The sequence below is a fragment of the Pseudomonas khavaziana genome, from assembly GCF_036704165.1.
GTDB classification, from domain to species: Bacteria; Pseudomonadota; Gammaproteobacteria; order Pseudomonadales; family Pseudomonadaceae; genus Aquipseudomonas; species Aquipseudomonas khavaziana.
This window is the reverse complement of record NZ_CP129946.1, coordinates 3970092-4082561: the sequence shown is the minus strand read 5'-3', so window position 1 is coordinate 4082561 and position 112470 is coordinate 3970092. Positions and strand designations below refer to the sequence as shown.

General features: G+C 59.8%; 108 protein-coding genes, 1 tRNA gene and 4 pseudogenes (1 of these 113 cut by a window edge). 42 read left to right on the top strand and 71 right to left on the bottom strand.

Features of this window, described 5'->3' with window-relative positions:
- Nucleotides 1-351, bottom strand: partial view of a peptidylprolyl isomerase gene (locus QYQ93_RS17980; RefSeq protein WP_124378471.1) — the 5' portion only. The gene continues 156 nt to the left of window position 1, outside the view; the window shows 351 of its 507 coding nt (coding positions 1-351); it begins with the start codon at nt 349-351; its stop codon lies off the left edge, out of view.
- 261 nt (nt 352-612) lie between these two features.
- On the opposite strand from QYQ93_RS17980, the gene QYQ93_RS17975 reads away from it, so the two are divergent.
- Nucleotides 613-2313, top strand: a complete 1701-nt coding sequence (locus tag QYQ93_RS17975) for a glutamine--tRNA ligase/YqeY domain fusion protein (protein ID WP_198720894.1) — start codon at nt 613-615, stop codon at nt 2311-2313.
- Nucleotides 2314-2334: 21 nt separating this feature from the next.
- Nucleotides 2335-3717 (top strand): cysteine--tRNA ligase, encoded by a 1383-nt coding sequence (gene cysS / locus QYQ93_RS17970; RefSeq protein ID WP_043051533.1) that lies wholly within the window; start codon nt 2335-2337, stop codon nt 3715-3717.
- Between the two features lie 377 nt (nt 3718-4094).
- Here cysS and QYQ93_RS17965 read toward each other — a convergent pair whose 3' ends face one another.
- The 3 genes from QYQ93_RS17965 to QYQ93_RS17955 form a co-directional block, all read right to left on the bottom strand.
- Nucleotides 4095-4808 carry a DUF4225 domain-containing protein gene (locus tag QYQ93_RS17965; RefSeq protein ID WP_080889136.1) on the bottom strand — a complete coding sequence of 238 codons (714 nt, stop codon included), beginning with the start codon at nt 4806-4808 and terminating at the stop codon, nt 4095-4097.
- Complete coding sequence (locus QYQ93_RS17960) at nt 4805-5290, bottom strand: Hcp family type VI secretion system effector (protein WP_043051531.1); 486 nt, start codon at nt 5288-5290, stop codon at nt 4805-4807. The genes QYQ93_RS17965 and QYQ93_RS17960 overlap by 4 nt, the downstream gene beginning before the upstream one ends.
- A gap of 357 nt (nt 5291-5647) precedes the next feature.
- Nucleotides 5648-6307 carry a peptidase E gene (locus tag QYQ93_RS17955; protein WP_043051530.1) on the bottom strand — a complete coding sequence of 220 codons (660 nt, stop codon included), beginning with the start codon at nt 6305-6307 and terminating at the stop codon, nt 5648-5650.
- A gap of 141 nt (nt 6308-6448) precedes the next feature.
- Between QYQ93_RS17955 and QYQ93_RS17950 the strand changes: the two genes are divergently transcribed.
- The gene (locus tag QYQ93_RS17950; protein ID WP_043051541.1) at nt 6449-6907 is read left to right on the top strand and encodes an HIT family protein; all 459 of its coding nucleotides are present in this window, start codon (nt 6449-6451) and stop codon (nt 6905-6907) included.
- A gap of 123 nt (nt 6908-7030) precedes the next feature.
- On the opposite strand, the gene QYQ93_RS17945 is transcribed toward QYQ93_RS17950, so the two are convergent.
- The 7 genes from QYQ93_RS17945 to QYQ93_RS17915 all read right to left on the bottom strand — a co-directional run bounded on the left by QYQ93_RS17945 (nt 7031) and on the right by QYQ93_RS17915 (nt 14210).
- A complete protein-coding gene (locus tag QYQ93_RS17945; RefSeq protein WP_043046538.1) occupies nt 7031-7369 on the bottom strand; it encodes a Na+/H+ antiporter subunit G in 339 nt (112 codons plus the stop codon).
- Nucleotides 7366-7644 (bottom strand): K+/H+ antiporter subunit F, encoded by a 279-nt coding sequence (locus tag QYQ93_RS17940; RefSeq protein WP_043046539.1) that lies wholly within the window; start codon nt 7642-7644, stop codon nt 7366-7368. Before QYQ93_RS17940 ends, QYQ93_RS17945 begins: the two co-directional genes overlap by 4 nt.
- Nucleotides 7641-8129: a Na+/H+ antiporter subunit E gene (locus QYQ93_RS17935; protein WP_043046540.1), complete on the bottom strand. Its 489-nt coding sequence runs from the start codon at nt 8127-8129 to the stop codon at nt 7641-7643. Before QYQ93_RS17935 ends, QYQ93_RS17940 begins: the two co-directional genes overlap by 4 nt.
- Nucleotides 8126-9808 carry a monovalent cation/H+ antiporter subunit D gene (locus tag QYQ93_RS17930; protein WP_043046541.1) on the bottom strand — a complete coding sequence of 561 codons (1683 nt, stop codon included), beginning with the start codon at nt 9806-9808 and terminating at the stop codon, nt 8126-8128. The genes QYQ93_RS17935 and QYQ93_RS17930 overlap by 4 nt, the downstream gene beginning before the upstream one ends.
- Complete coding sequence (locus QYQ93_RS17925) at nt 9805-10149, bottom strand: Na+/H+ antiporter subunit C (protein ID WP_007986256.1); 345 nt, start codon at nt 10147-10149, stop codon at nt 9805-9807. The genes QYQ93_RS17930 and QYQ93_RS17925 overlap by 4 nt, the downstream gene beginning before the upstream one ends.
- The gene (locus QYQ93_RS17920) at nt 10149-13070 is read right to left on the bottom strand and encodes a monovalent cation/H+ antiporter subunit A (protein ID WP_338475179.1); all 2922 of its coding nucleotides are present in this window, start codon (nt 13068-13070) and stop codon (nt 10149-10151) included. The genes QYQ93_RS17925 and QYQ93_RS17920 overlap by 1 nt, the downstream gene beginning before the upstream one ends.
- Before the next feature lie 210 nt (nt 13071-13280).
- Nucleotides 13281-14210 (bottom strand): DMT family transporter, encoded by a 930-nt coding sequence (locus QYQ93_RS17915; protein ID WP_043046544.1) that lies wholly within the window; start codon nt 14208-14210, stop codon nt 13281-13283.
- A 93-nt stretch (nt 14211-14303) separates the two neighbouring features.
- Between QYQ93_RS17915 and QYQ93_RS17910 the strand changes: the two genes are divergently transcribed.
- Entirely contained in the window at nt 14304-14867 is a 564-nt protein-coding gene (locus QYQ93_RS17910) for a helix-turn-helix domain-containing protein (RefSeq protein ID WP_043046545.1), read from the top strand.
- A gap of 257 nt (nt 14868-15124) precedes the next feature.
- Here QYQ93_RS17910 and QYQ93_RS17905 read toward each other — a convergent pair whose 3' ends face one another.
- Nucleotides 15125-16042 carry a hypothetical protein gene (locus tag QYQ93_RS17905; RefSeq protein WP_338475178.1) on the bottom strand — a complete coding sequence of 306 codons (918 nt, stop codon included), beginning with the start codon at nt 16040-16042 and terminating at the stop codon, nt 15125-15127.
- Between the two features lie 174 nt (nt 16043-16216).
- On the opposite strand from QYQ93_RS17905, the pseudogene QYQ93_RS17900 reads away from it, so the two are divergent.
- Together QYQ93_RS17900 and QYQ93_RS17895 are read left to right on the top strand one after the other, a co-directional pair.
- Nucleotides 16217-16372: pseudogene (locus QYQ93_RS17900) on the top strand (ABC transporter ATP-binding protein); the annotation flags it as partial.
- Nucleotides 16369-17763 (top strand): FAD/NAD(P)-binding protein, encoded by a 1395-nt coding sequence (locus QYQ93_RS17895; protein ID WP_338475177.1) that lies wholly within the window; start codon nt 16369-16371, stop codon nt 17761-17763. The pseudogene QYQ93_RS17900 and the gene QYQ93_RS17895, both read left to right, overlap by 4 nt.
- A 325-nt stretch (nt 17764-18088) precedes the next feature.
- Here the strand turns inward: QYQ93_RS17895 and QYQ93_RS17890 are convergent, their stop codons facing one another.
- The 4 genes from QYQ93_RS17890 to QYQ93_RS17875 are packed head-to-tail and all read right to left on the bottom strand — an operon-like array spanning nt 18089 to nt 22706.
- A complete protein-coding gene (locus QYQ93_RS17890) occupies nt 18089-19342 on the bottom strand; it encodes an efflux RND transporter periplasmic adaptor subunit (protein WP_338475176.1) in 1254 nt (417 codons plus the stop codon).
- The gene (locus tag QYQ93_RS17885; protein ID WP_043046554.1) at nt 19332-20810 is read right to left on the bottom strand and encodes a TolC family protein; all 1479 of its coding nucleotides are present in this window, start codon (nt 20808-20810) and stop codon (nt 19332-19334) included. The genes QYQ93_RS17890 and QYQ93_RS17885 overlap by 11 nt, the downstream gene beginning before the upstream one ends.
- Nucleotides 20803-22002, bottom strand: coding sequence for an ABC transporter permease (locus QYQ93_RS17880; RefSeq protein WP_043046556.1), 1200 nt, complete (start codon nt 22000-22002; stop codon nt 20803-20805). The genes QYQ93_RS17885 and QYQ93_RS17880 overlap by 8 nt, the downstream gene beginning before the upstream one ends.
- Nucleotides 21999-22706, bottom strand: a complete 708-nt coding sequence (locus tag QYQ93_RS17875) for an ABC transporter ATP-binding protein (protein ID WP_043046558.1) — start codon at nt 22704-22706, stop codon at nt 21999-22001. Before QYQ93_RS17875 ends, QYQ93_RS17880 begins: the two co-directional genes overlap by 4 nt.
- 357 nt (nt 22707-23063) lie before the next feature.
- Between QYQ93_RS17875 and QYQ93_RS17870 the strand changes: the two genes are divergently transcribed.
- Both QYQ93_RS17870 and QYQ93_RS17865 read left to right on the top strand, forming a co-directional pair.
- Complete coding sequence (locus QYQ93_RS17870) at nt 23064-23795, top strand: TetR/AcrR family transcriptional regulator (RefSeq protein WP_043046560.1); 732 nt, start codon at nt 23064-23066, stop codon at nt 23793-23795.
- 402 nt (nt 23796-24197) lie between these two features.
- Nucleotides 24198-28031, top strand: a complete 3834-nt coding sequence (locus QYQ93_RS17865; protein ID WP_338475175.1) for a hypothetical protein — start codon at nt 24198-24200, stop codon at nt 28029-28031.
- A 66-nt stretch (nt 28032-28097) separates the two neighbouring features.
- Here QYQ93_RS17865 and QYQ93_RS17860 read toward each other — a convergent pair whose 3' ends face one another.
- From QYQ93_RS17860 to QYQ93_RS17850, 3 genes are all read right to left on the bottom strand, one after another.
- Nucleotides 28098-29159, bottom strand: a complete 1062-nt coding sequence (locus QYQ93_RS17860) for an FUSC family protein (protein ID WP_338475174.1) — start codon at nt 29157-29159, stop codon at nt 28098-28100.
- Between the two features lie 150 nt (nt 29160-29309).
- Nucleotides 29310-30926, bottom strand: a complete 1617-nt coding sequence (locus tag QYQ93_RS17855; RefSeq protein ID WP_043046562.1) for an NADP-dependent glyceraldehyde-3-phosphate dehydrogenase — start codon at nt 30924-30926, stop codon at nt 29310-29312.
- A 123-nt stretch (nt 30927-31049) separates the two neighbouring features.
- Entirely contained in the window at nt 31050-31412 is a 363-nt protein-coding gene (locus tag QYQ93_RS17850; RefSeq protein WP_338475173.1) for a PucC family protein, read from the bottom strand.
- A 236-nt stretch (nt 31413-31648) separates the two neighbouring features.
- Between QYQ93_RS17850 and QYQ93_RS17845 the strand changes: the two genes are divergently transcribed.
- Nucleotides 31649-32662, top strand: a complete 1014-nt coding sequence (locus QYQ93_RS17845) for a hypothetical protein (protein ID WP_338475172.1) — start codon at nt 31649-31651, stop codon at nt 32660-32662.
- A 196-nt stretch (nt 32663-32858) separates the two neighbouring features.
- Here the strand turns inward: QYQ93_RS17845 and QYQ93_RS17840 are convergent.
- Nucleotides 32859-33095: pseudogene (locus QYQ93_RS17840) on the bottom strand (aldehyde dehydrogenase family protein); the annotation flags it as partial.
- A gap of 57 nt (nt 33096-33152) precedes the next feature.
- On the opposite strand from QYQ93_RS17840, the gene QYQ93_RS17835 reads away from it, so the two are divergent.
- The gene (locus QYQ93_RS17835; protein ID WP_338475171.1) at nt 33153-34013 is read left to right on the top strand and encodes a Dyp-type peroxidase; all 861 of its coding nucleotides are present in this window, start codon (nt 33153-33155) and stop codon (nt 34011-34013) included.
- Between the two features lie 82 nt (nt 34014-34095).
- A complete protein-coding gene (locus QYQ93_RS17830; protein ID WP_338475170.1) occupies nt 34096-35226 on the top strand; it encodes an MFS transporter in 1131 nt (376 codons plus the stop codon).
- A 7-nt stretch (nt 35227-35233) separates the two neighbouring features.
- Here the strand turns inward: QYQ93_RS17830 and QYQ93_RS17825 are convergent, their stop codons facing one another.
- Nucleotides 35234-35755 carry a DUF3087 family protein gene (locus QYQ93_RS17825; protein WP_043046569.1) on the bottom strand — a complete coding sequence of 174 codons (522 nt, stop codon included), beginning with the start codon at nt 35753-35755 and terminating at the stop codon, nt 35234-35236.
- 114 nt (nt 35756-35869) lie between these two features.
- On the opposite strand from QYQ93_RS17825, the gene QYQ93_RS17820 reads away from it, so the two are divergent.
- Nucleotides 35870-36049 carry a hypothetical protein gene (locus tag QYQ93_RS17820; protein ID WP_338475169.1) on the top strand — a complete coding sequence of 60 codons (180 nt, stop codon included), beginning with the start codon at nt 35870-35872 and terminating at the stop codon, nt 36047-36049.
- A gap of 12 nt (nt 36050-36061) precedes the next feature.
- Nucleotides 36062-36268 carry a DUF6021 family protein gene (locus QYQ93_RS17815; RefSeq protein WP_043046571.1) on the top strand — a complete coding sequence of 69 codons (207 nt, stop codon included), beginning with the start codon at nt 36062-36064 and terminating at the stop codon, nt 36266-36268.
- 30 nt (nt 36269-36298) lie between these two features.
- On the opposite strand, the gene QYQ93_RS17810 is transcribed toward QYQ93_RS17815, so the two are convergent.
- Nucleotides 36299-36535: a DUF6555 family protein gene (locus QYQ93_RS17810; protein WP_005789137.1), complete on the bottom strand. Its 237-nt coding sequence runs from the start codon at nt 36533-36535 to the stop codon at nt 36299-36301.
- A gap of 118 nt (nt 36536-36653) precedes the next feature.
- On the opposite strand from QYQ93_RS17810, the gene QYQ93_RS17805 reads away from it, so the two are divergent.
- Complete coding sequence (locus QYQ93_RS17805; RefSeq protein WP_338475168.1) at nt 36654-37487, top strand: arylamine N-acetyltransferase; 834 nt, start codon at nt 36654-36656, stop codon at nt 37485-37487.
- Between the two features lie 125 nt (nt 37488-37612).
- On the top strand, nt 37613-38365 hold the full coding sequence (locus QYQ93_RS17800; RefSeq protein WP_032880612.1) for an outer membrane beta-barrel protein: 753 nt from the start codon (nt 37613-37615) through the stop codon (nt 38363-38365).
- Between the two features lie 58 nt (nt 38366-38423).
- Here QYQ93_RS17800 and QYQ93_RS17795 read toward each other — a convergent pair whose 3' ends face one another.
- The 24 genes from QYQ93_RS17795 to QYQ93_RS17680 all read right to left on the bottom strand — a co-directional run bounded on the left by QYQ93_RS17795 (nt 38424) and on the right by QYQ93_RS17680 (nt 65561).
- Nucleotides 38424-38738 (bottom strand): helix-turn-helix domain-containing protein, encoded by a 315-nt coding sequence (locus QYQ93_RS17795; protein ID WP_014718915.1) that lies wholly within the window; start codon nt 38736-38738, stop codon nt 38424-38426.
- Nucleotides 38728-39078: a toxin gene (locus QYQ93_RS17790; protein ID WP_338475167.1), complete on the bottom strand. Its 351-nt coding sequence runs from the start codon at nt 39076-39078 to the stop codon at nt 38728-38730. Before QYQ93_RS17790 ends, QYQ93_RS17795 begins: the two co-directional genes overlap by 11 nt.
- A 237-nt stretch (nt 39079-39315) precedes the next feature.
- Entirely contained in the window at nt 39316-40779 is a 1464-nt protein-coding gene (gene nuoN, locus QYQ93_RS17785) for an NADH-quinone oxidoreductase subunit NuoN (protein ID WP_043046579.1), read from the bottom strand.
- A gap of 7 nt (nt 40780-40786) precedes the next feature.
- On the bottom strand, nt 40787-42319 hold the full coding sequence (gene nuoM, locus QYQ93_RS17780) for an NADH-quinone oxidoreductase subunit M (protein ID WP_043046580.1): 1533 nt from the start codon (nt 42317-42319) through the stop codon (nt 40787-40789).
- A gap of 55 nt (nt 42320-42374) precedes the next feature.
- Complete coding sequence (gene nuoL, locus QYQ93_RS17775) at nt 42375-44228, bottom strand: NADH-quinone oxidoreductase subunit L (RefSeq protein WP_124401065.1); 1854 nt, start codon at nt 44226-44228, stop codon at nt 42375-42377.
- Nucleotides 44225-44533, bottom strand: coding sequence for an NADH-quinone oxidoreductase subunit NuoK (gene nuoK, locus QYQ93_RS17770; RefSeq protein WP_003174727.1), 309 nt, complete (start codon nt 44531-44533; stop codon nt 44225-44227). Before nuoK ends, nuoL begins: the two co-directional genes overlap by 4 nt.
- A 2-nt stretch (nt 44534-44535) precedes the next feature.
- Nucleotides 44536-45039, bottom strand: a complete 504-nt coding sequence (nuoJ, locus tag QYQ93_RS17765) for an NADH-quinone oxidoreductase subunit J (RefSeq protein ID WP_003174726.1) — start codon at nt 45037-45039, stop codon at nt 44536-44538.
- Between the two features lie 9 nt (nt 45040-45048).
- Entirely contained in the window at nt 45049-45597 is a 549-nt protein-coding gene (gene nuoI, locus QYQ93_RS17760) for an NADH-quinone oxidoreductase subunit NuoI (protein WP_003174725.1), read from the bottom strand.
- 11 nt (nt 45598-45608) lie between these two features.
- Nucleotides 45609-46616: an NADH-quinone oxidoreductase subunit NuoH gene (gene nuoH / locus QYQ93_RS17755; RefSeq protein ID WP_043046584.1), complete on the bottom strand. Its 1008-nt coding sequence runs from the start codon at nt 46614-46616 to the stop codon at nt 45609-45611.
- Nucleotides 46613-49327, bottom strand: a complete 2715-nt coding sequence (gene nuoG, locus QYQ93_RS17750; protein ID WP_338475166.1) for an NADH-quinone oxidoreductase subunit NuoG — start codon at nt 49325-49327, stop codon at nt 46613-46615. Before nuoG ends, nuoH begins: the two co-directional genes overlap by 4 nt.
- Nucleotides 49328-49462: 135 nt before the next feature.
- Entirely contained in the window at nt 49463-50818 is a 1356-nt protein-coding gene (nuoF, locus tag QYQ93_RS17745) for an NADH-quinone oxidoreductase subunit NuoF (RefSeq protein ID WP_027606325.1), read from the bottom strand.
- Complete coding sequence (gene nuoE, locus QYQ93_RS17740; RefSeq protein WP_003232080.1) at nt 50815-51312, bottom strand: NADH-quinone oxidoreductase subunit NuoE; 498 nt, start codon at nt 51310-51312, stop codon at nt 50815-50817. The genes nuoF and nuoE overlap by 4 nt, the downstream gene beginning before the upstream one ends.
- 2 nt (nt 51313-51314) lie before the next feature.
- On the bottom strand, nt 51315-53099 hold the full coding sequence (gene nuoC, locus QYQ93_RS17735) for an NADH-quinone oxidoreductase subunit C/D (protein ID WP_338475165.1): 1785 nt from the start codon (nt 53097-53099) through the stop codon (nt 51315-51317).
- A 72-nt stretch (nt 53100-53171) separates the two neighbouring features.
- Nucleotides 53172-53846: a NuoB/complex I 20 kDa subunit family protein gene (locus QYQ93_RS17730; protein WP_003174719.1), complete on the bottom strand. Its 675-nt coding sequence runs from the start codon at nt 53844-53846 to the stop codon at nt 53172-53174.
- Nucleotides 53847-53856: 10 nt separating this feature from the next.
- Nucleotides 53857-54270 (bottom strand): NADH-quinone oxidoreductase subunit A, encoded by a 414-nt coding sequence (locus QYQ93_RS17725; RefSeq protein ID WP_003219575.1) that lies wholly within the window; start codon nt 54268-54270, stop codon nt 53857-53859.
- 645 nt (nt 54271-54915) lie between these two features.
- A complete protein-coding gene (aceA, locus tag QYQ93_RS17720; RefSeq protein ID WP_043046591.1) occupies nt 54916-56241 on the bottom strand; it encodes an isocitrate lyase in 1326 nt (441 codons plus the stop codon).
- Nucleotides 56242-56735: 494 nt separating this feature from the next.
- Nucleotides 56736-57473, bottom strand: coding sequence for a secretin N-terminal domain-containing protein (locus tag QYQ93_RS17715; protein ID WP_043046593.1), 738 nt, complete (start codon nt 57471-57473; stop codon nt 56736-56738).
- A 229-nt stretch (nt 57474-57702) separates the two neighbouring features.
- Nucleotides 57703-58125, bottom strand: a complete 423-nt coding sequence (locus tag QYQ93_RS17710; RefSeq protein ID WP_043046594.1) for a GNAT family N-acetyltransferase — start codon at nt 58123-58125, stop codon at nt 57703-57705.
- Complete coding sequence (locus QYQ93_RS17705; RefSeq protein ID WP_338475164.1) at nt 58118-59284, bottom strand: cupin domain-containing protein; 1167 nt, start codon at nt 59282-59284, stop codon at nt 58118-58120. The genes QYQ93_RS17710 and QYQ93_RS17705 overlap by 8 nt, the downstream gene beginning before the upstream one ends.
- 84 nt (nt 59285-59368) lie before the next feature.
- Nucleotides 59369-60739 (bottom strand): adenylosuccinate lyase, encoded by a 1371-nt coding sequence (gene purB / locus QYQ93_RS17700; RefSeq protein WP_217882360.1) that lies wholly within the window; start codon nt 60737-60739, stop codon nt 59369-59371.
- A gap of 125 nt (nt 60740-60864) precedes the next feature.
- Nucleotides 60865-61488 (bottom strand): high frequency lysogenization protein HflD, encoded by a 624-nt coding sequence (gene hflD / locus QYQ93_RS17695; protein ID WP_043046599.1) that lies wholly within the window; start codon nt 61486-61488, stop codon nt 60865-60867.
- A complete protein-coding gene (mnmA, locus tag QYQ93_RS17690) occupies nt 61485-62609 on the bottom strand; it encodes a tRNA 2-thiouridine(34) synthase MnmA (protein ID WP_338475163.1) in 1125 nt (374 codons plus the stop codon). Before mnmA ends, hflD begins: the two co-directional genes overlap by 4 nt.
- Nucleotides 62610-62668: 59 nt before the next feature.
- Nucleotides 62669-63115, bottom strand: coding sequence for an NUDIX hydrolase (locus QYQ93_RS17685; protein ID WP_338475162.1), 447 nt, complete (start codon nt 63113-63115; stop codon nt 62669-62671).
- 220 nt (nt 63116-63335) lie between these two features.
- Nucleotides 63336-65561 (bottom strand): NADP-dependent isocitrate dehydrogenase, encoded by a 2226-nt coding sequence (locus tag QYQ93_RS17680; protein ID WP_338475161.1) that lies wholly within the window; start codon nt 65559-65561, stop codon nt 63336-63338.
- A 491-nt stretch (nt 65562-66052) separates the two neighbouring features.
- On the opposite strand from QYQ93_RS17680, the gene icd reads away from it, so the two are divergent.
- Complete coding sequence (icd, locus tag QYQ93_RS17675) at nt 66053-67309, top strand: NADP-dependent isocitrate dehydrogenase (RefSeq protein WP_043046603.1); 1257 nt, start codon at nt 66053-66055, stop codon at nt 67307-67309.
- A gap of 63 nt (nt 67310-67372) precedes the next feature.
- Here icd and cspD read toward each other — a convergent pair whose 3' ends face one another.
- The gene (gene cspD, locus QYQ93_RS17670; RefSeq protein ID WP_422394026.1) at nt 67373-67651 is read right to left on the bottom strand and encodes a cold shock domain-containing protein CspD; all 279 of its coding nucleotides are present in this window, start codon (nt 67649-67651) and stop codon (nt 67373-67375) included.
- Nucleotides 67652-67875: 224 nt separating this feature from the next.
- Here cspD and clpS point away from each other — a divergent pair, with 224 nt between their 5' ends.
- Together clpS and clpA are read left to right on the top strand one after the other, a co-directional pair.
- Nucleotides 67876-68244, top strand: coding sequence for an ATP-dependent Clp protease adapter ClpS (clpS, locus tag QYQ93_RS17665; protein WP_005789091.1), 369 nt, complete (start codon nt 67876-67878; stop codon nt 68242-68244).
- A gap of 29 nt (nt 68245-68273) precedes the next feature.
- Nucleotides 68274-70544 carry an ATP-dependent Clp protease ATP-binding subunit ClpA gene (gene clpA, locus QYQ93_RS17660; RefSeq protein ID WP_043046605.1) on the top strand — a complete coding sequence of 757 codons (2271 nt, stop codon included), beginning with the start codon at nt 68274-68276 and terminating at the stop codon, nt 70542-70544.
- A 244-nt stretch (nt 70545-70788) separates the two neighbouring features.
- Here clpA and infA read toward each other — a convergent pair whose 3' ends face one another.
- From infA to aat, 3 genes are all read right to left on the bottom strand, one after another.
- The gene (gene infA / locus QYQ93_RS17655; protein WP_002553999.1) at nt 70789-71007 is read right to left on the bottom strand and encodes a translation initiation factor IF-1; all 219 of its coding nucleotides are present in this window, start codon (nt 71005-71007) and stop codon (nt 70789-70791) included.
- A gap of 100 nt (nt 71008-71107) precedes the next feature.
- Nucleotides 71108-71815, bottom strand: a complete 708-nt coding sequence (locus QYQ93_RS17650; RefSeq protein ID WP_043046606.1) for an arginyltransferase — start codon at nt 71813-71815, stop codon at nt 71108-71110.
- A 57-nt stretch (nt 71816-71872) separates the two neighbouring features.
- Complete coding sequence (gene aat / locus QYQ93_RS17645) at nt 71873-72553, bottom strand: leucyl/phenylalanyl-tRNA--protein transferase (protein WP_043046723.1); 681 nt, start codon at nt 72551-72553, stop codon at nt 71873-71875.
- A gap of 497 nt (nt 72554-73050) precedes the next feature.
- Between aat and ftsK the strand changes: the two genes are divergently transcribed.
- From ftsK to cysG, 6 genes are read left to right on the top strand one after another with little or no spacing between them, the layout of a single operon-like run.
- Nucleotides 73051-75459 (top strand): DNA translocase FtsK, encoded by a 2409-nt coding sequence (gene ftsK, locus QYQ93_RS17640; protein WP_043046607.1) that lies wholly within the window; start codon nt 73051-73053, stop codon nt 75457-75459.
- A gap of 54 nt (nt 75460-75513) precedes the next feature.
- Nucleotides 75514-76137, top strand: a complete 624-nt coding sequence (lolA, locus tag QYQ93_RS17635; protein WP_016975527.1) for an outer membrane lipoprotein chaperone LolA — start codon at nt 75514-75516, stop codon at nt 76135-76137.
- A 27-nt stretch (nt 76138-76164) separates the two neighbouring features.
- A complete protein-coding gene (locus tag QYQ93_RS17630; RefSeq protein WP_338475159.1) occupies nt 76165-77487 on the top strand; it encodes a replication-associated recombination protein A in 1323 nt (440 codons plus the stop codon).
- The gene (gene crcB / locus QYQ93_RS17625; RefSeq protein ID WP_338475158.1) at nt 77487-77861 is read left to right on the top strand and encodes a fluoride efflux transporter CrcB; all 375 of its coding nucleotides are present in this window, start codon (nt 77487-77489) and stop codon (nt 77859-77861) included. Before QYQ93_RS17630 ends, crcB begins: the two co-directional genes overlap by 1 nt.
- Nucleotides 77862-77876: 15 nt before the next feature.
- Nucleotides 77877-79157, top strand: coding sequence for a serine--tRNA ligase (gene serS, locus QYQ93_RS17620; RefSeq protein ID WP_043046610.1), 1281 nt, complete (start codon nt 77877-77879; stop codon nt 79155-79157).
- Nucleotides 79158-80552: a siroheme synthase CysG gene (cysG, locus tag QYQ93_RS17615; RefSeq protein ID WP_043046611.1), complete on the top strand. Its 1395-nt coding sequence runs from the start codon at nt 79158-79160 to the stop codon at nt 80550-80552. It abuts the gene before it with no gap.
- Between the two features lie 114 nt (nt 80553-80666).
- Here cysG and QYQ93_RS17610 read toward each other — a convergent pair whose 3' ends face one another.
- The 6 genes from QYQ93_RS17610 to tusD form a co-directional block, all read right to left on the bottom strand.
- Nucleotides 80667-81662: a glutathione S-transferase family protein gene (locus QYQ93_RS17610; RefSeq protein ID WP_338475157.1), complete on the bottom strand. Its 996-nt coding sequence runs from the start codon at nt 81660-81662 to the stop codon at nt 80667-80669.
- 86 nt (nt 81663-81748) lie between these two features.
- Complete coding sequence (locus tag QYQ93_RS17605; RefSeq protein ID WP_338475156.1) at nt 81749-82750, bottom strand: glycosyl transferase family protein; 1002 nt, start codon at nt 82748-82750, stop codon at nt 81749-81751.
- Nucleotides 82747-83082 carry a TusE/DsrC/DsvC family sulfur relay protein gene (locus QYQ93_RS17600; protein WP_338475155.1) on the bottom strand — a complete coding sequence of 112 codons (336 nt, stop codon included), beginning with the start codon at nt 83080-83082 and terminating at the stop codon, nt 82747-82749. Before QYQ93_RS17600 ends, QYQ93_RS17605 begins: the two co-directional genes overlap by 4 nt.
- A complete protein-coding gene (tusB, locus tag QYQ93_RS17595) occupies nt 83079-83357 on the bottom strand; it encodes a sulfurtransferase complex subunit TusB (protein ID WP_043046618.1) in 279 nt (92 codons plus the stop codon). Before tusB ends, QYQ93_RS17600 begins: the two co-directional genes overlap by 4 nt.
- The gene (gene tusC, locus QYQ93_RS17590; RefSeq protein WP_043046620.1) at nt 83357-83707 is read right to left on the bottom strand and encodes a sulfurtransferase complex subunit TusC; all 351 of its coding nucleotides are present in this window, start codon (nt 83705-83707) and stop codon (nt 83357-83359) included. Before tusC ends, tusB begins: the two co-directional genes overlap by 1 nt.
- Before the next feature lies 1 nt (nt 83708).
- The gene (tusD, locus tag QYQ93_RS17585) at nt 83709-84101 is read right to left on the bottom strand and encodes a sulfurtransferase complex subunit TusD (protein WP_217882346.1); all 393 of its coding nucleotides are present in this window, start codon (nt 84099-84101) and stop codon (nt 83709-83711) included.
- Nucleotides 84102-84258: 157 nt separating this feature from the next.
- Here tusD and QYQ93_RS17580 point away from each other — a divergent pair, with 157 nt between their 5' ends.
- Nucleotides 84259-85434 carry a CaiB/BaiF CoA-transferase family protein gene (locus QYQ93_RS17580; protein WP_338475154.1) on the top strand — a complete coding sequence of 392 codons (1176 nt, stop codon included), beginning with the start codon at nt 84259-84261 and terminating at the stop codon, nt 85432-85434.
- A gap of 93 nt (nt 85435-85527) precedes the next feature.
- Here QYQ93_RS17580 and QYQ93_RS17575 read toward each other — a convergent pair whose 3' ends face one another.
- The gene (locus tag QYQ93_RS17575; RefSeq protein ID WP_046072494.1) at nt 85528-86022 is read right to left on the bottom strand and encodes a SprT family zinc-dependent metalloprotease; all 495 of its coding nucleotides are present in this window, start codon (nt 86020-86022) and stop codon (nt 85528-85530) included.
- 129 nt (nt 86023-86151) lie between these two features.
- Complete coding sequence (locus tag QYQ93_RS17570; RefSeq protein WP_043046623.1) at nt 86152-86754, bottom strand: Yip1 family protein; 603 nt, start codon at nt 86752-86754, stop codon at nt 86152-86154.
- Nucleotides 86755-87105: 351 nt separating this feature from the next.
- Between QYQ93_RS17570 and ttcA the strand changes: the two genes are divergently transcribed.
- Both ttcA and QYQ93_RS17560 read left to right on the top strand, forming a co-directional pair.
- Nucleotides 87106-87930 (top strand): tRNA 2-thiocytidine(32) synthetase TtcA, encoded by an 825-nt coding sequence (ttcA, locus tag QYQ93_RS17565; protein ID WP_043046624.1) that lies wholly within the window; start codon nt 87106-87108, stop codon nt 87928-87930.
- A gap of 67 nt (nt 87931-87997) precedes the next feature.
- Complete coding sequence (locus tag QYQ93_RS17560; RefSeq protein WP_043046625.1) at nt 87998-88669, top strand: DNA-3-methyladenine glycosylase I; 672 nt, start codon at nt 87998-88000, stop codon at nt 88667-88669.
- A 146-nt stretch (nt 88670-88815) separates the two neighbouring features.
- On the opposite strand, the gene QYQ93_RS17555 is transcribed toward QYQ93_RS17560, so the two are convergent.
- From QYQ93_RS17555 to arsC, 3 genes are read right to left on the bottom strand one after another with little or no spacing between them, the layout of a single operon-like run.
- Nucleotides 88816-89226: a DUF2069 domain-containing protein gene (locus tag QYQ93_RS17555; RefSeq protein ID WP_338475153.1), complete on the bottom strand. Its 411-nt coding sequence runs from the start codon at nt 89224-89226 to the stop codon at nt 88816-88818.
- Entirely contained in the window at nt 89210-89824 is a 615-nt protein-coding gene (wrbA, locus tag QYQ93_RS17550; protein ID WP_043046627.1) for an NAD(P)H:quinone oxidoreductase, read from the bottom strand. The genes QYQ93_RS17555 and wrbA overlap by 17 nt, the downstream gene beginning before the upstream one ends.
- Nucleotides 89821-90174, bottom strand: a complete 354-nt coding sequence (gene arsC / locus QYQ93_RS17545; protein WP_043046628.1) for an arsenate reductase (glutaredoxin) — start codon at nt 90172-90174, stop codon at nt 89821-89823. Before arsC ends, wrbA begins: the two co-directional genes overlap by 4 nt.
- A gap of 115 nt (nt 90175-90289) precedes the next feature.
- Here arsC and QYQ93_RS17540 point away from each other — a divergent pair, with 115 nt between their 5' ends.
- Nucleotides 90290-90751, top strand: a complete 462-nt coding sequence (locus QYQ93_RS17540; RefSeq protein WP_124378422.1) for a TlpA disulfide reductase family protein — start codon at nt 90290-90292, stop codon at nt 90749-90751.
- Between the two features lie 141 nt (nt 90752-90892).
- Here QYQ93_RS17540 and QYQ93_RS17535 read toward each other — a convergent pair whose 3' ends face one another.
- The 4 genes from QYQ93_RS17535 to QYQ93_RS17520 form a co-directional block, all read right to left on the bottom strand.
- Nucleotides 90893-91297 (bottom strand): META domain-containing protein, encoded by a 405-nt coding sequence (locus tag QYQ93_RS17535; protein WP_043046631.1) that lies wholly within the window; start codon nt 91295-91297, stop codon nt 90893-90895.
- Entirely contained in the window at nt 91294-91734 is a 441-nt protein-coding gene (locus QYQ93_RS17530; protein WP_043046633.1) for a hypothetical protein, read from the bottom strand. The genes QYQ93_RS17535 and QYQ93_RS17530 overlap by 4 nt, the downstream gene beginning before the upstream one ends.
- Before the next feature lie 71 nt (nt 91735-91805).
- The gene (locus tag QYQ93_RS17525) at nt 91806-92795 is read right to left on the bottom strand and encodes a 2-hydroxyacid dehydrogenase (RefSeq protein WP_338475152.1); all 990 of its coding nucleotides are present in this window, start codon (nt 92793-92795) and stop codon (nt 91806-91808) included.
- Nucleotides 92796-93002: 207 nt separating this feature from the next.
- Entirely contained in the window at nt 93003-95756 is a 2754-nt protein-coding gene (locus QYQ93_RS17520) for a response regulator (protein ID WP_043046635.1), read from the bottom strand.
- A 205-nt stretch (nt 95757-95961) separates the two neighbouring features.
- Between QYQ93_RS17520 and QYQ93_RS17515 the strand changes: the two genes are divergently transcribed.
- Entirely contained in the window at nt 95962-96690 is a 729-nt protein-coding gene (locus QYQ93_RS17515; RefSeq protein WP_338475151.1) for a response regulator transcription factor, read from the top strand.
- Nucleotides 96677-98035, top strand: a complete 1359-nt coding sequence (locus QYQ93_RS17510) for a sensor histidine kinase (RefSeq protein WP_338477271.1) — start codon at nt 96677-96679, stop codon at nt 98033-98035. Before QYQ93_RS17515 ends, QYQ93_RS17510 begins: the two co-directional genes overlap by 14 nt.
- Before the next feature lie 4 nt (nt 98036-98039).
- Here the strand turns inward: QYQ93_RS17510 and QYQ93_RS17505 are convergent, their stop codons facing one another.
- A complete protein-coding gene (locus QYQ93_RS17505) occupies nt 98040-98555 on the bottom strand; it encodes a DUF2062 domain-containing protein (RefSeq protein WP_043046639.1) in 516 nt (171 codons plus the stop codon).
- A gap of 135 nt (nt 98556-98690) precedes the next feature.
- Between QYQ93_RS17505 and QYQ93_RS17500 the strand changes: the two genes are divergently transcribed.
- The 8 genes from QYQ93_RS17500 (at nt 98691) to murB (ending at nt 105547) form a co-directional block, all read left to right on the top strand.
- Entirely contained in the window at nt 98691-100916 is a 2226-nt protein-coding gene (locus tag QYQ93_RS17500) for a DNA internalization-related competence protein ComEC/Rec2 (protein WP_338475150.1), read from the top strand.
- A 109-nt stretch (nt 100917-101025) separates the two neighbouring features.
- Nucleotides 101026-101661, top strand: a complete 636-nt coding sequence (locus QYQ93_RS17495) for a MotA/TolQ/ExbB proton channel family protein (protein WP_043046641.1) — start codon at nt 101026-101028, stop codon at nt 101659-101661.
- A complete protein-coding gene (locus QYQ93_RS17490; protein ID WP_043046643.1) occupies nt 101658-102086 on the top strand; it encodes an ExbD/TolR family protein in 429 nt (142 codons plus the stop codon). The genes QYQ93_RS17495 and QYQ93_RS17490 overlap by 4 nt, the downstream gene beginning before the upstream one ends.
- Nucleotides 102086-103096 (top strand): tetraacyldisaccharide 4'-kinase, encoded by a 1011-nt coding sequence (lpxK, locus tag QYQ93_RS17485; protein ID WP_338475149.1) that lies wholly within the window; start codon nt 102086-102088, stop codon nt 103094-103096. Before QYQ93_RS17490 ends, lpxK begins: the two co-directional genes overlap by 1 nt.
- Nucleotides 103097-103120: 24 nt before the next feature.
- On the top strand, nt 103121-103306 hold the full coding sequence (locus QYQ93_RS17480; protein WP_003174668.1) for a Trm112 family protein: 186 nt from the start codon (nt 103121-103123) through the stop codon (nt 103304-103306).
- Nucleotides 103303-104067, top strand: coding sequence for a 3-deoxy-manno-octulosonate cytidylyltransferase (gene kdsB, locus QYQ93_RS17475; protein ID WP_338475148.1), 765 nt, complete (start codon nt 103303-103305; stop codon nt 104065-104067). The genes QYQ93_RS17480 and kdsB overlap by 4 nt, the downstream gene beginning before the upstream one ends.
- Complete coding sequence (locus QYQ93_RS17470; RefSeq protein WP_043046647.1) at nt 104067-104531, top strand: low molecular weight protein-tyrosine-phosphatase; 465 nt, start codon at nt 104067-104069, stop codon at nt 104529-104531. Before kdsB ends, QYQ93_RS17470 begins: the two co-directional genes overlap by 1 nt.
- Complete coding sequence (gene murB, locus QYQ93_RS17465) at nt 104528-105547, top strand: UDP-N-acetylmuramate dehydrogenase (RefSeq protein ID WP_338475147.1); 1020 nt, start codon at nt 104528-104530, stop codon at nt 105545-105547. The genes QYQ93_RS17470 and murB overlap by 4 nt, the downstream gene beginning before the upstream one ends.
- Before the next feature lie 73 nt (nt 105548-105620).
- Here the strand turns inward: murB and QYQ93_RS17460 are convergent, their stop codons facing one another.
- A complete protein-coding gene (locus tag QYQ93_RS17460; RefSeq protein WP_046068609.1) occupies nt 105621-106292 on the bottom strand; it encodes a Bax inhibitor-1/YccA family protein in 672 nt (223 codons plus the stop codon).
- 152 nt (nt 106293-106444) lie between these two features.
- Between QYQ93_RS17460 and QYQ93_RS17455 the strand changes: the two genes are divergently transcribed.
- Nucleotides 106445-106535, top strand: a tRNA-Ser gene (locus QYQ93_RS17455).
- 125 nt (nt 106536-106660) lie between these two features.
- Here QYQ93_RS17455 and QYQ93_RS17450 read toward each other — a convergent pair.
- Nucleotides 106661-106811: pseudogene (locus QYQ93_RS17450) on the bottom strand (integrase); the annotation flags it as partial.
- A gap of 368 nt (nt 106812-107179) precedes the next feature.
- On the opposite strand from QYQ93_RS17450, the gene QYQ93_RS17445 reads away from it, so the two are divergent.
- Together QYQ93_RS17445 and QYQ93_RS17440 are read left to right on the top strand one after the other, a co-directional pair.
- Nucleotides 107180-107509, top strand: a complete 330-nt coding sequence (locus tag QYQ93_RS17445; protein WP_043046730.1) for a DHCW motif cupin fold protein — start codon at nt 107180-107182, stop codon at nt 107507-107509.
- Between the two features lie 488 nt (nt 107510-107997).
- Nucleotides 107998-108204, top strand: a complete 207-nt coding sequence (locus QYQ93_RS17440) for a hypothetical protein (protein WP_043046700.1) — start codon at nt 107998-108000, stop codon at nt 108202-108204.
- A 261-nt stretch (nt 108205-108465) separates the two neighbouring features.
- Here the strand turns inward: QYQ93_RS17440 and QYQ93_RS17435 are convergent, their stop codons facing one another.
- Nucleotides 108466-109440, bottom strand: coding sequence for a quinone oxidoreductase (locus tag QYQ93_RS17435; RefSeq protein ID WP_338475146.1), 975 nt, complete (start codon nt 109438-109440; stop codon nt 108466-108468).
- Between the two features lie 120 nt (nt 109441-109560).
- On the opposite strand from QYQ93_RS17435, the gene QYQ93_RS17430 reads away from it, so the two are divergent.
- Complete coding sequence (locus tag QYQ93_RS17430; protein ID WP_043046702.1) at nt 109561-110427, top strand: LysR family transcriptional regulator; 867 nt, start codon at nt 109561-109563, stop codon at nt 110425-110427.
- A gap of 236 nt (nt 110428-110663) precedes the next feature.
- Here QYQ93_RS17430 and tnpC read toward each other — a convergent pair.
- Nucleotides 110664-111275 (bottom strand): annotated as a pseudogene (tnpC, locus tag QYQ93_RS17425) (IS66 family transposase); the annotation flags it as partial.
- A 162-nt stretch (nt 111276-111437) separates the two neighbouring features.
- The gene (locus tag QYQ93_RS17420) at nt 111438-112115 is read right to left on the bottom strand and encodes a hypothetical protein (RefSeq protein WP_338475145.1); all 678 of its coding nucleotides are present in this window, start codon (nt 112113-112115) and stop codon (nt 111438-111440) included.
- Nucleotides 112116-112470 lie beyond the last annotated feature (355 nt).

Genomic DNA, 112470 nt, shown 5'->3' with positions numbered 1-112470 from the left:
ATTCTTGCCGCTGTGGTTGAGGAAGCTGTTGTCGGCGACGTTGATGAAGAACTGCGCGGAGGCCGAATGCGGCTCCATGGTGCGGGCCATGGCGACGGTGTACTTGTCGTTGGAAAGGCCGTTGTCCGCTTCGTTCTGGATGCTTGGGCGCTTGTCTTTCTTTTCTTTCATGCCAGGCTCGAAACCGCCGCCCTGGATCATGAAGTTACCGATGACACGGTGGAAAACGGTGTTTTCGTAGTGGCCGGCTTTCACGTATTCGATGAAGTTGGCGACGGTGATCGGCGCTTTCTCGGCGTTCAGCTCGATGACGATGTCACCGTGGTTGGTGGTCAGTTTGACTTGAGTCATGTTCACTACTCTTTTCAGGGAATTCGTGGGTTTGGACGCCTGGGCGCCACGACCGATTTGGCGAAACTTGGGCCAAGACGCGCAGTTTAGCGTGCCTTGCAGGAATTTCGAGGTGGTTTTTTACCGCGCCTGTCATTAAAGCAGCAATTAAAGCAGCAGTTTTCGACCGCGCTCTGTCAGGTGGTTGACAGCTTCGGCTATGATAAGCCCTTTGTTTTATCTGGCCCGACCCGGCCACGAACCTGTCTGTTCAAGGATCCTATGAGCAAGCCCACTGTCGACCCTACCTCGAATTCCAAGGCCGGACCTGCCGTCCCGGTCAACTTCCTGCGCCCGATCATCCAGGCGGACCTGGATTCGGGCAAGCACACGCAGATCGTCACCCGCTTCCCGCCAGAGCCCAACGGCTACCTGCACATCGGCCACGCCAAGTCGATCTGTGTGAACTTCGGCCTGGCCCAGGAGTTCGGTGGCGTCACGCACCTGCGTTTCGACGACACCAACCCGGCCAAGGAAGACCAGGAATACATCGACGCCATCGAAAGTGACATCAAGTGGCTGGGCTTCGAGTGGTCCGGTGAAGTGCGCTACGCCTCCAAGTATTTCGACCAGTTGTTCGACTGGGCCGTCGAGCTGATCAAGGCCGGCAAGGCCTATGTGGACGACCTGACCCCGGAGCAGGCCAAGGAGTACCGTGGCACGCTGACCGAGCCGGGCAAGAACAGCCCGTTCCGCGACCGTTCGGTGGAAGAGAACCTGGACTGGTTCAACCGTATGCGCGCCGGTGAGTTCCCGGACGGTGCCCGCGTGCTGCGCGCCAAGATCGACATGGCCTCGCCAAACATGAACCTGCGCGACCCGATCATGTACCGCATCCGCCATGCCCACCACCACCAGACCGGTGACAAGTGGTGCATCTACCCCAACTACGACTTTACCCACGGTCAGTCGGATGCCATCGAAGGCATCACCCACTCCATCTGCACCCTGGAGTTCGAAAGCCATCGCCCGCTGTACGAGTGGTTCCTGGACAGCCTGCCGGTGCCGGCGCACCCGCGCCAGTACGAGTTCAGCCGCCTGAACCTCAACTACACCATCACCAGCAAGCGCAAGCTCAAGCAACTGGTGGATGAAAAGCACGTGCATGGCTGGGACGACCCACGCATGTCGACCTTGTCGGGCTTCCGTCGTCGTGGCTACACCCCGGCGTCGATCCGCAATTTCTGTGAGATGGTCGGCACCAACCGTTCCGACGGCGTGGTCGACTACGGCATGCTCGAGTTCAGCATCCGCCAGGACCTCGACGCCAACGCCCCCCGCGCCATGTGCGTGCTGCGCCCGTTGAAAGTCGTGATCACCAACTACCCGGAAGGCCAGGTCGAGAACCTCGAGCTGCCGCGTCACCCACAGAAAGAAGAGCTGGGCGTGCGCAAATTGCCATTCGCCCGCGAAATCTACATCGACCGCGATGACTTCATGGAGGAGCCGCCCAAGGGCTACAAGCGCCTGGAGCCGAACGGCGAAGTGCGCCTGCGCGGCAGCTACGTGATCCGCGCTGACGAAGCGATCAAAGACGCCGATGGCAACATCGTCGAGCTGCGTTGCTCCTACGACCCCGACACCCTGGGCAAGAACCCTGAAGGCCGCAAGGTCAAGGGCGTGGTCCACTGGGTGCCGGCCGCCGCCAGCATCGAGTGCGAAGTGCGTCTGTACGATCGCCTGTTCCGCTCGCCGAACCCCGAGAAGGCTGAAGACAGCGCGAGCTTCCTCGACAACATCAACCCTGACTCCCTGCAAGTGCTCACTGGTTGTCGTGCCGAGCCATCGCTTGGCGACGCACAGCCGGAAGACCGTTTCCAGTTCGAGCGCGAAGGTTACTTCTGCGCGGATATCAAGGACTCGAAACCTGGTGCTCCGGTATTCAACCGTACCGTGACCTTGCGAGATTCGTGGGGCCAGTGATTAAGTCTTAAGGGAAACATCGTGCTAACGATCTACAACACGCTCAGCAAGACCAAAGAAGTCTTCAAGCCCCTGGATGGCAACAAGGTGCGCATGTACGTGTGCGGCATGACCGTGTACGACTACTGCCACATCGGCCACGGCCGCAGCATGGTTGCCTTCGACCTGGTGACCCGCTGGTTGCGTTTCAGCGGCTACGACCTGACCTATGTGCGCAACATCACCGACATCGACGACAAGATCATCAACCGCGCCAACGAAAACGGCGAGGCGTTCGACGCGCTGACCGAGCGCATGATCGCCGCCATGCACGAGGACGAGGCGCGCCTCAACATCCTCAAGCCGGACATGGAGCCGCGTGCCACGGACCACATCCCTGGCATGCACGCGATGATCCAGACCTTGATCGACAAGGGCTATGCCTACGCCCCAGGCAATGGTGACGTGTACTACCGCGTCGCCAAGTTCATGGGCTACGGCAAGCTGTCGCGCAAAAAGATCGAAGACCTGCGCATCGGTGCACGTATCGAAGTCGACGAAGCCAAGCAGGACCCGCTCGACTTTGTGCTGTGGAAAGCCACCAAGCCGGGCGAGCCAAGCTGGGAGTCGCCCTGGGGCGCCGGGCGTCCGGGCTGGCACATCGAATGCTCGGTGATGTCCACCTGCTGCCTGGGCGAGACCTTCGACATTCATGGCGGTGGCAGCGACCTTGAGTTCCCGCACCACGAAAACGAAATCGCCCAAAGCGAAGCCGCCACCGGCAAGACCTACGCCAACGCCTGGATGCACTGCGGCATGATCCGCATCAATGGCGAGAAGATGTCCAAGTCCTTGAACAACTTCTTCACCATCCGCGACGTGCTGGAAAAGTACCACCCGGAAGTGGTGCGTTACCTGCTGGTGTCCAGCCACTACCGCAGCGCCATCAACTACTCGGAAGACAACCTCAAGGACGCCAAGGGCGCCCTGGAGCGTTTCTACCACGCGTTGAAAGGCTTGCCAGCGGTGGCACCTGCTGGTGGCGAAACGTTCGTGGCACGCTTTACCGAAGTCATGAACGACGACTTCGGCACGCCGGAAGCCTGCGCGGTGCTGTTCGAGATGGTGCGTGAGATCAACCGCTTGCGTGAGACTGATCTCGACGCGGCAGCGGGTCTGGCGGCGCGCCTGAAAGAACTGGCGAGCGTACTGGGTGTGTTGCAGATGGAAGCCGATGACTTTCTGCAGGCTGGTGCTGAAGGGCGTGTGGATGCGGCGCAGGTGGATGCGTTGATTCAGGCGCGTCTGGCTGCTCGGGCTAACAAGGACTGGGCGGAATCCGACCGTATCCGTGACCAACTGACCGCGATGGGTGTGGTGTTGGAAGACGGGAAGGGTGGGACGACGTGGCGGTTGGCTGACTGACGGTTGGTTGCTGTACGCTGAATAAAAAACGCCCCGACTGGTTCGGGGTTTTTTTTAAAGCGAAATAGCAGTGCACCATTAACGTTTCCACCACCAGTTCACGTCCCGTTTGACTGGGAGTGCGAGTGCATGCAGTATGAAGAACGTTAGTGCTATCCAGCCAATGGCTGGGTAGTTTTCAATGATTTCTGGATGAGTCCCGAAGTATAAGTATTTGTCAAATTGAGCGATCTCCATATGTGTCATCATAAAGAAAATGTTGACTGCTAAGCTGATATAGATTTTGGTATATCCAAGGTTTTTGCCGGAGAAGATGACTCTAAGGCTGTAAGCGAATAATAAGCCTAGTGGCGAAAGTATTAGAAAAGCCAAGATAATCATTTTTTAGATTCTTCATGTAATTGCCTTAAAGTGATTGCATCTGTTGCGGCCTCTGCTGCCAGCGAAGTTGGTGTCATAGTTTTATAGGCTCTTATCCGGTCTGAATCTAGATACCTAAATAAACGCCAAGCATCTGGTTTGTATATATGTCTTACAGTGCTGTATATAGATAGCCCAATATCAACAGCGCCGTAGGCCATGTTTGCTTCCCGCTCCCCGTGACCAAAGGCGGATGCAGCCGCTTGATATACTGTACGAACCGGGCCGACGGTGTCGGACCTTCCTGTTACTAGGTTACGTCCACCTTCATATAAATTATTAGCCCCATGCGCCATCAACGGCACACCCGCAATGAGACATAGAGTGCCCACCGATGCGTAGCAAATTCCGGCACCAGTAGCTATTTGAAGCGCGCCCGCAACGGCTCCGATTCCATTTCTCCCAATTGCTATTGACTGATCCAGCAAACTACGCTGCTCTTTTTTTATCTCGATCAGCCCCTCTGCAACCGTCTTTTTCCCCTGCTCCACATCATTAACAATGCTACGAGCGTAATAGGCCACTTCCCGATTGAATATCGAGCGAGTAACACCGTCCTGCAGATGACGAGCGCTGATTGTGCAAGCCTGGCTGGTCAGGTTGCCTGCGGCTTGGCTGACGACCCATAAGTCATAAAAGCTCGGTGTTTGATTTTTGTTCTTTGATTTCATTGCCCGGTTTCCCATGAGCCATAGCCGCTGGTCCCCGCGATGTGATGTGTCCAGATAATTTCCCGATAACGAATCGACAGATGTTCTTGTGCGTCTACATCATTCAGTAGTACGGAATGGGGAACGTCGACGGTCAGGCTGGCAATGATGCAGCCCCTTATATCGACGGTGTAGTATTTTTCGTGCCGACCAAACTGTGAAATTCGATAGAAGTTGATGACGCAGTTCAGTTCTTCTCTGTTGGATAACGCCACGGCCAGCAAGGGCGAGGATTTATCAATGTTTTTTGTGATGACCACCGGACCATGGGTGGAAGCTCTGACATTGCCGGTGTTGAGCATATTGTGGTTGAAGGACATCACCATGATTTCATCCCTGTGCCCCTCCTGACACTTGTTGCCGATGGAGTCTTGAGTTGAGCAGCCAGCCGAGATCAGGCCTTGAGATTTTCCGTTAATGGACATGTAGCCGTGATTAGCCATGGACGTTGGTATCCTGATTTATTCACCATAAACATACGGAAAAATGTAAATAGGAAATATCGGATGTTTCGCCTTTTATCGTGCGAGCGGGATGTAGGATTATTCGGTTTTGTGCGAGAAGAAAAACGCCCCCGTTATACCGCAATGTCGTTCAGTTAAGCGAAAGTGATTCACTGTAGGAGCGAGCTTGCTCGCGAAAAACGCCCAGGCAACGCGTTCATTCTCGATAAGCGCGGTGGCCCAGAGTTCTTCGCGAGCAAGCTCGCTCCTACAAAAAGCCTTAACTTAATGGCATTGCGGTATAACGGGGCGTTTTGCTGCGATGGTGCGAATGAATAGAGCGACGGAAGTCGCCTGCTACTTTCCAGTTTCGCTAGATGCACTACCAACTGCGTCGTTATGGACAGTCGCATGGTATTCACCGTTCTTGAAATGCAGGGCAACTCCGTCATCCAGCGCGTAGGCGGGGTGTATGTTTTTAAGTCGAACCAGTTCAACAAACGAAGATTCTCTTCCCGCCTCTGAGCTGAAGTGCGGGCACAGCGCGCCAGGGAGAAAACCCAGCCCGTCGATCAGCGCATATACGCCCCCTGAGTCGGAATGCCCGTGGTCGAACCAGCAGATGGCGCCGGCACTGACGCCGCAAAGCACTTTGCCGTGTTCCTGGGCTTGCTTCAAAAGGGCGGTCACGTCAAATTCACGCCAGATGGCCAGCAAGGCTCGGGTGTTGCCGCCGGCCACGTAGATGATGTCAGCCTGTTCAAACAGCGCGGCAACATGAGCTGGGGTTGGAAAAGGCGGAATGAAAAACGTCAATGGCACAACGGTGCAGCCGGCGCCTTGGTATTTGAGCGTGAAGTCGGCAATCTTCGTACGGTCATCGCCATTGGCGGTGGAGATATAGAGCACCGTGGGCTGGGTTTTGCCCGAGGAAGCGACGATATATTCGTCGATGCGGGTCATGCGCGTCATGTCTTCGCTGGACTCGCCGCCGATGACAATAATGTTTTTATCCATGGTGAACTCCTGTCTCAGCACAGCGGGCATACCCAGGTCTTAGGACATTTCCCAAAATGCCCGTAGGGTTTGACGCTCATTCCATCCTGGCTTTAGATGGTTGCCACGACCAAACCCAAGACGAAACTGGCGGTGATTCAAATGGATTGTATTTTCTGCAGCATTGTCCGCAAAACCTCCCCGGCCCATATCCTGTGGGAGGATGACCAATATATGGCGTTCCTGTCGATCTTTCCCAACACACCAGGTTTCAGCGTGGTGATCCCCAAGCAGCACTACGGCAGCTATGCGTTTGCGCAGTCGGATGAAGTGTTGGCAGGGCTCGCGGTCGCAGCAAAGAAAACCGCACAACAGATCGACCGCGCATTTCCCGATGTGGCGCGTACGGGGATGATCCTGGAAGGGTATGGGGTGGACCATTTGCATGCGAAGTTGTTTCCCATGCATGGGACCGGGCAGGACAGCACGTTCAAGCCGTTGAGCTCGAAGGTGGATAAGTTTTTTGCGGCTTATGAGGGCTATATCTCTTCCCACGATCATGTGCGGGCGGATGATGCCGAACTGGCTGAGCTGGCAGAGCGAATCCGGTCTTTCGCCTAGTAGAGTTCCAATGTGGGAGGGGGCTTGCTCCCGATAGCTGTGGGTCAGTCAGCTAATCTGTAGCTGACCCACCGCCATCGGGAGCAAGCCCCCTCCCACATTGGATTGTGTTGTCTTCAGTGCTCAGCGGCGGCTGCTGACTTCGGCGGGTACGTCATCACCGGCCATGCGTTTGCGGAACAACGCGGTGCGCGCCAGCAGCAAGGTGGTCACCGGCACGGTGATCGACAGCAAAATCGGAATCAACCAGCCGTGCAACACCGGCCCGGACTTGAGCGTTGAAAAGTAGATGATCGACGCCAACGCCACACTCCATGCGCCCAATGTCGAGGCGAGCGCAGGTGGGTGCATGCGCTGGAAAAAGCTCTTCATCCGCAGCAAGCCGATAGCACCGATCAGTGCAAATACGCTGCTCACTATCAGCAGCACGGCTACGCTCACTTCAACCCATAACGGCATCATTCAATCACCTCCCCACGCAACAGGAATTTGGCCAGGGCAAACGAGCCGACGAAGCCGAACAGCGCAATCAACAACGCTGCTTCAAAGTAGGTGTCACTGGCATAGCGAATACCCAGCACCAGCATCATCAGCATTGCCAGGATATACAGGTAGTCCAGCGCCAGTACCCGGTCCTGGGCCGAGGGGCCTCTGAACAGGCGGATAAGGGTCAGCACCATGGCCAGGGAAAACAGGAACAGGCTGGCGAGGATCGCATTGGAGAGCAGGGCGCTCATTCGAAGATCTCCATCAGGGGCCGTTCATAGGCGTGCTTGAAGTGCTGGATAAACTGCGCTTCGTCATCCAGGTCGAAAACGTGCAGCAGCAGGATGCTGCGGTCCAGGGCCAGTTCCGACCAGACGGTGCCCGGCGTCACGCTGGTGATCATCGCCAGCACGGCCAGGCCATTGGCGTCGCGCAGGTCCAGGGGGATCTTGATAAAGCGCGAGCGCGGCGGGCGTGTACCGCAGGTCAGGACGCCCCAGGCCACATTCAGGTTGGAGAGGATCACGTCGCGGCCCACCAGGAAAAACAAGCGCACGATCACCCCGGGCCGGCGGATGCGGATTGGCAACGGTCGCAGCGGCGCCATCAGCAACGGCGCAAGAAAGCCCAGCAGCGCGCCCAGCAGCAGGTTGCCGGGGCTGACCGACAAGTTCAGCACCAGCCACAACACCCATAACGCCAATGACAGCCACGGAGCGGGGAACAGGCGCTTCATGGCTGCACCTCCAGCGCGGCGGCCTGGGCTTCGGGGCTGGGGACCGGACGTGTCGCCAGCACTGCCATCACGTAGCGCTCCGGGTTGTTCAGGCTGTCGGCGGCGGCCTGGGTGTAACGCATCAGTGGCTCGGCCTTGAAGGTCAGCAGGATGCTGAGGCCGAGCAAAAAGAAGATCGGTAGGCACTCGTTACGACGCAACAGCGGCGATGGGCGTTCTTCCGGGGTCCAGAAGCGCTGGATGCCCAGGCGCGCAAAGGCGATCAGCGAGGCCAGCCCGGAGAGGATCAGCAAGGCAACCAGCCCCCAGGCCGCCGGACGAATCGGCTCATCGATGGCATTACCCAGGCCCAGCGGATTGATCAGTGCACTCAACAAGCTCAGCTTGCCGATAAACCCGGACAGCGGCGGCATGCCGATGATCAACAAGGCGCAGGCGATAAAACTCAAGCCCAGGAAGGCCATGGTCCAGGGGATCACCTGACCGACCACGGCTTTCTGCTCATCATCCAGGTTCACGCCCGGCCGCGGATGCAGCGACTCCATGGCCTTGGGCAACGCATCGATTTCTTCATCCAGCGGCAGGTCGTTGGCCGAACGCGAACGCTCGATCAACTCCGCCAGCAGGAACAACGCACTCAACGCCAGGGTGGAGCTGACCAGATAGAACAACGCCCCCGCGGTCAGGCTCGGCTGGGCAAACCCCACTGCCGACAGCAGGATCCCGGCCGAGACCAGGATGCTCAGGCTGGCCATGCGCTCCAGGCGCTGCGCCGCCACCATCGCCAATGCGGCGCAAATGATGGTCGCCATGCCGCCATACACCAGCCAATCGCCGCCAAACAGTGCCGAAGCCCCGGCCTGGCCGGAAAACAGCAGGGTCCACAGGCGCAACACCGTGTACACGCCGACCTTGGTCATGATCGCAAACATCGCCGCCACCGGCGCGCTGGCCGACGAGTAGGCGGGCGCCAGCCAGAAGTTCAGCGGCCACATGCCGGCCTTGGCCAGGAACGCTGTGGCAAGGATCGCCGCGCCGGCATGCAGCAGGCCACGATCAGCCTCCGGCACCAGCGGGATTTTCAATGCCAGGTCAGCGAAGTTCAGCGTGCCGGTGACGCCGTAGATCATTGCCGCGCCGATCAGAAACAGCGATGACGCCAGCAGGTTGATCGCAATGTAATGCAGCCCCGACGACACCCGCGCACGGCCGGAACCGTGCAGCATCAGGCCGTAGGATGCTGCCAGCAGCACCTCGAAGAATACGAACAGGTTGAACAGGTCGGCGGTGAGGAACGCGCCATACAAACCCATCAGCTGGATCTGGAACAGCGCGTGGAAACTGGTGCCCGCCCGGTCCCAGCGGGCCATGGCGAACAGCAGCGCGCTCACGCCGATGATTCCGGTCAGCACCAGCATCATTGCCGACAGTTGGTCTACCACCAACACGATGCCGAACGGCACCTGCCAGTTGCCCGGCAGGTACACGCCGATCGAGCCGGGGCCGCCTTGTTGCGTCCAGTACAGCAGCAGGATCGCGATGCCCAGGCCGATCACACTGGAAAACAAATTGATCTGGGCTTTCAGCGGACGGCGCTTTTCGCCCAGCATCAGCATCAACCCGGCCGTGAGCAGCGGCAGCAGGATCGGCGCGACGATCAGTTGGTTCATCCACGTCATTCCTTGGGCTCCCGGCCATCCACATGGTCAGTGCCGGTCAGGCCCCGGGATGCCAGCAGCACCACCAGAAACAGCGCGGTCATGGCGAAGCTGATCACGATGGCCGTCAGCACCAGGGCCTGGGGCAGCGGGTCAGTGTAGTGGAGCAGGTCCTGGGGCACGCCGTCCTTGATAATCGGCTCCTTGCCGATAAACAGGCTGCCCATGCTGAAAATGAACAGGTTGACGCCGTAGGACAACAGGCACAGCCCCATCACCACCTGGAACGTCCTTGGCCGCAGGATCAACCAGACGCCGGAGGCCGCCAGGACCCCAATGGCTATTGCGATGACTTCTTCCATCAGGCGGCTCCTTCGGTTGTGACGACCACTTTGGCCTGGTTGCTCGGTTTATGCGCCCGCACCGACTGATGGCCGAGGGCGGTGAGCATCAGCAGCGTGGAACCCACGACCATGGCGTACACACCAACGTCGAAGAACAGCGCACTTGCGATGTGAATGTCGCCCAGCAGCGGCAGGCTGAAATGCCAGGTATGGGTGGTCAGGAATGGATAGCCGACGAACAGCGCGCCCAGGCCAGTCAGGGTCGCCGACAGCAGGCCAAAGCCCATCCAGCGCATTGGCCGCAGGCTCATTTGCGCCTCGACCCATTGGGTGCCGGCCACCATGTATTGCAGGATAAACGCCACCGACATCACAAGACCGGCGACAAAACCGCCGCCCGGCTGGTTATGCCCGCGCATGAACAGGTAGAACGAGACCACCAGCGCAATCGGCAGCAGCAGGCGCACCAGCACTGCCGGCACCATCATGAAGCCCAGGGCGGTGTCGCTGGCCTGGCGTGGGTTGACCAGGTCGGTGGCCACGTCCGGTGCCAGTTGGCGCTGTTGTGGCGGCAACTCCATGCTTTCCTTGGATGGGCGGAAGCGTCGCAGCAGGGCGTAGACGGTCAATGCCACCGCGCCGAGCACGGTGATCTCGCCCAGGGTGTCGAAACCGCGGAAGTCCACGAGCATCACGTTCACCACATTGCTGCCGCCGCCTTCGGGCAGAGCCCGGCTCAAGTAGAACGAGGAGATATCGTTGGGCGTCTGGCGGGTCAGCATCGCGTAGGACAACAGCGCCATGCCGCCGCCCACCACGGTGGACAGCAGGAAGTCGCGCACCCGGCGAATGCGCGCCTTGCGCAGGGTGTTGGGCAATGGCCACACCTCTTCGATCCGCCGCGGCAGCCAACGCAGGCCGAGCAGGATCAGCACGGTGGTGACCACTTCCACCACCAGTTGGGTCAGGGCCAGGTCCGGCGCCGAGAACCACACGAAGGTAACGCAGGTCATCAGGCCGCACACGCTGACCATGGTCAGGGCCGCCAACCGGTGGTACTTGGCTTGCCAGGCGGCACCGAGGGCACAGGCAATTGCCAGCAGCCACAGGGTGACGAACACGATGGAGCCCGGGATCTTCGGCCGGTCGCCCCAACTGAGGCCACTGTTGAGCATGGGGATCATCGCGCCGACCACCGCCAGCAGCACCAACAGGAACAACTGGGTTTGCAGGCGCTTGGTGCTGATGCGTTTCTCGATCCGGCGCACGCCGCGCATCATCACCACCAGGCTGCGCTCGAAACCGCGCTTGCCGTTGAAGTAGCTGATCAGCGGCGGGTATTTGAAGCGCCCGCGCTTGAGTTGCTTGCGCAGCAGCAGGTACAGCACCACGCCGCCGCACATGGCCACCAGGCTCATGATCATCGGTGCGTTCCAGCCGTGCCAGATCGCCAGGCTGTATTCGGGCAGCACGCCACCGACCACCGGCAGCGCCGCCGCGGCAAGGATCGAACCCACCACCTGGGCCGGGAAAATCCCCACCAGCAGGCAGGTAAATACCAGCAGTTCGACCGGCGCACGCATCCAGCGCGGGGGTTCATGGGGTGTGTGCGGCAAATCGGTGGCGGGCGGGCCGAAGAACACATCCACGGTGAAGCGCAGGGCGTAAGCCACGCTGAACGTACCGGCGATGGTCGCGATCAGCGGCAGGGCGATTTCCACCCATTGGGTCGAGGAGATAAACACGGTCTCGGCGAAGAACATCTCTTTGGACAGGAAGCCGTTGAGCAGCGGCACCCCGGCCATGGACGCGCTGGCGACCATGGCCAGGGTCGCGGTAAACGGGATCAGGCGCACCAGGCCACTGAGCTTGCGGATATCCCGCGTGCCGCTTTCGTGGTCGATAATGCCCGCCGCCATGAACAGCGAGGCCTTGAAGGTGGCGTGGTTGAGGATATGGAACACCGCGGCGACGGCAGCCAGCGGGCTGTTAAGGCCCAGCAACAGGGTGATCAGCCCGAGGTGGCTGATGGTGGAGTAGGCCAGCAGGCCCTTGAGATCGTTTTGGAACATGGCGCAGTAAGCGCCGAGGAGGAGGGTGAGGGCGCCGGCACCGCCGACGATCCAGAACCATTCTTCGCTGCCGGACAGCGACGGCCACAGGCGGGCCAGCAGGAACACGCCGGCCTTCACCATCGTTGCCGAATGCAGGTAGGCTGAAACGGGCGTCGGTGCCGCCATGGCATGGGGCAGCCAGAAGTGGAACGGGAACTGCGCGCTTTTGCTTAAAGCGCCGACCAGCACCAGGGCCAGCATGACCGGGTACAGCGAATGCGCACGAATCTGATCGCCCGCTGCCAGCACCAGGTCCAAGTCATAGCTTCCGACAATATGCCCCAGCAGCATCATCCCGGCCAGCAGGCACAAGCCGCCGGCGCCGGTGACCATCAGCGCCATATAGGCACCGCGTCGCGCATCCGCGCGGTGGTGCCAATAGCCAATCAGCAGGAACGAGAACAGGCTGGTCAGTTCCCAGAAGAATACGATCTGGATCAGGTTGCCGGAGATCACCAGGCCGAGCATGGCGCCCATGAACGCCAGGAAAAACGCAAAGAAGCGCGGCACCGGATCATCCGGCGACATGTAGTAACGCGCATACAGCGACACCAGCGTGCCGATGCCGAGCACCAGCATCGAGAACAGCCAGGCAAACCCATCCATGCGCAACACGAAGTTCAACCCAAGGCTGGGCAACCACATGAATTCTTCGCGGATCACGCCACCATGGGCGATCTGGGGGTAAAGCAGGGCGACTTGAATGGTGCCGACCAGCGCCACAAGGCCGGCCAGCAGGGATTCGGTGTTACGTGCGTTATGCGGCAGCAAGGCCGCCAGACAGCTGCCGATAAAAGGCAGAAGCAGTAGAACTATCAGGGACATAGGCTTCTAATCTGCGGGAGTTTGGGATGCATCATACGTGCCGCTTTCACGATCACCAAACGCCAAGATGTGGCAGGATCCTACAAGATAGGCCGAAGACTCCCATTTGGCATTGTTTCAGGTGGTCGCTTTCCAACCAACGACACCGGTCAATTTGGGAGGGGGCTTGCACCCGATGGCTATCCGTTGGGCGCCGCTGCAGTTCGGACCTCAACCATGACGTTCCTGTTCCATCTCATCGATCAATTCGACGGCCTTCTGCCCTCGCGTCTTCAGCTCGCTCACAATCACCGCCACCACAATCAATACCGCCCCCAGCATCGCAATCGGCGGGAACCGCTCTCCGGCAATCCGCCCGACCACCCCGGCCCACACCGGCTCGCCGGCATAAATCAAGGTGGCCCGGGTGGGTGAGACACTTTGCTGCGCCCAGTTCATCGCCACCTGGATCACCGCACTGGTCAAGCCCAGGCCCACCGCACTGAACAGCAGCAACCACGAAAAGCCCGGCAACGCCTCGCCCATCGGCACCACCAGCATGAACGACAGCACTGACGCCGTCGCCAGTTGCACTACCGTTACACGGCGCACGTCCACCTGCCCGGCAAACGCGCTGATCAGAATAATCTCGGCCGCAATCGCCACCGCGCCGATCAAGGTAGCGATTTCCCCGGCACTGAAATCCAGCGAAGCGCCCGCAGGGCCTGTCAGCAGCATCAACCCGGCAAACGCCAGCATGATGCCGATGCTTGGCATCAACCCCGGACGCTTGCCGAGTACCAGCCACTGCAACAACGGCACGAAGGGAACATACAGCGCGGTGATAAACGCCGACTGGCTGCTCAGGATCGTCTGCAAGCCAATGGTCTGCAAACCGTAGCCAAACATGATCGCCACGCCGATAAACACCCCGGCCTTTAACTCAAACAGCGTGAGATCGCGCAAGGTGCGCAAGGAAAAGCAGCCCACCACGATAGCGGCGGCGGCAAAGCGCAGGCCGACGAAAAACATCGGGCCGCTGACGGTCATGGCATGCTGTACCAGCAAAAAGGTGCCGCCCCAGAACATGGTGATGACCACCAGGATGCATTCGGCTTTGCTGAAACGATTGAAACGCGAAGGGGGGGTCGGGGCGGTCATGGCGGCTCGGTCTTGCAAGGGAAAAGCACGGACCGCACAATGCGCCGCACTGCTGGGCAGTATACTGCGCACACCCACTAATTGAGCAATATAGTGCACAAAGAAAATCCGCAACGGGCCTCGGTCCTGCAGCACGTCAGTCAGAACGTCCGTCGCCTGCGTCATGCCGCCGACCTGAGCCAGACCGCACTCTCGGAAAAGTCCGGGGTCAGCCGGCGCATGCTGGTGGCGATTGAAGCGGGGGAGAAGAACGTCAGCCTGTCCACCCTTGACCGTGTGGCCGAAGCACTGGAGGTGGCGTTCAGCGATTTGATCCAGGCTCCGGATGTACGTGATCACAGCCGCATCAATGAGCTGGCCTGGGCGGGTGAAATTGCTGGCAGCAAGGCGGTGCTCCTGGCCAAAGCCACAGCGCGGCGTGAAGTCGAGTTATGGGAGTGGCGCCTTGAGCCGGGTGACCGGTACTGCCCGGATCCTGATTTGGAGGGCTGGAGTGAGCAGCTATTTGTCTTTGAGGGCCGCTTGACTCTGGTGATAGGCAGCACCGAATACACCGTTGGTGCTGGCGAATTCTTCATGTTTCCTAGCCACCAGCCCCACGCTTATCGCAATGAAGGAGAGGTGGCAGTTCGGTTTGTGAGAAACGTGGTGATCTAACGTAATATCCTGTTTGTCAACTGTGAGCTTTCACCCCTTATAGCGCGAGTGGGGGACGTAGAGTCGATATTGCCACTCAATTATCGACTCATATCAGGCTAAGTAGAGGGCGCAGACGGCACGCTAATTAATTATTCTGAAGAAAAGAAATATTTCGTGCTGGATCGGCTATAAGCTCCCGGTAGTTAACTTTCAATATTCAGGGTAATGGCAATATTGAAAGTCTGTGCCAGGTGAGGATGGGCGAGGACGTGGTTTCACGAACGCTCCAGCGCAACAGTGGTGATGTCAAATATTCCCTCGTCGGCAGTTAGCTTAAGAACGGTGCCGTCAGATTGTATGGCCGTTGCTTTAAAGTTGAACGTCCCCGACAGCGGGCCCTGAAGTGTCTCGAAGTCCGGAATTGAATCAAGCGTGATTTCACCACTTTCAGCGAACCATCCAGTGAACTGATTCAAGTTTTGGAAAGAGATGCGCACTTGCTTGCTGTCTGGCCTAAGCAGGTAAGTGCCGCTTGGCAGTCCGTTCGCAATCTGGATGTTCAACACGTAGTTGATGAGTTCGGGTTTCGGGGCGTACTGCTGCGTATGGGCGAGGATGTGAGGAGGAAAGATACCCAGTGCAGGCCTGCTGTAGAGCTCGGTCGTGGTGGATTGGTAGGGTGCATTGATGGTGTCTCTGAGGACGCAACTGGCTGAGCCCGTCGTATTGATTCGTTTCTCTTCGGTCAGGCCTTCGACGCTCATGCTCCCTTCTGTGACACGGACCGTTTTTGTGCCGTTTTCTCCCTCGAAGTCGAACTTGAGTTCTGCGGTCTGAAGGGTGCTGTCGAGGGTAACCGTTACACGCCCGCTGACAGCAGGGTAGGGTCGAAATGAACCGGCACTGGCGCGTGTCCATGTTGCATTGGCTGTGCGCGGATCGGCCCCATTATTCGAAATTTCATACACCTCTCCGGATACGTTCCCAACGTTGGGAAACCGCAGCGCGAGCGTCTGATAAACGCCGGCGCTCTCATCGCCTATGGCTGTGACCTGCCATTTTTTTGCTGATTCATCCAAGTAAAAGGAAAAACCCTTGCCTTTAAAATTCTTGAATTCATTGTCGCTGTCTTTAATGGTTGCAGATGCTTTGCCGGTGGTGCATTTAGGTGTTTCTGTGGACGGAGGATTCATGATGTTTCTTCCTGTGCAGGCGGTAGATGATTGAGTTTAGAAAGGGCGGAACTTATCGTCTACTGTCAAAGATGACAGGTATTATCTGAGGATTTTTAATTGCAAAAATAACTATCAACCAGAAAGTTTGAAGTTGACCATGGCTTGACTGCTGCTTGCGTAACAGTGAAAAACTCCGAGCTGTATATTAATCTCGCACTCAACTATGCGTCCCGGGGCCACGTGCTGGATACCGGGCCTGTGGTTTTGAGCGCAAGTGCCGCGCAACTGTTGGCGCGTGGCGATCTGCATGCTATTTATCTGCGCAGACATAAGGGCGAACCAGCATGAATGAATCCACCCGCAACGCCGACGTACTGATCATCGGCGGCGGCCTGAGCGGCACCATGCTCGCCGTGCAACTGCTGCGCCTGCCGGGCACGCAGCGCATCCTGGTGATCGAGCCGCGTGCCGAGCTGGGGCGTGGCGAGGCCTACAGTGCGGTCGAGCTGGGTCATACCTTGAACGGCAACGCGGCGCGCATGAGCGTCGACCCGGACAATGCCGACGACCTGACCCAGTGGCTCACCGACTACATCGCTGGCGGTGGTTGGCCCGAGTCGGACCAGCAGCATGTGCCCATCAGCGAACTGTTCCCGCCACGGGGGATTTTCGGGCTGTACGCGCAACAGCGCCTGGCCCAGGCCAAGGCGTTATCTACATCCATCGTCGAGCATATCCGCGCCGAAGGGGTGGACCTGCAAGTCGACGCAGCTTCCACGCTGTTGACCCTCGATAACGGCGAGCAAGTGCGTGGCACTTTCGCGGTATTGGCCACCGGTATGTTCCCGGCAGCGCGCACGCCGCTCACCGAGTCCAGCGGTTTGAACGCCGCCGCACTGGACCCATGGGACGTGCAAGCGATGACCCAACTCGACCCGCAATCAACGGTGCTGATCATCGGCTCCGGATTGACCATGGTCGACGCCGTGGTGTCCCTGGAACAGGCCGGGCATCGCGGCCCTATCGAGATTTTTTCGCGCCACGGCCTGTTGCCCCATGTGCGCCGGCAACCGCCGAGTTGGGACGACTTCCTGGCCGCGGACCACGGCCTGCGCAGCCCTCGGCAATTGCTGCGCGAGGTGCGCCGCCAATGCCGCTTCGCAATCGACCAAGGCATCGATTGGCAGGCGCCGCTGGACACAGTGCGCGTGCATATCGCGCGTCTATGGAGCCAGGCCAGTGAGCGTGAGAAGCGCCAGTTCGTGCGGCATGTGCGGCCATGGTGGGAAAGCCATCACCACCGCTCGCCGCCAATGAGCGCGCAGTTGGTGGCGCGCTTGCAGGGAGAAGGGCGGTTGCGGATTCGCGCAGCGTCGTTCAAGGGTTCGGTGCCGTCGGATGAGGGGGTCGTCATTGCGCTGCGCCATCGTGGCGAGCCAGGGCTCACCCGGGTTTCGGGCGCTGCGTTGATCAACTCCAGCGGCATCGAATACGACTGGCGCCGCGTGGCCCGGCCATTGCCGCAGCAACTACTCAAGCGTGGGTTGATCCGGCCCGGGCCGTTGGCGTTGGGGATTGCGGCGGATGCGGCCGGCGCGGTGCTGGATGCCCAGGGCCAGGCCAGCCAGCGATTGTTTGCCATGGGCCCGCCGTTGCGGGGCATGTGGTGGGAGAGTACGGCGGTGACCGACGTGGCGCTCCAGGCCAAGGCACTGGCCGCCAAGCTGGCACAGATCTAAATGTAGGAAGGGGCTTGCCCCGATGGCATAGGTATGTACACAACTTTATATCAGCTGACCCAACCGTAACCACGATGCGAAGCGAGCCGCTGTAAAAGCGGAACCCTAAGTGGCCGTTACCGCAGCAATGGATATGTACTCGGTCTGATCCAATATGCTGGTCGGCTGTCAGGCCGCCATCGGGAGCAAGCCCCCTCCCACAGGGTCCGGCGGCGTACCAGAAGTTGTGTAGATACCCATGCCCCGATGAGGGGGTGTCATTAAGCAGATCAGTGGTTGACACACCGCTGTCGGGAGAAAGCCCCCTCCCACATTTGATCTGCGTTTAGCTTGAGGTTTTCACAAAGCCTGGCTTCAGCCCAAACACCTCAACCCCTTGTGGTGTCGATTGCCCGGTGGTCACTTTGACCCGCTCCACGGGTTTATCCATCGCTGGCCGATACTCTACAGTCATATCCGGATGAATCGCCTGGCTGGGAATCACCAGCGCCTGGTCATTGTTGTAGGTCACGATGGTCAACCGCGCACTCATGCCCAGGCGCACCCGCTGCAGCTGCTGCGGCGTCAGCTTCGGGATCGACAGGGTCACCGGAAACTGCGCGCTGCCCTGGTTGTCGCTGGCGATGGCCAAGCCACTGACCACGCTGACCGAGCCGGTCAGCCGTTCGCCGTCGAAGCCATCGCCCATCACTTCCACCGCCTGGCCCCGGTGTAGCTGGTTGATGTCCAGCTCGGAGACCTTGGCGACGATTTTCAATCGCTCGATATTGGCCAGGCCAAACAGCACCTGGCCCTGGCTGACCTTGCTGCCGGCCTGCACCGGCGTGTTGTTGTTGCCGCCACCTTGGGCAGTGTTGGTGCTGCCGGGGGCGGGCACCACGATGCCGGAGAACGGCGCCTTGACCTCCTTGCCTTCAAGGAGTTTTTGCAGGGCTTCGTATTTCACCGTGGCGTTGGTCAGCTCCATTTCGGCAATCTGTCGGTATTCGCCTCTGCCTTGGTCCTGGGCCTGTTGCAGTTCGCTGCGCGCCGCTGCCAGGTCGAGTTGCTGCTGTTGGGTTTGCTGCTTGAGATCGTCCAGTTCGTTGCGCGGAATGATGCCGCGCTTGAACAGGTTTTCGCTCTCGGTGAGTTTGCGCTGGGTATTGCCGGCGGTCATTTCGGCGGTGCGCAAACTGCGGCGGGCACGGCTGACGGCGGGACTACTGTCCCAGTCCTGCATTTCCTGTACGGCACGCCGGGCCTTGAGCTGGGCGGAGAGGGCATCGCGCAGCTGCACTTCAAGGGTGGCCGGGTCCATACGCAAAAGCACTTGGCCGGCCTCGACGCGCTGGCCTTGTTCGACCAGATTGGCCAACACGTTACCGTCGAACGGCGCAGTCAGGGTAACGGTAGTGTCGGGCTCGATCTTGCCCACCAGGCCGATCTGGTGTACCAGCGGGTCGGGCTTCACCGCCAGCCACTGTTCGGCGGTGCTGGCCTGCTCGGCGTCGCTGCGCTGGCTGAGCAGGCCGATGGCCGCGCCGGCCAGCAGCACGATCAAGGCACAGACCAGCAAGCGTTTTTGATTAGTAGTCATTGAGGGCGATTTCCCAACTTTCCAGCGTCATGCCCAGAGTCAGATCGAGCTGGGTCTGGGCGTTCAAATAAGCGATCAGCGCATTGAGCTGGGCGTTTTCGGCGTTGCGCAGGTCGGTCTCGAAGCTCAATACCTGGAAGTTGGTGGAGCGTCCGGCACTGAGTTTTTCCCGCTCGATCTCGATCTTGCGCCGCGACAACTCCACGGCGCGCTTGGAAATCTCATATTGGCGCCAGCGGGTGCCGAGGTCACGTACCACGTTGTTGACGTTGCGCTCCAGCTCCTGGCGGGCGTCGGTAATGCGGATTTCCTGATCCTCCACATTCACCCGGGCGCGGACTTCGGCCTGGCGTGTGCTGATGTCGCCAATGGGGATCTGCACCTGCACGCCGGCGTAACTGTCCCAGGTGCGGTTATTGGTATGGCCGTTGTCGTTATCGTAGGCGTCGCGCACCTGATTGGCGCCGGCCACCAGGTCCACCTGCCAGCGCCCGGAGTCCTTGGCGATCACCAGGTTGAGATCGGCCTGCTGGCTACCCAGCAAGGCGGCGAGGTATTCCGGCTGCTGGTTCTGCGCCAGGTTGAAGGCCTGGCGCTTGTCGATTTCCATGGGGTTGGCCTCCAGGGCTTCGGTGGCGCGAATCGGTGTGGACAGGTCCAGGGCCAGCAGGCGCAGCAAGGCCAGGCGGCTGGTGTCCAGTTGGTTCTGGGCTTCTTCCACGCCCAATTGCTGGGTGGCGATATCGGCTTCGGTCTGCACGATCTCGAACTCGGCCATGCGCCCGGCGCTGATCAGAGCCTTGTTTACATCCAGCAGGGTGTTGGAACGCTTGAGGGCTTCCTGGACGATCACCAATTGCTCCTGGGCGCGAAGGAGTTCGCGGTAGGTGGCGATGATCTGGCTGATAGTCTGCGCGACGGTGGCCTTCAGATTCAGGCGGTTGGCCTGCTCGGCCAGGCGCGACAGGCGCAGCGGCGCGGTGGTGGCGTCCCAGCCGGCCCCGCGCATCAGCGGTTGGATGATCGCCAGGTCGAGGCCGTCGCTGCGGTAGCGGCCGGCGCGGTTGGCATTGTTCAACTGCTGGGTCCAGGCCATGCTCAGGCGCGTGCCGTATTCGCCCAGCAGGCTGCTGGTTGGCGCCACACTGGCATTGCGGGCGTTGTCCTGGGAGCCCCGGCTGGTGCGGTAATTACTGTTGAGAGTGAGCTTGGGGTTGAACACGTCTTCGGCGACGCGCAGGTCAAACTTCTGCGCCACTCGCTGCAGATAGGCGCTGCGGATCGCCGGATTGTTGCGCAGGCCCAGGTACACGGCATCGCCCAGGGTCATGGTGGTGACCTGGGCATTGAGCGATACCCCGCGGTCGTAGGCGCTGCGCGTGCTGCTGGGCGCCGATGGCTTGACCACCACCTCGGCAGCCACGCCGGGCAGGCTGATCAGCGCCAGCAACCACAGCCATTTACTCATCGCGCAAGGCCTCCACCGGTTGCAACCGCGAGGCCGAGACCGCCGGATAGATGCCGAAGAACAAGCCGACCAGCAAGGTACTGCCCACCCCCAGGGGCAGGGCGGCCACCGCCAGGGCAAATGCCCAGCCCGACAGCCAGGCATACAGCCACGCAGCGGTCATGCCCAACACCGCGCCGCATAGCGCACCCACAGCGGTGAGGGTGACGGCTTCGAGCAGGAACAGGTTGCGGATATCCCGCCGGCGCGCGCCCAGGGCCATGCGAATGCCGATCTCGCGGCGGCGCTCCGAGACGTTCATCAGCATCACATTCATCACCCCGACGCCGCCGCCCACCAGGGAGATCGCGCCGAGGGCCAGCAGCAGATAGGCGAATGTGCGGCTTTGGCGCGTCATGCCGTCGATCATCTGCTGGGGCACGATGATGTCGACGTCATGCTCGGTGAGCTGGGGTTGCAACGCAGCGCTAGCGTCTCGGGCAATACGTTCCATGTCCTGCCCCGGCGTCGCACGGATGATCACATTGCTGATCTGCGGGCTGGCATAGATGCGGCGCATGCCCTCGGCGGGAATAAACAGCGATTCATTGGCTTGCACCGGCATCAGCATGGCCCGGGGCTGGTTGTGCAGGATGCCGACGACCAGGAACAGGTAGTCGTTGATGCGCACGCGATCGCCCAGCCTCAGTGGGTCCCCCGGTGCTCCGAGGGCCTGGGCGAGTTGGTCACCGATCACGGCGTAGGTTTCGTTGGCGTCGAAGGCTGACAGGAAACGCCCCTCGCGCATGCTCAGGCGCATGGCCGCATAGATATCCGGGGTGCTGCCGGCCAGGTTGGCATTGGTGGTGCGGCCATGGAACACGACGGGCCCGCTGAACAGGCTGAGGGCGCCGATATGCGCAATGCCCGGCACCGCCAGGCGCACGCTGTCGAGGTCGAGCCGGGTGTGCATCTGCACATTGCTGCTGCCCTTGGGCGGGAACTGGGCGATCAGCGTGTCGGTGCCCATGTCCTTGAAAATCATCGCCGCGTCCACTGCTGCGTTGTGGCCGATATTGATCAGCGCTACCACCGAGGAACTGCCGATCACGATGCCCAGCAACGCCAGGATCGAACGCTTGCCCAGGGTACGCAGGCTGATGAACGCTTCATGCAGCAATTGGCTGAGGCTCTGCTCGACCCCCAGGCTCATAGGCGCCCGGCCTCGTGCACCACGCCATTGCGCACCAGGATCCTGCGCTCCAGGCGCTCGGCGATATGCGCATCGTGGGTGACGATGATCAGCGTGACCTGTTGCTCACGGTTGAGGGTGAGCAGCAGGTCCATGATGTCCTGGGCGGTGGTGCTGTCCAGATTTCCGGTGGGTTCGTCGGCCAGGATCACCGAGGGTTGGCCCACCAGGGCGCGGGCTATGGCGACGCGCTGGCGCTGGCCGCCGGAGAGGTCGGCGGGGCGATGGTGTGCGCGCTCGGCCAAACCCACTTGATCGAGCATGCGCTGGGCTTGCTCCACCGATTCATGGCGCGACACACCGCGATAACTCAAGGGCAGGGCAACGTTGTCCAGGGCGCTGAGGCGCGGCAGCAGGTTGAAGCTCTGGAACACGAAACCGATCTGCCGGTTGCGGATCGCCGCCAGTTCATCGGGGCTCGCCTTGAGGATATCGTGGCCGGCAAAGTGGTACTGGCCGCAGTTGGGCAGGTCCAGCAGGCCGAGGATATTCAACAGGGTGCTTTTGCCGGAGCCGGAGGCACCGAGGATACCGCAGCTGTCACCGCTGGCGATGGACAGGCACACGTCATTGAGAATGCTCAGCTCCTGCCCGGCCAGCTGATAGCGCTTGCCGATGCCTTGCAGGGAAATCAAACCTGGGTGCGTGGGAGTGTCTGTCATCATGACTACGCCTGCAGTCTCGACGGTGTCGGCGCGCCCCCCAGAAAATCCTTGTAACAAGTTCGGGAGCTGCGCGTACGTGTCACGGACTGGTTTTATTTCTTGTTTTTAAAATATTGTTTGAATAGTAACCGCGTTCCTTACGCTTCGCCAGCCATGGATGTAGAGCGGTTTTACCCTGCGAAACGGTTTCCAGGCGGAGGGTTTCGAGCCGGCGAAACGCTTTTTAGCATGACTGAATAGCCCGGTTATACAGGCTTTCAGTGATATGGCGCAGTGTCACTACTTGCTTTCACAGGGCCGCCCCGGTATAAAAAATCAAATTATTTTTTAAAACAATATTTCCGCCGTGGAACCCTTATGGCCGCGAAGAAACTCAGCGCTCCAAACGTTACCAAGACTCGATTGCTGGATGCGACAGAGGCACTCTTCATCAAGTACGGCTACGACGCCGTTTTGTTACGTCAGATTACCGAGCGTGCCCAGGTCAACCTGGCCGCGGTGAACTACCACTTCGGGGACAAGGACTCCCTGATGAAAACCCTGCTGATGCAACGCCTGGAGCCGCTCAACGAGCAGCGCCTGGAATTGCTCGCACGCTGCGAAGCCGAATCCGACGGCCCCCTGGATTGCGACACCCTGCTCGGCGTGCTGTTCGCCCCTGCCATGGGCCTGGAACGCAGCGACCCGGCCAGCGGGGAAGGGCGTTCGTTCATCCGTTTCCTGGGACGGGTCTACAGCGATACCTCACCGTTCATCCAGGAATACCTCAAGGTGCATTACCAGCCGGTGTTCCAGCGTTTCTTCGAAGCCTTTGCCCTGGCCTTGCCGGACCTGCCGCGCAATGAACTGGGCGTGCGTCTGCAATTTGCCCTCAAGGCGATTTCCGGGGTGATGGCCGGCACCGAACTGCGCCTGCTGATGAACTCCATGAGCCTGGGCCGCCCGGCCACGGATGCGGAGGTGATGGCCAAGTTGATCACCTTGGTGTCGGCGGCGATTCGCGTGCCGCAGCAAAGTCCTGAGGCTGAAACGGCGTTGGCCAAGGTGCTGGATACCCAGCGTGCCATTCGCGAGCAAGCCACACGCTGAAGCCAATCCGAAATTCCTTGTCGGAGCGAGCTTGCTCGCGAAAAACGTCAACGATAACGCGGGCATTCTGGTTTACCACGGCATCATTGTGTTCTTCGCGAGCAAGCTCGCTCCTACGCGGGGCTGGCCATTTTTTCCGCGCTAAAAAACAGGCAAAAAAAAGCCCGCTGGGGCGGCGGGCTTGATGTGAAGCGTTTGTAACGGATGAGGCTTCACCCTACGTCTTGGGATGTGAATAAAACGTGAAAAATATGTAAGAAAAAGTGTGATTAGCGCTTTGGCTCAAAGGTATGCGCGCCAATAGGGTTGTGGCCGCTGATCAGAACTGTCAATTCTCACAGGTGACTGATCGTAGACGATAGGGCTTTATTTCCTTGGCGATTTCCGCTAGGGAGAACAGCTATGCCGACCAAACCCGTTCCTAAAAAAAATAACGTTGCAGCCAAACCCAAGAAAAAAACAACCAACACGGATAAAGCCAAGAAAGCCGCAGTGGAGACGCTGTCAGCTCCAGTTGCTCCTGTGGTGAATCAGGATCTGGATTCCCCCTATCCTGTTCCCGAACAGGTCATTCCGGTTCTGGGGGCAGCCTACGGGATTGGTCATCGTCATATCAAAGATGGTCTGACCTATATCTTTGAACGCTGGACCAATTGTAGCCCAGGTGATGAGTACCACATGTGGATGAACGGCATACACATGGGAGAAGCCAAAGTTACTAATGCCAATAAAGATGACCCACGTTTCTTTCTGGTGATCCCTAGAACCCATCTCCTGCACTATTTTGTCAGTGATGTTTATGGCGAAGTCATCCGGGTTGGCCCGGGAACATCCAGTACTTCAGTACCGCAGCGCATTCTGATTTTGCACACCCTGCCCGGTGGTGAGGGCAATTGCGATGGCTCCTACCATCGTGGGTTGACGTTTACGCTCTCCGATACCTATGTCGATTCTGTGGTGGCGGGGCGGGGGGTGACATGCACCATCCATAAGTGGGAAAACATGCGGGTCAATGACCTGGTGATGTTCTACTGGGGACAGTACCGCTATGAATTGCCGCCCTTGCGTCATGATCAAGTCGGTTCTGATCTGACGTTTACCATAGAGCCTGATTTTCTGGATGCAGCAGGCAGCGGCCATTTTATCGTGCACTTCTTTTTGTATGACGAAGTGCTGGATGAGTCCGGGCCTTGCCATCGATGGAGCAAGCCGATTCCTGTCAATGTGAACCTTGACATTACGTTGCTGGATGAACCTGAGATTGTCGAGGCCGACCCGGCGACACTGCTCTTGGAAGCCGATGAGTTACATGGTTATCCTGCCACCGGCTCAGTATTGATTAAGAGAAATGACCCGAACTTTGTCAGCGGTGATTTCCTTATTTGGAAAGTGGAAGGCACCACCGCGGATAGAGAGGAGGTTTCCTATGGCTTGCGTGTGGAAGTTGTCCTGAGCAGTTACAATGACGTCCCTATTCCCAATGCATTTATCCGTTCGTTGATCCAGGGCACCCTGACGATTTCCTATGTTCGGGAGCGAGGTTCGCTGCCATCCAGGCCAACCGTATATGGGGTCGCCGGCGTCCGCTATTCCTTGCCCCAGCCCGACGTAGTCCAGGCACACGGTCCATTTGTCGAGCCTGACCTGGCTTATATCACTGCGGCAATGCCCGATTACACCCCCCCTGGCAACTCGGGGGATGATCTGCAAGTCAATATCGTGGGTGATTATCTGGACGGCAGTGTCGAGCGCGTGTTCAACAATCGGGCAGCAGGGACTCATCCCCGCTTCCGTGATTTCTTGAATGCTGACTATGCGCGATTTGAAGGGCTGCATCGAACCCGTGTGTATTACATCGTCACCGGGCCGGTCAACATACGTGAGTCCGAACGTCGATATATTCAGGTCGGGCGTCCGCCACGCAGTTTGATCGCACCGCGAATCCAAGAGGCGGACTCCACCAATAATATCAACCCGGACGGCCTTGGCAGCGTTGCAACCTTTGAAGCTCGTGCAGAGTTCAGGGCTGGCGATGAAGTCATTATCAAGTTCGTCGGTTCGGTAACGGGCACAACTTTGTCTCCTTATGTACTGGCCGTGAGTTCCAATCCGTTTCTTGCCGATATTCCTAAACAACTGATAGAGGGCAATAAGAATGGCACGCTCACTATCAGTTATGTGCGCAGGCGGTTTGCCGTTGATGAGTTGTCCGAGGAGTCCACCTACACCATCGGTAAGGCCTTGGGCTTGCTGTCCCTGCCTGAGGTCCTTGAGGCAACTACGGGGCCGGATGAACTCGACCCGTGGGTGGTGGCCGATACCGGAGCCACAGTGCGTTGCCGCTATGATGAGCCCAAAGATGGGGACACCGTGGAAGTCTGCTGGCGAGGGTTGGCGGGTGGCGGTATACACTTTGAAGCCAAGGATGCCTACAGCGGAGATGCTTATGTCGATGTGATCGTCCCAGTCGAAGCGATTGGCTTCAGTATTCACCCGTTAGGGCGTGATATCGACATATCATTCACGGTGATACGCAATGGGTTCCCCACCGACTCACCGACCCTTACCCTGAACTTGCTGACCCTGAATCATGTGCCTGGAGCCACGATCGACAGCATCGGCGAAAGCGCCGTTCTCGAAATACCCAAGTTGGATGACCTCGATCAGACCCGCGTGCCTCCTTGGCCGTACAGTGCAATTGAACAGAAGATGTATAAACGCTATCACGGAACATTCAAAAATGATGATGAATATTATGAGGAGACGTTTGTAGGTCGTAACGTATCAGACAACGATGTAAACGACGGGCCTTCTTCCTATACACCTGTGGGCAGATTGCGCAACCTGAAGGATTGGACGCCTTTAACCATCGAGTTTGGTGTGACATTCAATCACAGCAACAATGCCGGGGATATAGTCTGGTTTGAAACTCGTCATTATATGGTCCAAACCGAATCCAATATTTTCCCGCATCCGCAGATCAGGTATTCGACTCCCCCGGAGGGACCTGAAGTCGTCATCAGCCCAATCACTGTTGAAAATAAATGCCAGGTGCTGGTGACCTATCCGAACATGAACAAGGACGGGGAAGACCTGATTACGCTGTTCTTGATCGATTCGCAGGGTACCTCGATTGAAGTCGGTACGCTGCCTGGCCTTGACGGTGGCACAGTGACCTTCAATATTAGCAATGACCTGGTTGGAGCGGCCATTAACACCACGATTCAGTTTCAGTATGAGGTAATACTGGGCCGCGGTGGGCAGGGGTCGTCAGAGGTTCAGATAGTGCATGTCCAGGCGATTCCACTGGCCAGTCTGCCAAGAGCCTTTATCAACAATATTGGACATGGCGGCACCATAAACTCGGCCAGCCTTAGCGGCAATGCCGTGCTGAGAATGGGCAAGTGGCCGTATAGCCAGGAAGGTCATATTGCCTGGTTGTCCGTGGCGGCCCCCGGCGCGACCACGCAGCAATTGCTGTCCGAACACCACGTTACCGCCAGTGAGGCCGCCAATGGTTTTATAAACCTCACGGTGCTGCGCAGTTGGCTGATGTCCGTGCCAAATAATGGCATGATTACTATTACACCCCATGTCAACTTCAATAAGCAGGTTGACAAGCCCAAGGCGGTGGCCTTCCCGCAGACGCAGTACCGGATCGTGCATACCACCGCGTTAGTCTTCAATCAGGCGACGGTTTATCTGAATACCAGGACGTACCTTCTAGCGGGATATCCAAATGTACTGCCTAACTTCGGCGCAGGAAACTCGATCAGGTACGAGGCGTCGGGAGGGACACGTCCCTACTACTACTCATCAAGCAATACGTCGGCGGCTGTTGTGGATGGAAGTGGGCTGGTAACCGTGCGCGGCAATGGTTATGCGACTATTACCGTCAGGGATTCATCGGTACCGGCGCAGACCCGCAGTTATCTCGTTCATGTCTCCAACGTTGTTCATTGTTACGGTCTGGGCAGAGACACTTTTCGCAACATCAACGCTAGGGCCGCTGGCATGGGAGTAACGCTGACGAACCTCGATGAATTGCGCGCCATCAGCAATGCCTATGGCAACAGGTGGCCTATGGGTAATGGCTGGTACTGGTCGAGTACCTTTTCCCACTCATTCTTCTTTATTAATAACTATTACTTCTTGGACATTCCTGGCAACGGTGTGGGGACAAGTGAAGACAAACTGTTGGGGCCGCATCTGGCGGGTGTCGGAGTGAAAAAGTAGCGACTCTGGTCCAAAGACGGTTCATCGTATAGATGAACCGTCTCTTTTTGCATGACCGCCCAAACCTTAGATCTTCCAGTGCGTCGCGCTTTTGGCCAGCCGTTGATGCATAGCATCTACATTCGCCGCCAGTTGCAATGTCAACAGACGGTACCCATCCAGTGCGCTATAAACGGGCGCATCCATTGTGGGCTCGGCGCTGCTGCCATGGCTGGCCCGCTCCAACCGCTGCGTCACCCCCGACTTCAACGCCCGCGCCATCCCCACCAACTGCACCCTGATTTGCCGATGCTCAGCCTTCAACATTACCTGCATACGCGCCATCGCCTGCTCATCGCGAGGATCGGGCCGGGTATTGCCGAGAATCTCCAGGGTACTGATGCACATGCGCAGGTGGCGCTGGATCGCGTCCAACTCGGTCATGGAGATCCGCACTTCCTTGGACACCGACGGCATCAATGAACGCAGTTGCAGCATTGCCGCGTTCAAGCGGTTGAGCAGCTTGAGGTGTTCATCATCGGTCACCGATTGACCGCTGATGATCCGGCTGTAGATCTGCGCGCAATCACGCAACGCGCTGGCCAGGTTGTAGCGCCACGAGTACACCGCGTACAGCGGCAGGGCGAAGGAAAACGCCAGGGCCAAGGCGATGCCGATGAGGATGTCCACGGTGCGCCACAGGCCATCGGAAATCGGGTTATCACCGTGGCCGGCGACGATAAACACCGTGATCGCCGACAGCAGCGCGATATAGCCGCCCTTGCCAATGGCGTGATAGGAAAAGAACCCGCACACCACCGACATCAGCAGATAGGTAAGCAGCGGCACGCTGAAGTAAGCCTGTTGCACCACCAGCAGTAAACCGACGCTGGCGCCGATCAAGGTACCGTAGGCGCGTTCCACGGCTTTTTTGCCGATATTGCCGTGGTGCTGCAAGCCGCCGATTACAATCAACATGGTCACCGACGCCCATTCCCCGTGGGGCAGGTTCAGGCCGCTGGTGAGCAGGATTGTCGCGAGCAAACCGACGGACACGCGCGCTGCGTGGATCAGCTTGGCGTGACGATAGCGGCGGTACGGGTCGAGCAGGGGGCGCAGCAGGCGCCGGGCAAAGAAGGGCAGGTTCATCGGTATTAAAAGAGCCTCAATCGTCAGGGCTGACTCAGTCCATTGTGGGAGGGGCTTACCCCCGATAGCGATAGATCAGTAAAGAATATGCTTGATGACGCACCGCTATCGGGGGCAAGCCCCTCCCACATTTTTTGACCGAGGTGAACATTAGAAAATGTAGTCAGTGGTCAGGAAGCTCGAGTCACGGTTACGCAGGATCTCGCTGACCAACGCCTTATTGCTCTCCTGGAACTTGGTCGCCACCAGGGTGCGGATCGAGAACACGCGCAGGGCGTCATGTACCGACAACGTGCCCTCGGCCGAGTTCTTGCGCCCATTGAACGGGAAGGTATCCGGCCCGCGCTGGCACTGGGCGTTGATATTGATGCGGCCGACCTGGTTGGCGAAGGTGTCCACCAGGCGCCCGACCTGCACCGGGTCGGTGCCGAAGATGCTCAACTGCTGGCCAAAATCCGAGTCCAGCACGTAGTCGATCACGGTCTCCAGATCACGGTAGGGCACGATCGGCACCACTGGGCCGAATTGCTCTTCGTGGTACACGCGCATCTGCGGATTCACCGGGTACAGCACCGCAGGGTAGAAGAAGGAACCACGGCTGCTGCCCCCTTCGGCATTGACGACCTTGGCACCGTGCCGGGCCGCATCGGCCACCAGTTCGTTGAGGTAATCCACCTTGCCCACTTCCGGCAGCGGTGTCAGCGCTACACCATCGTCCCAAGGCATGCCGGGCTTGAGGGTGGACAGCTTGGCATTGAACTTCTCGATAAAACTGTCGACCACATCCGCGTGCACGAACAGGATTTTCAGTGCGGTGCAACGCTGGCCGTTGAACGACAGCGAGCCGGTGACTGCTTCACTCACTGCGTTGTCCAGGTCCACCTCGGGCAGCACGATCCCCGGGTTTTTTGCATCCAGCCCCAGCGCAGCGCGCAAACGATGCGGCTTGGGGTGCAGCTTTTTCAAATCGCTGGCGGCCTTGTTGGTGCCGATAAACGCAAAAATATCGATCTTGCCGCTGGCCATCAGCGCGCTCACGGTTTCGCGGCCGCTGCCGTAGATGACGTTGATCACCCCGGCCGGGAAGCTGTCGCGGAAGGCCTCCAATAATGGGCGGATCAACAGCACCCCGAGCTTGGCCGGCTTGAACACCACGGTGTTGCCCATGATCAGCGCCGGGATCAGCGTGGTGAAGGTCTCGTTCAACGGGTAGTTGTAAGGCCCCATGCACAGCGCCACGCCCAGGGGCACACGACGGATTTGTCCGAGGGTGTCCTGTTCAAGCTCGAAACGGCTGCTGCGGCGGTCGAGTTCCTTGAGGGCGTTGATGGTGTCGGTGATGTAGTCGCAGGTGCGGTCGAATTCCTTCTGCGAGTCGTTGAGGTTCTTGCCGATTTCCCACATCAGCAGCTTGACCACCGCGTCGCGCTGTTCGCGCATGCGCCGCAAGAAGGCTTCGACATGCTGGATACGCTGCGCCACGCGCATCGTCGGCCATTCACCCTGGCCACGGTCATAGGCGCGCACGGCGGCATCCAGGGCGGTGAGGGCGGTATCGGCATCCAGCAGCGGGGTGCTGCCGATATGCACGCGTTCATCGCCCAGTTGCACGGGGCTTTGTACTCGGGCAAGCGGGCCGTTCCACACCTGCAACTGGCCATCGACCAGGTAATCACGCTGTTCAATGGGCGCGGCCAGGCGAAATTGCTCAGGAATGTCGGCGGCAGAAGAAGGAAACAACTGGGCGAGCAGATTGCTGGTGGTCATGTCGCTACCCCTGGAATAGTTGCAAAACATGACTAGAGAGTCACCCATCCAAGGGCTGTGTGGCAAGCGCCAGACGCGTTACGGCAGCGCGCCGGCCAGCGCCACGTCCAATGCGGCGCCAATTTATTGCGCCGTATTGAGGATGCCGGTGGCGATTCCCGCCTGCTCCGGCGGCACCGCATTCATCAACGCGACCGTGGCGGCGGGGGTGATCAACCCGGCAGCCAGGCCAATCAGGGGCATGGGCACCACGATCAAGGCGTAATCGGGCGTTGTGCCGCCCATCAGCAACAGGCCAAAACCGGTCACGTAGAGCATCAGGGCGCCACCGATCAGCCAGCGTCTACCGAAGGCGCGAACAAACTCGCCGGCCACGCTGCACAGCAGCGAGGCCAGGGTAAACACCAGCAAGCCGGTCATATACAGCCTGCGCGCGCCAAAACGATCCGCGATCGCGTCGCCGGCCAGCACCTGTCGTTGCGGCATGCACATACAAATCGTGACGAAAGGCCAGTAGGCGCTCACCTGTTTGGTATCTGTATCGGCTCTATCAAAAGGCGAATTTGCCCACGGTATGCGGCCAGTATTTCAGCGGGATATAGGGTGTGCGTCGTACATTGAATGGAACCGACTTTTACTTCGTGACCAATCAGGGTTTGCTTCACAACCGCATCGAGGCTCATGTGGCGCGACGCCATTGAACTTTAATAGAGCAGGTAGTTATGACTTTACCCATTGGACACTCTCAGCTTCAAAGCCATTATCAAAATGCTAATAATGGACATGACGTCGGCAAGCCCAAATCTGAGGTGGCCGCGCAAACCCATGGTGCTCAAAGCCAAGTCAAGAAAGACCCACGCACGGTAGAGAAAATCACGGCGGGCCCGTTGTTCAATAATCTCCATTACATATTGAACCCTGTAGAGCTGAAAGCCTTTAAAGCGCACACCGGTGACTGGGATGACCACAGCCTGCCCCTGGACGAACAAAAGGCTAATGCACTGAACGCTGAGGCAGCACTTCGTTTGATCGACGGGCTGGGTGGCGACCATTCAACGGCTGGAAATAACAAAATAGACGGGGAACAGCGCATTATTCCTATGCTTATAAATCCGCAGAGCGAGTATTTTTCTTTGAAAGGCTCCGAGGCGCGACTGGTATTGGCATTTGCCCGGGGTGGTTACCCCGTGTTGATCGATGCCGTCAATGACGCGGCTCAGAAAAAAAACGCTCCTCTTGAGCCGAAGCCGGCTGTAAGCGAGGAGGCCAATATGCCGAAGCTGGCTGTAAGTGAGGAGGCCAACGTGCCGACGCCAGCTGTACGCGGTGAGACCGATATGTCCAATCCGCCTTCACGCGAGGAAAAGCGCCCCGCAGGCGATCAACGTTCAGCCATGGATATCTTCTACGATAACCCCATGCTTAACTCGGGATTTATGGCGCAGATAATGGCTTTTAAAACGGAGGATTATTATGCGCTAAATATTCGCAATGGCTTGATAGAGCAAGTAGGCGACTTCACCGCTGATAATCGAGATCCTATATCTCGTGCCGAAGCCATGTACCGCTTGGCGCATGTAGCTCAATCCATTAATAACAACCCAGGTTTGAAAAGGGACGAAGACAATCCACGAGAGTCTGGGCGATTAAGCGGGTTCGACGATGACCCTAGGAGCGAGATGGGCACGATGATACGGTTCTCCAAGTATGGTTATAGAGTGTTGACCGAGTCATGACTGCTCCAGTGTGCAACCCTGAACACATGGATCTCAACGTGAGACAAGCCCGCTCCCACGTTTCAGAGTGTTGCCTTCAAGGGCGTTGAATCCAAGTATTGGAATACGCACAGTGTGGGAGGGGGCTTGCCCTCGATGACGGAGTATCAGCGGTGGATATATCAGCTGACCCACCGCCATCGGGAGCAACCCCCCCTCCCACTTCCGGCAGCGGTGTCAGCGCTACGCCAGCGTCCCAAGGCATGCCAGGTTTGAGGGTGGACAGCTTGGCGTTGAACTTCTCTATAAAGCTGTCGACCACATCCGCGTGCACGAACAGAATTTTCAGCGCGGTGCGACGCTGACCGTTGAACGACAGCGAGCCGGTGACTGCTTCACTCACCGCGTTGTCCAGGTCCACCTCGGGCAGAACGATCCCGGGTTTTTTGCATTCTTGTTCGCAGTGTCGCGTGCGCCGGGTAAACTGCGCGGCTTTTCAGAAGGAGTTCACATGAGTCAGTACCAGCCGGGCATTCTTGCCGCCCCGGTGCCTTTGCAGGCCCGCCATCTGTTTTTTGCCCTCGATTCCCTGCAAGCGGTGCCTGCTGCCCTGGACGCACTGGTGCAGTTGACGGATGCGGCGGCCGTGGTCGGTTTCGGTGAGCCGCTGGTAAAGGCCCTGGGCGCTGAGATTGAAGGCTTGCGTACATTCCCCGTGGTCAGCGGCCCCGGCGCACACAACCCGTCGACCCAGCAGGCATTGTGGGTATGGTCGCACGGGGTGGATCGCGGCGAGTTGCTGCTGCGCAGCCGCACGCTTGAAAAAGCCCTGGCCCCGGCTTTTCGCCTGGTGCAATCAACTGAAGGCTTTCGCTACAAGACCGGTTTTGACCTGACCGACTACGAAGACGGCACCGAAAACCCCCACGACGACGCCGCCGTGGCAGCCGCCTTGACCGACAGCGGCGCCAGCTTCGCCGCGATCCAGCAATGGCAGCACGACCTCGACGGTTTCGCCGCATTGCCGGCCCAGGAGCGTGACCACATCATCGGCCGCCGCCATGGCGATAACGAAGAGCTGGATGACGCCCCAGAATCCGCCCATACCAAGCGCACAGCCCAGGAAAGTTTTACCCCGGAGGCATTCGTGGTGCGCCGCTCCATGCCCTGGGCCGAGAACGGCCAGGCGGGGTTGATGTTCCTGGCGTTCGGGCATTCCGTCGATGCGTTTGAGGCACAGCTTCGACGTATGAGCGGGTTGGAGGATGGGATTGTTGATGGTCTGTATCGCGTCAGTAAGCCGCTGACCGGTGGTTACTACTGGTGCCCGCCGGTCAGGGAAGGGCGCCTGGACCTGAGTTTGGTTTTTTAACGCTTCTGCACCTGCGTTCTTGAAAAACACATGGCGGCAACGCTAGTGTGGCGGTCTGAATATTTCTGAATGTTTCAGCTTTATGCCCAGCCTCACTCAACGCACTGCCGATATCACCTCGCGCCGCGCCGCCTTGACCCTGGGGTTTTGCCTGCCCAGCGATGTGTTGCTCTATCTGTTGCTGCCAATGGAGTCCGAGGCGTTCGGCATCACCCTGGCCCAGGCCGGCGTGCTGTTGGCCGCCAACCGCTTGGTACGGATCTTCGGCTACCGGCATGTACTGAATTTCTATGCGCGTAACGGCGACCGTCTGACCTGCATGATCGCCGCCGGTGCCGCGGCGCTCTGCGCGCTGGGAAATTCGGTGTTGTCCGGGTTCGCCGCGCTGGTGGGCCTGCGGCTGGTATGGGGCCTGTGTTTTGCCGCGCTGAACCTGTCGACCCAAGTACTGGCGACCTCCGAGCCGGAGGGCGCGGCCCGCAGGGCGGGGCGTTCGCGGGCGTTGATCGCCTTCGGGCCCATGCTGGCTTTGCCCCTGGGCGGGCTGTTGACGTTATGGGCAGGGCCGCGCCCGATCTTCCTGATTCTCGCCGGTTGCTGCCTGGTGGGGCTGTGGCTCGCCCGCGGCTTGCCCACTGGCGGCCATGATTTGCATAGCGCCCCGGGGCGCCGCTTCAAGTGGCCGGACAGTGTGGCGCTGTGGTCGTTTATCGAAGGCGTGGCGCTGGATGGCTTGTTTATCTTTGGCTTGTCGATCCAGGCGCAGAAGATCATGGGTGGCGATGCCGTGCTGGTGGCCGGGGGCCTGATGGCTTTGCGTTATCTGTCCGAGCTGCTGCTGAGCCCATTGGGCGGGCGTGCGGCCCAGCGGTTTGGCGCAACCTCGATGTTGCTGTGGTTTTCGTTCATGAGCGCCCTGGCGCTGACAGCCTTCGGCAGCCATTGGGTGATCGTCGGCGCGGCGGCGGTGTTGGTGCTGCGTGCCCTGCAACTGCCACTGGTGACCACGCTGGTGGCCGAACGCAACCCGGGTGCCATGCGCGTATCGGCATTGGCGTCCAACGCCGTATGGCGCGACATCGGCGCCGGCCTCGGGCCGCTGCTGGCGGGCCTGTTGCTGCCAGTAGCCGCTGCGCCTTGGGTGTTTGGCCTGGCCGGCGCAGCAATTGCCGTGAGCGCGCTGTTCTGCTGGCGGGGCAAGGTCGCCCACTGACGTTGCCTTAAGCGCTTTTCAGGCTTTGCAGCCATGTGGGATCGAGTCGGGTTTGGTCGGTATCGATCCCCAGAGCCTCCATTTTTGCCTTATGAGCCTCGATCTCGCCGACCAGTTGCGCCTGGGCGCTGGAGTTGGCGTCCAGCTCATGCATCTGTGTCAGCCCCAAGTGATAGAAGCGCAACAGTTTGATGGCCGCCGGGTCGTTGGCTTGTACGCGCTCGCTGACCTTGTGCATTACGTTGGTCACACTCATCAGGCTGCGCTTGAGCTGCCAGCCATACACCGCCGGCGCCAGCCAGGGCTGGGTCCAGAACGGGCCACGCACCAGCGCGACAGTGATCAACACCCCGGCAAATACGCCACCGACATTAAAGCGAAAGTTGTCGCCACCGGGCTCACCGAACAGCATCACCGCCAGGCTCGACAGCAACATGGCCAGGGCCAGGAAAAGCACGGCGACGATCAGCGTGCTGCGGCGGGTCTGTTGACGGTAGGTGACGGGGTCGCAGGGTTTGAGCTCGAACATCCGAGGAAGGTCTCCAGAAAGGGCAGCCATCTTCTCATGCTTGCAGTAATGAAGTTGAACGATAGCCGCGGGCAGTTTCTCTAAATTTGTGAAGCCCCCATGAGGTAAGCCGTCATGTCCGAACACAAGCAGCCACCACCTGGTGCACCCGACCCGAACCGCACGCCCGGTGAAGAAGAGCGCGACAACGATGCGTTGCGCCCCAATGATCCGAAAGAGCGTGGCCCGGACGACGATGTCGAGCGCGTCGAAGAAGACTTGGAAAACCTCCACGACAGAGCGCGCCCGCTTTAACAGGAGAACCTGATGAACAAGCGTACCGATGGCCCCCACTCCAATGAACATGCCAGCGGCAGGGATGATCTGGGTTTTGACCCGGACTCGCCGGATGTGGCAGACCCGCAGGTCGACCCGATAGGCCCGGCCATCGCGCCATTGGATAAAGACAAAAAGGCTAAGGAAGAGGCGAAAAAAAAGCCGCCCTACGATCCGTTGGGCGACTTGAAAAAGTGAACCGAGCCCCGCCGTTGTGCGGGGCTTTGTTTATTTGGGCGGGGTCCAGCTGACGTCGGTGATGCCATACTTTTCCGCCCAGGGCCGGGTGGTTTTTTTCACTTGCTCGTGACCCACGCGGCCGATGCGGCTGACATGGGCAATGTCGGCATCAACGGCCGCCCAATGCCATGCCTCGGCGTTGTTCATCACTTCGGCGCGCACCACGAAAGACTTGGGTTTACCGTGTAGCTGATAGTGGATGGTGTAGATTTTTGCGGTACTCATGTTGCCTCCCTGTCTTGTTATAGATGGATAGGCCAGTGTTCAAAAAGGTTCATTCAAAATGACAACGTGCGCGCAGGCGCGGCATAGTGATGTTCCGCCTCGTGCCAAGGACCGCGCCATGCCTGAACTCACTCACCGTGCTCTCTATTTGAAACGCCTGGGCTACGATTCGCCGCCACCGCCCACCCTGCAAACCCTGCAGGACCTGCAACTGCGCCACGTGTGCACTTTTGCCTTTGAAAACCTGTCGACGCTGACGCATGCGCCGGTGCCGATCGACCTACCCAGCGTCGAGCACAAGGTGCTGCACCAGGGGCGCGGCGGTTATTGCTACGAATTGAACCAGTTGTTCCTGGCCCTGCTGCAGGAACTGGGCTTCGAAGCCCGGGGCATCACGGGACGCGTGGTGATTGGCGGGCCACCGGACGCCCACACCGGGCGCACTCATCGCCTGAGCCTGGTGACGCTTGAAGGGGTGCGCTACATCACCGACGTCGGCTTTGGCGGCATGGTACCCAGCAGCCCATTGCAACTGGACACCGACGCGCCCCAGGCCACTGCCCACGAGCCCTATCGCCTGACCTCCAATCAGGGCAGCTACACGCTCTGGGCCCAAGTCGGCGAAGAGTGGCGCGGCCTGTATGTGTTCGACCTGCAAATCCAGGCAGACATCGACTACGAAATCGGCAACTGGTACGTCTCCACGCACCCGGGTTCGCCGTTTGTGGGGCAGTTGAAGGCCGCACTGCTGGCACCCGGTAAACGTCATACCTTAGCCAACGCCCACTATGCGCTTCATTACCTGGACCGACCCAGTGAAAAGCGCACGCTTCGTACTGCCGATGAATTGCTGGGGCTATTGCGCGACACCTTCGGCATTCGGCTGCCGGATCAGCCTCAACTTCGCGAAGCCGTGGAACGCCTTATCTGTATGAATCCTGAAGAATATTGAGATAGAGCCTTCGCTGAACCGTTTTTTCTCCGTTTTGGTGCAAATCAGTTCGAACTTTTTGCAAACGCCAAGGTTCGAACCGATTCCTGAATACTTTGCCCACCTTAAAATGGAGATGTAAGACGATGTCCAAACTATTCGGAAAATTCCTCAAGAACACCTCGTTGCTGGCCCTGGTGGCTGCGCCTGGCGTAGTGTTCGCTGCACCTTCCACCGACCCGATTTCCACCTTCGGGATCCTCGGCAGCTACAACGACTTCAAACTCGAAGGCGGTAGCGAAAGCGACAAAGACCATATGCCTGAAGCCGGCCTGTTCTATAACTTCGGCAACAAGCTCACTGCCGAGTCCGGTTTCATCTACCAGGCCGGTATCGAAGCCAAGTACGGCGAAAAGAGCGATAACAAGCTCAAGGAAGGCCAGGCCGACCTCGACCTCGGCTGGCGTGCCGCGCTGGATGCGCGCAACTTTGTCGACGTGATCGTGGGCGGTGGCTACACCTGGACCCGCTATGAGCCGGACACCAATGGCTACGACATGAAACTGACCAACAAGTCGCCGTTTGCCAAGGCTGCGCTGGGCTACAACCACCAGTTCGATGACATGACCCTGCGCGTTGAAGCCGGCGCCCGTCACACCATCGATGGCCGTGCCAAACTCAAGGTTGACGGCGTTGGCAGCGACAGCGTGGACCTCAAGGACCGCACCAACCCCTATGCCGAAGTCAGCCTGCTGATGAACCAGAAGGGCGACCTGCCAGTGATGGCGGGCCTGTACTACACCCGCACTGAGTACAAGCTCGACGACGACTCCTATGTGGCCGACAACACCAAGCTCAAGCGTGACGAATACGGCTTCAAGGTCGGTATTGCATTCTGACGCTGTTGTACTGCAAAAAACGCCTCGATAATCGGGGCGTTTTTTTGGCTTTCGCAGGTCAGCCCAATGCGGCAAGTTGCGCCACGGTTTCAGGAAAACGCGCTACCAGACGGATCAGGGTGACGGCCTGGGCGTTGGGCTTGGCCCTGCCTTGTTCCCAGTTCTCCAGGGTGCGGGTGTTGGTACGCAGGTACATGGCGAATACCGACCGGGAAAGGTTGAGTTGCTGGCGCACGGCGATCACCTCATCAGCGGTGAGCGGCGCCAGCTTGTTGAGGTGGACCTTGTGGTTGCGCAGGGTGATTTTACCCTGGCGCTCATCGGCCAGGGCGTCGAAGCCTTCGACCAGTTCGGAAAAGATGTCACGTTTCATGATGTGTTCTCGCTTTGATTTCCCTGTCCAGCATGTGTTTAAGAGCTTTCTTGTGGTGGGGTGTCAGGTCGCTCTGTTCGTGCTTGCCGTACAAGGTGAATAACCAGAATTGCGTGCCGCCTGACCACCAGTAGTAAATGACTCGCAGGCCACCACGCTTGCCTTTGTTTCGCCGTTCATCAACGAAGCGAACCTTTCTCAGCCCGCCCGTTCCTTCGATCACATCTCCTGCTTCGGGGGTTTTCATTAACTCCTGTTGAAAACCCTGGAAAAGCTCCTCACTCAGATAGTCCTTGCGATGCCGCTCGAATGCCGGCAGTTCGATAAATAGAGCATCCATGTTCTGTACGTAGTCTGCGTAGAGTTTGGTGGCCCACCCGCGTTAGGTCAAGTGACCGTGCTGTGGGAACTTTCTTAAAACGCAAACACCATACGGCCGGCTTCATCGGGTAAATGCCGGATGAAGAGGCAGATCGAGGAGGAAAATTCAGCGAGCAGGGGAGGGGAAAAGCAGATCCTGGGAAACGCAAAACGGCGCCCAAAGGCGCCGTTCTGTTGACTGCATCAACCTAAGCGATCAAACCCCCAGCACCGCATGCTGCACCAAGGTGAGCAACGGTTGTGGGTACACGCCCAGGAAGAACGCGAGCAAGGCGATGGCCAGCAGCATCACGCCGCCTGCCTTCTGTTCCCAGTGCAACTCGGCATCCACACGGCGCAGGTTGGGCTCGATCAGGTACAGGGTGACCATCACGCGCAGGTAGTAGAACACGCCGATGGCGCTGCCCAATACCAGGGACGCTACCAACCACCACTCGTGGGCTTCGACACCCGTAGCGACAATGTAGAACTTGCCGATAAAGCCCGCAGTCAGCGGGATACCGGCCAGGGACAGCATCATTACGGTCAGCACGGCAGTCAGGTACGGACGGCGCCAGAACAGGCCGCGGTATTCGTACAGGGCGTCGGCGTCACGGCCTTTGTAAGGCGAGGACATCAGCGTGATCACACCGAAAGCACCGAGGCTGGTGATCACGTAGGTGACCAGATACACGCCAATGGCTTCCACGGCCAGGCCCTTGCTCGCCACCAGGGCGATCAGCAGGTAGCCGAAGTGGGCGATGGAGGAGTAACCCAGCAGGCGCTTGAGGTTGTTCTGGGTCAGCGCCAGCAGGTTACCGAACAGGATCGACGCAATGGCGATCACGGTCAGCACGTTGCTCAGCACGCCGGTGTTGGCGGCAGGGGAGATCTGGAACAGACGCACCATCACCGCAAACACCGCGACCTTCGACGCCGTGGCCAGGAACGCGGCGACCGGCGCCGGGGCGCCTTCGTACACGTCCGGGGTCCACAGGTGGAAGGGCACCAAGGAGAGCTTGAACGCCAGGCCGATCAGCATCATCGCCAGGCCCAGTTGGGCAATCGGCGCCGGGCTGTTGGTGGCGGCCAGGGCCTGGCCGATACCAGTGAAGCTCAGGCTGCCGGCTTCGGCGTAGAGCAGGGCCATACCGAACAACAGAAACGCGGAACCGGCGGCCGACAGCACCATGTATTTGATGCCGGCTTCCAGGGAGCGCTTGTTGAAGAAGGCGTAGGCCACCAGGCCGTAGGTAGGGATCGACAGCAGTTCCAGGCCGATGAACAAGCCGGCCAGGTGCTGCGCGCTGACCAGCACGATACCGCCGGCCGCAGCCAGCAGGATCAGCAGGTACAGCTCTTCCTTGTTACCCGGGTAACCGGTGCCGCCTTCGCCGAGGTAGGCGTGGGCGAGGGTCACGCACGCCAGGGTCGCCACCAGGATCAGGGCGATATACAGCAGCGCGAAGTCATCGACCATCATCAGCGGGGTCACCGCCAATGGCGCGACCTTGAGGGCCGGAATGATCGACAGCAGGGCCAGGTTCAAACCGGCACAGGACAGCAGGAACGTTTGCGAGTGATTGCGGCGCCAGGCGATCGCCAGCATCACCACCACGATGGTGAGGCTGGTGATCAGCAGCGGCGCAAGCGCGATAAAGTGTTGGATCGTGAATTCCATAGCGCTCTTACCGGGCCGAAGCGAGTTGGGAGAAGGCGGTGCCGAACCACTGCTGCACGCCATGCATCGTTGCGGCAGAAGTGTCCAGGAACGGTTGCGGGTATACGCCGATAAAGATCAGCAATACCGCAAGGCCGAGCACCATGATCAGTTCGCGCGCATCCATACCGTGCAAGACGGTGTCCGACTTGGCCGGGCCGAAATACGCGCGGTGGATCATGATCAGCGAGTAGACCGAACCGAACACCAGGCCGGACGTGGCGATGGCGCTGATCCACGGTGTCTGCACGAAGGCCCCCATCAGGATCAGGAACTCGCCGATGAAGTTACCGGTACCCGGCAAGCCCAGGGACGCTGCGGCGAAGAACAGGCTGATCGCCGGCAGGTACGCAATGCGCGACCACACGCCGCCCATCTCACGCATGTCACGGGTGTGCAGGCGCTCGTACAGCTGACCACTGAGGATAAACAGGGCAGCCGCCGAAACACCGTGGGCCAACATCTGGATCACCGCGCCTTGCAGCGCCAGCTGGCTGCCGGAGTAGATGCCGATCAGTACGAAGCCCATGTGGGAAACGGACGAGAAGGCAATCAGACGCTTGATGTCGGTTTGCGCGAAGGCCAGGAACGCACCGTAGAAGATCCCGATCAGACCCAGGGTCATGGCGATCGGCGCAAACTCGGCCGAGGCATTCGGGAACAGCGGCAGGGCGAAACGCAGCAGGCCGTAGGCAGCGGTCTTCAGCAGGATACCGGCCAGGTCCACGGAACCGGCAGTCGGCGCCTGGGCGTGGGCGTCAGGCAACCAGGAGTGGAACGGCACCACCGGCAGCTTCACCGCAAAGGCGATGAAGAAGCCGAGCATCAGCACGTACTCGGTGGTCAGCGACATCTTGGTCTTCAACAGGTCGGCGTAGTTGAAGGTAATCACGCCGGTGTTGTTGAAGTTGACCAGCACCAGGCCCAGGATCGCCACCAACATGATCAGGCCGGACGCCTGGGTGAAGATGAAGAACTTGGTTGCTGCGTAGATCCGGGTTTTCTTGCCGTCCGAAGAACTGTGACCCCAGAGCGCGATGAGGAAGTACATCGGCACCAGCATCATTTCCCAGAAGAAGAAGAACATGAACAGGTCCAGCGCCAGGAACACGCCGACAACGCCGCCCAGGATCCACATCAGGTTCAGGTGGAAGAAGCCCACGTGACGCTGGATCTCTTTCCAGGAGCAGAGTACCGAGAGGATACCCAGCAGGCCGGTCAGCAGGATCATCAACAGCGACAGGCCGTCGAGGGCCAGGTGCACGTTGATGCCGAAGCGCTGGATCCACACGTGCTTGAATTCAAGCGCGAAAGTCGGATCGACGCCCGGTGCCGGAGCAAATGAATAGTCGCCATGGGCCCACAGCCAGAGGCCGAGTGCGAGTTCCAGGGACATGGTCAGCAACGCAATCCAGCGGGGCAGGGTGGCGCCGAAGCGTTCACCCATCCAGCAGAGCAGGCCGCCGATAAAGGGGATCAGGATTAGCCAGGGCAGAATCATGACGGGCTCGTTTCCTTTCGCAAGTTCGCAAAGTACGCAGTGCACTTAAACATAGTCAGACCGCTACCACGACGATGGCGCCGATCACCAGCACGGCACCCGCCGCCATGGAAGCTGCATACCAACGCAGTTGGCCAGTCTCGCTGCGGCTCAGGGCTGTGTGACCAGCCTTGGCGGCGCGCGGGATCAAACCGATGGTCTGGTCGAGCGGGTCTTTGCGCAGTACATGGCTGATGGCGAGGTATGGCTTGACGAACAGTTTGTCGTAGATCCAATCGAAGCCCCAGGCAGCGAACCACCAGGCCGACAGGAAGCGCCCGATGCCGCTGTTGGCCACGGCGGTCACGAAGCGACGCTTGCCGAGGAACAGCAGGGCCGCGAGCAGGATACCGGCGATGGCAATGGCGCCCGAGGCGATTTCCAGGCTGTGCTTGTCTGCACCGCCGGCATGGCCGACGCTTTCTGGCAATACACCGGCCAGTGGTGGAGTGATCATGGCGCCGATGAAGGTCGACAGGATGATCAGCACCGACAGTGGCAGCCAGTGGGAGATGCCGTGGCCTGCGTGTGCTTCGGTCTTGGCTTCACCGTGGAAGGTGATGAAGATCAGGCGGAAGGTGTACAGCGAGGTCATGAATGCACCCACCAGGCCTGCGTACAGCAGGTTCTGGTTACCGCTGGCAAAGGCTTCCCAGAGGATTTCATCCTTGGAGTAGAAACCGGCGGTCACCAGCGGCAGGGCGGCCAGGGCGGCACCACCGACGATGAAGCTGGCGTAGGCCAACGGCAGTTTCTTCCACAGGCCGCCCATCTTGAAGATGTTCTGCTCGTGGTGGCAGGCGACGATCACCGCACCGGAGGCGAGGAACAGCAGGGCCTTGAAGAACGCATGGGTCATCAGGTGGAAGATCGCCGCGTCCCAGGCGCCAACGCCCAGGGCCAGGAACATGTAGCCGATCTGGCTCATGGTCGAGTAGGCGAGGATACGCTTGATGTCGGTCTGCACCAGCGCGGCGAAGCCGGCCAGTACCAGGGTCACGCCGCCGACGATGCCGACAAGATGCAGGATATCCGGCGCCAGGGTGAACAGGCCGTGGGTACGGGCGATCAGGTAGACACCGGCGGTCACCATGGTGGCGGCGTGGATCAGTGCCGACACAGGTGTCGGGCCGGCCATCGCATCCGCCAGCCAGGTTTGCAGCGGCAGTTGCGCGGATTTACCCACGGCGCCGCCCAGCAGCATTAGGGTCGCCAGGGTGATCCAGAAGTCGCCGACCTGGAATTTCTGCGGTGCCAGTACCAGCAGTTCCTGGATGTTCAGCGTGCCCACCTGTTGGAACAGGATAAACAGGCCGATGGCCATGAACACGTCACCGATGCGGGTGACGATAAACGCCTTGAGTGCCGCGTTACCGTTGTTGCGGTTGCTGTAGTAGAAACCGATCAACAGGTACGAGCACAGGCCCACGCCTTCCCAGCCGAAGTACAGGAACAACAGGTTATCGCCCAGCACCAGGAACAGCATGCTGGCGATAAACAGGTTGGTGTACGAGAAGAAGCGCGAGTAACCGGCTTCACCGCGCATGTACCAGGACGCGAACAAGTGGATCAGGAAGCCCACACCCACCACCACGCCGAGCATGGTGATCGAAAGGCCGTCGATGTAGAGGGCGAAGTTGGGCTTGAAGCCCTCCACCGACATCCACTGCCACAGCACCAGGGTGTAGTGACCGCCTTCGGGCGGTGCGACGTTGAATTGCCAGATGACGTAGGCGGCCACGATGGCCGACAGGCCGATGGAGCCCACGCCGATCAGGGCCGAGAGGTTTTCCGACCAGCGCCCGCGAGAGAACGACAGCAGCAGGAAACCGATCAGGGGGAATACGAAAGTCAGAAAGATCATGTTCATCCGCGCATCTCACTGGCAGCGTCGATATCAAGCGTGTGGAAGCGACGATACAGTTGCAGCAGGATCGCCAGGCCAATACTGGCCTCGGCAGCTGCCAGGCTGATCACCAGGATGAACATCACTTGTCCATCCGGCTGGCCCCAACGTGCACCGGCAACGATGAACGCCAGTGCCGCGGCGTTCATCATGATTTCCAGACTCATCAACACGAACAGAATGTTACGGCGCACCATCAGGCCGACCAGGCCAAGGCAGAACAGGATGCCGGCGACCGCCAGACCATGCTCCAAAGGGATAGCAGGCATCGTCATTGCTCCTTGGCTTCGTTGCGGCCCAAGTGGAAGGCGGTGATGGCTGCGGCGAGCAGCAGCATCGAAGCCAGTTCGACCACCAGCAGGTACGGGCCGAACAGGCTGATGCCCACGGCTTTCGCGTCCACGGTGGTGTGGCCGATGGCCTGGCCGCTCTGGTGAGCGAACAGCACATACAGCAGTTCACCCAGCAGCAGCGCTGCGAGGACAACCGGGCCGAGCCAGATGCCGGGCTTGAGCCAGACGCGTTCCTGAGCCACCGAAGCCGGCCCGAGGTTGAGCATCATCACCACAAACACGAACAGCACCATGATGGCGCCGGCGTAGGCAATCACTTCCAGTACACCGGCGAACGGTGCGCCGAGGCTGAAAAAGGTCATGGCCACGGCGATCAGCGAAATGATCAGGTAGAGCAGGGCGTGCACGGGGTTGGTGTTGGTGATCACGCGAAGCGTGGACACCACTGCAATACCCGATGCGAAATAGAAAGCGAATTCCATCTTTCTTCCTTAAGGCAGCAAGCTCTTCACGTTGATCGGCTCGGCTTCGTTTTGTGCGGCGCCCTTCGGCTTACCGGCAACGGCCATACCTGCAACACGATAGAAGTTGTAATCAGGGTTTTTACCGGGACCAGAGATCAGCAGATCTTCTTTCTCGTACACCAGGTCCTGACGTTTGAACTCGGCCATCTCGAAATCCGGTGTGAGCTGGATCGCGGTGGTCGGGCAAGCTTCCTCGCAGAGGCCGCAGAAAATGCAGCGCGAGAAGTTGATACGGAAAAAGTCCGGGTACCAGCGACCGTCTTCGGTTTCAGCTTTCTGCAGGGAGATGCAACCCACCGGGCACGCTACGGCGCACAGGTTGCAGGCTACGCAACGCTCTTCGCCGTCGGGGTCGCGGGTCAGTACGATGCGGCCGCGATAGCGCGGCGGCAGGTACACCGCTTCTTCGGGGTATTGCAGGGTGTCGCGTTTGCGAAAGCCGTGACCGAACACCATCACCAGGCTTCGCAACTGGGTACCGGTACCCTTAACGATGTCGCCAATATATTTGAACATGGGTCAAATCCTCACTGAACCGCGGCAGCTGGCGTGTTCAACAACACGACGGCGGCCGTCACCAGCAAATTGATCAGGGTCAGCGGCAGGCAGAATCTCCAGCTGAAATCCATCACCTGGTCATAGCGTGGGCGCGGAATCGAGGCGCGCAGCAGGATGAACAGCATGATGAAGAACGCGGTCTTCAAGAAGAACCAGAAGAAGGCCAACTGCGGCAGGATGCCGAACGGACCGTGCCAGCCGCCGAAGAACAGCGTGACCAGCAGGGCCGAGATCAAGATGATGCCGATGTACTCACCGACGAAGAACATGCCCCACTTCATGCCGGCATATTCAATGTGGTAACCGTCGGCCAGTTCCTGTTCCGCTTCCGGCTGGTCGAACGGGTGACGGTGAGTCACGGCAACGCCAGCGATGAAGAAGGTACAGAAGCCAAAGAACTGCGGAATGATGAACCACAGGTTCTGCGCCTGGTACTCGACGATGTCGCGCATGTTGAACGAGCCAACCTGCACCACGATGCCCATCAGTGCCAACCCCATGAACACTTCATAGGATACGGTTTGCGCCGAGGCACGCAAGCTGCCCAGCAGGGCGAACTTGTTGTTACTGGCCCAACCGGCGAACAGCACCGCATACACCGACAAACCGGCCATGGCGAAGAAGAACAGCAAGCCGATGTTCAGGTCCGCCACGCCCCAGGTCGGGGTGATCGGGATGATCGCGAAAGCGACCAGCAAGGCGCTCATGGCCACGACCGGTGCCAGGGTGAAGATCACCTTGTCGGCAAACGGCGGGGTCCAGTCTTCCTTGAAGAACATTTTCAGCATGTCGGCAGCGATCTGGAACATGCCGAACGGGCCAACGCGGTTCGGACCGTAGCGGTCCTGCCACCAGCCCAACAGGCGACGCTCGACGAAGCTGAGCAGGGCGCCCGCAACGACCACGGCCAACAGGATCACGATGGCCTTGACCACCGAGATGATCACGTCAATTACTTCCGGCGTGAACCAAGTCATTGCGCTGCCTCCTGCAGACCGTCAACGGTTTTGCCGAAAATGGCAGGCGGAATACCGGTGAGGCCTTTAGGCAGTGCAACCAGGCCAGCGCCCAACTCCTCGTTGATACGCAGCGGCAGGCGCAGGGTCTGGCCGGCCACGTTGAGGCTGAGCAGCGCACCGTCGTTGACGCCCAGGCGATCGGCTTCGGACTTGGCCAGCGACACGTAGGCCGCAGGGATGCGTTCCTGCACCGGGGCGGCCTTGGAAGAGGTCTCTTCGCTGCCGAACAGGTGGAAGAACGGCACGACCTGCCAGGTGCCCGGGGCCGGGTTGAATGGACGCGGTACCGCAGCGAACCAGTTCAGCGAGTCACCGGTGCTTTCGATCAGGCGGGTGCCCGGGTCGCCAGCACGGATGTGACCACCGACTTCGTCCTGGAACTTGTTCCAGGCCTGCGGCGAGTTCCAGCCCGGCGACCAGGCAAACGGCACCTGCTGACGCGGCTCGGCCGAGCCCGAGTAGCCTTCCATGGAAAAGGCGAACGCGGTGTCGATGTCTTGCGGGGTACGCGGTTCGTGCACGCTGATATCAGCACGCATGGCGGTACGCCCGGAGTAGCGCAGCGGTTCACGGGCCAGTTTCAAGCCCTTGATACGGAACGCGGCGGACGGCGCAGCGTCGACGATGCGTGCCAACTGCGGCGCACTCGCAGCGGTGGCGGCGGTGACGTGGTCGAGCTGGGTCCAGTCAATCGGCTGGTTCAGCAGGGTCGCGCGCAGGGCATGCAGCCAGCGCCAGCCTTCGTGCACCAGGATGCTGGCATCCATGTACTTCGGATCGAACACCTGGAAGAAGCGCTGGGCGCGGCCTTCCTGGCTGACCAGGGTACCGTCGCCCTCGGCGAAGGTAGCGGCTGGCAGCACCAGGTCGGCACGTTCGCTGGTGGCGGTCTTCTGGTGGTCGGCGACGATCAGCACCTTGGCGGCGTTGAGTGCGGCGTCAACCTTGGCGGCGTCGGTGCGGGTGTACAGGTCGTTTTCCAGTACCACGATGGCGTCGGCGTCGCCGTCGGTCACCGCTTGCAGGGCGGCGTCCAGTGACTCGCCACCGAGCATGGCCAGGCCGAGGCTGTTGGCTTCCGGCACCACCAGGCTGATGGAACCGTTCTTGTCGCGCAGCTTCAGGGCTTTGGCGATATTCGCAGCAGCCTCAATCAGCGCCTTGGAACCCAACGAGGTGCCGGCAATGATCAATGGGCGCTTGGCCGCCAGCAGGGCGTCGGCGATGCGCTGGGCCAGTTCGACCGCTTCGGTGTCCAGGCCTTCGACGGCAGGCGCGCTGGCGTCGAGGGCGTGGGCCACGGCAAAACCGATACGGGCCAGGTCGTCCGGTGCGGCGTGGACGCATTCTTCGGCGATGTCGTCGAGCTTGGTTTCAGCCAGGGAAGCGATAAACAGCGGGTTCAGCGCGTGCTGGCCGATGTTTTTCACCGCGGCGTCGAGCCACGGCTGCACGCGCATGGCGTCGGCCATTTCCTCGGCCTTGCCTTTGACCGACTGGCGCAGCGACAGGGCGATGCGGGCGGCGGTCTGGGTCAGGTCTTCACCGAGCACGAAGATGGCATCGTGGTCTTCGATGTCGCGCATGTTCGGCACTGGCAGCGGGCTGTCATTGAGCACTTGCAGGACCAGGCGGATACGCTCCAGCTCACCGGCTTCGATACCGCAATAGAAGTGCTCGGCGCCGACGAGTTCGCGCAAAGCGAAGTTGCTTTCGAGGCTGGCACGCGGCGAACCGATACCGACGATGTTGCGCCCGCGCAGCAGGTCGGCGGCTTTATCCAGCGCCGCGTCCAGGCTCAGCTTGGCGCCATCGGCCAGCAGTGGCTGGCGTGGGCGGTCTTCGCGGTTGACGTAGCCATAGCCGAAACGGCCACGGTCGCACAGGAAGTACTGGTTGACCGAACCATTGAAGCGGTTTTCGATGCGACGCAATTCACCGTAGCGTTCGCCCGGCGAGATGTTGCAACCGCTGGAGCAGCCATGGCAGATGCTCGGTGCGAACTGCATGTCCCACTTACGGTTGTAGCGCTCGGAGTGGGTTTTGTCGGTGAACACACCGGTCGGGCAGACCTCGGTGAGGTTGCCGGAGAATTCGCTCTCGAGCACGCCGTCTTCAACGCGACCGAAGTACACGTTGTCGTGGGCGCCGAACACACCCAGGTCGGTGCCGCCGGCGTAGTCTTTATAGAAGCGTACGCAGCGGTAGCAGGCGATGCAGCGGTTCATCTCGTGGGAAATGAACGGGCCGAGGTCCTGGTTCTGGTGGGTACGCTTGGTGAAGCGATAACGGCGCTCGTTGTGGCCGGTCATCACCGTCATGTCTTGCAGGTGGCAGTGACCGCCTTCCTCACAGACCGGGCAGTCGTGGGGGTGGTTGGTCATCAGCCATTCGACAACGCTGGCGCGGAACGCCTTGGATTCTTCATCGTCGATGGAGATCCAGGTGTTGTCGGTGGCTGGGGTCATGCAGGACATGACAATACGACCACGGGTGTCGTTCTCGTCGGTGTATTGCTTGACCGCACACTGGCGACAGGCACCGACGCTACCGAGCGCGGGGTGCCAGCAGAAATACGGGATATCGAGGCCGAGTGACAGACATGCCTGTAACAGGTTGTCTGCCCCATCGACTTCGAGCGCTTTGCCGTCTACGTGGATAGTGGCCATGGTTCAAAGTTCTTCGTTGGCCCGTTGTCAGCGGGCGTGGCTAATGGAATCTTGTTATTCATGTGCATCTACACAGCCTTTACGGCGTCAGCACATGACAGGCTACGGGCACGAACCCTTCGCCTGTTTTAAGCGTTACGCGCCGACTACGATCGGCCTCGCCAGAGGCGGGACGGCGGCGCTGGTGGGCGCGATGCCGGCTTCGAACTCCGAGCGGAAATATTTGATTGCGCTGCCCAATGGCTCCACGGCGCCCGGTGCGTGAGCACAGAAGGTCTTGCCCGGGCCGAGGAAACCGACCAGGCCCAGCAGGGTCTCGATATCACCCTCGCGACCTTCACCGTTTTCCAGCGCCATCAGCAGCTTGACGCTCCACGGCAGGCCGTCACGGCATGGGGTGCAGAAGCCGCAGGATTCACGGGCAAAGAACTGCTCCATGTTGCGCAGCAGCGACACCATGTTCACCGTGTTGTCCACCGCCATCGCCAGGCCAGTGCCCATGCGGGTGCCGACCTTGCCGATGCCGCCGGCATACATTTGTGCGTCCAGGTGCTCAGGAAGCAGGAAACCGGTACCGGCACCGCCTGGCTGCCAGGCTTTCAAGGTGTAGCCGTCGCGCATGCCGCCGGCGTAGTCCTCGAACAGCTCGCGGGCGGTTACGCCGAACGGCAGTTCCCACAGGCCAGGGTTCTTGACCTTGCCGGAGAAGCCCATGAGCTTGGTGCCCATGTCTTCGCTGCCTTCACGGGCCAGGGATTTGTACCAGTCCACGCCGTCGGCGATGATCGCCGGCACGTTGCACAGGGTCTCGACGTTGTTCACGCAGGTCGGCTTGCCCCACACGCCGACGGCGGCAGGGAAGGGCGGCTTGGAGCGCGGGTTGGCGCGGCGGCCTTCGAGGGAGTTGATCAGGGCGGTTTCTTCACCGCAGATATAACGCCCGGCGCCGGTGTGCACGAACAGTTCGAAGTCAAAACCGGAACCGAGGATGTTCTTGCCCAACAGCCCTGCGGCCTTGGCTTCTGCCACGGCACGGTTGAGGTGCTTGGCGGCGGTGGTGTATTCGCCACGCAGGAAGATGTAACCCCGGTAGGTTTTCAGCGCACGGGCGCTGATCAGCATGCCTTCGATCAGCAGATGGGGCAGTTGCTCCATCAGCATGCGGTCTTTCCAGGTGTTGGGCTCCATTTCATCTGCGTTGCACAGCAGGTAGCGGATATTGATGGATTCGTCTTTGGGCATCAGGCCCCACTTCACGCCGGTGGGGAAGCCCGCACCGCCGCGGCCTTTGAGGCCCGCGTCTTTCACGGTCTGGACGATATCGTCCTGAGCCATGTCGGCGAAGGCTTTGCGCGCTGCGGCGTAACCGTTCTTGGCCTGGTATTCGTCGAGCCATACCGGCTCGCCATCGTCACGCAGGCGCCAGGTCAGCGGGTGGGTCTCGGCCGAACGCTTGATCAGGTTGGCCGGGCCGAAGGAAGTCAGGGTCATGGGTAGCCCTCGAGCAATTGGGTCACGCCAGCAGGCTGTACGTCACCGAATGTGTCGTCGTCGATCATCAACGCCGGCGCCTTGTCACAGTTGCCCAGGCAGCACACCGGCAGCAGTGTGAAACGGCCGTCTGCGGTGGTCTGGCCGAGGCCGATGCCCAGCTTGGCCTGGATCTCGCTGACCACGGACTCGTGGCCACCGATGTAGCAGACCATGCTGTCGCACACGCGGATGATGTGGCGGCCCACCGGCTGGCGGAAGATCTGGCTGTAGAACGTCGCCACGCCTTCAACATCGCTGGCCGGGATGCCAAGGATCTCGCCGATGGCGTAGAGGGCGCCATCCGGCACCCAGCCACGTTCCTTCTGCACGATCTTCAAGGCTTCGATCGACGCCGCGCGCGGGTCTTCGTAGTGATGCAGCTCGTGCTCGATGGCCGAGCGCTCGGTTTCACTCAAGGTGAAACGGTCTGTCTGGATAAGCGTGCTGTTCATGCTTAGCGGTCCACGTCGGCCATAACGAAATCGATACTACCCAGGTACGCAATCAAGTCCGCGACCATCTCGCCTTTGATCACCGAAGGGATCTGCTGCAAGTGCGGGAAGCTTGGGGTGCGAATCCGGGTGCGGTAGCTCATGGTGCCGCCATCGCTCGTCAGGTAATAACTGTTGATACCCTTGGTCGCTTCAATCATCTGGAAGGACTCGTTGGCCGGCATCACCGGGCCCCACGAGACTTGCAGGAAGTGCGTGATCAGGGTTTCGATGTGCTGCAGCGTGCGCTCTTTGGGCGGCGGCGTGGTCAGCGGGTGATCCGCCTTGTACGGTCCAGCCGGCATGTTGCGCATGCACTGCTCGATGATCTTCAGGCTCTGGCGCATTTCTTCGACACGCACGATGCAACGGTCGTAGGCATCGCCATTGGCCGCCAGCGGCACTTCGAACTCGAAGTTCTCGTAGCCGGAGTACGGGCGCGCCTTGCGCAGGTCGAAGTCGCAACCGGTGGAACGCAGGCCGGCACCGGTGACGCCCCACTCCAGGGCTTCCTTGGTGTTGTACTGCGCAACACCGATGGTGCGGCCCTTGAGGATGCTGTTGTCCAGCGCGGCTTTCTGGTACTCGTCCAGACGCTTGGGCATCCAGTCGATGAATTCCTTGACCAGGCGCTCCCAGCCGTTGGGCAGGTCGTGGGCCACGCCGCCGATGCGGTACCAGGCCGGGTGCAGACGGAAACCGGTGATGGCTTCGATAACCTTGTAGGCGCGCTGACGGTCGGTGAAGGTGAAGAACACCGGGGTCATGGCGCCGACGTCCTGGATATAGGTACCCAGGAACAGCAGGTGGCTGGTGATGCGGAAGAACTCGGCCATCATGATGCGGATGGTGTCGACGCGGTCCGGCACCTTGATACCGGCCAGCTTCTCCACCGAGAGCACGTACGGCAGGTTGTTCATCACGCCGCCGAGGTAGTCGATACGATCGGTGTAGGGGATGAAGCTGTGCCACGACTGACGCTCGGCCATCTTCTCGGCACCACGATGGTGGTAGCCGATGTCCGGCACGCAGTCGACGATTTCTTCGCCGTCCAGTTGCAGGATGATACGGAAGGCACCGTGGGCCGAAGGGTGGTTCGGGCCCAGGTTGAGGAACATGTAGTCCTCGTTGGTGCCGGAACGCTTCATGCCCCAGTCTTCCGGACGGAAGCGCGCAGCCTCTTCTTCAAGCTGCTGCTTGGCCAGGGTCAGGCTGAACGGGTCGAATTCGGTGGCGCGGGCAGGGTAGTCCTTGCGCAGCGGGTGACCTTCCCAGGTTGGCGGCATCATGATGCGCGTCAGGTGCGGGTGGCCGGGGAAGTCGATGCCGAACATGTCCCAGACTTCGCGCTCGTACCAGCTGGCGTTGGGCCAGATGCCGGTCACGGTCGGAATGCTGAGGTCGTTTTCGCTCAGGGCGACCTTGATCATCACGTCACTGTTACGTTCCAGCGACATCAGGTGGTAGAACACGGTGAAATCGGCGCCGCTCGGCAGCCCCTGGCGCTTGGTGCGCAGACGCTCGTCCACGCCATGCAGGTCATAGAGCATGACGTACGGCTTGGGCAGGTTGCGCAGGAAGGTCAGGACTTCGACGAGCCTGGCACGCACCACCCACAGCACCGGCATGCCGGTGCGTGTGGCCTGGGCGGTGAAGGCGTCAGGGCCAAAACGGTTATTGAGTTCGACAACCACGTCCTGGTCGTCTGCCTTATAAGGCGGGATGTACAGAGCACTGCCTGTAGTCATGGTTTTTTATCGCTTTCGGTCAACGTAAAGAATGAAGCCAGGTTTTCGTTCTATAAAAGAAGCGGGTCTGGATCAGACTTCGTCGGGGCTGCGCAGGTTGGTGACTGCGATTCGCTGTTCGCGGCGCTGTTCCTTTTGGGACGGCATCTCGGCGCGGTACACGCCTTGATCACCGACGACCCAGGACAGCGGGCGACGCTCCTTGCCAATCGATTCCTGCAACAGCATCAAGCCTTGCAGAAATGCTTCGGGGCGGGGCGGGCAGCCAGGCACGTAGACGTCCACGGGCAGGAACTTGTCCACCCCTTGAACGACGGAGTAGATGTCGTACATGCCACCGGAGTTGGCGCACGAACCCATGGAAATAACCCATTTCGGCTCGAGCATTTGCTCATAGAGACGCTGGATGATCGGCGCCATCTTGATGAAGCAGGTACCGGCGATAACCATGAAATCCGCCTGGCGCGGTGATGCCCGGATCACTTCGGCGCCAAAGCGCGCGATGTCGTGGGGCGCCGTGAAGGCGGTGGTCATTTCCACGTAGCAGCACGAAAGGCCGAAGTTGTACGGCCACAGGGAGTTTTTACGCCCCCAGTTGACCGCGCCACTCAGCACGTCTTCCAGCTTGCCCATGTAGATGTTCTTGTGGACTTGGTCTTCTAACGGGTCGGAAACGGTTTCCCGTTCGCCGATGGGGTACTGCTCGTTAGGAGCATCCGGGTCGATCCTGGTGAGATTGTATTGCATTGCCAAAGCCTCATTGTTTCAGCTTCGCCTGCCGCTTGCGACGAGCTTCCGGAGCCCAGTCAAGGGCGCCCACTCGGAACAGGTAGACAAGACCTGCCAACAGAATTGCTATGAAAACGAGAGCTTCGACGAATCCGGTCCAGCCGCTTTCGCGGACGGACACAGACCAGGCAAAGAGAAAGAGGGCTTCGATATCGAAGATCACGAACAGCATCGCGACCAAATAGAATTTGGCTGAGAGCCGCAAGCGGGCGCCACCTGTAGGTAGCATGCCGGACTCGAACGGTTCGTTTTTGCTGCGGCCCCAGGCTTTTGACCCGAGGAGGCTGGAGACGCCGAGCATGAAGGCGCAGAGGCCGACAACACCGAGGAGGAAAATGGCAAAGCCCCAGTTGTGGGCCATGAGTCCTGTCGCTTCGGTCATGCTGGAAATCCTTAACAGAGAGCAAAGGTCTCTGAGCTCGAAAAAGTAACGATGCAGTGACGATATGTCGCACTGCAATCAATCGCGATGATTTTATGGCTAAACACCGGGCAAGTAAAATTCCTGGGGTGAAATTATTCGGTGGAATAAGCACATAGTGCACCTTCTTGGGGCTGTAGCCCTTGTGGTGTGGGCATTAGCGAGCTTTTCATCAATTATGTTTTGTTTAAGCGGTAACGAAGTTTTCAAGCGCTAAATGATAATGACTATTGTTTGCGTGGGGTTTAAGCGATTGTTTCTCATGTGGCGGGGGAAGTTGCCGTTACTTGGTTGAGTGCCGCTTAGTTGATGCAAAGGTTCTTTTAACCGATTTGATGTGCGCGGATACCGCTCTGGATCAATGTTTTGCGCAAAATTTCTTGTGGGAGGGGGCTGCTCCCGATAGCTGAGTAGCTGAGTATCAGCCAACCTAGCTGTTGCTGATCCACCGCTATCGGGAGCAAGCCCCCTCCCACATTTGGTCCGCAGTGCATCGGTAAGTTTTTGTGCAGGCAAAAAAAACGCCCCGAACCAGTCGGGGCGTGATTGTTGTGCGGCACTGCGGTTAGGTCTTCCGTGGGGCCGCGGTGGCCGTGTACGCGGTACTTAGTGGAACTGATCTTCTTCGGTCGAACCGGTCAGCGCAGTCACCGACGAGGTGCCGCCCTGGATTACGGTGGTCATGTCATCGAAGTAGCCGGTGCCCACTTCCTGCTGGTGCGCCACGAAGGTGTAGCCCTTGGCGGCGTCAGCGAATTCCTGCTCCTGCAGCTTCACGTAGGCGGTCATGTCGTTGCGGGCGTAGTCGTGCGCCAGGTTGAACATGCTGTGCCACATGTTGTGAATGCCGGCCAGGGTAATGAACTGGTGCTTGTAGCCCATTGCCGACAGTTCACGCTGGAACTTGGCGATGGTCGCGTCGTCCAGGTTTTTCTTCCAGTTGAAGGAAGGCGAGCAGTTGTAGGACAGCAGTTGGTCCGGGTATTCCTTCTTGATCGCTTCGGCGAAGCGACGGGCTTCGTCCAGGTCCGGCTTGGCGGTTTCGCACCAGATCAGGTCGGCGTATGGCGCGTAGGCCAGGCCACGGGCAATGGCCTGGTCGAGACCGGCGCGGACTTTATAGAAGCCTTCCTGGGTACGTTCGCCGGTCACGAACGGCTGGTCGTATGGGTCGCAGTCCGAAGTCAGCAGGTCCGCGGCGTTGGCATCGGTACGGGCCAGAATGATGGTCGGTGTACCGGCAACGTCAGCGGCCAAACGGGCAGCGGTCAGCTTTTGTACGGCTTCCTGGGTCGGTACCAGTACCTTGCCGCCCATGTGGCCGCATTTCTTCACTGACGCAAGCTGGTCTTCGAAGTGCACGCCGGCAGCGCCAGCCTCAATCATGCTCTTCATCAGCTCGTAGGCGTTCAGTACGCCACCGAAACCGGCTTCGGCGTCTGCTACGATTGGCGCGAAGTAGTCGATGTAGCCTTCATCGCCTGGGTTCTTGCCGGCTTTCCACTGGATCTGGTCGGCGCGACGGAACGAGTTGTTGATGCGCTTGACCACAGTCGGCACGGAGTCCACCGGGTACAGCGACTGGTCGGGGTACATGGATTCAGCGGAGTTGTTGTCCGCTGCCACTTGCCAGCCGGACAGGTAGATCGCCTGGATACCGGCTTTTACCTGTTGTACTGCCTGGCCGCCAGTGAGGGCGCCCATGCAGTTGACGAAATCTTTGTCGGGACGGAAGGACGGCTTGGCACCTTGGGTGACCAGGTTCCACAGCTTCTCGGCGCCGAGTTTTGCAAAGGTGTGCTCAGGTTGGACCGAGCCACGCAGGCGGACGACGTCAGCAGCGGAATAAGCGCGGGTCACGCCTTTCCAGCGTGGGTTTTCAGCCCAGTCTTTTTCAAGGGCTGCAATTTGCTGTTCGCGTGTCAGTGCCATGGGGAAAAACCTCGTCGCATAGGTCTAGGTGGAGAATTCCATTTGCCAGCCACGGATTGAATCCGTGGTGACGGCTGCTCGCTGACCAGAAGCTCAGGTGGTCAAGCCGGGCTTGGCGGGGAAGGCGACGGGATGAACGAGTGGCTCAAGGCGGAGTTGAGCAGGTAAAGGCGAACTGCGAACGGTCTTCGGGCGTCGTGGGCCTTTGTACGATCCATCAGTGCGTAGCCGGGTTACCTGGTTAGCTTCCGTCCCTCGGGACAACTTCGTTCCAGTCGCAACCTCGTCAAACACGCCTTGTGGGCGGTACAGACACGAATCGGCTCGGGTGGGTAGCTTGGAGCGGCGATCCGAAGGCCCTTGCCAGGGCCCCTGATTAGCGGGAGCGAGGCCATCATGCCCATGCTTTTTTGGATCGTCAAATGTTTTGTAGTGCTTTTTTTCAGGCACTACATCTTTAGTCTTATACGACTCGTCAGTCAGTTTTCGGTGCTTCAGTTCAGGGTGTCGACCTTGACCCGCAAAGTCAGGTCATCGCGGCCCTGAGTAGAGTAGCTGCGGGTTGTAGAGGATTTATCGGCCTGGGTCTCACGATTGATGCCCGCCAGGGTGATCCATTCGCCCAGGCGCCCGCTGACGGTTGTGTCGGTACTCTGCACGTTCACTACATCGGGACGTTCCTGGCTCATGCGGTCACGGTTGGTACTGATGGCCAGGTGTACGGTCTCGCCGGTGACGCTGGCGGTGACGTAAAAGCCCTGGGTGACGTTGCGATACTGGGTCTGGTTCTGCAGGCGGCCGTAGCTATCCTGTTGGGTGGTGGTCAGCGGTACGCTCTGGCCAACCTGGATCAGCGCCGGCACGCCTTCGCTGGCCTGGATCTGCTGGACGCCGCCATCGCGGCTGGCGGTGCCGTAGCTGATGATGCGGGTCTGGCTGTCGCCACTGCTGTGCTGATTGTTTTCGTTGGTGTCGACGGTGATCAGCAGACGCTTGGCCGGTGTGTCCAGTTGGGAGAGCAAGGTGCGCAGGCCCTCGATCTTGTCGGGCTGTGCATTGACTATCAACTGGTTGCCGTAGGCGCTGACGGTTCCGTCCTTGCCGATGAAGTTCTGGGCTACAGGCAGCAGGTCGGCGCTGGTGCGGTTGCTCAGGTTGACGACTTGGGTATCAGCCATGGCCGAAACGCTGGCGGTCAGGAGGAGGGCGGTGAGCAGGGTGCGTAGGGACATGTCCGTTATCTCTGCGAGTCATTTGCTTGATAGTGCCAGTTTGTCGGCCTGGTGGGTCGCAAGTTGAATCGTAGACGGCAAAATGCCCTGGCAAGCAGGGCATTTTGAGGTGTTGCTGATAGGGCAATCGGGAGCAAGCCCCCTCCCACATTTTGACCGCATTCCAAAGGAGGGACTCAGTCAAATGTGGGAGGGGGCTTGCTCCCGATATAGGCGACGCGGTCGTGAGTCAGCCCTCGCGCACCATATCCACATGCGGAATCCCGACTTCAAGAAACTCATCACTGACGATCTTGAAACCCAGTCGTTCATAAAACGGCGCCGCATACACCTGCGCACTGAGGAACTGCCGGGTCTGGCCGCGCTGTTCAGCCACCCCAATCACCGCTTCCATCAGCTTGTCGCCTACCTTCAGCCCGCGCCAATCCTTGAGCACTGACACGCGACCAATCTCGCCGCTGGGCAGTAGGCGCGCGGTGCCAATCGGAAAGTCGCCTTCGAACGCAAGGAAGTGCATGGCGCCGGCATCGTCGGCGTCCCACTCAAGCTCGGCCGGAACCGATTGTTCAGCGATAAATACCGCTTCACGAATGCGCCGAATCTCGGCGATATCCTTTTGCCAGTCCGCGACACTTACGTGAATCTTATTCATCCGCAAACCCCAGGCTGCCTTGCTTGACCAGTTCGCACAGCAGGTCGCGGCCGTCTTCGTCCGCCAACCAGTCGCCGAGGTTCTCGCTGTGCAACGCATCAGCCGAGCACACCAGCTTCAGCAGCTCACGCAGCTTGCCTGGCAGGTAACGGCTCTGGCCGCTGGCGAACAGCAGCACATCGTCGTCGACTTCGGACCAGGCCAGGCGCGCGCTTGGGTTGCGCACCAGGATCGCGCCATCTTGCAGGCTGCTGATGAAATCCTCTTCACCCAGTTCTTCGCCGGCCACCAGTTCGGGGTAGCGCGGTTCGGTCATGAACTGGCCGAACCAGGTCAGCAGCATGCGCTCGTCGCTCATGTGCTCGGCCAAAAGGCCCTTCAATCGGTCGAGGGCGTCGCTCTGGATCTGGTGCGGGTCGCTGACTGGCTGGGCGTCGGCGTCCGTGTAGCGCTCTTCGTCGGTCAGGTACTGGCTGAGGAAGTCGGTGAAGTGGGTCAATACTTCAGCGGCGCTCGGTGCACGGAAACCTACGGAATAGGTCATGCAGTCGTCTTCAGCAATACCGAAATGCGCCAGGCGCGGCGGCAGGTAAAGCATGTCGCCCGGTTCCAGCACCCATTCGGCGGTCTCTTCGAATTCGGCCAGGATGCGCAGGTCGGCGTGTTGCAGCAGCGGGCTTTCGGAGCTGCACATTTGGCCGATCTTCCAGTTGCGCTTGCCCTGGGCTTGCAGCAGGAACACGTCATAGTTGTCGAAGTGCGGGCCGACGCTGCCGCCCGGCGCGGCGAAGCTGATCATCACATCGTCGATGCGCCAGCTCGGCAGGAAGCGGAAGTGCTCCAGCAGTTCCGCTACTTCCGGCACGAACTGGTCAACCGCTTGCACCAGCAAGGTCCACTCACGCTCAGGCAGGGTGCTGAAGGCGTCTTCGGCGAACGGGCCGCGACGCAGTTCCCACGGGCGTTCGCCGTGTTCGATGACCAGGCGCGACTCGACTTCTTCTTCCAGCGCTAAGCCTGCCAGTTCGTCGGCGTCGATCGGGCTTTCGAAGTCAGGGATGGCCTGGCGGATCAGCAGCGGTTTTTTCTGCCAGTAGTCGCGCAGGAATTCCCGTGCCGTGATGCCGCCCAGAAGTTGAAGAGGAATGTCAGGATTCATGTGTAACCTATTGAAAAAAAGCACTTTTAAGACAGGAATAAAAACGCCCGGCGCGGCCGGGCGTCTCAAAGGGGCTTGCTTGGATCAGATGCGCTTGGCTTGCTCTACGGCGTTGCCGATGTAGTTGGCCGGGGTGAGCAGTTTCAGCTCGGCCTTGGCCGCGGCTGGCATGTCCAGGCCGTCAATGAAAGTCTGCAGTGCTTCGGGGCTGATGCCCTTGCCGCGCGTCAACTCTTTGAGCTTCTCGTAGGGGTTTTCGATGTTGTAGCGGCGCATCACGGTCTGGATCGGCTCGGCCAATACTTCCCAGCAGGCGTCCAGGTCGGCGGCGATCTTCTGCTCGTTGAGCTCAAGCTTGCTGATGCCCTTGAGGCTGGCTTCGTAGGCGATCACGCTATGAGCGAAGCCCACGCCGAGGTTGCGCAATACGGTGGAGTCGGTCAGGTCGCGCTGCCAGCGGGAGATCGGCAACTTGCTGGCCAGGTGCTGGAACAGGGCGTTGGCGATGCCGAGGTTGCCTTCGGAGTTTTCGAAGTCGATCGGGTTGACCTTGTGCGGCATGGTCGACGAACCGATTTCACCGGCAATGGTGCGCTGCTTGAAATAGCCCAGGGAGATGTAGCCCCAGATATCGCGATCAAAGTCGATCAGGATGGTGTTGAAACGCGCAATGGCGTCGAACAGCTCGGCGATGTAGTCGTGGGGTTCGATCTGCGTGGTGTACGGGTTGAAGTCCAGGCCCAGCTCGTCTTCGATGAAGGCGCGGGCGTTGGCTTCCCAGTCGATCTCAGGGTAGGCCGACAGGTGGGCGTTGTAGTTGCCCACGGCGCCGTTGATCTTGCCAAGCAATGGTACGGCGGCGACCTGGGCGATCTGGCGCTCCAGGCGGTACACCACGTTGGCCAGTTCCTTGCCCAGGGTGGTTGGCGAAGCGGGCTGGCCATGGGTGCGCGACAGCATCGGCACGGCGGCGAAACGGATCGCCAGCTCACGGATGGCTTCGGCAGTCTGGCGCATCAGGGGCAGCATGACGTCATCGCGGCCTTCGCGCAGCATAAGGGCGTGGGACAGGTTGTTGATGTCCTCGCTGGTGCAGGCAAAGTGGATGAACTCGCTGACCTGGGCCAGTTCCGGCAGTTTGGCCGCTTGCTCTTTGAGCAGGTATTCGATGGCCTTGACGTCGTGGTTGGTGGTGCGCTCGATCTCTTTCACACGCTCGGCGTGCTCCAGGGAGAAGTTTTCCGCCAGGGTATTCAATACAGCGTCAGCTTCGGCCGAAAATGCCGGCACTTCGCTGATGGCGGGGTGAGCGGCCAGGCGCTGGAGCCAGCGCACTTCAACCAGAACGCGGGCACGGATCAGGCCGTATTCGCTGAAAATAGGGCGCAGGGCCTGGGTTTTGCCGGCGTAGCGGCCGTCAACAGGGGAAACCGCAGTGAGCGAAGAGAGCTGCATGGGGTGTTCTCGGACAGTCGGGCAACGAAATGGGGCGCGTATCATACATGAAAAAATCCGCCGATCCGTTGCCAACTGACCGGCGTATTACGCGTAACGGCTTGAAAAGGGCCTGTCGCTGCGACTTATTCGTTGCGCATCAACGGGTAAAGCTCTTTGAGCAATTTGCGCCGGCTGATCACCAACTGCCAGCGATGACCGCCCAACTGCCGCCACAACCGCGCCGAGCGAATACCGGCCAGAAGCAGGGCGCGGATTTTCGACGCGTTGTTGGGTTGTTGCAGGTTGCGCATGTCGCCGTGCACCTGGATACGTTGGCGCAAGGTGCTCAAGGTGTCCTGGTACAACGCACCACAGGCAGCGATCACGTTTTCGTGGGCCGGGCCAAAGTGTTCCACCTGGGACTGGATCTGCGGCAGGCGCTTGCCGATGGCTTCGAGCATGTCGTCACGCTTGGCCAGTTGGCGCTCAAGGCCGAGCATCGACAAGGCATAGCGCAATGGCTCGCGCTGCAAGGTGCTGGGGTCGCGCTCGAGGGCGCCGATCAGTGCGCGATAACCTTCGCGCAACGCCAGGTCGTCACCGCCGTAGACCTCCAGGGTGTCCTTGGGGTCGCGGATCAGCAGGCTGCCGAGCATGCAGGTCAAGCCGGCTTCGCTGACCTGGCCGGTCTTGGCGATCTTGTCCACCAGCACGGCAGCGAGAAATACCCCGCCGAGTGCGGTCAATTGCTCTTGGGTCGGGCTCATGCCGGCTTGCTCCAGGCTTGCGCGACTTCGATCACGCCGCCGCCCAGGCAGATTTCGCCGTCATAGAACACCACGGATTGGCCTGGGGTGACCGCGCGTTGCGGGTCATCGAAGGTGGCGCGGTAGCCCGTGGCGGTTTTTTCCAGGGTGCAGGGCTGGTCGCTCTGGCGATAGCGTACCTTGGCGGTCAGGCGGCGCGGCGTGCTCAAGTCGATCGGGTTGACCCAATAGATCTCGGAAGCGAGCAGGGCGCCGGAGAACAGCAGTGTGTGCTCGTTGCCCTGGCCGACGATCAGCACATTGTTTTCCAGGTCCTTGACCAGCACGTACCATGGCTCTTCGCCTGCGTCTTTCAGGCCGCCGATGCCCAGGCCCTGGCGCTGGCCGATGGTGTGGTACATCAGGCCGTGGTGACGGCCGATCACTTCACCTTCGGTGGTCTTGATTTCACCCGGCTGCGCCGGCAGGTACTGCTTGAGGAAGTCGCTGAAGCGGCGCTCGCCGATAAAGCAGATACCGGTGGAGTCTTTCTTCTTGGCGGTAGCCAGGCCATGTTTCTCTGCGATTTTGCGCACTTCGGGCTTTTCCAGCTCGCCCACCGGGAACAGGGTCTTGGCGATCTGTTCGCCACCCACGGCGTGCAGGAAGTAGCTCTGGTCCTTGTTCGGGTCCAGGCCCTTGAGCAGTTCGGTGCGGCCATCGATATCGCGACGGCGCACGTAGTGGCCAGTGGCAATCAGGTCGGCGCCGAGCATCATCGCGTAGTCGAGGAACGCCTTGAACTTGATCTCGCGGTTGCACAGGATGTCCGGGTTCGGTGTGCGTCCGGCCTTGTATTCGGCCAGGAAGTGTTCGAACACGTTGTCCCAGTACTCGGCGGCGAAGTTGGCGGTGTGCAGCTTGATACCGATCTTGTCGCACACGGCCTGGGCGTCCGCCAGGTCGTCCATGGCGGTGCAGTATTCGGTTCCATCGTCTTCTTCCCAGTTCTTCATGAACAGGCCTTCCACCTCATAACCCTGCTCCATGAGCAGAACGGCGGAAACGGAAGAATCCACGCCGCCGGACATGCCGACGATGACGCGCTTCTTTTGTGTGTCAGAAGGGGCTGGATCACGCATAGGGTTTCAACGGGTGTCTTGAAAAAGGACGCGATTCTATCAGGCCCGGGCCGCTAAGGCTAAAGAGAAGGGCGGATCAATTCGAGACTGTGGCGCTGGCCGGCCAGATAATCATCGATACAGCGGATGATCAGCTCGCTGCGCCAGTTGTCGCGCACGGCCATCAGCTCGTCACGGGTCAGCCAGTGGGCGCGGAGGATGCCTTCGTCGAGTTGATAGTCCGGGTGGTGTTTCAGCGCTTTGGCGATGAAGCAGACCCGTTGATAGGTCACGCCGTTGCTGGGCGCAGTGTAGAGATAGATGCCGACGATGCCGGTGGCTTCGACGTCCCAGCCGGTTTCCTCGAGGGTTTCGCGCACCGCGGCTTCGGTCAGGGTTTCGTTCGGGTCCAGGTGGCCGGCGGGCTGGTTGAGCACGGCACGGCCGCCCTTGAGTTCTTCGACCATCAGGAAGCGGCCGTTGTTTTCAACGATGGTGGCGACGGTGATGTGGGGGAGCCAGGTCATGGTTGCCTCGATTCAGGACGCAGTGGCGTCTTACAGCAGGATTACAGTCAGTGTGGGAGGGGGCTTGCTCCCGATGAGGGAGGGTCAGTAAATGCATCTGGGGCTGACCCACTGCCATCGGGAGCAAGCCCCCTCCCACATTTTTATCCGGCTTCTACAGTTGAACGGTAGAAACAGAAACCCCGGCACTGGGCCGGGGCTTCCTTGCAGCTTTACAACCTTACTTCAACTTGGCAATCGCCGCATTCAAGGTGTTGCTTGGGCGCATGGCCTTGCTGGTCAACTCCGGGTTCGGCGCGTAGTAGCCACCGATGTCCACTGGCTTGCCCTGTACGGCGTTGAGCTCGGCAACGATGGTTGCTTCGTTCGCGGCCAGGGTCTGGGCCAGTTCGCCGAACTGCGCTTGCAGTGCAGTGTCTTCGGTCTGGGCGGCCAGGGCCTGGGCCCAGTACAGCGCCAGGTAGAAGTGGCTGCCGCGGTTGTCGATGTTGCCGACTTTGCGCGATGGCGACTTGTTATTGTCGAGGAACTGGCCGGTGGCCTGGTCCAGGGTCTTGGACAATACCAGCGCTTTCGGGTTGTTGTGCGTCACACCCAAATGCTCAAGGGACGCGGCCAGGGCCAGGAACTCGCCCAGGGAATCCCAGCGCAGGAAGTTTTCTTCCAGCAGTTGCTGCACGTGTTTCGGCGCCGAACCGCCAGCGCCGGTTTCGAACAGGCCGCCGCCGTTCATCAGCGGCACGATCGACAGCATCTTGGCGCTGGTGCCCAGTTCCATGATCGGGAACAGGTCGGTCAGGTAGTCGCGCAGTACGTTACCGGTCACCGAGATGGTGTCCAGGCCCTTGCGGGTGCGCTCCAAGGTGAACTTCATCGCGTCGACCGGGGCCATGATGCGGATGTCCAGGCCTTCGGTGTTGTGGTCCTTCAGGTACGCCTGGACCTTCTCGACTACGACGCCATCGTGGGCACGCTGAGGGTCCAGCCAGAAGATGGCCGGGGTGTTGCTGGCGCGGGCACGGTTGACGGCGAGCTTGACCCAGTCCTGGATCGGCGCGTCCTTGGTCTGGCACATGCGGAAGATGTCGCCGGCTTCGACTTTCTGTTCCATCAGCAGGTTGCCCTGGCTGTCGGTGACGCGGACGACGCCGTCAGCCTTGATCTGGAAGGTCTTGTCGTGGGAACCGTACTCTTCGGCTTTCTTGGCCATCAGGCCAACGTTTGGCACGCTGCCCATGGTGGTCGGGTCGAAGGCGCCATTGGCCTTGCAGTCTTCGATGACCGCCTGGTAGATGGTGGCGTAGCAGCGATCCGGGATCACCGCCTTGGTATCGTGCAGCTGGCCGTCGGTGCCCCACATTTTGCCGGAGTCACGGATCATGGCTGGCATCGAGGCGTCGACGATGACGTCGCTCGGCACGTGCAGGTTGGTGATGCCTTTGTCGGAGTTGACCATCGCCAGGGCAGGGCGAACGGCGTAGACCGCCTGGATGTCAGCTTCGATCTGCGCTTGCTGGTCAGCCGGCAGCGCCTTGATACGGGCGTACAGGTCGCCGATGCCGTTGTTCAGGTTGAAGCCGATCTGCTCCAGCACTGCAGCGTGCTTGGTCAGGGCATCTTTGTAGAACTCGGCAACGATCTGGCCGAACATGATCGGGTCGGAGACCTTCATCATGGTGGCTTTCAGGTGAACCGACAGCAGCACGCCTTGCTTCTTGGCGTCTTCGATTTCAGCGGCGATGAAGCTGCGCAGGGCTTTCTTGCTCAGCACGGCGGTGTCGATGATTTCGCCGGCCTGGACGCTGGTCTTTTCCTTCAGCACGGTGGTGGTGCCGTCCTGGGCAACCAGCGCAATTTTGACAGCATCAGCGGCTTCGATCTGCACGGCTTTTTCGCTGCCGTAGAAGTCGCCATTGCTCATGTGGGCAATATGCGACTTGGAGTCGGCAGCCCAGGCGCCCATCTTGTGCGGGTGCTTGCGTGCGTAGTTCTTGACCGACAGCGGTGCGCGGCGGTCGGAGTTGCCTTCGCGCAGGACCGGGTTCACGGCGCTGCCCTTGACCTTGTCGTAACGTGCACGGGTTTCTTTTTCCGCGTCGGTGGTTACGGTTTCAGGATAGTCCGGCAGGGCATAGCCCTGGGCCTGCAGTTCCTTGATCGCGGCTTGCAGCTGCGGGGTCGAGGCGCTGATGTTCGGCAGCTTGATGATGTTGGCTTCAGGCGTAACGGCCAGGTCGCCCAGTTCGGCGAGGTGGTCCGGGATAGCCTTGTCGCCCAGTTGCTCGGGGAAGCTTGCGAGGATGCGCCCTGCGAGGGAAATGTCGCGGGTTTCCACGGCAATATCAGCGGAAGCGGTGAAGGCCTCTACGATAGGCAGCAGCGAATAGGTGGCGAGGGCTGGGGCTTCGTCGGTGAAGGTGTAGATGATCTTCGAGCGGGTGGGCATATTCGGATTAACTCTCTTCTTTGCTGAAAGCGTGCGCAGAAACTCGAGATGCGCCGGGTGGAGCGCGTTCGTTCAAGTCATCCATGAGCGAAAGGTCGAGGTTTCTTCGCGGTGATGTTGGGTTGCATCAGTCGAGCGTCAAGCGGGTGGACTATTGTATTAGTCCTGCTTTGCAGCGGAGGGCCATGTTCTAGAGCGGTCCGCCGTCGTGACTCTTTGGTCAGCGGCGGCATTATACATAGGTCGCTATGCTTACGCCGAGCCTTCATACAAAAGGCGGGTCGTCCATTGGTCTAAAGGTCGCAGGTGCCGCTTACGCCTAAAGTCGCACGTTGTGCTCAGGATTGGCACTTTTCCCTTTGATTTCAGGCTTGTAGACGACAAATTATGCTGTTTTCGATGCAAATGAGCATGGCGCGAGGTTTCAGTCGCCATTTATCTGGAGTAGGCTCGAACGCAGCCAGATGTTCAATCCATAGATGGAGTTCAGCATGGGATACAAGAAGATTCAGGTTCCGGCAGTCGGCGACAAAATCACCGTCAATGCAGACCATTCTCTCAATGTTCCTGACCAACCGATCATCCCCTATATCGAAGGTGACGGTATCGGCGTCGACATCAGCCCGGTGATGATCAAGGTGGTCGACGCAGCTGTTGAAAAGGCTTATGGCGGCAAGCGCAAGATCTCGTGGATGGAGGTTTATGCCGGCGAAAAGGCTACACAGGTCTACGACCAGGATACCTGGCTGCCCCAGGAAACCCTGGATGCGGTCAAGGATTACGTGGTGTCCATCAAAGGGCCGCTCACCACGCCGGTCGGTGGTGGTATTCGCTCACTGAACGTGGCACTGCGCCAGCAGCTCGACCTGTATGTGTGCCTGCGCCCGGTGCGCTGGTTCGAAGGCGTGCCCAGCCCGGTCAAGAAACCTGGCGACGTGGACATGACCATCTTCCGCGAGAACTCCGAGGATATTTACGCCGGCATCGAGTGGAAAGCTGGTTCGCCTGAGGCGATCAAGGTAATCAAGTTTCTCAAGGAGGAAATGGGCGTTACCAAGATCCGTTTCGACCAGGACTGCGGGATCGGCGTCAAACCGGTGTCGAAAGAAGGCACCAAGCGCCTGGCGCGCAAGGCCCTGCAATATGTCGTGGATAACGACCGCGATTCGCTGACCATCGTGCACAAAGGCAACATCATGAAGTTCACCGAAGGTGCCTTCAAGGAATGGGCCTATGAAGTGGCGGCCGAAGAGTTCGGTGCGACCCTGCTGGACGGCGGCCCGTGGATGCAGTTCAAGAACCCCAGGACCGGCAAGAACGTAGTGGTCAAGGATGCCATCGCCGACGCCATGCTCCAGCAGATCCTGCTGCGTCCAGCTGAATATGACGTCATCGCGACGCTTAACCTGAACGGCGACTACCTGTCTGACGCTTTGGCGGCGGAAGTGGGCGGCATCGGCATCGCGCCTGGGGCCAACCTGTCCGACACCGTGGCGATGTTCGAAGCGACCCACGGTACGGCGCCCAAATATGCGGGCAAGGACCAGGTCAACCCGGGCTCATTGATCCTGTCGGCAGAAATGATGCTGCGCCATATGGGCTGGACCGAGGCGGCTGACCTGATTATCAAGGGCACCAATGGTGCGATTTCGGCCAAGACGGTGACCTATGACTTCGAGCGCCTGATGGATGGCGCTACGTTGGTGTCGTCGTCGGGGTTTGGCGATGCGTTGATCAAGCACATGTAAGCAGGCAAAAAAACCGGCCGTTCTGATGATTCAGAATGGCCGGTTTGGCATTCAAGGCTATGCTCAGTGGCTGATCAGGCCAGTTGCTTTTTTGATTTTTTGAGCGGGCGCTTCCGTTTTTGCAGTGTCTTTAGGGGCGATGGGCGTACCGATATTCACAGCGTGCTTGCCCTTGGGGCCTTGAATAATTTCAAAGCAGACAGGCTGGCCCGCTTTCAATGTCTTATACCCATCCATCTTGATCGCTGAGTAATGCGCAAAAAGGTCTTCATCCTTGCCGTCCTCGATAATGAAGCCGTAACCCTTGGCATTGTTGAACCACTTGACCTTACCACTAGCCATTCCCATATCCCTCTGCACCAGACTCCATCACTGGAGTATCATCCTGTCTATCCGTCCTAACCCGAATAAATAAGGTTGACTGCGCGGACCTTTTTTACCCACTGTGGGTTCTATTGGTTGTAACACCGATTCGCCGATAGTCAAGGCGACCAGCCGGTCAGAGTTGAAATTCTGACAGGTCGCCCCCACCACTGTAATTGAACCACTGACGAACCTTTCTTTCCATGCATGCAAACAGCCAGATTCGACTAACATTCAATCAGGATCGCCCGGATCAGGAACATGATGACGACGGTTCTGCAGGCATTGCTGTCCAGGAGGCCAAGCCTGCTTTACAGGCGCCGCCGATGTACAAGGTGGTTTTGTTCAATGATGACTACACACCGATGGATTTCGTCGTCGAAGTGCTCGAGGTGTTTTTTAACCTGAACCGCGAGTTGGCGACCAAGGTAATGCTGGCCGTTCACACAGAAGGACGGGCAGTATGTGGAGTGTTTACCCGCGACATCGCCGAGACAAAGGCCATGCAGGTCAACCAGTACGCCAGGGAAAGCCAGCATCCGCTACTCTGTGAAATCGAGAAGGACGGTTAACGCCGACCACTTGGGTATGAGGTGAAGCTATGTTAAACCGCGAGCTCGAAGTCACCCTTAATCTTGCCTTCAAGGAGGCTCGTTCGAAGCGTCATGAATTCATGACCGTCGAACACCTGCTGCTGGCACTTTTGGATAACGAAGCTGCCGCCACCGTTCTGCGTGCGTGCGGCGCCAACCTCGACAAGCTCAAGCACGACCTGCAGGAGTTCATCGACTCCACCACGCCACTGATCCCCGTGCATGACGAGGACCGTGAAACCCAGCCAACCCTGGGCTTCCAGCGGGTATTGCAGCGTGCTGTTTTCCACGTACAGAGCTCCGGTAAGCGTGAGGTCACGGGCGCGAACGTGCTTGTGGCAATTTTCAGCGAGCAGGAAAGCCAGGCCGTGTTCCTGCTCAAGCAGCAGAGCGTTGCCCGTATTGATGTAGTCAATTACATCGCCCACGGTATCTCCAAAGTGCCTGGGCACGGCGATCATTCCGAGGGTGAGCAGGAAATGCAGGATGACGAGGGCGGTGAGTCTTCTTCTTCGGGCAATCCACTGGATGCCTATGCCAGCAATCTCAACGAATTGGCGCGCCAGGGGCGGATCGATCCGCTGGTGGGGCGTGAGCTTGAGGTTGAGCGTGTAGCGCAGATCCTTGCTCGTCGGCGCAAGAACAATCCGTTGCTGGTTGGGGAGGCGGGCGTGGGTAAAACCGCGATCGCCGAAGGCCTGGCCAAGCGCATTGTCGACAATCAGGTCCCGGACCTGTTGGCCAACAGCGTCGTCTACTCCCTTGATCTGGGCGCTTTGCTCGCCGGGACCAAGTACCGGGGCGATTTCGAGAAGCGCTTCAAGGCGTTGCTCGGCGAGCTGAAAAAACGCCCGCAGGCGATCCTGTTTATCGACGAGATCCACACCATTATCGGCGCTGGTGCAGCATCCGGTGGGGTGATGGACGCCTCCAACCTGCTCAAGCCGTTGCTGTCGTCGGGCGATATCCGCTGCATCGGTTCGACCACGTTCCAGGAATTCCGTGGCATCTTCGAGAAAGACCGTGCCCTGGCGCGTCGCTTCCAGAAAGTCGACGTGTCCGAGCCTTCGGTTGAAGACACCATTGGCATCCTGCGCGGGCTCAAGGGGCGCTTCGAGGCGCACCATGGCATCGAATACACTGATGAGGCCCTGCGTGCCGCGGCTGAGCTGGCGTCGCGCTACATCAATGACCGGCACATGCCGGACAAGGCCATCGACGTGATCGACGAGGCGGGGGCCTATCAGCGCCTGCAGCCGGTCGAGAAACGTGTGAAGCGCATTGACGTGCCTCAGGTCGAGGACATCGTGGCGAAGATCGCGCGGATTCCGCCAAAACACGTCACCAGTTCCGACAAAGAGCTGCTGCGTAACCTGGAGCGCGACCTCAAGCTCACCGTGTTTGGTCAGGATGCGGCCATCGACTCGCTGTCCACCGCGATCAAGTTGTCCCGTGCGGGCCTCAAGTCGCCGGACAAGCCGGTCGGGTCGTTCCTGTTCGCAGGGCCTACCGGCGTCGGCAAAACCGAAGCGGCGCGGCAATTGGCCAAGGCCATGGGAATCGAGCTGGTACGTTTCGACATGTCCGAGTATATGGAGCGCCACACCGTGTCGCGCCTGATCGGTGCGCCTCCGGGCTATGTCGGCTTCGACCAGGGCGGCCTGTTGACCGAGGCGATCACCAAGCAGCCGCATTGCGTATTGCTGCTCGATGAAATCGAAAAGGCTCATCCGGAAGTCTTCAACCTGCTGTTGCAGGTCATGGATCACGGCACCCTGACCGACAACAACGGGCGCAAGGCGGACTTCCGCAATGTGATCGTGATCATGACCACCAACGCCGGTGCTGAAACCGCTGCGCGGGCTTCGATTGGCTTCACGCATCAGGATCACTCCTCCGATGCGATGGAAGTGATCAAGAAGAGCTTCACGCCGGAGTTCCGCAACCGTCTGGACACCATTATCCAGTTTGGTCGCCTCAGTCATGAGGTTATCAAAAGCGTGGTGGACAAGTTCCTCACCGAGCTTCAAGCGCAGCTGGAAGACAAGCGCGTGCAGCTGGATGTGACGGAAGCGGCGCGCAGCTGGATCGCAGAGGGTGGCTACGACGCGGCAATGGGCGCTCGCCCGATGGCGCGTCTGATCCAGGACAAGATCAAGCGGCCGTTGGCCGAAGAGATCCTGTTCGGCGAACTCTCCGACCATGGCGGCGTGGTGCATATCGACCTGAAGGATGGCGAGCTGACCTTCGAGTTCGAGACCACGGCGGAAATGGCCTGATCGCTCTGCAGCAATAAAAAAGGCGCCGAAAGGCGCCTTTTTGCTGACTTGAAATGCAATTCTCAGAGCAGTGGAGATCCAATGTGGGAGGGGGCTTGCTCCCGATAGCGGTGGCTCAACAACAGATTAGTTGCTGACACACTGCTATCGGGAGCAAGCCCCCTCCCACAGGGTTCCCTATTGCTTGGTAAATCCCACCCACACAAAAACGCCCGGCATAACCGGGCGTCTTGTATTGACTTGCTTAACGAGCGCGGTAAGTGATGCGCCCTTTGCTCAAGTCATAGGGCGTCAGCTCGACGCGCACTTTGTCACCGGTAAGAATACGAATGTAGTTCTTGCGCATCTTGCCGGAGATATGCGCGGTTACGACGTGCCCATTTTCCAACTCCACGCGAAACATGGTGTTGGGCAGGGTGTCGACGACAGTGCCTTCCATTTCGAAGCTGTCTTCTTTCGACATGCAGTAAAGCCCTCGGTATCCAGTGAATGGCCCGGTGCAACTGCGCCAGGCAAAAGCGGCGTGCATTGTGCCCGAAAAAGGGTGTTCAAGCCAAGGGGTTCTAGTTAAGCGTGACCCATCTTTGATTAATCAGCAGCTCAATGGGCCGATATTGGGTCTTGTAGTTCATCTTTTTGCAGTTCTTGATCCAGTATCCGAGGTACACCGCCTCCAATTCCTGGCGCAGTGCCTCGCCTATTTGCCAGAGGATGGCAAAGCGCCCGAGGCTGCGGCGCTCCTCGGTAGGTTCATAGAAGGTGTACACCGCCGACAGACCGTTGGGCAGTAGGTCGGTGACGGCCACTGCCAGCAGGCGACCGTCGAGGCGGAACTCGTAGAAGCGCGAGAACGGCAGGTCGCGTACCAGGAAGGTAGAAAATTGATCGCGGCTGGGCGGGAACATATCGCCATCGGCGTGGCGTTGTTCGATGTAGCGCTGGTAAAGATCGAAATATTCTTCACTGTACTGCGGCTTGGTGGCCGTTACCGTCAGGTCGGCGTTGCGCTTGAGGATGCGTTTCTGATTTCGATCCGGCAGAAATTGCGTGACAGGGATGCGCGCCGGCACGCAGGCATTGCAATTCTGGCAATGAGGTCGGTACAGGTGATCACCGCTGCGCCGAAACCCCATCTCGGACAGGTCGGCGTACACATGCACGTCCATCGGCTGGCTGGGGTCGAGGAACAACGTGGTGGCCTGCTCGTCGGGCAGGTAGCTGCAAGAGTGGGCTTGAGTGGCATAAAACTTCAAGCGCGCCAGCTCGGTCATGATCAACCCTCGGGTTAAAGCTTTGAAATAAGTGTAAGCCAGGTGGGCGAAAGTCGCCTAGGAAACCCACGGTCCAGAGCTGGGTTGGTCCAGATGCTTGTGCAAGAAGTTGGCGAAGTCGCTGCGCGGTATGGCCCGGGCACCCAGGCTATGCAGGTGATCGTTGGGCATCTGGCAGTCGATGAGCACAAAGCCCCAAGCCTGCAACTGGCGGGTGAGTGTGGCGAAACCAAATTTCGAGGCGTTGTCGGCGCGGCTGAACATGGACTCGCCAAAGAACAGTTGGCCCATCGCCAGGCCATACAGCCCGCCCACCAGTTCGCCCTGGTCCCACACCTCGACGGAATGGGCGTAACCACGCTGGTGCAGCTCCAGGTAGGCGCTCTGGATACCCTCGGTGATCCAGGTGCCGTCCGCGTAGGCGCGCGGCGCGGCGCACGCCTGGATGACCGCTGCGAAGTCCTGATCGAACGTCACCGTATAGCGCTGCTGGCGCAGAAGTTTGGCCAGGCTGCGGGAGACATGCAGTTCGTCGGGGAAAATCACCGTACGCGGGTCGGGTGACCACCAGAGGATCGGCTGGCCCTCGGAGAACCACGGAAAGCAGCCATGGCGATAGGCTTGGATCAGGCGTTCGGCTGACAGGTCGCCACCAGCGGCAAGCAGACCATTGGGTTCGCGCAGGGCCTTGGCCAAGGGTGGGAAAGTCAGGGTGTCGCGTTGTAACCAGGTCAGCATGGCATCCAGGCTTATGGCAGGGGAGGGGAGTGGCAGGCGACGCCTGCCCCGCAAGCGTTGATTATTGTCGACCTGGCGCCAGGGGGCCAGCCCGAATAGGTTATCGGCCAGGATTAGCATGAGCGGGTATTTCTGCAACTCCGTGCATCAGGCGTGGTCGTAATCGGGGCTGAGGAATGCCGGCCATCTGCCAAGCTTGCCTGGATTGCTAAATACAGCTCATAAGCCTTTGTCAGCAAAGACAATGCATGCTCAAATTGAACAGGCTGTGACAACGCAATTGTCCAGTCTGCCGGGTGAAGGGCAAGTGTGTGGCATCGCGCACGCAAACCCGTACAATGCGGCCATTGTGGCGTTATCGCCATTTCACCTATCCATCACCCGGTGTTAAAAGTAGATTCAGCAACATTCGTTCATTTTTCAGCTGCTCGGGATAGAGCAGTCATGTGTAGTCATTCAACAGATGGACGCGCTAAAGGCGCAGGAAAAGACCCGTTTTGAAGAAATCCGCCGCAGCACCTAAAGCAGCAGTCGTACCGGCCTGGCGCCAGCACCTGCATTATCGACTCAAGGAAGGCGCACTGATAGCCATCGGTGCCCTGTGCCTGTTCCTGATGATGGCCTTGCTCACCTACGGCAAGGACGACCCGGGCTGGAGTCATAACAGCAAGATCGATGATGTGCAGAATTTCGGTGGCCCCGTGGGTTCCTACAGTGCCGATATCCTGTTCATGATCCTGGGTTACTTCGCCTACATTTTCCCGCTGCTGCTGGCGATCAAGACCTGGCAGATCTTCCGCCAGCGCCATGAGCCGTGGCAGTGGAGCGGCTGGCTGTTCTCCTGGCGCCTGATCGGCCTGGTGTTCCTGGTGCTCTCCGGCGCGGCGCTGGCGCATATTCACTTTCATGCGCCGACCGGCCTGCCGGCGGGTGCTGGCGGGGCCCTGGGCGAAAGCCTTGGCGACCTGGCCCGCAGGACCCTGAACATACAGGGCAGTACCCTGATGTTTATCGCGCTGTTCCTGTTCGGCCTCACGGTCTTTACCGACCTGTCATGGTTCAAGGTGATGGACGTGACAGGCAAGATCACCCTTGACCTGTTCGAGTTGTTCCAAGGGGCCGCCAACCGCTGGTGGGCCGCCCGTGTCGAGCGCAAGCAGATGGTTGCGCAGCTTCGCGAGGTGGACACCCGTGTCAACGAAATAGTGGCTCCAAGCACCCCGGACCGGCGCGAGCAGGCCAAGGTCAAGGAACGCTTGATCGAGCGCGAGCAGGCCCTGAGCAAGCACATGTCGGACCGCGAGAAGCAAGTGCCACCGGTGATCGCTCCGGCACCGCCCAAGGCGCCGGAACCCAGCCATCGCGTGCAGAAAGAGAAGCAGGCGCCGTTGTTCATCGACAGCGCCGTGGAAGGCACCTTGCCGCCGATCTCGATTCTCGACCCGGCAGAAAAGAAACAGCTCAATTATTCCCCGGAATCCCTGGCGGCCGTGGGTCACCTGCTGGAAATCAAGCTCAAGGAGTTCGGCGTCGAAGTCTCGGTGGATTCGATCCACCCAGGCCCAGTGATTACCCGTTACGAAATCCAGCCGGCCGCGGGTGTGAAGGTCAGCCGCATTTCCAACCTGGCCAAAGACTTGGCGCGCTCCCTGGCCGTGACCAGCGTGCGGGTGGTGGAAGTGATCCCGGGCAAGACCACCGTGGGTATCGAGATTCCCAACGAAGACCGCCAGATCGTGCGTTTCTCCGAAGTACTGTCGACCCCCGAATACGACAACTTCAAGTCACCCGTTACCCTGGCCCTCGGCCATGACATCGGCGGCAAGCCGGTGATCACCGACCTGGCGAAGATGCCGCACCTGCTGGTGGCCGGTACCACCGGTTCCGGTAAGTCGGTGGGCGTGAACGCAATGATCCTGTCGATCCTGTTCAAGTCCGGGCCGGATGACGCCAAGCTGATCATGATCGACCCGAAAATGTTGGAACTGTCGATCTACGAAGGCATTCCGCACCTGCTGTGCCCGGTGGTTACCGATATGAAGGACGCCGCCAACGCCCTGCGCTGGAGCGTGGCCGAGATGGAGCGCCGCTACAAGCTGATGGCGAAGATGGGCGTACGTAACCTGTCGGGCTTCAACGCCAAGGTCAAGGAAGCCCAGGATGCCGGCACGCCGCTGACCGACCCGCTGTACAAGCGCGAGAGCATCCATGATGAAGCCCCGCTGCTGACCAAGCTGCCGACCATCGTGGTGGTGGTCGACGAATTCGCCGACATGATGATGATCGTCGGCAAGAAGGTTGAAGAACTGATCGCCCGTATCGCCCAGAAGGCCCGTGCCGCCGGGATTCACTTGATCCTCGCGACCCAGCGTCCGTCGGTGGATGTGATCACCGGCCTGATCAAGGCCAACATCCCGACACGCATGGCGTTCCAGGTATCGAGCAAGATCGACTCGCGCACCATCATTGACCAGGGTGGCGCCGAGCAACTGCTGGGCCACGGTGACATGCTCTACATGCCGCCCGGCACCAGCCTGCCGATCCGCGTGCACGGTGCCTTCGTGTCCGATGACGAGGTACACCGCGTGGTCGAAGCCTGGAAACTGCGCGGCGCGCCGGAATACAACGACGACATCCTCGCTGGCGTCGAAGAGGCCGGCAGCGGCTTCGACGGTGGCAGCGGCGGTGGCGACGATGATGCCGAAACCGATGCGCTGTACGACGAGGCGGTGGCCTTCGTGCTGGAAAGCCGTCGCGCCTCTATCTCTGCAGTGCAGCGCAAGCTGAAAATCGGCTACAACCGCGCTGCCCGCATGATCGAAGCCATGGAACACGCCGGCGTCGTAACGGCCATGAACACCAACGGCTCGCGTGAAATCATCGCCCCCGGGCAGATGCGCGACTGACCCCGTGGCGCGTGGCAACACGCGCCACGCCCTGACCATTCAATGAGGACTCCCATGCGCCTTATCCGCATGCTGTTGTTGCCGGCTCTGGCCCTGACCGCTGTCTCGGCCCACGCTGACCCGGCTTCCGTCGCCAGCCTGAAGAACCTGTTGGACAAATCCCAAACCCTGACCGCGCGTTTCTCGCAGCTGACCCTGGATGCCGGTGGCACCCAACTGCAGGAAACTGCCGGTGAAATGGCGGTGCAGCGTCCTGGCTTGTTCTACTGGCATACCGAAGGCAAGGCCGAGCAGACCATCGTTTCCGATGGCCAGAAAGTCACCCTGTGGGACCCGGACCTGGAACAGGCGACCATCAAGAAGCTGGATCCGCGCCTGAATCAGACCCCCGCGCTGTTGCTCTCGGGTGACGTGTCGAAAATCAACGATAGTTTCGACATCACTTCCAAGCAGACCAGCAACGTGATCGAGTTCACCCTCAAGCCAAAATCCAAGGACACGCTGTTTGACACGCTGTCCCTGTCGTTCGGCAACGGCGTGATCAATAACATGCGCCTGGTCGACAGCGTTGGCCAGCGCACCGATATCCTGTTTTCCGGGGTCAAGGCCAACCAGCCGGTGCCTGCCTCCAAGTTCAAGTTCGACATCCCCAAGGGTGCCGACGTGATCCAGGAATAAACTGCCCAGAGGTTTCAAGCGCTGCCCATGGATCTGTTTCGAAGTGACCCGATTGCCCAGCCCCTGGCCGCGCGCCTACGCTCGACCAACCTGGATGAGTACGTCGGTCAGGAACACCTGCTCGCTCGCGGCAAGCCTTTGCGCGAAGCCCTGGAGCAGGGCGTGCTGCACTCGATGATTTTCTGGGGCCCGCCAGGCGTGGGCAAGACCACCCTGGCGCGGCTGCTGGCGAAAGTCTCGGACGCGCACTTTGAAACAGTCTCGGCAGTGCTGGCCGGGGTCAAGGAGATCCGCCAGGCGGTGGAAGTCGCCAAGCAGCAGGCCGGGCAATACGGCAAGCGCACCATTCTGTTCGTCGACGAAGTGCATCGCTTCAACAAGTCGCAGCAGGATGCGTTCCTGCCGTATGTGGAAGACGGCACCTTGATCTTCATCGGCGCCACCACTGAAAACCCTTCGTTTGAACTCAACAACGCCTTGTTGTCGCGAGCGCGTGTCTACGTGCTCAAAAGCCTGGACGAAGCGGCGATGCAGAAGCTGCTGCAGCGAGCCTTGAATGAAGACAAGGGCCTGGGTAAGCGCCATCTGAGTGTCAGTGAAGAAGGCTTCAAGATCCTGCTCACCGCCGCCGATGGCGATGGCAGGCGCTTTCTCAATTTGCTGGAAAATGCCTCGGACCTGGCCGAAGACGGCGGCGAAATTGGCGTCGACCTGCTGCAAAGCCTGCTGGGTGATACGCGCCGGCGTTTCGACAAGGGCGGCGAAGCTTTCTACGACCAAATTTCCGCGCTGCACAAATCCGTGCGCGGCTCCAACCCGGACGGCGCGCTGTACTGGTTCGCGCGCATGATCGACGGCGGTTGCGATCCGCTGTACCTGGCCCGTCGCGTGGTGCGCATGGCCAGTGAAGACATCGGCAATGCCGACCCGCGTGCCTTGAGCCTGTGCCTGGCGGCCTGGGAGGTGCAGGAGCGCCTCGGCAGCCCGGAAGGCGAGTTGGCGGTGGCCCAGGCCATCACCTACCTGGCTTGCGCGCCGAAAAGCAACGCGGTGTACATGGGCTTCAAATCTGCCCTGCGGGCGGCGGCCGAGCATGGCTCGCTGGAAGTGCCGATGCATTTGCGCAACGCGCCGACCAAACTGATGAAGCAACTGGGCTACGGTGATGAATATCGCTACGCCCATGACGAACCGGATGCCTATGCAGCCGGCGAAGATTATTTCCCGGATGCGCTTGAACCGTTGCCGCTCTACCAGCCGGTGCCCCGTGGCCTGGAGCTGAAGATCGGCGAAAAACTCAACCATCTGGCCCAACTCGACCGTCTCAGCCCCCGTCAGCGGAGAAAGTAGTGCTCAAGACGATTCTTGCCGTGTCCATAGCCGGCATCGCTGGTACATTATTGCGTTTCACCGCCAGCACCTGGGTCAGCGCCCAGTGGCCGAAGCATTTTTATGCGGCGACCTTGGCGGTCAACCTGGTGGGCTGTTTGATTATCGGGCTGTTGTACGGCTGGTTCCTGTTGCGCCCGGAAGTGCCGATTGAAATTCGCGCCGGCTTGATTGTCGGCTTTGTAGGCGGTCTGACGACCTTTTCATCCTTTTCACTGGATACGCTGCGCTTGCTGGAAAGCGGGCAGGCCCTGGTCGCCTTCGGGTACCTGGGCATCAGCGTATTCGGCGGGCTGCTCGCCACCTGGGCCGGCCTGTCCTTGACCAAACTTTGATAACGAGAGACCGACATGCTCGATTCCAAACTGTTACGTAGCAACCTTCAGGACGTAGCGGACCGCCTGGCATCCCGTGGCTTTGCCTTGGATGTTGCGCGCATCGAAGCGCTGGAAGAACAGCGCAAGACCGTCCAGACCCGCACCGAAGCACTGCAGGCTGAGCGTAATGCGCGTTCCAAATCCATCGGCCAGGCCAAGCAGCGCGGCGAAGACATCGCGCCGTTGATGGCAGATGTCGAGCGCATGGGCACTGAGCTGTCCGAGGGCAAGGTCGAGTTGGAAGGCATTCAGACCGAGCTGGATTCGATCCTGCTGGGCATCCCGAACCTGCCCCACGAATCCGTGCCGGTGGGCGAAGACGAAGACGGCAACGTAGAAGTACGTCGCTGGGGTACGCCCAAAGCCTTCGATTTCGAGATCAAGGACCACGTCGCCCTGGGCGAATTGACCGGCGGCCTGGATTTTGAAACCGCGGCAAAAATGTCCGGTGCGCGCTTTGCACTCCTGCGCGGCCCGATTGCGCGCATGCACCGTGCGCTGGCGCAGTTCATGATCAACCTGCACACCGGTGAGCATGGTTACGAAGAGGCTTACACCCCGTATCTGGTCCAGGCACCGGCGCTGATGGGCACCAGTCAGTTGCCGAAATTCGAGGAAGACCTGTTCAAGATCACTCGCGACGGTGAAGCTGACCTGTACTTGATCCCGACTGCCGAAGTGTCGCTGACTAACATCGTCGCCGGCGAGATCCTCGATGCCAAGCAATTGCCGTTGAAGCTGGTTGCCCACAGCCCGTGCTTTCGCAGTGAAGCCGGTGCGTCGGGCCGCGATACGCGCGGCATGATTCGCCAGCACCAGTTCGACAAGGTCGAGATGGTGCAGGTGGTCGAGCCGTCGACTTCCATGGAAGCCCTGGAAGGCCTGACCGCCAATGCCGAGCGCGTGTTGCAACTGCTGGAGCTGCCATACCGCGTCCTGGCCCTGTGCACCGGCGACATGGGCTTCAGCGCCGTGAAGACCTACGACCTCGAAGTGTGGGTGCCGAGCCAGGACAAGTACCGCGAAATCTCATCGTGCTCCAACTGCGGTGATTTCCAGGCCCGTCGCATGCAGGCGCGTTTCCGTAACCCGGAAACCGGCAAGCCGGAGCTGGTGCACACCCTTAACGGTTCGGGCCTGGCCGTAGGCCGTACCCTGGTGGCCGTGCTGGAAAACTACCAGCAGGCTGACGGTTCGATCCGTGTGCCTGAGGTGCTCAAGCCGTACATGGGCGGCGTTGAGGTCATCGGCTAAATGGAATTTCTGCCGCTGTTTCATAACCTGCGCGGCAGTCGTGTGTTGGTCGTCGGTGGCGGGGAGATTGCCTTGCGCAAATCCCGGCTGCTGGCCGACGCCGGTGCATTGCTGCGGGTGGTTGCTCCCCAGATCGAAGACCAGCTGCGCGAGCTGGTGCTGGGCAGTGGCGGGGAACTGATTTTGCGCGGTTATCAGGAGTCCGACCTTGACGGTTGCACCCTGATCATCGCGGCGACCGACGATGAACCACTGAACGCGCAGGTGTCCAGTGACGCCAAGCGTCGCTGCGTACCGGTCAATGTGGTGGATGCGCCGGCCTTGTGCAGCGTGATCTTCCCGGCGATTGTCGACCGTTCGCCCTTGGTGATTGCGGTCTCCAGTGGCGGCGATGCGCCGGTACTGGCGCGCTTGATCCGGGCCAAGCTGGAAACCTGGATTCCCTCGACCTACGGCCAGTTGGCCGGGTTGGCGGCGCGTTTTCGTGCCCAGGTCAAAGGTTTGTACCCGGATGTGCAGCAACGCCGGGCGTTCTGGGAAGAGGTATTCCAGGGGCCGATTGCCGACCGTCAATTGGCCGGGCAGGGCGACGAGGCCGAGCGCCTGCTGATCGACAAGGTCAACGGCGCACCGCCGCACGCGCCCGGTGAGGTTTATCTGGTGGGCGCTGGCCCGGGCGATCCGGACCTACTGACCTTCCGCGCCCTGCGCCTGATGCAGCAAGCCGACGTGGTGCTCTACGACCGCCTGGTGGCGCCGGCGATTCTCGAACTGTGCCGTCGTGACGCCGAGCGCGTGTACGTCGGCAAGCGCCGCGCTGACCACGCCGTACCGCAAGCCCAGATCAACCAGCAACTGGTGGACCTGGCCAAGCAAGGCAAGCGCGTGCTGCGCCTCAAAGGTGGCGATCCGTTCATCTTTGGTCGGGGTGGTGAAGAGATCGAGGAACTGGCGGCCCATGGCATCCCGTTCCAGGTGGTGCCGGGGATCACGGCGGCCAGTGGTTGTGCGGCGTATGCCGGGATTCCGCTGACGCACCGCGACTATGCGCAGTCGGTGCGCTTTATCACGGGACACCTTAAGAACGGTACGTCGGATCTGCCCTGGCAGGACCTGGTGGGGCCGTCGCAGACCCTGGTGTTCTATATGGGCTTGATTGGCTTGCCGATCATTTGCGAGCAGTTGATCAAGCACGGGCGCTCGCCGGACACGCCGGCCGCTTTGATCCAGCAGGGCACCACTTCCAACCAGCGCGTGTTCACCGGCACCCTGGCCGATTTGCCGCGCATGGTGGCGGAGCATGAAGTGCATGCACCGACATTGGTGATCGTGGGTGAGGTGGTGGTACTGCGCGAGAAGCTCAAATGGTTCGAGGACGCTCAGTCTCAGGTCTGAGCCTTAAAAGCATCGGGAGCAAGCCCCCTCCCACATTTTGGTTTGTGAACACAGTCAAAATGTGGGAGGGGGCTTGCTCCCGATGAGGCCATCAAATACAACCGATGATCCCGATCAACTAAAGACACCTTTACCTGAAAGTCGCGCCCGATCATGGCTGTTGTCAAACCCCTGCAACGGCCCCTTCGGCACAATCCCGGTCGGATTGATCGTGCGATGGCTGGCATAGTAATGTCCCTTGATATGCTCGAAATCCACCGTCTGAGCCACGCCCGGCCACTGATACATCTCCCTCAGCCAGTTCGACAAATTCGCATAATCCGCAATCCGCCGCAGGTTGCACTTGAAGTGGCTGTAGTACACCGCATCAAAACGAATCAGCGTGGTGAACAGCCGCACATCGGCCTCGGTCAGGTATTCGCCGGCCAGATAACGATGCTGGTCCAGGTGCTGTTCCAAATGATCCAACTCGGCAAACACATCATCAAAGGCACTTTCATAAGCCTGTTGTGACGTGGCGAAGCCTGCGCGGTACACACCGTTGTTCACGGCGGGATAGATGCGTTCGTTGAGTGCGTCGATGGTTGGGCGCAGGGTGTCGGGATAAAAATCCAGCGTGTTGCCGGTCAGCCCGTTGAATGCGCTGTTGAACATGCGGATGATCTCCGCCGACTCATTGCTGACGATGCGCTTGAGCTTCTTGTCCCACAGCACCGGCACGGTGACGCGCCCGGTGTAATCGACAGTTTCGGCGGTGTAGCGCTGGTGCATGAAGTCCAGACCGTCCAGTTTGTCGCCGCTGGAGCCGTGGGCCTTGTCGAAGGTCCAACCGTTTTCCAGCATCAACCAGCTGACCACCGAGACGTCAATCAGGCTTTCCAGGCCCTTGAGTTTGCGCAGGATCAAGGTGCGGTGCGCCCAGGGGCAGGCGAGGGAAACATACAAGTGATAGCGACCTGCCTCGGCCTGGAAGCCACCTTCACCGCTGGGGCCAGGCTGGCCATCGGCGGTCACCCAGTTGCGGCGTTGTGCCTGCTCCCGCTGGAATGCGCCATCTGCGCTACTTTCGTACCACTGGTCTTTCCAGTGTCCTTCAATCAGCAAACCCATGACTGACTCCTTGGCTATAAGCGTTGGAGCCAGTCTAGCGGGGTGAGTTCGAACTAAAAGCGCAAAGACCCGGGGTTAATTATCGATTAAATCGATTTGTCCCGTGCGTCCCAGTATTGCTGGGCCAATTCGAATGCCTGTTGCCGTGGGTGGCCCAGGCCGCGCAACGCGAGGGCCATGGTGGCGATCAGGGCCAATTGCGGGTAGCTGTCCTCAACGTCGCCGCGCCACAGCGCTTTCAGATGCTCGGGCTCCAGGGTCGCTGGCTTGACGTGGCGCTGGTCGGAGAGGGCGGGCCACTCTTCGTCCCAGCTCTGGCCGCCAGTGGTGCCATACAGGTGACTGAGGGTGTCGGGGTTGATCTCGATCTCGCCGCCGTCGCCCTTGACCACAATCACATTGTCACCGAGCAGGCCACTGGCATCGCGATGTACGCCCTGGTAACCCGGGTGGAAGATGCTTTGCAGGCCGCAACGCGCATTCAGCGGGTTGAGCAACCGCGCCAGGGAGTGGATGGGCGAGCGCAGGCCGAGGGTGTTGCGCAGGTCGATCATGCGTTGCAATTGCGGCGCCCAGTCGCCCAGGGGGATAAACGCCAGGTTGCCGTGCTCGAAGGCGCTCTCGACTTGCTGCCAATTGCGGCACAGCGGGATCCCTAGAGCCTCCAGCAACTGCTCGGTGTACAACCGGCCCGCCGTGTGGGCACCACCGCCGTGCATCAGGATGCGCACGCCGTTTTGTGCCAGGCACTTGGCCGCCAGCAGGAACCACGGCAGGTGGCGTTTCTTGCCGGCATAGGTCGGCCAGTCGATGTCCACATTCAGGGCTGGAGCGTTGAGCCGTTCACGTACCGCTTCGGTGAAGCCGGCAAGCTCTTCGGGGCTTTCTTCCTTGTGGCGCAGCAGCATCAGGAAGGCACCCAGCTGGGTATCCTCGACCTTTTCATCGAGCAGCATGCCCATGGCCTCCCGGGCTTCCTCGCGGGTGAGGTTGCGCGCGCCGCGCTTGCCTTTGCCGAGGATACGCACGAACTGCGCAAAGGGATGCTCTTGGGGCGTTGCGAGGGTCAGGGGGGCAAAGTCGGTCATAAGCAATTCGTCGGCCTGGGCAGGCCCGCCAGCTTGGCGGCGAGTTTGGCGGGAGTGCCGTTGAACAGTTTGTTGAGGCGCAGGCTGTTGCCCTTCTCCGGGCCCAGTTTCAAGGCGGTGTACTTGATCAGCGGGCGCGTGGCGGGGGACAGCTGGAATTCGGCATAGAACTGGCGCAGCAGCCGCAGGATCTCCCAGTGATCCGGGGTCAGCTCCAGGGTTTCGGCGGCGGCCAGGGCCTGCGCCACTTCGTCGGACCAGTCATTCAGGTCGACGAGGTAGCCGTCCTTGTCCAGTTCCAGGGCGCGGGCGCCTACGGTCAGGGTGTTCATAGCCAGGTATTGACCTTGTCGTAGTCGATCGACAGTTGTACGAAACCTGGGTAGTCCACGCTGTCGGCCCAGTCGGGCAGGGGCAAACTACGCGCCTGCATGTCTTCGGCCAGTACAAACACCTTCACGCCCTTGGTGTGCAGGGCAGGGCTGTGCAAGCCGTAGGCGCCATCGCCGCAGAGCAGGATCGCGTCTTCACGGCCACACAGGCGCAGGCAGCTGTCGAGGCGGCTATCGGTGAACGGAGAATGAGACAGCACATGTAAAGTCGACATCAGAGGGTTATCACCTGGTCGTAACGGTCAATCAGTCTGCAAATGTCTTCGTTGCCAAGGGGCTGGGCGCTGGCCGGCGGAGTGAGCCCGCGCTCCGCCAGGCTATGGCTGCAAGCGAATACGTCATCAATGCCAAACAGCCCCAATGCCTGCAGGTTGGCACCGAGGTCCTTTTGCTGCACGGCCTTGGCGTCCTGATGCGGCGCCAGCTGAAACACACCGTCGTCAAGAAACAGCAGGCCAATGGGCAGATCGAACGCGCCACCGGCCAGCACGATATCCAGCGCTTCCCGCGCACTCGGCCCGGACCATGGGGCCTGGCGGCTGATCACCAACAGGGATTTGGACATGTCATGGCCCTCCAAAACAGATCAGGCGGTCGGCGTCCTGGATTGCGTCGTGCAATTGACCCAGGCCTGACAGCGCCCAGGGTGCTTCCAGATTGACCGCGCTGCGTTGATAGCGCGTGGCTTCCTCTGCATTGAGCACGCCACGGCGCAAGGCCGCAGCGATGCACACCACGCCGTCAAGCTGGTGCTGGCTGACAAACTCGCGCCATTGGCGGGCGATGTCTTGCTCATCCTGGGGGGCAACGACGTTATTGGACGCGCTGTACACGCCATCTTGATAAAAAAACAGTCGCACAATCTCATGCCCGCCGGCCAGCGCTGCCTGGGCGAACAACAGGGCGCGGCGCGAGGAGGGCGTGTGGGCGGCGCTATACAGTGCAATCGCGAACTTCATGGAACACTCTGCCAACAAACGTGGGCCAATGATAAAGCCGCCGCCGCGAAAAAGCCCGCCGTGATCAAAACGGTCACTGCCGCTGATCGTTCTGACGATTGCCGACAGGCGCAAGGCTGCCTAGTCTGTGGGAATTCGCAACCCGGATGGAGTCCGTATGTCAGGTCCCTTGGCGTCCCTTAAAGTGCTGGATTTTTCCACCTTGCTGCCCGGCCCGTTTGCCTCCTTGCTGCTGGCGGACATGGGCGCCGAGGTGCTGCGTATCGAATCGCCTACGCGCATGGACCTGCTGCGCGTATTGCCGCCCCATGACCGCGGCACGTCGGCGAGCCATGCCTATCTCAATCGCAACAAGCGCAGCCTGGCCCTGGATCTCAAGCAGGTCGAGGCGCTGGAGATCGTGCGTGAGTTGGTCAAGGAACATGACATTCTGGTCGAGCAGTTCCGCCCCGGGGTCATGGAGCGCCTGGGTTTGGGGTATGAAGCGCTCAAGGCAATCAATCCCAGGCTGATTTATGTGTCGATTACCGGCTATGGCCAGACCGGCCCTTACAAGGACCGCGCCGGCCACGATATCAATTACCTGGCATTGGCCGGCGTGGCCAGCCATACCGGACGCCGGGACAGCGGGCCGCTGCCGCTGGGGGTACAACTGGCCGATGTGGCAGGCGGGTCGCTGCATGCTGTAGTGGGCTTGCTGGCAGCGGTGATTGCCAGGCAACAGAGCGGGGTGGGGCAGTACCTGGATGTGAGCATGACCGATTGCTCGTTCAGCCTGAACGCCATGGCCGGGGCCGGTTACCTGGCCTGCGGGGTGATGCCTGAGTGGGAGAACCATGTGCTCAATGGTGGGAGTTTCTACGACTACTACCGCAGTCGTGATGGACGCTGGATGTCGGTGGGGAGTTTGGAGCCAGCGTTTATGCAGCAATTATGCGAGGCACTGGGTCAGCCGGAGCTGGCGGCCTACAGCGTGAAGCCTGAACAGCAGGCCGTTCTTAAGCAGGCCCTGCGGGTAGAGTTTGAGAAGCGCAGCTTTGAGGAGCTTTGCGAGCTGTTCGCCGGGGTGGATGCGTGTGTGGAACCGGTGTTGAGCCTGGCGGAGGCTGTTGAACATCCGCAGTTGAAGGCTCGAGAACTGGTCAGCCAGGTACCCAGGGGGGATGGCTCGACACAAGCGCAATTGGCCTGCCCGCTGAAGTTCTCTGAAGGTTTGCCAGAGCCTCGGCATATTGGTGTGGCAGTGGGGGCGCACAGTGATGAGGTGCTGGTGGAGTTGGGGTTCGGTGTTGAGCGGATAAAGGCATTGCGCCAGGCCAAGGTTGTAGGTTGACTGAGCCGACGCTTTCGCAGGCAAGCCAGCTCCCACATTTCGATTGCGTTCACAGATCCAAATGTGGGAGCTGGCTTGCCTGCGAAGAGGCCCTCATTCCACCCGAGTTTCCCCGGTGAACACCAGAGTCTGCCGACACCGCCGACACAAATACCGCCGTCCTTGGTTCACCAGGCCATGGCGCTGCGCCGAAAACGGAAAATCACTGTCCGCACACGGGCATCGATAGATATAACGCTTTACCTGGCGACGCTTGATCTCATAGGTATGGCAACGATCCGGCGGCAGTTCATAAACCCCGCGCATGATCAGCTGCCATTCCTCGCCATGGGGCTGGATACGTTCGCCGAACAACTGGTGGGCAATCAGGTGCGCCACTTCGTGGGCCACGGTTTGCTTGAGAAAGTGCTGGCTGTTTTCACGGTACAACTGGGGGTTGAAGCGCAGCAGGTTCTCGTGCAAATGCGCGACACCGGCTTTCTGGCCCCGCAGCTTGAGGCTGACCTGGGGGCGTTTGAAGCTTCGTTTGAAAAAGGATTCGGCTTGCAGGAAACAATCTTCGACGCGGGTATTGAGTTGCTCGGGCATGCTGTACATATCTCCAGAGACGCCCAGTATGCCGCAAAGTGGGGTGTTTCCGAATCTATCAGGCGCCGAATGGTCATGCATAACACACAAGGCCACCTTGCGGTGGCCTTGTCCCAGGGTCTTGTTTGTTCAGCTGGTGTAGATCGGCCCTACGCCCAAGCCCCAGACGATGACAGTAAAAGCCATGATCGCCACCAGTACCACCAGGCCCACGGCCAGTACCGAGCTGGAGAACAGGAAGCCTTCGTCCGGGTCGATGCTCATGAAAGTCGGCAACCCCACATATAGCAGGTACACCGTGTAGCAGATTGCCGCCGTGCCCACGACCATGCCCAGCCACATATGCGGGTAGAGCGCCGCCAGCCCACCGATAAACAGCGGGGTCGCGGTGTAGGTGGCAAAGGCCACGCAACGGGCCATGCTGGGGCTGGCGTCGTAGGTGCGCGCCATCCAGTGGATGAATGCCCCCATCACTGCCACGCCGCCGAGCATGGCGGCATAAGACATCAGGGTCATCCACAGCGCGCTTTCCTGGGTCAGCATGACCGGCGCGCGGTTGCCGATGACCCAGCCGACCTGGGTGGTGCCGATAAAGGCGGATACGGCGGGGATCGCCGCAAGGATCAGGGTATGAGTGAGGTACATGTGGCCGATGCTTTCTTCCTTATCGCCACGAATTTCCCGCCATTCCTGGTCGGGATGGGTAAAAAGCCCCACGACGTGATGGATCATGCCAGTCACTCCTGTCGTTATTACCATCGCCCCCCATCGGAGCGCCCACGGGCCACATGGCCTGAAAGGTCTGGATATATGTGTGCGACCTCAAGTCGCAGTATAGGAAGTGATGACCGGAATAACTGTAGGGCCTTTAGAGCAAATTGCGCTGTAAACCTGACGCTTAATCGCGGTAGGGTCTGTCAAATGTGGGAGGGGGCTTGCTCCCGATAGCGGTGTATCAGCCAGCACTTGTAGTGCCTGGCACACCGCTATCGGGAGCAAGCCCCCTCCCACATTGGAACTTGGTCGTTCATATCGCTAAAATACCCGGCTTTTCGTCACACACCTTCAGCGGATTCAAGCGCCATGGGCACTCTTACGGTCAACCAGAACAAACTGCAAAAACGCCTGCGGCGCCTGGCCGGTGAAGCGGTCGCCGATTTCAACATGATCGAGGACGGCGACAAGGTCATGGTCTGCCTCTCCGGCGGCAAAGACAGCTACACCATGCTTGACGTGTTGCTGCACCTGCAAAAGGTCGCGCCGATCCAGTTCGAGATCGTCGCCGTCAATATGGACCAGAAACAGCCAGGCTTTCCCGAGCACGTGCTGCCGGCCTACTTGAAAGAACTGGGCGTCGAGTACCACATCGTCGAGAAAGACACCTACTCGGTGGTCAAGGAGCTGATCCCGGAAGGCAAGACCACCTGCTCGCTGTGCTCGCGGCTGCGCCGTGGCACGCTCTACACCTTTGCCGACGAGATCGGCGCGACCAAGATGGCCCTGGGGCATCATCGCGATGACATCGTTGAGACCTTCTTCCTGAATATGTTCTTCAATGGCTCGCTCAAGGCCATGCCGCCCAAGCTGCGCGCCGATGACGGGCGCAACGTGGTGATCCGCCCGTTGGCGTATTGCAACGAGAAGGACATCCAGGCGTACTCCGACTTCAAGCAATTCCCGATCATCCCTTGCAACCTGTGCGGCTCCCAGGAAAACCTGCAGCGCCAGGTGGTCAAGGACATGCTGCTGGATTGGGAGCGCAAGACCCCCGGGCGTACCGAGAGCATCTTCCGCAGCCTGCAGAACGTGATCCCGTCGCAGTTGGCCGACCGCAACCTGTTCGACTTCACCAGCTTGAAAATCGACGAGACGGCCGCGTCGCGTTTCGTCAATGTAGTGAACCTCTGAGCCTCATCGAGGCTCTAGTAAACGGCGCTTGCGGGCGCCGTTTTCAATTCAACTGCCAGGAGAGGGCATGCGCGATTACAAGTGGCTGCACGAATATTGTCTGAACCGCTTCGGTTCGGCGGCCAAGCTGGAAGCCCACCTGCCTTTGCCCAAAACCCCGGCGCAATTGCGCAAGATCCCCGATGATCGTTACCTGTCGACCTTGGCGCTACGGGTGTTTCGTGCGGGCTTGAAGCACAGTGTGGTCGATGCCAAATGGCCGGCATTCGAGCAAGTGTTTTTCGGTTTCGACCCGGAAAAAGTCGTACTGATGGGTGCCGAACATCTGGAGCGCCTGATGCAGGACACGCGCATCATCCGCCACCTGGGCAAGCTCAAGAGTGTGCCGCGCAATGCGCAGATGATCCTCGATATCGAGCAGGAGAAGGGCAGCTTCGGTGCGTTTGTCGCCGATTGGCCGGTGACTGATATCGTCGGGTTATGGAAATACCTGAGCAAACACGGCCATCAGTTGGGCGGGCTGTCGGCGCCACGGTTTCTGCGGATGGTGGGCAAGGATACGTTTGTGCCGAGCTATGACGTAGTGGCGGCGTTGAACGCACAGAAGATCGTCGATAAGGCCCCCACCAGCCTGCGGGATTTGGCAACGGTGCAGGGCGCATTCAACCAGTGGCATGCCGAGAGTGGGCGGCCGATGTGCCAGCTGTCGATGATGCTGGCGTATACCGTGAACCATTGATCACTGCGCTGATCGTTCCCACGCTCCGCGTGGGAATGCATCCTGTGACGCTCTGCGTCACATTGCCCACAGCGTGAAATAGGCATCGACGTCGGGACGCAGAGCGTCCTGGGCGGCATTCCCACGCCGAGCGTGGGAACGATCGCTTAGGTTTCTGCTGCCAAACGCCGATTCAACTGATGCCGCCAGCGCACATACAGCAGCGCCGTACAGAATACCGCCAGGCTCGCCAGCATCTCCAGCACCCCGAACCATTGGCGGTTTGGGTCGTACGCCGCCAGTGCGCCCTTGATGAAATACAGGTTCACCACAAAGCACATCCACGAATGCCCGCGGGCGCTACCTATGATCATCCCTGGCGCCAGTACCAGCAGCGGCACCAGTTCGATCAGCAGGATCACCCATGGGCGCGCCCCATGCAGGTCGGCGATGAACAGGTAGTACACGCACAACAAGCCCACCAGGCCAAAAAACGCCAGCAGGCTCAGTGCCCGTGCAACCTTGACCCGCGGTTCCAGCCACGCCTGGGGCGGCAGGATTTTAGGTTTGCGGGCCACGGCCGTTCTCCAGCAGCGTGGCGGTCTTGGCCAGGCGCAGGCCCAGTGCCCGGCACAGGGTGATTTCATGGGGGTCGAGCATACGCTTGCCGTCGGGCCCGGAATGGTGGCTGGCGCCGTAAGGCGTGCCGCCGCCCTGGGTATCAAGCAGCGCCTGCTCGCTGTAGGGCAGGCCGGTGATCAGCATGCCATGGTGCAACAGCGGCAGCAGCATCGACATCAGCGTGGTCTCCTGGCCGCCATGCAGGCTGGCGGTGGAGGTGAACACGCCGGCAGGCTTGCCCACCAGCGCGCCGGTGAGCCACAGGTTGCTGGTGCCGTCGAGGAAATACTTGAGCGGCGCGGCCATGTTGCCGAAACGGGTCGGGCTGCCCAGGGCCAGGCCCGAACAGTGTTTCAGGTCATCCAGGCTGGCATACAGCGCGCCTTCATCGGGAATGCTCGGTGCCACGGCTTCGCACTCGGTGGAAATCGCCGGCACCGTGCGCAGCCGCGCTTCCATGCCGCCTTGTTCGATGCCGCGGGCAATCTGCCGGGCCATCTCGCTCACCGAGCCATTGCGGCTGTAATACAACACCAGCACATAAGGCGCGCTCACGGCAGGATCTCCAGCACGTTCTCGGGTGGGCGGCCAATAATGGCTTTATCGGCGGTTTCCAGGATCGGGCGCTCCATCAGCTTGGGATGGGCGGCGATGGCGGCGATCAATTGCGCTTCGCTGAGGTTGGCGTCGGCCAGGTTGAGGGTCTTGTATTCGTCTTCGCCGGTGCGCAGCAGCTGACGTGCGCTGACCCCCAGTTTTTCCAGCAGGGCCTTGATTTGCGCCGCGTCCAGTGGGGTTTCCAGGTAGCGCACCACGGTCGGGGCGAGGCCACGGGCTTCCAGCAGTTCGAGCGCACCGCGGGATTTCGAGCAGCGCGGGTTGTGATAAAGCGTCAGATCGGTCATGTGCGGGTCGCATCTTGCGTAAGGTGGCGGGTATTCTACCTGCGCTGGCGCCTGTCCTTAAACCGTAAGAGGCGATAGGCCGCAGCCAACGTTCATTTTTGCGAAGGAATACCCCATGACAAGGCGACTGATCGGTGCATTGGCGATCATCACAACCCTGCTGCTCAGCGGCTGCGGTAACGATTACGGCGTTGACCAATACGGCCAGAAAGTGGCGGCCGAACGCCTGGACAAGCAGTGGCTGGTGGTCAATTACTGGGCCGAATGGTGTGGCCCATGCCGCACGGAAATCCCCGAGCTCAATGCCTTGGCCGAGCAGTTGAAGGGGCAGGGTGTGGGGGTGTTCGGAGTCAACTTCGACAATGTGCAGGGCGAGGAATTGAAGGCCGCCAGCGACAAGCTGGGGATCAAGTTTACGGTCCTGGCCCAGAACCCGGATGGCATCTTCGAGATTCCCCGCAGCGAGGCATTGCCGGTGACCTATATCATCGATGACAAGGGCAAGGTGCGGGAGCAGTTGATGGGGGAACAGACGGCAGAGGGCGTATTGGCCAAGCTCAAGGCTCTGCGCGGTTAAAGCAACACCTCAGAGAAAGTGTGGGAGGGGGCTTGCTCCCGATAGCGGTGTAACAGTCAATTGATGTATTGACTGACACACTGCTATCGGGAGCAAGCCCCCTCCCACATTGAGATCCCATCAATCCGAAGATTGGGGATATCAGCCTTCTTCAAGCCACAAGCGAATCGGCTTGCCCTCGGCCGGCCAGAACCGCGTCTGTTCGATCGGCGAGATGTCCCAGCGCTGCACGCCTTGCAAAGCCTGGAAGAAGCGCTGCTCCTGCTCCATCAGGGCCTCGGCGCAGAGTTTGCGGGTGCTGCCGATCTGGCCGAAGCTGAGCTTGTCGCCCTCGACGGTGTACGGCGCGAACCAGTGGTTGCAGCCGCCATTGCCATAGGCACGACCATCAGCGCCGAGGGTGACGGTCAGGTGCGCATAGTCCATCAGCGGCCGTTCACCGATCCATTCCACCACATAGCTGTGGTCGCGCTCCAGCTTCGCGCCATCCGCGGCGCAGCCGGCCAGGCCCATACCGATTGCGCCGAGCAACAACGCGCCTTTCATTGCGCAGCCTGCTGGCATTTCGGGCAGCGGTGCTTGTCGCCTTCGCTGGCCCAGCCGAGTTCTTTGATGCGTGCGTTGGCAGCCGGCTGCAGTGGCTCCTTGGTCAGCTTGGTTTCCACCGCAAATTCAAACTCCAGCACGGTGTCGCAACTGTCGCAATTGACCTTCCAGGTATGAATCTCCAGCTCACCGAACTTTGGCCCCTGGGCCATGGCGACCCATTGGCCGGCGGGGCGGATGGAGTAGCGCGCATCCCCTTCGACGGTCAGGCGCATCGACAAGGTTTTACTGCCGCGCAAGGTGACGATCAGCACGTCACCATGTTTGATCGAACCACCGTTGCCAGTGACCTGGTAACGTCCCGGCACCAGGGCGCGGCATTCGATCAGGGTGTGTTGCGGGCTCAGCAAGCTGAAGCGGAAATCGTGTTCGGCCATGGATCCTCCAAATAGGCGCGGCATCCTATCACGGGTGCCGGCCTATCATGAGCCTGGTATGTGACCGCTGATCATCCCTCGACCCGGTTCTGCGTCCGGCCCTCGGCCCACGCCGCGATGTTGGCCAGCGTCGTGCCGGCAATCGCTGCCAGGGCCTCGCGGGTGAGGAAAGCCTGGTGCGCGGTAATGATCACATTAGGGAAGGTCAGCAGGCGGGCGAGCACGTCGTCTTGCAGGGGCAGGTCCGAGCGATCCTCGAAAAACAGCTGGGCTTCTTCCTCGTACACATCCAGCCCCAGATAACCCAACTGGCCCTCCTTGAGCGCTTCGATCAGCGCCGGGGTATCGACCAGGCCACCGCGCCCGGTGTTGATCAGCATCGCGCCGGGCTGCATCTGCGCCAGGGAGCGGGCGTTGATCAGGTGCTGGCTGTCGGCGGTCAACGGGCAGTGCAGGCTGATGATCTGCGCCTCGGCCAGTAATTCGGGCAGGCTCACGTAACGGGCGCCGAGGGCCTGGACCTGGGGGTTGGGAAAAGGGTCATGGGCCAGCAGCCGGCAGCCGAAGCCGGCCATGATTTTGGCGAAGGTGGCGCCGATCTGTCCGGTGCCGACCACGCCGACTGTTTTGCCGACCAGATCGAAACCAGTGAGCCCGTGCAGGCTGAAGTCGCCATCGCGGGTACGATTGTAGGCCCGGTGCAGGCGCCGATTGAGCGCCAGGATCAACGCGACGGCATGTTCGGCCACGGCGTGGGGCGAATACGCGGGCACGCGCACGATGGTCAGGCCCAGGCGCTGGGCAGCCGGCAAGTCGACATGATTGTAGCCGGCCGAACGCAGGGCGATCAGGCGCGTGCCGCCTTTGGCCAGTTGCTCCAATACCGGTGCGCTGAGGTCGTCGTTGATAAAGGCGCAGACCACCTCGTGGTGTTCGGCCAGGGCCACGGTGTCGAGGTTGAGGCGGGCGGGTTGGAATTGCAGCTCGATGCCCTGGGGGCGCGGCTCTCCGAGAAAGCTGTCACGGTCGTAGGCTTGGCTGCTGAAAAGAATGACGCGCATCAAGAAGGCTCCCTGCAATTTACAACGATGAAATGCTGACTTGCCCCAATATCTGTAGGAGCGAGCTTGCTCGCGAAAACGTCAACGATAACGCGGGTTTTCTGAATAAACGTGGCGCCTATGGTTTTTTCGCGAGCAAGCTCGCTCCTACAGGGATTGGAGCAAGCCCCCTCCCACATTGTTGATCCGTTGCCCATGCAAACAGGATCAGGCGCTGACCCTCGCTTCACTGGCCAGCCGCGCAATTGCCATGTCCAGTTCATCCAGCGCGGCCATGGCCTTGGCATCATCCTGCTTGAGCAGGGTTTCGGCGCGTTGGCAGGCTGCGCGCAATTGCGGCACGCCGCAGTAGCGCGTCGCGCCGTGCAGGCGGTGGACGCGTTCGATCAGGGCGTGGTTGTCATTGGCTTCGCGGGCGAGGGTGATTGCCAGGCGATCAGCTTCCAGGGAGGCCAGCAGCATGGCGAGCATGTCAGCGGCCAGGTCTGCCTTGTTGGCGGCCAGGCGCAGGCCTTCCTCGTGGTCGAGCACCAGCAGTTGCACGCCCTGGGCCAGGCCGTCGCTGACGCGCTCCGGGCCTTGGTTGCGCAGGGCCAGGCCGGTCCATTTCAACACCACCTGGGCCAATTGCCGCTCACTGATGGGCTTGGTCAGGTAGTCGTCCATGCCGCTTTGCAGCAAGGCGCGTTTTTCGTTGGCCATGGCGTGGGCCGTGAGAGCGACCACTGGCAGCGGCGTGCCGTGGCGTTCGCTTTCCCACTGGCGGATGGCCTCGGTGCTCTGGCGCCCGTCCATGCCGGGCATTTGTACATCCATCAACACCAGGTCGAAGGTTTCCTGCTTCACCGCATCAATGGCCGCATAACCGCTTTCCACCGCCTGCACCTTGGCGCCCATGTCTTCCAGCAGGGTTTGTACCAGCAGCAGGTTGGCCGGATTGTCGTCCACGCACAGCACCCGTGGCGCACGGCTGGACAGCGGCTCTCCCGGTTCGCTGCGCGAGGGGCGCGGGCTGATCAGGTCGGCCAGGGAGCGGCGCAGCTTGCGTGTACAAGCGGGCTTGGCCTGCAACTGGCTGTTGGGGTTGGGCACCGATTGGTTGAACAGCATCTGCTCGGTAGTCGGGCACAGTACCAGGACCTTGCAGCCCAGGTGTTCGAGGTCCCACAAGTGTTGGTTGAGACGCTCGGGCGGAATGTCATTGGCGGTGACGCCGAGCACCGCCAGGCTGATCGCCTGTTCGGTTTGGTGCGCACTGGTGATGCCGTTGGTCAGGCTTTCCAGGGTGTTGAACGGAGTGACTTCCAGGCCGCAGTCTTCCAGTTGATGTTGCAGGGCCTGGCGCGCCAGTTCGTGGTTCTCCAGCACGGCCACGCGGCGCCCCAGCAGCGGCGGTGCGGGCAGGTCTTCGACGTCGTCGCGGGTCTTGGGCAGGTTCAGGCTGATCCAGAATTCCGAACCTTCACCCGGCGTGCTGTCGACGCCGATTTCACCGCCCATCTGCTCGATCAAGCGCTTGGAAATCACCAGGCCCAGGCCGGTGCCGCCAGGTTGGCGCGACAGCGAATTGTCGGCCTGGCTGAACGCCTGGAACAGTGCGCGTACATCCTGGTTGGACAGGCCTATGCCGGTGTCTTGCACGCTGATGCGCAACTGCACGCTGTCTTCCTGTTCGTCCTCGATCATCGCCCGGGCAACGATGGTGCCTTCGCGGGTGAACTTGATCGCGTTGCTGATCAGGTTGGTCAGGATCTGCTTGAGGCGCAGCGGGTCGCCCACCAACGCCAGCGGCGTGTCGCGGTACACCAGGCTGACCAGTTCAAGCTGCTTGGCATGGGCGGCGGGGGCGAGGATGGTCAGGGTGTCTTGCAACAGGTCGCGCAGGTTGAACGGCACACTGTCGAGTACCAGCTTGCCGGCTTCAATCTTCGAGAAATCGAGGATTTCGTTGATGATACCCAGCAGGTTGTCGGCGGATTTTTCGATGGTGCCCAGGTAATCCAGCTGGCGTGGCGACAGCTCGCTCTTTTGCAGCAGGTGGGTGAAGCCGAGGATGCCATTGAGCGGCGTGCGGATCTCATGGCTCATATTGGCCAGGAACTCCGACTTGATGCGGCTGGCCTCCAGGGCTTCCTTGCGCGCGAGGTCCAGCTCGATGTTCTGGATCTCGATGGTCTCAAGGTTCTGGCGCACGTCTTCGGTGGCCTGGTCGATGCTGTGCTGCAGTTCTTCCTGGGCATTTTGCAGGGTTTCGGCCATGCGATTGATGCCCGACGCGAGCTGGTCCAGTTCCTGGCTGCCCAACGGCGGCAAACGGGTTTCCAGGTTGCCGTCCTTGAGCTGGGCCACGGCTTGCTTGATCTGACCAATCGGCGAATTGATGGTGCGGCTGATACGCAGGGCCAGGGCAGCTGTGCACATCAGGCCGACGGCAATCAATAACAGGCTGGCGAACAGGCTGCGGTAGCCGCGCAGCAGCATGCCGTTGTGGGACAGCTCCACTTCGACCCAGCCCAGCAGGCGGTCAGACTCATCCGGAATGAGTTCGCCCGCCAGGTTGCGATGGCGACCAAATACCGGCAGCAGGTAACGGGTGGCGTCGTTGCCGGTACGCTGCAACAAGCGCGAGCTGTTGCCGGTGGGCGGCTGGTTGAGCATGGTCGGACCAGCGTGGGCCAGGGACGAGCGGTCTGGCGCGAGGAACGACACGGTGCGTACATCCGGTTGCTCCAGGGACTGGGTGGCGATGCGCTCCAGCAGTTCGGTGTTCTTGTTGCCCAGCGCAGGCGCCACCAGCGGCGCCAACTGTTCGGCGATCATTTCGCCGCGTTGCAGCAACTGGCTCTGCAATTCCGACAGTTGCATCCAGGTGAAATAGCCTCCCAACACCAAGGCCATCAGGCTGGTCGGTAATAAGGTCAGCAACAGTACGCGGCCTTTTATCCCCATTCTTCTAAGCACGCCACTCTCCTGCTACTACGTTGTTATCAATTATCCACGCTGGCATCCAGCCCGCGCCACCTGCGCAGTGTAGCCATTTGCACGATCCGGAATCTCGCAAATTAATGACATGCGGCAATCTTCGGGCCATTCGGTGCCGGGTGGCGATTGCCTGTAACCATTTAATCTTGAATAATCAGTGATTGAGAATGACTTGCAGACGCTAATGACTCCCGCAGCAGTTGGCCTACCCACTATCCTGACCATCGAAGATGACCCTGTGTTGGGGGCCTACGTGCATGAGCAGCTCGGCCGCAATGGTTTTCAGGTGACGTGGTGTCGCAACGGCCAGCAAGGCCTGCAAATGGCCCGAGACCAGGCATTTGACCTGGTGCTGATGGACATCCTGCTGCCGGGGCTGGACGGGTTGTCGATCCTCACGTATTTGCGCCAGAGTCACGCCATGCCGGTGATCCTGATGTCGGCCCTGGGCGCCGAAGCCGACCGCATCAGCGGCTTTCGCCTGGGCGCGGACGACTATCTGCCCAAGCCGTTCAGCATGGCTGAATTGTGCGTGCGCATTGAAGCCATCCTGCGCCGGGTAGCCCTGGATCGCCGGCCTGAGTCGCCACGCACAGTGACGCGTGAGAATGCCCAGGTGTTGCATTTTGATGATGAGCGCTGTGATGTGGGCTGCCAGGCACAGTGGGCCGGGCTGACGCGCAGCGAGTACCGCCTGCTGGAAACCTTGCACCGCAACGCTGAAGAAGTCCTCAGCAAAGCCTTCCTGTACCAGCAGGTGCTGCAGCGTGGTTATTCGCCCCATGACCGCAGCCTCGACATGCACGTCAGCCAGATTCGCCGCAAACTCAAGGCCATCGGCTATGCCGAGCGTGAAGTGCGCACGGTGTGGGGCAAGGGCTATATGCTGAGCGGTCATGATGAAGGGCTTTGAGCGGCTGCCGGGCAAGCACTCGCTGTTCTGGAAACTGGCCTGCCTGTTGATCGCGTTCTGTTTACTGATGATCTGGCTCAGTTGGTCGTGGGGCCGCTATATGGAGCAGCAGGGCGCGTACCTGTCGGACAAGTCGCGGGAGATTCTCAGTGGTTATGCGGCAGGCGCCGAGCTGGCTTGGAGCACACAAGGTCGCGCTGGGGTGGACGCCTGGCTGCAACTGATGGCCAAGCGTGAAACCACCTGGGTTGGCGTGATCGGCAACGATTTGCAATCCCTCAGCAGCAAGCCCCTGAGTGACAAGGAAAGCCAGCGCCTGACCTTTTTGCGCGGGCTGGATTGGCCGGTCAGCCGGCATGTCATAGGGCTGCCGTGGATGAAGGTGCCGTTTCCGGTCAATTCTGGCCTGGGGTCGCTGGTGATCGAGTTGCCGCAACGTTTTATGCCGGGGCGCTATCAACTGTTCTGGCGGGTAGTCACCAACGGTGTGATTCCGGGCCTGTTCACCCTGTTGCTGTGCATCGGCCTCTATCGGCTGCTGATCATGCCCCTCAATCAATTGCGCGAGCAGGCCAATGCCTGGCGTGCGGACCAACTGCATACGCGGATGTCCCGTGACGCGACCAGCCGCCAGGATGAATTGGGAGAGTTGGGGCGCGCCTTTGACCATATGTCCGAACGTCTGCAAGGCACGGTGCGCTTGCAGCAGCAGTTGCTGCGCGACATGTCCCATGAACTGCGTACGCCCTTGAGTCGCCTGCGGGTGGCCTGCGACAGCGAGCAAGACCCGACCCGCCTGCGTGAGCGCCTGGGCCGGGAAATCGACGCTATGCAACGGCTGGTGGAAGATAGCCTGCAACTGGCCTGGCTCGACAGCGAAACAGCGCCGCTGCCCCAGGAAGACATTCAGCTGCAGGCGTTATGGGACATGTTGCGCGAAAACGCCTGTTTCGAAAGCCACTGGCCGGCGTCGCGCTTGCCGTGCCTGTTGCCGGCGGACAGTTGGGTGCGTGGCAACCTGAACACACTGGCCCAGGCCCTGGAAAATATCCTGCGCAACGCCATACGCCACTCTCCCGACGATGGCTGCGTGCAACTCGACGGGTGTCGCGAGGGGGATTATTGGCATATCTGGCTGCAGGATCAGGGCGGCGGTATTGATGAGCGGGATTTGGAACGCATCTTCGCGCCTTTTACCCGTTTGGACGGCTCGCGGCCCGGCGATGGTGGTTTCGGCCTGGGCCTGAGCATCGCCCGCAACGCCGTGCAGCGCCAGGGCGGGCGCTTATGGGCGGAAAATACCGGACAGGGCCTGCGGGTGCATCTGCGCTTGCTGGCGCGTTAGCTGTTCAGCGCCGACGCAATTTACGTTTTTTCCACTGGTGCGCCACCCACCAGCGCCAGTACGTCATCGTCAAGCAATAGGCCAGCGCCCCCAACACCAGGCCCAGCACCACCGAACCCAGCAGGAACGGCTGCCAGAGCGTGCTCAGCTGGCCGCTGATCCATTCCCATGTGAGGTTATCGGGCAGGCTGCGCGGCGGTACGTTCATCAGCCAGGCGCCGGTCATGTAGGTACACACAAACACCACCGGCATGGTGATCGGGTTGGTCAGCCACACCAGGCTGACGGCGATCGGCATATTGCCGCGCACGACAATCGCCAGGATTGCCGCGAGCAGCATCTGCAATGGAATCGGTATAAACGCCGCAAATAAACCCACCGCCATGGCGCGAGCCACTGAGTGTCGGTTCAGGTGCCAGAGGTTTGGATCATGCAGCAGGGTGCCAAGAAACTGTAATGACTTATGTTCCCTGATACTGCTGGGATCGGGCATGTACCGTTTGAATAAGCGCCGGGGCATAAGGGGTCCAGGTCAATTTGAGGGGCAAGTATGCCCGGATTCTATAAACAGAAAATTCAGACTTTGTGACAAAACATCATAGGCGCTGTCGGTCAGCCAGCTAAGACTGAATGGATCAGTGGAAAAGGATGATCCATGAAAACAGCGATGTTGGCCTTGGCGCTGGGGCTACTGGCGTTGCGTTGGTTACCTGCGTTGCCGCCTGGCGCAGGGGTGTTGGCCATGTTGGTGCTGGCGTTGATGCTGCTGCCTTTTCGCACCTATCCCGGGGCGTTCTTTCTGTTTGGTTTGAGTTGGGCCTGTATCAGTGCGCAGTGGGCGCTGGATGACCGCTTGCGCCCGATGCTGGATGGGCAGACGCGCTGGGTCGAAGGGCGTGTCATCGGCCTGCCGCAGCAGACGGGCACAAGCGTGCGCTTCGAACTGGCCGACAGCCGGTCGCGCACTGCGCGGCTGCCCAAGCGCATTCGCGTGTCCTGGCACGGCGGGCCCACGGTTAACAGCGGGGAGCGCTGGCGCCTGGCATTGACGCTGAAGCGGCCTGCCGGCCTGCTTAATTTCCACGGGTTTGACCATGAGGCCTGGCTGCTGGCCCAGCGTATCGGCGCCACCGCGACGGTAAAGGACGGCGAGCGCCTGACGCCGGCCCGCAATGCCTGGCGCGACGCTGTCCGCCAGCGCCTGATGGCCGTGGATGCCCAGGGCCGCGAGGCGGGCTTGGCTGCATTGGTACTGGGCGACGGTTCCGGGCTGGCGCCTGAGGATTGGCAGGTGTTGCAGGACACCGGCACGGTGCATCTGCTGGTGATTTCCGGGCAGCATATTGGCCTGCTGGCGGGGTTGATCTACGGCTTGATCGCTTTGTTGGCGCGCTATGGGTGCTGGCCCCGAACCTGGCCGTGGCTGCCATGGGCGTGCGGCCTGGCATTTGCCGGGGCGTTGGCTTATGGCCTGCTGGCGGGGTTCGGCGTGCCGGTGCAGCGGGCTTGCGTCATGGTGGGGCTGGTGTTGCTGTGGCGTTTGCGCTTTCGTCACTTGGGTGTGTGGTGGCCGTTGTTGCTGGCGCTGAACGCTGTGCTGATGCTTGAGCCCCTGGCCAGCCTGCAGCCGGGGTTCTGGCTGTCGTTTGCGGCGGTCGCAGCGCTGGTCCTGGCATTCAGCGGGCGCCTGGGGCCGTGGAGCGCCTGGCAGGTCTGGACGCGTCCCCAGTGGTTGATCGCCATTGGCTTGTTCCCGCTGTTGCTGGTGTTGGGTTTGCCCATCAGCCTCAGTGCACCCGTGGCCAACCTGGTTGCCGTGCCATGGATCAGCCTGGTGGTTCTTCCCTTGGCGCTGCTGGGCACGGCGCTGCTGTGGGTGCCGTTGGCCGGCGACGGTTTGCTGTGGTTGGCCGGTGGTGCGCTGGACGGCTTATTCAAGGGCCTGGCGCTGTTGGCCGCGCAACTGCCGGCCTGGATCCCGGCCGAGGTGCCTCTGGGCTACTGGCTGGTGAGCCTGGCCGGCGCAGTGATTTTGCTACTGCCCAAGGGCCTCCCGTTTCGGTTATTGGGCTGGCCCATGCTGTTGTTGGCGGTGTTTCCACCCAGGGAGTCGATACCCCATGGGCAGGTGGACGTGGTGCAACTGGATGTCGGCCAGGGGCAGGCGCTGATCCTGCGCACCCGCCATCATTCCTTGCTCTATGACGCCGGGCCCCGGTCGGGGCCTGTCGACCAGGGGGCGCGGGTCGTATTGCCGTCGTTGAAAAAGTTCGGGGTAGGGCAGTTGGACATGATGCTGCTCAGCCATGCTGATGCCGATCATGCCGGCGGTGCGGCGGCAGTGGCCCGGGGGCTGCCCGTCAAGCGCGTGGTGGGCGGTGAAACCGAAGGGCTGCCGGGGTTTCTCGGTACCCAGCCTTGTAACAGTGGCGAGCGGTGGGAATGGGATGGCGTGGCCTTTGAACTGTGGCAATGGGCCGGTGCAAGTGATGGCAATCCGAGATCCTGCGTACTGCAGGTCGAGGCGAATGGCGAACGCCTGCTGCTCACCGGCGATATTGATCGCGCCGCCGAACGGGCATTCCTGGCCTCGCCGCTGGCGGTGCCCACCGATTGGTTGCAGGCCCCGCACCATGGCAGCCGCAGCTCTTCGTCCTGGCCCTTCCTGCAGCGGCTGGCGCCGGCATCGGTGCTGATCTCCCGTGGGCGCAGCAATGCATTCGGCCATCCTCATCCACAAGTAATGGAGCGCTATCAGGCCTTGGGCAGTCGGGTATATGACAGCGCTGAACAAGGCGCTGTGCGCCTGCGCCTGGGAACGTTCCTTCCACCGACTGTTGCGCGCAGTCAACGCAGGTTCTGGCGAGAACCGTTACCGTAATCCGGCGTTACCAAAGACTCTGGGCCGCGACAGGCGGGCCTGTAGCCGACGAACCCCGCTGCCGAACCTATATGGTAAAGTGGCGCACTTTTTCGAGGGGACATTCACTGTGTGGGAATTGGTCAAATCCGGCGGCTGGATGATGTTGCCGATCATTCTGAGCTCCATCGCCGCACTCGGCATCATTGCCGAACGCCTGTGGACCCTGCGCGCCAGTCGCGTCACCCCCGAGCACTTGCTGGGGCAGGTCTGGGGCTGGATCAAGAACAAGCAACTCGACAAGCAAAAACTCAAGGAACTGCGCGCCAATTCGCCGCTGGGTGAAATCCTCGCCGCCGGCCTGGCCAACTCCAAGCATGGTCGCGAGATCATGAAAGAGTGCATTGAAGAAGCGGCTGCGCGGGTGATTCATGAGCTGGAGCGTTACATCAACGCTCTCGGCACCATCGCCGCCATGGCACCGCTGCTCGGCCTGCTCGGCACGGTGCTGGGCATGATCGATATCTTCAGCTCGTTCATGGGCGCGGGCATGGCGACCAACGCAGCGGTACTCGCCGGCGGTATTTCCAAAGCCTTGATCACCACGGCTGCGGGCCTGATGGTGGGGATTCCCGCGGTGTTCTTCCACCGCTTCCTGCAACGGCGCATCGATGAGCTGGTGGTCGGCATGGAACAGGAAGCCATCAAGCTGGTGGAAGTGGTGCAGGGCGACCGTGACGTAGACCTGGTCGAGGGCAAAGCGTGAAATTTCGCCGCAAGCAACGGGAAAATGTCGATATCAACCTCGCGTCATTGATCGACGTGGTGTTTATCCTGCTGCTGTTCTTTGTCGTGACCACTACCTTCACCCGGGAAACCCAGCTGCGTGTCGATTTGCCTGAAGCAGTGAGCGGTTCGCCTGCCGAGGACCAGCAGGTCAAGCAACTGGATATCGCCATCAGCGCCGATGGCGTGTTTTCGGTGAATAATCAGTTGCTGGAAAAAAACGACCTCGCCAGCCTGATGGAAGCCTTGCAGAAGGAATCCGGTGGTGACACCCAGTTGCCGCTGTCCATCAGTGCTGACGGCAAGACCCAGCACCAAGCCGTGATCACCGCCATGGACGCTGCCGGCAAGCTCGGTTTCAGTCATTTGCGCATGACCACCGTCGAGGCGGCGAGCCCACCCTGATGGCCATGTCCGATCGTTTGCTCAAGGCCTGGTACGAGGGCCATCCGGCACTGGTATTGTTGCGCCCGCTGGAGTCACTGTATCGCCGGGTAGTGCAACGCAAGCGTGCGCGCTTTGTGGCGGGCGAGGGCGAGATCTATCAATCGCCGGTGCCGGTAGTGGTGGTCGGCAACATCACCGTAGGAGGCACCGGCAAGACGCCGTTGATCCTGTGGCTGATCGAACACTGCCGGCGCAGCGGTTTGCGCGTGGGTGTGGTCAGCCGTGGCTATGGTGCCAAGCCACCGCAACTGCCGTGGCGGGTCGAGGCCGACCACAGCGCCGACGTGGCCGGCGACGAGCCCTTGCTGATCGTGCAGCGCAGCGGCGTAGCGCTGATGATCGACCCCGACCGCAGTCGCGCGGTAAAGGCGTTGTTGGCCAGTGAGCCCCTGGACCTGATTCTTTCCGACGACGGCTTGCAGCATTACCGCCTGGCCCGCGATCTCGAACTGGTGCTGATCGATGCCGCCCGCGGGCTTGGCAATCGACGCTGCCTGCCTGCCGGGCCGTTGCGCGAGCCGGTGGAGCGCCTGCAGAGTGTCGATGCGCTGCTGTATAACGGTGCCGCGACAGACCGTGAGGATGGCTTTGCCTTTCGCCTGCAACCCACTGCGCTGATCAACCTGCACAGTGGCGAGCGCCAGCCGGTAGCCTACTTTCCTGAGGGCCAGCAGGTGCATGCAGTCGCTGGCATCGGCAATCCGCAACGTTTCTTCAATACCCTTGAAACGCTACACTGGCAGCCGATACCCCATGCTTTTGCCGACCACGCGCCCTACAGCGCCGAGGTCTTGAGTTTTACCCCGTCATTGCCGCTGGTCATGACCGAAAAGGACGCGGTGAAGTGCCGCGCCTTTGCCCAGCCCGACTGGTGGTACCTTGCGGTGGATGCGGTGCCGTCACCGGCGTTCGTCGCCTGGTTCGACACGCAGCTGATGCGTCTGCTGCCCGACCGTCTCTTGCCTTAAAACGCTTCTTTCCAGGAAACACTCATGGACACCAAACTGCTCGATATCCTCGCTTGCCCGATCTGCAAAGGCCCGCTCAAGCTCAGCGCCGACAAGACCGAGCTGATCAGCAAGGGCGCCGGCCTGGCTTACCCCATCCGTGACGGCATCCCGGTCATGCTTGAAAGCGAAGCCCGCACCTTGACCACCGATGAGCGCCTGGATAAATGACCACCGCCTTTACCGTTGTCATTCCTTCGCGCTATGCCTCGACGCGCCTGCCGGGCAAGCCGCTGCAAATGATCGGCGACAAGCCGATGATCCAGCTGGTATGGGAGCAAGCCTGCAAAAGCAGCGCCGAGCGCGTGGTGGTTGCCACTGACGACCCGCGTATTATCGAGGCGTGCAAAGGCTTTGGTGCCGAAGCGGTACTGACCCGTGAAGACCACAACTCCGGCACTGATCGCCTGGCCGAAGTGGCCACTCAGCTCGGTTTGGCGCCAGATGCCATCGTGGTCAACGTACAAGGCGATGAGCCGTTGATCCCACCGAGTGTCATCGACCAGGTTGCCGCCAACCTGGCGGCCCATGGCGAAGCCCGCATGGCGACCCTGGCCGAACCGATCGAAGATATTGACACGCTGTTCAACCCGAACGTGGTGAAAGTGGTCAGCGACATCAATGGCCTGGCACTGACGTTCAGTCGCTCGACCCTGCCTTGGGCGCGGGATGCCTTCGCCAACAATCGCGACGTATTGCCGGAAGGCGTGCCGTATCGCCGCCACATCGGCATATACGCCTATCGGGCTGGTTTCCTGCATGACTTCGTCAGTTGGGGGCCTTGCTGGCTGGAAAACACCGAATCCCTGGAGCAACTGCGTGCCCTGTGGCACGGCGTGCGCATTCATGTCAGCGATGCCCTGGAGGCGCCGCCAGCAGGTGTCGACACCCACGAAGACCTGGAGCGCGTCCGTCGCCTGCTGGGCGCCTGATGGAAGTCCTGTTTGTATGCCTGGGCAATATCTGCCGCTCGCCAACCGCTGAAGGCGTGTTACGCCATAAATTGCGCGATGCAGGCTTATCCGGCCAGGTTGAAGTGGCGTCTGCCGGCACCGGCGAATGGCATATCGGCAACCCGCCGGACCAGCGCAGCCAACGTGCGGCGCTGGCGCGTGGTTATGACTTGTCATCCCAGCGTGCCCAGCAGGTCAGCCGCGCTGACTTTGCGCGCTATGACCTGATCCTGGCCATGGACCACAGCAACCTGCGCAACCTCAAGGCCATGCAGCCGGGGCAGGGCAAGGCAGAGCTGGATTTGTTCCTGCGTCGCTTTGACGGTGAAGTGGACGAAGTGCCAGACCCTTACTATGAAGGTGAGCAAGGTTTCGAGCGGGTCCTGGACCTGATCGAGCGCGCCTGCGATTTATTGGTGATCGAATTGAAGGGGCGGTTATGACCTTGCAAGTGCTTGCGCAGGTATCGCTCAAGCCATTCAACAGCTTTGGCATTGATGTGCGTGCTCAATTGTTTGCCGAGGCCCACAGTGATGCGGATGTCCGCGAGGCGTTGGCCTACGCCGCCAAGCAAGCACTGCCGCTATTGGTGATAGGCGGTGGCAGCAACTTGTTGCTGACCCAGGATGTGCCTGCCCTGGTATTGCGCATGGCCACCCAAGGCATTCGCGTGCTGCATGACGATGGCGAGCAGGTCATCGTCGAGGCCGAAGCAGGCGAAGCCTGGCATCCGTTTGTATTGTGGACCCTTGAGCACGGCTTTTGCGGCCTGGAAAACCTCAGCCTGATCCCCGGCACCGTCGGTGCGGCGCCGATGCAGAACATCGGGGCCTACGGCGTGGAGATCAAGGATGTGTTCGCCGGCCTCACCGCCCTGGATCGCCAGACCGGCGAGCTGCGGGATTTCAGCCTGGGCGAATGCAAGTTTGCTTACCGTGACAGTCTGTTCAAGCATGAAGTGGGGCGTTGGTTGATCCTGCGGGTACGCTTTACCCTCAGCCGCGCCAGCCAGTTGAAACTCGGCTACGGGCCGGTACAACAACGCCTGGCCGCCCAGGGCATCATCGACGCAACACCGAGCGACGTGAGCCGGGCGATCTGCAGCATTCGCCGGGAAAAACTGCCCGATCCAGCGGAGCTGGGCAATGCCGGCAGCTTCTTCAAGAACCCGCTCGTATCCCAGGCCGTCGCTGATGAGCTGAAAAGCCAGTATCCAGACCTGGTGGCTTACCCCCAGGCCGACGGGAAAATGAAACTCGCCGCCGGCTGGCTGATCGACAAGGCAGGCTGGAAGGGCTTTCGTGACGGTGATGCGGGCGTGCATAAGCTGCAGGCACTGGTGCTGGTCAACTACGGTACCGCCACAGGCCGCGAGATTGCCAACCTGGCGTCGCGTATTCAGCAGGATATCTTCAAGCGCTTCAAGGTCGAGCTGGAAATGGAACCTAACCAGTACTGACCATTCGTGCAGGCCTGCAAATAAAAATGCCCCGTATCTCGCGATACGGGGCATTTTTTATTGTGACGACTGATCAGTCGTCGCGGCTCATGATGCCGAAGATCTGCAACAGGCTGATAAACAGGTTGTAGATCGAAACATACAGGCTCACGGTCGCCATAATGTAGTTACGCTCACCGCCGTGGATGATGGCGCTGGTCTGGAACAGGATGCACACCGAGGAAAACAGCACGAAACCCGCGCTGATCGCCAGTTGCAGGCCGCTGATCTGGAAGAACATGCTGGCCACCACTGCCGCCAGCAACACGAAGAAGCCTGCGGTGATGAAACCACCCAGGAAGCTCATGTCCTTACGGCTGATCAGCACGTAGGCCGACAGGCCACCAAACACCAGGGCAGTCATGGCAAACGCCGAACTGACCACTTCCGCGCCACCGGCCATGCCGAGGTAACGGTTGAGGATCGGGCCCAGGATGAAGCCCATGAAACCGGTCAAGGCAAACGCCGACACCAGGCCCCAGGCCGAATCGCGCAACTTGTTGGTCAGGAAGAACAGACCATAGAAGCCGATCAGCACGACAAAGATATTCGGATAACCAACGCGCATCTGCTGGGCTACATACGCCATTACGCCGCTGAATGCGAGGGTAAGGGCGAGCAGGCCGTAGGTGTTGCGCAACACGCGGCTGACTTCAAGCTGCTCAGCCTGCGCGTTACCATTCACTGCGTAATTCTGTTCGCGCATGGCGACACTCCTTCAGTTTTGAAACGTTCAGTCGCAAAGATCATAACAGACGCCCTGTAACAAGCGATGCAGAGAGTTTGACAGTGTGTTTCATTCGGGTATTATGGCGCCCGCTGAGACGGGATGAGCTACTATAATCCTGTGATGCACAAGGGAAATTGGCAGAGTGGTTGAATGCACCGGTCTTGAAAACCGGCGAACGTTAATAGCGTTCCCAGGGTTCGAATCCCTGGTTTCCCGCCAAGATTTACACGAAAGCCTCGCGAAAGCGGGGCTTTTGCGTTTATGGGGTTTGGTTATGTCGGGCTATTAATGTTGACGATTTCCGCATCGTTTCGGGCGGTTTACGCACCAATTGCACGTCTCGGTCATCTGGTCGGCTTAACGAACTCGCCAACGTGTCTATAAACTGTCTCGGTTTATCCGCGTGTCGATGTGACCCAAAAGGCGGCTTGCATCCTCAAGGTCGAGGATCTCGCTGGCAGCTTTCGGACGGATGTTACGGAATTGAAACTGCCTGTTCTTGGTCTTGCAGGCGTAGGACTGGGGAATCCTTTAGCCTTTAGTTTGAGTTTCGACGATCAATGGCCACCCACCAGAGCGTGTAAAAACGCTTCGGGAAAATTGAAGCTAGCGCATCTATGAGGAATCCGAAAATTATCGACTGCTCAGCCGATCCGGGTTTTGCGTAGAAACACGATTTCCAGTCCAACACTGGGCTTCAATCGCGGGGACATACGTTTTTACACATCCTCGGCCGAGAGCTTGCTTCTGGGTTGCACGCTTGATTGGGCGTCTGTATCTCATAAAAGCGGGGCATCTGTGTCTATCGATAGGATCGCTGGATGAGTACGGTCCGCAGACTTCCTTCCATTGATGAGGCAAACATGGACCTGACCGCTGTTCCGTTTGGTACGACCGATTGGTCAACCGTCGAACCTATCGAGTACGTTGGACAGACGGGTACCGCCTATTGGCGAACTTGCCAGTTTGGTTCGACACGTGTCCGAATGGTTGAATACAGTCCTGGATATCTTGCCGATCATTGGTGCTGGAGAGGTCATATCCTGTTGTGCTTGGAAGGCGAGTTGCACACGGAGTTGGAAGATGGTCGTCAGTTCACACTCACCGCGGGGATGAGCTATCAGGTGGGCAGCAATGCTGAAGGGCACCGATCTTTCAGCACCAGGGGGGCGAAATTGTTCATTGTGGATTAACGCTGGGATAGACCGCTATTGGTCGTTGATGCCGCAATCAAAACCACAGCAGGTGCGGTGGCCTTGTACACGTCGTTGCTCATGGATTATGTGCATTCACGCGCCGCTCTCCGTGATCGCGGATGGTGGCGCAAAGGTTGATAAGGTTACGATGTGAGGAAATCTACAATTTCATTTTTATCAGGGAAACGAAAAAATGTTCCACAGGTACGTGCGCCCGGTTGGCTATGGGTTGGTGGTAGTAGGGACGATCTCGCTACTATTTTCGGCTTTCGAGTTGTTTGCTGGAAGAGATTCTCTGTTCGCCGTGGCTAAATCAGCAGCGTTTGTTCTTGTTGGTGTTTGGGTGATCAAGAGCTCAGTAAAGCCCTAGTTACATGCTCATGTAGCAGTCATACGCAGCTGTCGCCCTTCGGTTACCGGATGCAGCATGGCGGGCAAAAGGTGTCTAGGTTAGGATTGCCGCATTTTTCAAGGAAGGAGGCGCAATGAATGAACTCAAGGCTATGAACGCGGCGGCAAGTCGTTTTTTAAGCCAATTTTCTCGTAAGCAGTTTTTCTTGGCATTCGCCGTAATCACCGCAGCCAACTACTGGTTGGCCTATAACGTTTCCGGTTATAAATCTGTCTATCTGGCGATGGTCGGGGGCTTTTTCTTCGGCATGATGTTCGCGAAATTCGAGCCCAATAAGTAGGCTCAAATCAAATTATCAGCCTGGATGATTCACTCGTCTTCACCGTTGTCTTCGGTGTTCATTCGGTAACCGGCCGAGCGCTATAAAATCCAGCGCTTTTCGCTTGATTATGATCGCGACCAACGCGGCGACAGCCTTACCGTGAAGCGTCATGCTCGACGCGTCAGCCAGGTCGCTGGTGCGCAGATCGAGGATGTTCGCGAGCGTGTTGGTCTGCAGCTTGGCGAGTATCCCAACGAAGCCCTGAATGCTCGTCCGCTGTCATACCACGAGTATTACACTCCCTGTCGTCTTACCTGATTCCAGATCGGCGTGAGCCCTTGCAGCGTCTATGAGCGGATAGCGTGCACCGATTGGTGTGACCATGCCGTCCATTAATATCTCTATTAGCTCGTCAGTTCCAGACTTGTATAACTGTGGATCATTTGCGTACAGAAGCGAGCTTGGCCGGATAAGAGAGATTGAACGGGTGAAGCCCAGATCTTCGACCCGTACCGGTGGAATTGGCCCGGCAGGCTGACCGAGGCTTGCGACGACACCAAAAGGTCGGACGACGCTCAATGATTGGTTCACCATGCTGCCTCCGATGCCGTCGATCGCAAGGTGGACGCCCTTTCCGTCTGACAATCGCACGGCTTCTTCTACCCAATCGCCATCAGGATGCAGTAGCACAAAATCGGCACCTGCCTCGCGAGCGAGAGCTACCTTTGCAACTGAGCCAACAGTGCCAATGACGTTGGCACCCAGCCGTTTTGCCCAGCGTGTAACAATTTGCCCCAATCCCCCAGCTGCTGCATGGACAAGTATCCAGTCGCCGCGCTTCGTTGCATGCACTTTGTGTAAAAGCATGTGCGCGGTAAGTCCGCGTAGCATGGAACTACCGGCCGCCTCGAATGACACTTCGTCAGGGAGCTTGATGAGTCGGCTCTCGGGTAGCAGGCGCGACTCCGTATACGCTCCTGGCGCGCCACCTGTGTAGGCAACCCGGTCACCCGGGCGTAGGCGGGTTACTTCCTTACCGGTATCAATCACGACACCAGCACCTTCGAAACCGAGAATGGCTGGAAGTGTCGCAACCGGATAAAGCCCACTGCGAAAGTAGGTGTCCACGAAATTGACGCCGATCACCGATTGGGCAACTAGCGCCTCAAGGGGGCCAGGACGTCCGACTTTGATATCAATCCTTTGTAAAACATCCGGGCCACCCGCTTGCATCATCGCCATAGCAAGACTCATTTTCTTCTTCGCTCCATCACAGGTTCAAGCCAGGTTCCAGCTCACAAACAAAGACTATGCCCGGCGTGTCTATCGTGTAAATTCCACATATGCGCAATGCTAATGGGAGAATTTGCACCGATGTTTGACTGGCAAAACATGCGGCATTTTTTGGCCGTGGCAAAATCCGGGACACTCTCCGGTGCGGCGCGCGAATTGGGCGTGGATCACGCGACAGTGGGTCGACGAGTCACGGCGCTTGAAGCCGAACTGCAAACGCTGTTAGTTGAGCGTCTGCCAAGATCGTGCCGCCTGACCGCAGCTGGCGTGCTGGTTGTTGAACAGGCAAGGCGCATGGAGAGCGCCGCGTTCGATGTCACTCGGCAGGTAAAGTCCCAGCAGGTGACGTTGAGCGGGCGAGTTACGTTGAGCGCATCTCCTGTACTGGCAACGCATTTCATCGCGCCGCGCATGTTTGATTTCCGTCAGAAGTATCCGGCCATTCAGTTATCAATCAGCGCGCAGGCGCATCAGGTCTCTCTAAGTCGTGGTGAGGCGGACATCGCTGTCCGGCACGTGCGGCCAAGTGAGCCGGGTAGCGTCGCTCGACGGGTTGGAAAGATGAAGTTCGATCTCTACGCAAGCCGCACTTATCCGGATCTTGCCTTGCCGGAGCATTGGGCTTTCATTGCCTATGAAAGAGAGTTTTGCGATATGCCCCAGCAGAGGTGGCTACTGGAGATTGCAGGCAACCGCAACGTTGCGTGCGAACTGAGCGACATCACTGGCCATATGGTTGCCGCTCGATCGGGTGTGGGAGTGGCCGGACTTCCTTGTTTTTTAGGTGATGCAGACCCAATGTTGGTCAAGCTGGAACACGATGGGGTGTCATTTTTACGTGATCTCTGGTTAGTCACTCACCGGGACATGAAACGCTCAGCAATTGTGCGAACTGTCATGGATTACTTTACTGAGTCTTTTGCCAGCACGATGGAACTTAGGCCTTGAGCATGATGGTGTAAGCATCCGCCGAAATTACCTCGCCTGACTCAGGGCGATTCCCACCGATGTGGCAGCAAACGCTCACATAAACGTCAGCCTTATAAGTATTCAAGACGGGCTATCGCCACAGCTTGAATGTGTAGGCTCATGTCACTGCTCCGTCACATTTTATCTCTAGCGTTCAAGATCTGACGCCTGCGTACTCGCCGATTTGTAAGCGTCCGCCAATACACCATGCGTGGTTAAACGGGTGCCCACTTATGCGGCAGCAGTTCAACAATTTCACTCGCCCGCTGCGTCGGCAGGCGTGCAAGGACATCCCTCAAGCAAGCATACGGATCGTGCCCGTTGAGCCGCGCCGAGTGGATCAAACTCATGATTGCCGCCGTACGTTTACCGCTGCGTAACGAGCCCGCGAACAGCCAGTTCGAGCGCCCAAGAGCCCACGGCCGGATTTGATTCTCGCACCAGTTATTATCGATGGGCACAGCACCGTCATCGAGATAGCGCGTCAGCGCTATCCAGCGTTTGAGGCTGTAATCCAGCGCCTTGGCGATGGCCGAACCCTCAGGCACAAGCTATCTTTGGGCGATCATCCAGGTATGAAGTGCGTCGGCGATTGGCGCTGCTTTTTCCTGCCGAATTCGCTGCCGATCACCCGGCTCCAGCTCTCGGACTTCTCGCTCAACTTCGTACAAGGCCGCGATGTAGTGCAGCGCTTTTTCGGCGACCTGGCTCTTGTTGGTCGCGTGCAAGTCGAAGAACTTCCGGCGGGCATGGGCCATGCAGCCGATCTCCGTAACGCCCAGTTCAAAGCCTGCCTTGTAGCCGGCAAAGTCATCGCAGACCAGCTCCGTAGCGGGAGGGCTCCGCGGTCATAACTGGGCCAACGATAAGCACCGCGCAGAGATACAAGCGTATGGGTTTGATGTCTCGGAAAAAATCGGCGAATTATACCTGGCTCACTCGCGCCACGTTTCCGAGTGCGCCAAATCGTGGCAAAAGATGGTACTAAGTCAGTGGCTTTTCCTCTCCATTTTTTTGAACAAGGATTGTAGATGGGAGGGGTCCAGGCAGTCAGGCGCCAGCATTTGCACCTGCTTGAGATAGCCCCGAACTTTAGGGTTTACGATATCGCCCTTCAGTGCTAACAGGTAATAACCGTCGGCGCGGAACTGTTCAAGGCTCAGAGCAATGGGCTGGTAGGTGTCTCTCATGGTGGTCAACGGTTGTTGGTGCTCGACTTCGGTAACCTGAGAGTCTTTGAAACAGTAAGAGCCTCTCGCTGGCAGTGGGTAATAATCAGAGTACAGATCAGGCTGCTCCAGCGCTCTGGCCAGCTGACTATGCTTGCGCAGAAGCTCGGGATCATCGAATTTGTACCGCTGGGACGCTTCGTCACAGTTGCGCAGCACTATTACCGCTCCGGCAATCAACCCTTGATCGGAGGCGCTCTGGTAAAGCGCGCAGGCGTTTGCATGCATCGCCTCATGGACATCTAGAAGGGTTGCCGCACGACCATCATCCAGGTTCGCCAATAAGTATGTCGCGACACCATGTCCTCCAGCGCTAGCTTTGCGCAGTTCATCCTCATAGGCCTCAAGCCCTTTCGTTGCTTCCTGTATGGATCGGCTCATTGTGAACTTGTCGATCTTTCCCTGCTGTTCTCTATCGATCAGTTGATGGGCCGGCACTCAAGCATCAGGGCCGTTTATGACGAGATCTGCGAATGATGCAGGGTTTCATTCGAGGCTGATCGTGGGATCAGTAACATCGAGCCTCAGGGGGAACAGAAAATTTCTCTCGCTCTGTACTATTTTCCTCCCAAATCCAGTCGCATAATTGCCGCCTTAACATCGGGGCGCTTACATGAGAAACAGAGGTAAGGTTTTCTGGGACTGGGCTGATCCCGCACTTCATACTCGATCCGTAGATGAGCGGCAGCCTGATGGCACGCTTCTGAACGTCCAGGTCCGAATGTCGCTTCTCGGCAGAACGGAGTTGTTCATAGGGGTTTACGGAGTTGATGGGAAGATGCTTTTTGAGGAG

Excerpts from the sequence above, each read along its gene's own strand:
- QYQ93_RS17975 (WP_198720894.1), top strand. The coding sequence starts at position 613 with ATGAGCAAGCCCACTGTCGACCCTACCTCGAATTCCAAGGCCGGACCT.
- QYQ93_RS17965 (WP_080889136.1), bottom strand. The coding sequence starts at position 4,808 with ATGAAATCAAAGAACAAAAATCAAACACCGAGCTTTTATGACTTATGG.
- QYQ93_RS17960 (WP_043051531.1), bottom strand. The coding sequence starts at position 5,290 with ATGGCTAATCACGGCTACATGTCCATTAACGGAAAATCTCAAGGCCTG.
- QYQ93_RS17955 (WP_043051530.1), bottom strand. The coding sequence starts at position 6,307 with ATGGATAAAAACATTATTGTCATCGGCGGCGAGTCCAGCGAAGACATG.
- QYQ93_RS17950 (WP_043051541.1), top strand. The coding sequence starts at position 6,449 with ATGGATTGTATTTTCTGCAGCATTGTCCGCAAAACCTCCCCGGCCCAT.
- QYQ93_RS17945 (WP_043046538.1), bottom strand. The coding sequence starts at position 7,369 with ATGATGCCGTTATGGGTTGAAGTGAGCGTAGCCGTGCTGCTGATAGTG.
- QYQ93_RS17940 (WP_043046539.1), bottom strand. The coding sequence starts at position 7,644 with ATGAGCGCCCTGCTCTCCAATGCGATCCTCGCCAGCCTGTTCCTGTTT.
- QYQ93_RS17935 (WP_043046540.1), bottom strand. The coding sequence starts at position 8,129 with ATGAAGCGCCTGTTCCCCGCTCCGTGGCTGTCATTGGCGTTATGGGTG.
- QYQ93_RS17930 (WP_043046541.1), bottom strand. The coding sequence starts at position 9,808 with ATGACGTGGATGAACCAACTGATCGTCGCGCCGATCCTGCTGCCGCTG.
- QYQ93_RS17925 (WP_007986256.1), bottom strand. The coding sequence starts at position 10,149 with ATGGAAGAAGTCATCGCAATAGCCATTGGGGTCCTGGCGGCCTCCGGC.
- QYQ93_RS17920 (WP_338475179.1), bottom strand. The coding sequence starts at position 13,070 with ATGTCCCTGATAGTTCTACTGCTTCTGCCTTTTATCGGCAGCTGTCTG.
- QYQ93_RS17915 (WP_043046544.1), bottom strand. The coding sequence starts at position 14,210 with ATGACCGCCCCGACCCCCCCTTCGCGTTTCAATCGTTTCAGCAAAGCC.
- QYQ93_RS17905 (WP_338475178.1), bottom strand. The coding sequence starts at position 16,042 with ATGAATCCTCCGTCCACAGAAACACCTAAATGCACCACCGGCAAAGCA.
- QYQ93_RS17895 (WP_338475177.1), top strand. The coding sequence starts at position 16,369 with ATGAATGAATCCACCCGCAACGCCGACGTACTGATCATCGGCGGCGGC.
- QYQ93_RS17890 (WP_338475176.1), bottom strand. The coding sequence starts at position 19,342 with ATGACTACTAATCAAAAACGCTTGCTGGTCTGTGCCTTGATCGTGCTG.
- QYQ93_RS17885 (WP_043046554.1), bottom strand. The coding sequence starts at position 20,810 with ATGAGTAAATGGCTGTGGTTGCTGGCGCTGATCAGCCTGCCCGGCGTG.
- QYQ93_RS17880 (WP_043046556.1), bottom strand. The coding sequence starts at position 22,002 with ATGAGCCTGGGGGTCGAGCAGAGCCTCAGCCAATTGCTGCATGAAGCG.
- QYQ93_RS17875 (WP_043046558.1), bottom strand. The coding sequence starts at position 22,706 with ATGATGACAGACACTCCCACGCACCCAGGTTTGATTTCCCTGCAAGGC.
- QYQ93_RS17870 (WP_043046560.1), top strand. The coding sequence starts at position 23,064 with ATGGCCGCGAAGAAACTCAGCGCTCCAAACGTTACCAAGACTCGATTG.
- QYQ93_RS17865 (WP_338475175.1), top strand. The coding sequence starts at position 24,198 with ATGCCGACCAAACCCGTTCCTAAAAAAAATAACGTTGCAGCCAAACCC.
- QYQ93_RS17860 (WP_338475174.1), bottom strand. The coding sequence starts at position 29,159 with ATGAACCTGCCCTTCTTTGCCCGGCGCCTGCTGCGCCCCCTGCTCGAC.
- QYQ93_RS17855 (WP_043046562.1), bottom strand. The coding sequence starts at position 30,926 with ATGACCACCAGCAATCTGCTCGCCCAGTTGTTTCCTTCTTCTGCCGCC.
- QYQ93_RS17850 (WP_338475173.1), bottom strand. The coding sequence starts at position 31,412 with ATGCCGCAACGACAGGTGCTGGCCGGCGACGCGATCGCGGATCGTTTT.
- QYQ93_RS17845 (WP_338475172.1), top strand. The coding sequence starts at position 31,649 with ATGACTTTACCCATTGGACACTCTCAGCTTCAAAGCCATTATCAAAAT.
- QYQ93_RS17835 (WP_338475171.1), top strand. The coding sequence starts at position 33,153 with ATGAGTCAGTACCAGCCGGGCATTCTTGCCGCCCCGGTGCCTTTGCAG.
- QYQ93_RS17830 (WP_338475170.1), top strand. The coding sequence starts at position 34,096 with ATGCCCAGCCTCACTCAACGCACTGCCGATATCACCTCGCGCCGCGCC.
- QYQ93_RS17825 (WP_043046569.1), bottom strand. The coding sequence starts at position 35,755 with ATGTTCGAGCTCAAACCCTGCGACCCCGTCACCTACCGTCAACAGACC.
- QYQ93_RS17820 (WP_338475169.1), top strand. The coding sequence starts at position 35,870 with ATGTCCGAACACAAGCAGCCACCACCTGGTGCACCCGACCCGAACCGC.
- QYQ93_RS17815 (WP_043046571.1), top strand. The coding sequence starts at position 36,062 with ATGAACAAGCGTACCGATGGCCCCCACTCCAATGAACATGCCAGCGGC.
- QYQ93_RS17810 (WP_005789137.1), bottom strand. The coding sequence starts at position 36,535 with ATGAGTACCGCAAAAATCTACACCATCCACTATCAGCTACACGGTAAA.
- QYQ93_RS17805 (WP_338475168.1), top strand. The coding sequence starts at position 36,654 with ATGCCTGAACTCACTCACCGTGCTCTCTATTTGAAACGCCTGGGCTAC.
- QYQ93_RS17800 (WP_032880612.1), top strand. The coding sequence starts at position 37,613 with ATGTCCAAACTATTCGGAAAATTCCTCAAGAACACCTCGTTGCTGGCC.
- QYQ93_RS17795 (WP_014718915.1), bottom strand. The coding sequence starts at position 38,738 with ATGAAACGTGACATCTTTTCCGAACTGGTCGAAGGCTTCGACGCCCTG.
- QYQ93_RS17790 (WP_338475167.1), bottom strand. The coding sequence starts at position 39,078 with ATGGATGCTCTATTTATCGAACTGCCGGCATTCGAGCGGCATCGCAAG.
- nuoN (WP_043046579.1), bottom strand. The coding sequence starts at position 40,779 with ATGGAATTCACGATCCAACACTTTATCGCGCTTGCGCCGCTGCTGATC.
- nuoM (WP_043046580.1), bottom strand. The coding sequence starts at position 42,319 with ATGATTCTGCCCTGGCTAATCCTGATCCCCTTTATCGGCGGCCTGCTC.
- nuoL (WP_124401065.1), bottom strand. The coding sequence starts at position 44,228 with ATGAACATGATCTTTCTGACTTTCGTATTCCCCCTGATCGGTTTCCTG.
- nuoK (WP_003174727.1), bottom strand. The coding sequence starts at position 44,533 with ATGCCTGCTATCCCTTTGGAGCATGGTCTGGCGGTCGCCGGCATCCTG.
- nuoJ (WP_003174726.1), bottom strand. The coding sequence starts at position 45,039 with ATGGAATTCGCTTTCTATTTCGCATCGGGTATTGCAGTGGTGTCCACG.
- nuoI (WP_003174725.1), bottom strand. The coding sequence starts at position 45,597 with ATGTTCAAATATATTGGCGACATCGTTAAGGGTACCGGTACCCAGTTG.
- nuoH (WP_043046584.1), bottom strand. The coding sequence starts at position 46,616 with ATGACTTGGTTCACGCCGGAAGTAATTGACGTGATCATCTCGGTGGTC.
- nuoG (WP_338475166.1), bottom strand. The coding sequence starts at position 49,327 with ATGGCCACTATCCACGTAGACGGCAAAGCGCTCGAAGTCGATGGGGCA.
- nuoF (WP_027606325.1), bottom strand. The coding sequence starts at position 50,818 with ATGACCCTGACTTCCTTCGGCCCGGCCAACCTGATCAAGCGTTCGGCC.
- nuoE (WP_003232080.1), bottom strand. The coding sequence starts at position 51,312 with ATGAACAGCACGCTTATCCAGACAGACCGTTTCACCTTGAGTGAAACC.
- nuoC (WP_338475165.1), bottom strand. The coding sequence starts at position 53,099 with ATGACTACAGGCAGTGCTCTGTACATCCCGCCTTATAAGGCAGACGAC.
- QYQ93_RS17730 (WP_003174719.1), bottom strand. The coding sequence starts at position 53,846 with ATGCAATACAATCTCACCAGGATCGACCCGGATGCTCCTAACGAGCAG.
- QYQ93_RS17725 (WP_003219575.1), bottom strand. The coding sequence starts at position 54,270 with ATGACCGAAGCGACAGGACTCATGGCCCACAACTGGGGCTTTGCCATT.
- aceA (WP_043046591.1), bottom strand. The coding sequence starts at position 56,241 with ATGGCACTGACACGCGAACAGCAAATTGCAGCCCTTGAAAAAGACTGG.
- QYQ93_RS17715 (WP_043046593.1), bottom strand. The coding sequence starts at position 57,473 with ATGTCCCTACGCACCCTGCTCACCGCCCTCCTCCTGACCGCCAGCGTT.
- QYQ93_RS17710 (WP_043046594.1), bottom strand. The coding sequence starts at position 58,125 with ATGAATAAGATTCACGTAAGTGTCGCGGACTGGCAAAAGGATATCGCC.
- QYQ93_RS17705 (WP_338475164.1), bottom strand. The coding sequence starts at position 59,284 with ATGAATCCTGACATTCCTCTTCAACTTCTGGGCGGCATCACGGCACGG.
- purB (WP_217882360.1), bottom strand. The coding sequence starts at position 60,739 with ATGCAGCTCTCTTCGCTCACTGCGGTTTCCCCTGTTGACGGCCGCTAC.
- hflD (WP_043046599.1), bottom strand. The coding sequence starts at position 61,488 with ATGAGCCCGACCCAAGAGCAATTGACCGCACTCGGCGGGGTATTTCTC.
- mnmA (WP_338475163.1), bottom strand. The coding sequence starts at position 62,609 with ATGCGTGATCCAGCCCCTTCTGACACACAAAAGAAGCGCGTCATCGTC.
- QYQ93_RS17685 (WP_338475162.1), bottom strand. The coding sequence starts at position 63,115 with ATGACCTGGCTCCCCCACATCACCGTCGCCACCATCGTTGAAAACAAC.
- QYQ93_RS17680 (WP_338475161.1), bottom strand. The coding sequence starts at position 65,561 with ATGCCCACCCGCTCGAAGATCATCTACACCTTCACCGACGAAGCCCCA.
- icd (WP_043046603.1), top strand. The coding sequence starts at position 66,053 with ATGGGATACAAGAAGATTCAGGTTCCGGCAGTCGGCGACAAAATCACC.
- cspD (WP_422394026.1), bottom strand. The coding sequence starts at position 67,651 with ATGGCTAGTGGTAAGGTCAAGTGGTTCAACAATGCCAAGGGTTACGGC.
- clpS (WP_005789091.1), top strand. The coding sequence starts at position 67,876 with ATGCATGCAAACAGCCAGATTCGACTAACATTCAATCAGGATCGCCCG.
- clpA (WP_043046605.1), top strand. The coding sequence starts at position 68,274 with ATGTTAAACCGCGAGCTCGAAGTCACCCTTAATCTTGCCTTCAAGGAG.
- infA (WP_002553999.1), bottom strand. The coding sequence starts at position 71,007 with ATGTCGAAAGAAGACAGCTTCGAAATGGAAGGCACTGTCGTCGACACC.
- QYQ93_RS17650 (WP_043046606.1), bottom strand. The coding sequence starts at position 71,815 with ATGACCGAGCTGGCGCGCTTGAAGTTTTATGCCACTCAAGCCCACTCT.
- aat (WP_043046723.1), bottom strand. The coding sequence starts at position 72,553 with ATGCTGACCTGGTTACAACGCGACACCCTGACTTTCCCACCCTTGGCC.
- lolA (WP_016975527.1), top strand. The coding sequence starts at position 75,514 with ATGCGCCTTATCCGCATGCTGTTGTTGCCGGCTCTGGCCCTGACCGCT.
- QYQ93_RS17630 (WP_338475159.1), top strand. The coding sequence starts at position 76,165 with ATGGATCTGTTTCGAAGTGACCCGATTGCCCAGCCCCTGGCCGCGCGC.
- serS (WP_043046610.1), top strand. The coding sequence starts at position 77,877 with ATGCTCGATTCCAAACTGTTACGTAGCAACCTTCAGGACGTAGCGGAC.
- cysG (WP_043046611.1), top strand. The coding sequence starts at position 79,158 with ATGGAATTTCTGCCGCTGTTTCATAACCTGCGCGGCAGTCGTGTGTTG.
- QYQ93_RS17610 (WP_338475157.1), bottom strand. The coding sequence starts at position 81,662 with ATGGGTTTGCTGATTGAAGGACACTGGAAAGACCAGTGGTACGAAAGT.
- QYQ93_RS17605 (WP_338475156.1), bottom strand. The coding sequence starts at position 82,750 with ATGACCGACTTTGCCCCCCTGACCCTCGCAACGCCCCAAGAGCATCCC.
- QYQ93_RS17600 (WP_338475155.1), bottom strand. The coding sequence starts at position 83,082 with ATGAACACCCTGACCGTAGGCGCCCGCGCCCTGGAACTGGACAAGGAC.
- tusB (WP_043046618.1), bottom strand. The coding sequence starts at position 83,357 with ATGTCGACTTTACATGTGCTGTCTCATTCTCCGTTCACCGATAGCCGC.
- tusC (WP_043046620.1), bottom strand. The coding sequence starts at position 83,707 with ATGTCCAAATCCCTGTTGGTGATCAGCCGCCAGGCCCCATGGTCCGGG.
- tusD (WP_217882346.1), bottom strand. The coding sequence starts at position 84,101 with ATGAAGTTCGCGATTGCACTGTATAGCGCCGCCCACACGCCCTCCTCG.
- QYQ93_RS17580 (WP_338475154.1), top strand. The coding sequence starts at position 84,259 with ATGTCAGGTCCCTTGGCGTCCCTTAAAGTGCTGGATTTTTCCACCTTG.
- QYQ93_RS17575 (WP_046072494.1), bottom strand. The coding sequence starts at position 86,022 with ATGCCCGAGCAACTCAATACCCGCGTCGAAGATTGTTTCCTGCAAGCC.
- QYQ93_RS17570 (WP_043046623.1), bottom strand. The coding sequence starts at position 86,754 with ATGATCCATCACGTCGTGGGGCTTTTTACCCATCCCGACCAGGAATGG.
- ttcA (WP_043046624.1), top strand. The coding sequence starts at position 87,106 with ATGGGCACTCTTACGGTCAACCAGAACAAACTGCAAAAACGCCTGCGG.
- QYQ93_RS17560 (WP_043046625.1), top strand. The coding sequence starts at position 87,998 with ATGCGCGATTACAAGTGGCTGCACGAATATTGTCTGAACCGCTTCGGT.
- arsC (WP_043046628.1), bottom strand. The coding sequence starts at position 90,174 with ATGACCGATCTGACGCTTTATCACAACCCGCGCTGCTCGAAATCCCGC.
- QYQ93_RS17540 (WP_124378422.1), top strand. The coding sequence starts at position 90,290 with ATGACAAGGCGACTGATCGGTGCATTGGCGATCATCACAACCCTGCTG.
- QYQ93_RS17535 (WP_043046631.1), bottom strand. The coding sequence starts at position 91,297 with ATGAAAGGCGCGTTGTTGCTCGGCGCAATCGGTATGGGCCTGGCCGGC.
- QYQ93_RS17530 (WP_043046633.1), bottom strand. The coding sequence starts at position 91,734 with ATGGCCGAACACGATTTCCGCTTCAGCTTGCTGAGCCCGCAACACACC.
- QYQ93_RS17525 (WP_338475152.1), bottom strand. The coding sequence starts at position 92,795 with ATGCGCGTCATTCTTTTCAGCAGCCAAGCCTACGACCGTGACAGCTTT.
- QYQ93_RS17515 (WP_338475151.1), top strand. The coding sequence starts at position 95,962 with ATGACTCCCGCAGCAGTTGGCCTACCCACTATCCTGACCATCGAAGAT.
- QYQ93_RS17510 (WP_338477271.1), top strand. The coding sequence starts at position 96,677 with ATGAAGGGCTTTGAGCGGCTGCCGGGCAAGCACTCGCTGTTCTGGAAA.
- QYQ93_RS17505 (WP_043046639.1), bottom strand. The coding sequence starts at position 98,555 with ATGCCCCGGCGCTTATTCAAACGGTACATGCCCGATCCCAGCAGTATC.
- QYQ93_RS17500 (WP_338475150.1), top strand. The coding sequence starts at position 98,691 with ATGAAAACAGCGATGTTGGCCTTGGCGCTGGGGCTACTGGCGTTGCGT.
- lpxK (WP_338475149.1), top strand. The coding sequence starts at position 102,086 with ATGGCCATGTCCGATCGTTTGCTCAAGGCCTGGTACGAGGGCCATCCG.
- QYQ93_RS17480 (WP_003174668.1), top strand. The coding sequence starts at position 103,121 with ATGGACACCAAACTGCTCGATATCCTCGCTTGCCCGATCTGCAAAGGC.
- kdsB (WP_338475148.1), top strand. The coding sequence starts at position 103,303 with ATGACCACCGCCTTTACCGTTGTCATTCCTTCGCGCTATGCCTCGACG.
- QYQ93_RS17470 (WP_043046647.1), top strand. The coding sequence starts at position 104,067 with ATGGAAGTCCTGTTTGTATGCCTGGGCAATATCTGCCGCTCGCCAACC.
- murB (WP_338475147.1), top strand. The coding sequence starts at position 104,528 with ATGACCTTGCAAGTGCTTGCGCAGGTATCGCTCAAGCCATTCAACAGC.
- QYQ93_RS17460 (WP_046068609.1), bottom strand. The coding sequence starts at position 106,292 with ATGCGCGAACAGAATTACGCAGTGAATGGTAACGCGCAGGCTGAGCAG.
- QYQ93_RS17445 (WP_043046730.1), top strand. The coding sequence starts at position 107,180 with ATGGACCTGACCGCTGTTCCGTTTGGTACGACCGATTGGTCAACCGTC.
- QYQ93_RS17440 (WP_043046700.1), top strand. The coding sequence starts at position 107,998 with ATGAATGAACTCAAGGCTATGAACGCGGCGGCAAGTCGTTTTTTAAGC.
- QYQ93_RS17435 (WP_338475146.1), bottom strand. The coding sequence starts at position 109,440 with ATGAGTCTTGCTATGGCGATGATGCAAGCGGGTGGCCCGGATGTTTTA.
- QYQ93_RS17430 (WP_043046702.1), top strand. The coding sequence starts at position 109,561 with ATGTTTGACTGGCAAAACATGCGGCATTTTTTGGCCGTGGCAAAATCC.